Genomic DNA, 115,343 nt, shown 5'->3' on the forward strand with positions numbered 1-115,343 from the left:
ACCGCTCGGGTGTGCCTGCCGCGTGGGGACATCGGGGGACGGCTCCTACCGCTCGGGCTGCTCAGGGACGTATGCGGAAGCCAGCCTACATACCCGGCTTCGAGCCGGCCGACGTGGCTGAGGGGATCGGCACCGCCTGTCCCGTGACCCGTGTGCGGGGATCCTCGGGGTCCACGTCGATGAGCAGGTCGCTGGGGCGCCCCATGTCCTCGCCCTGGCGGATCGCGATCGTGCCGCGCCGGGTCACCAGGCCCAGCTCGCGGAGGTACCCGCCGAACGCGGCGGCCGCCGCTCCCGTCGCCGGGTCCTCCACGACGCCACCTACGGGAAACGGGTTGCGGGCGTGGAAGCGCTCCGGCGACTCGCGCCACACCAGGTCCACCGTCGTCCAGCCGTGACGCCGCATGACCTCGGCGAGCCCGTCGAAGTCGTAGTCGAGGTCGGCCAGCCGGGCCCGCGAGGCCGCGGCGAGCACCAGGTGGTCGGCGCCCCCGAACGCCACGTGCGCAGGCAGGTCGGGGTCCAGATCGTCCGCGGCCCAGCCGAGCGCCCGGAGCGCGGCGTCCGACTCGGTGGCGAGAGCCGGGCGGGAACGCGTCGGCACGCTGGTGAGGGTGGCCCGCACCGCGCCGGAGTCGTCGGCCGCGGTGGACACGGGAACCTCACCGGCGGGCGTGTCGAGGACGATCTCGCCGGGTCCCGTCCGCTCGGCGAGGGCGACTGCCAGCGCGACGGTCGCGTGCCCGCAGAACGTCACCTCGGCGAGGGGACTGAAGTAGCGGACCCGGAACCGGCGCGTCGCCGTGTCGCCGCCGGTGACGAAGACGGTCTCGGAGTACCCCACATCGGCGGCGACCGCCCGCATCGCCGTGCCGTCGAGCCCGGAGGCGTCGAGGACCACTCCGGCCGGATTGCCGCCCGCCACATCGCCGGTGAAGGCGGCGTAGCGCAGGATCTCGGTATCGTTCGGCGGCTCGGAAAAGCCTGCCACGTCGCTCGTTCCCGTCACGTCGGTGCTCATGACCACCACGCTGCCACCCGGGACCGATCGTGTCCAACGATCGGCCCCGATACCTCCCATCGGGAAACCGCATAGGCTGAGCCAGGTGGACACCAGGCTGCTGACGACCTTCACCACACTCGCCCGCACGGGCGGCTTCACCGCCGCCGCCGCCGAACTGCACCTGGCCCAGTCCACGGTCACCGTGCACATCCGCACCCTGGAACGGGACCTCGGTGTCCGCCTCTTCGACCGTTTGCCCACCGGCGCGCTGCTCACCGACGCCGGCCACCGGCTCCTGGAGCGGGCCGAGGAGGTACTCGACAGCCTGGCGCGGTTGCGCGCCGCCTGTGACGACGCCGGCGTCGTGTCGGGGCGGGTGGTGGTCGGCAGCCCGGAGTCCCTGTGCGCGAGCCGACTGCCCGGCGTCGTCGCCGCCCTGCGGGCGTCCCACCCGGAGGTGGACGTCCACCTGTACGCGGCCGGGACCGCTCAGTGCCTGGAAGGACTGCGGTCGGGACGGCTCGACCTGGCCCTGCTGCTGGACGAGGAGACGGAGTTCCACGACGTCACGGGCGAACGCGTGGCCTTCGAGCCGCTCGCCCTCGTCTCCGCGCCCGGACACCCCCTCGCCGAACGGGCGCACGCGGTGAGCTGGCCGGAACTGGCGGCGGAGAGCTTCTTCCTGCTGGAGGAGGGCTGTTCCTACAGCGACGCGCTGGCACGGCGGTTGCTCGACGTGCCGGGCGGGCGGCCGAGGCTGACCCGGTTCGGGAGCGTGGACGCGGCGCGCAACTGCGTGGCGGCCGGTCTGGGGCTGACCCTGCTGCCGCTGACCACCGTGGCGGAGGAGCTGAGGCAGGGGCGGCTGGTACGGGTCGACGGACCGGGTTTCCCCGACGCACCGGTACGGCTGGCCAGGCATCGCCGGCGGTGGGCGGCACCGGCCGTCCAGGAGGTCGCGCGGGCGCTGGTGCGGCATCTCGGCGGCTGAGCGGTCCCCGGGTCGCGACTCCCACCTCCGCCAGAACGCCTGTATCACATCGGTGCGTTCGAGCGGCGCGATGTCGGAGAAGTTCGCTCCTCGGTGGGGTCCGTGGTCGGTCCGGCATCCGTGCCCGAGGCGGTGACTAGCATGAGCCGCAAGCCCGCCGGAGGCGATCACCACGTACTGGGTGGGACGGCTCCGGCCCGCGGACGACGCATGTCGACCGGCCTTTTCCCCGCTCTCAAGGACCAGAGGGACCGCGGAATGTCAGTGTCTGCACCCCCCACCCCGCCCCGGGCGCAGAAAGCCCGCCGCTCCACCCCCGCCGCCCCCCTGCTCGTGCTCCCGGCGGCCGCCACTGCCGCCGGTGCCGCCTGGGCGGCGGCGCCCGAGGCCGCCCGCGGCTGGACCGCGACCCTCGCCGTGACGTCCTGGCTGTGCGTCGCCGTGGCCGTCGTCCTCGGAGCCCACCTGGTCCGGCGGGAGCGCCGGGCCGCGACGGACCGGAGGACGGAGATCAGTGCTCTCAAGGCCCGCGTCGCGCAGGAGAACGCCGGCCTTCTGTACCTGGTCAACGTCGTCCTGCCGGGCATCGCGCGACAGGTCCGCGACGGCACGGGCGCGGACGAGGCCGTCGCCGACACCGCGCCCGTTACCGGCCCGCACCTGCGTCAGCTCGTACAGAGCTTCGCCTCCCTGACGGCGGACGCAGCACGGCACGCCGCGGACGCCGAGGCCCGCCACCGGCAGGCGGTGGGGGAGACCCGGCAGGTGGCCGCGGAGCTGGAACACCTGGCGAGCGACACCCTGCCCGCCGCCGTGGAGAAACTGCGGGAAGGCACCTCCGCGGACGTCGTCCTCGCCGAACTGGAGTGGCCGCGGTGCCCGCGACTGCGCGCCTGCGCCGAGTTGTTCGTCCGGGAGCTGGCGCACAGCGAACGGCGCACCGCCGCGGCCCAGGCCGCCTCCGCCAAGTCCCTCAGCCGTGTCCAGGCCAAGGCCGTCGGCATGCTCGCCGACCTCAGGGACATGCAGGACCGCCACGGCGAGGAGGTCCTCGGTGACCTGCTCCGCCTGGACCACAGCACCTCACAACTCGGCCTCATCACCGACCGCCTGGCCCTCCTGATGGGCGGGCGCTCCAGCCGGGCCTGGAACAAACCGATCGTGATGGAGAGCATCCTGCGCGGTGCCGTCGGCCGCATCGCCGCGTACCGGCGGGTCCGGATGCACTGCTCCACCGGCGCCGCGATCTCCGGGCACGCGGCCGAGGGCGTCATGCACCTGCTCGCCGAACTGATGGACAACGCCGCCAACTTCTCGCCGCCCATCGACGAGGTCCACGTCTATGTGGAGGAACGTACCGCCGGAGTCGTCGTCACCATCGAGGACAGCGGACTGAAGATGGCCGACGCGGCCATGCGCCACGCCGAGCAGGCGGTGTCGGGGCGGACGACCGACCTGGCCTCACTGCAGGGCACGCGGCTCGGCCTCGCCGTGGTCGGACGGCTGGCCGCCAAGTACCGGATCGGCGTGAGCTACCGGCCCTCGTCGCGCGGCGGCACGGGTGTGGTCGTCCTGGTACCTCCGCAGTTGCTCGCCCAGCAACGCGACCCGGGACCGTCCGTCACCGCGGACCGTACGTCCGGCGGTGCCTCCGCCGTCCCGTTCCCCGGCCCGGCCCCCGCCGCGGACGCCCCGGCACTCGCGGGGCGCGTGCCGGACGTCCGCCCCGACCCCGCCGGCCTGTCCGGGCGCGCCGATCCCTCCGGGCGACCGGTGCGGTCCCGTCCGGAGCCCGCCACGACCGGTGGCCTGCCCGTCCGCTCCCCGGGCCGCACCATGGCCGAGGCCGACGCCGAGCGCGAACGCCGGGAGCGGCAGCGGCAGTCGTCCGACCGGAAGACACCGGTGCACCGGGACGCCGGGGCCAGCTTCGGAGCCTTCCACCGCGGACGCCGGTCCGGGGCCGCGGGCGGGGCCCCGGAGACCGGACCGCCCGCGCCGGGGTAGACCACGCCCCGCCCACCCCACCGCACGGCGCGTATCGGCGCCCCCTCGCCCTTCGAGCTCGTGAGAATGGAGGAACGGGCCGGTGACCGCAGACTCAGGAACCACCGTCCCCGCAACCATCATGCAGACCACCGACAACAGCCTCACCTGGCTCCTGCAGAGACTCCTCGACCGCACCCCCGGCACCCGCCACGCCCTCGTCCTCTCCCGCGACGGTCTGAGGCTCTGCTGGACCGAACACCTCACCCTGGACCGGGCCGACCAGCTCGCCGCGATCTGCTCGGGCATCCAGGCCCTGGCCCAGGGCGCCTCCGTGGAGTTCGGCGACGGAACCGGTGGCGTCCGGCACTCCATGACGGAGTTCCACGGGGGGTTGCTGTTCGTCGTGGAGGCCGGCGAGGGCGCGCACCTGGCCGTCGTGGCGGCGCAGGACGCCGACCCCGGAGTGGTCGGCCACCAGATGACCGAGATGGTCGAGCAGATCGGTGACCACCTGCGGGCCGAGCCGCGCCACGCCGCCCCCGGGAGCCGTTCGTCGTGACTCGCAGGCCCGTGGACACCGGCGAGCCCGACCGGCTCTACACGGTCACGGGCGGACGCAGCCGCGCCGACGACTCGTTCGACCTCGTCACCCTGGTGGTCAGCGAATGCGAGCCGGCGGCCGGCCTGCAGTCGGAACACGTCAGGATCCTCGAACTGTGCCGGCACCCGACGGCCGTGGTCGAACTCGCCGCCGAGCTGGGACTGCCGATCACGGTCGTCCGCATCCTGCTCGGCGACCTGCTCGCCACCGGCAGGGTCACCGCCCGCCATCCGCGCCTGGGGCAGTCCGTCGCGTCGCACCCGGATACCGCTCTTCTCCAGGAGGTGCTCCATGGGCTCCGCAACCTCTGAAACCATGCCTGACCTCGCAGCGGCCTCCTCCGGCCGTACGCCCCTGACGGACGCCGCCGAGACCGGACTGAAGATCGTCGTCGTGGGCGGCTTCGGCGTCGGCAAGACCACCCTGGTCCGCTCGGTCAGCGAGATCCGGCCGCTGAACACCGAGGAGGTGATGACCCAGGCAGGCGTCGGCGTCGACGAGACCGGCGAGGTCACCGCCAAGACCACCACGACCGTCGCCTTCGACTTCGGCCGGATCAGCCTCAACGACCGTATGGTCCTCTACCTGTTCGGCGCCCCGGGCCAGGAACGCTTCTGGTTCCTCTGGGAGCGGCTGTTCTCCGGAACGCTCGGCGCGGTCGTCCTCGTGGACACCCGCCGGATGGACGACTCCTGGTACGCGATCGACCGGCTGGAACACCACGGCACCCCGTTCGTGGTGGCCGTCAACCGCTTCGACGACGACTTGGCCAGGCACTCCCTGGACGATATCCGCCAGGCACTCGCGCTGCCCGACCGCGTGCCGCTCGTCGACTGCGACGCACGGGTGCGGAAGTCGGGCAAGAACGTGCTGGTCACCCTCGTGGACCACCTCTACCAACTGGCCCTGGCCCAGGAGAGCGCATCGTGACCCACACCGACCCCGCACCCGACCGCACCGACGCACCCGGCTGCCATGCGCACCCGGACGCCGTACCGCTGGCCGGTCTCGAGTACCAGCAGACGCCGTCGCAGTTGTACCGCGGCCTGCGGAGCGAGCACGGGGCCGTCGCGCCGGTGCTCCTCGACGGCGGCATCCCCGCCTGGCTCGTCCTCGGCTACCCCGAGGTGAGCTATGTGACCAGCCACGACGAGCTGTTCGCCCGGGACTCGCGCCGCTGGAACCAGTGGGAGCACATCCCGCCCGACTGGCCGCTCCTGCCCTACGTCGGCCACCAGCCGTCGGTCCTGTTCACCGAGGGCGAGGAGCACCGGCGGCGGGCCGGTGTGATCACGCAGGCGCTGGCGGGCGTCGACCAGTTCGAGCTGGCCCGCAACTGCCGGCAGCTCGCCGACCGGCTCATCGCCGCCTTCGCCGGCAGCGGCCGCGCGGAGCTGATGAGCGGCTACGCGCACGCCCTGCCGATGCGCGCCGCGGTGCGCATGTGCGGGATGCCGCACAGCGGCGCCGAGACCCGGCAGCTGGTCGAGGATCTGCGGATCTCCCTCGACGCGGCGGAGGGCGACGACCCGGTCGCGGCGTACGCGCGCGTGGGGGAGCGCATCCACCGGCTGGTCCGGCAGAAGCGGGGGCGGCCCGGCCCCGACGTCACCTCGCGGATGCTGACGCACCCGGCGGGACTCACCGACGAGGAGACGGTCCAGGACCTGATCTCCGTCATCGCCGCGGCCCAGCAGCCCACCGCCAACTGGATCGGCAACACCCTCAGACTGCTCCTCACCGACGAACGCTTCGCCCTCAACGTCTCGGGCGGCCGCCTCAGTGTGGGAGAGGCCCTCAACGAGGTGCTGTGGCTGGACACACCGACGCAGAACTTCATCGGCCGCTGGGCCGTGAACGACATCCAGCTGGGCGGCCGGCAGATCCGCGCCGGCGACTGTCTCGTCCTCGGCCTCGCCGCGGCCAACACCGACCCGCAGCTCTGGCCCGAGGCACGCGCCGGCGCCGAGAACTCCGCGCACCTGTCCTTCAGCAACGGCGAGCACCGGTGCCCGTACCCGGCGCCGCTGCTCGCCGACGTCATCGCCCGCACGGCGGTCGAGACCCTGCTGGAACGCCTGCCCGACCTGGTACTCGCGGTGGAGCCCGAGGAACTGAGCTGGCGTCCGTCCATCTGGATGCGGGGACTGACGGCTCTGCCGGCGCTCTTCACGCCCGTGGTTCCCTGACCCGCGGCACCTTCCGTCAGGCCCGGCGAGGTGTGAACCGCACCGGCAGCGACTGCGGACCCCGGGTGAACACGCCACGCTCCATCACGTCGAACCCCTCGGCCGGCCGCAGGTCGGGCATGGCGTCCAGCAGCTGGCCGACGCCGGTCTCGACCTCGGCCTTCGCCAGCAGCGCCCCGACGCAGAAGTGCCGGCCGAGGGCGAAGGCGAGATGGTCGGCGGCGGCCGAGAAGGCGGTCGTCGTCGACAGGTCGTCGCGGAGGATGTCGAAACGGTCCGGGTCACGGTAACGGGTCCCGTCCCGGTTGGCCGCGCCTATCAGACAGGTGACGGTGGCTCCCGCCGGTATGGTGCCGCCGCTGAGCGTGACCTCGGACGCCGTCTGCCGCATGATCATATGGACGGGCGGCGTGTAGCGCAGCGTCTCGGCGAAGGCCCGGTCGATCAGGCTCCGGTCCTCGCGTACGGCCGCCAACTGGTCAGGGTGCGCCAGCAGGTTGGCGAAGATGCTCGCGATCGCCTTGTCGGTCGTCTCGCCGCCCGCCGCGAGCAGCAGACTGCAGAAGGCCTTGATGTCCTCGTCGCTCATCCGGACCCCGTCGACCTCCGCGGCGCACAGGGTGGACAGCAGGTCGTCCCCCGGGTTCTCGCGGCGCTCCCGGATGACGGGGAACATGTACTCGGCGAACTCGACCCGGGTACGCGCACCCGCCGCCGCGACCTCGGGGTCACCGGCGAGGTTGCCCAGGAAGGCGATGACCGACGTGTACCAGCCGTGGAACCGGTCGTGGTCGGCCTTGTCCAGGCCCAGCATGTCCGCGATGACGTTGACGGGGAAGCGGGTCGCGTAGTCGGTCACCAGGTCGGCACGGCCGGTGTGCCGGAACGCGTCGATGAGTTCACGGGAGTTGCGCTCGATCACCGGCAGGAACCTCTCCCGCAGGTCGGCTCCGCGGAACGCCGGGGAGACCAGCGCGCGCCGGACCGCGTGTTCGCGACCGCTCAGCTGGAGGATCGTCCTGCCGTGCACGGGCTCGATCTGCCAGTCGTAGTTCTCGGTCGTGAACTGTGCGTCGCGGTCCTTGAAGACGCGTTCCACGTCCTCGTAGCGCGAGACGATCCAGCTCCGGGTGGCCTCGTGCCGGATGAGGGGCGCACTCTCCCGCATCACCCGGTAGGCGGGATAGGGGTTCGCCGCGAACTCGGGGGAGAGGATGTCGGGGACCTGCTGAGCGGTGGACATGAGGCTCCTCGGTCGACAACGTCCGGACGGCACCAGGCTATTGACGACACGGTGCCTCCGACAGACCGCGCGCGGACGGCATCGGCGGCCGGCCGACGACGTCCGTCGCCCTTGTGCGTAGACGCCGGGTCCGGGTCGAGGTAGTGCGGGTTGATCTGGAACGGGACCAGCCCGAGCGCCTCGAAGGACGGCGGCTCGACGATCGGCATGTCGTTGGTGGTGCGCAGCGAGGGCGCCGCCATGTTGGTGCCGGCGCCGGCCCCCATGGAGGGCAGCCCGTCGACGACCGCCTTGACCAGCGCCGTCCGCAGCCCGGTGCGGTACAGCGTGCTCAGCAGCCGGAAGGAGTTGCCGCCGCCGACGAACACGGCGTCCGCCTCGCCGAGCCGCGCGAGCGGTCGCCGCCCTCGTGGACGCCCCGCACGTCGATCCCCGCCCCGGCGAGCGCGCCGCGCACCTTGGCGGTGTAGGCGTCGTGGTCGGCGAGCGCGTACGGGACGAAGGCCAGCCGCGCTCCGGCGGGCAGGAAGCCGGTCACGGTGTCGAGGACGTGTGCCAGGTAGCCGCGGCCGTACTGGGTGGAATTGGACAGGAGCAGCAGATTCACGGGGTCGGTCCTCATCGACGGGGATGGAACGGGACGTCAGGTCCTGCGGGGTGAACGCGGGCGCCGGTGGTGCTGCGCCGGATGCGTCGGGCGCTCTTCCAGCGACCGGACGGCGCGTCGCAGCACCCACCCGGGCCTCGGCCGCGCCGGGCACGGCTCGTCGACCGACGACGAGAACGCCGTCACCGACCTCGCCGAGTCCCTCACCCGCATCGGGCGGCACACCTTCCCGGTCCGGCTGACCGAGCCGGTGCGCGCCCTGCTCGCCGAGGCCGCCCGGCTCAAGGGCGTCGACATCGACTTCGACGCGCCCGACCTGGACGCCGAACTGGCCAGGCTCGGTCACGTGGCCGGCTTCACGCAGGTCGTGCTGCGCGACTCGGCCAACCCGGCGATGTTCTTCGCGCTGCCCGGGCGGGCGGCGGTCAGTCGGCGACCTCGACGCCGTAGCCCTGGGCAAGCACGCCGAGACCGTGGTCGTAGCCCTGGCCGACGGCCCGCAGCCGCCAGCTCTGCCCGCGCCGGTAGATCTCCGCGAGCAGCATGGTGCGCTCGGTGGTGGCCGCGTCCAGCGTGGCCTGGGCGAGGGCCGCCGCACTGCTGCCGGGGCCGGAGACGATGTGCAGCGCGCCGACGTCGCCGAACGCGGGGGAGCCGTCGATGGCGGCGGCGACGACGACCTTGCGGGCCGACGGCGGCAGCGTGGCGAGGTCCACGCTGACGGTCTGCTCGGTCGGACCGTCGCTCAGCAGCCGCACCGTCCCGCCCGGGTTCTCCGGGGCGCCGTAGAAGACGAAGTCCTCGTCGAAGGAGACCTGCTCGTCCTCGTCCAGCACGAACGCGACCACGTCGATGTCGCACGCCGTCTGCTGCGCCCAGGACGCGGTGACCGTCCAGCGGTGCTCCGGCCCACGGCCCTGCTGGAGCGGCAGATCGACGACGCCGCCGCGCGGCAGCACATGTGCGGCAGTGCGCCGCTCGTCCGCCCGAGGCCCCGCCGTCACGACCGGCGCGACCAGCCACGCGGCGTCGTGGACGGGCAGCAGCAGCGCGGTGATGCGCGCCAGCCTGCGGTCGCTGTCGCCGCCGTCGAGGACGACCACGTCGGTGACGCCGGCGGACAGGTTGATGGCAGCGGCCCCGCCGAGCTCGACGACGCGCGTACGGGCGGCCACCGCGTCGGGGTGCGTGCCGCCGAGCACGAGCACCCGCCGTCCGCTCAGCGGGCCACGCGGTTTGCCGGGACGCCTGCCGGGCTTGGGGGCCGTGGCCGGCGGGGCAGGTTCCGTCCGCACGGCGGGGTCGGGGAGGGCGGCGGTGGTGACCTGCGTGTCGGCCACCTCGGCCACCTCGGCCACCTCGGCCACCTCGGCCACCTCGGCCACCTCGGCCACCTCGGCCACCTCGGCCACCTCGGGCCCGCGCGGCGTCGGGACGGCCGGCAGCGCGGCCGTGCCGGCCAAGGGGGCGGCGTCGGTCCCCGACGGGGCTCCCTCGTGCGAGACGCCGGGCCGGACATCGCCGAGCAGCCGCAGGAAGGCCGCCTCGTCGATGACGGGAACCCCCTCGGTGAGCGCCCGCCGGGCCTTGGCGGAGCCGGTCGAGAGGTCATTGGTGACCAGGGCGCTGGTGTGCCGGCTGACGGAGGACACCATGTTCAGCCCCGCGCCGGCGGCCCGCAGCAGCAGGTCCGCCCGTGCGGTCACCGTCTCCCCGGTGACGGCGATCTTCATGCCCTGCACCAGCGGCCCGCCCGGGGTGAGCCGTCCCGGGTTGCGGAAGGCGCACGGCGTCCTGGGCGGCTTCGGCGCGAACCGCGCGTCCTGCCGGGGCGGGCAGGCCACCAGCGGCAACGACAGGTCCAGCTGCGCCGCCTCCCGCAGCGAGGCGCGCAACACACCGGCCAGCACCCGGGTGTCGTCCAGCGCGTCGTGCGCCTTCACCTGAGGGACGCCGTAGTGCGCGGCGAGCGTGCCGAGCCTCAGATCGTCGGTCGGCGGGTCCACGCGACGGTTCAGGGCCAGCGTGCACAGCCGCCTCGCGACGGGCAGTCGCAGCCGCGCCCGCGCGAACTCGTGGGCGAGGAAGTCGTAGTCGAACTGGGCGTTGTGGGCGACCAGCACCCGGCCCTCGAGAAGCGCGCCGATCCGCTCGGCCACCTGCTCGAAGGCCGGCGCTCCGCGCAACCGCTCGGCCGTCAGACCGTGCACGTGCACCGGCCCCGGGTCGCAACCCGGATCCAGCAGGGTCGAGAACTCCCCGGTCTGCTCACCGTCCGGGCCCAGCGTCACCACGGCCACGGACAGCACCCGGTCGCGGCGCGGCACGAGACCGGAGGTCTCCACGTCGACCAACGCCCATTCGAAGGCGTAGTCGCGCAGGACGGACGGATCGGCGGCGGCAGACGTGAGAGACATGGAGGAATGATGGAGGTATGTCCTCGGTTCCTTCAACTCGAATGCCGACTGATCCCGTTTTGCGGCGTCTTCGACAGCCGCGACCGTGCCGCTCGCGGGGCGGGCGCCCCCTGACACACTGCTGGCGTGTCACCCGCCCCATCCTCAGGAGGACTTCGTCATGACCGAGCAGCCGCTGGACCGTGTCGCCCGGTACGAGCGACGGTTCAACACGCTCTTCGCGGAGTACTTCGACACGCTGGGCACGACCTTGGAGGCGCCGTCCTTCAGCCGCTTCACCCCGGACTGCCTGGAGCTGCTGCGCGACCTGTCCCTGCGGGGCGGCAAGCGGATGCGGGTCGTGCTGCTCCACGAGGCCGCGCGCCTGGTGAGTGACGAGCCGGTAGAAGGACTGGACGCCGCCGCGCTGAGCGTCGAACTGCTGCAGACCCACGGCCTGGTGCACGACGACCTCATCGACGACAGTGCCACCCGCCGGGGCGGACCCACCACCTACTACGCCTACCGGGAGAGGTTCCCCCGGCATCCGCGGGCGGCGCTCGGGCTCACCGTACTCGCGGGCGACCTCGCGCTCGCCCTCTCGCTGCGCGTGCTCCTGGACGCCGGGCTTCCCGCCGAGGTGCGCCAGGCCATGGTCGAGGTGCAGACCCGGGCCGCGACCGACACGTTCGTGGGCCAGATCGCCGACCTGGAGCGCGACTTCGCCGCCGAGGCGCCGGACGACGAAGTCCTGCACGACGTGGCCGACCACAAGTCGGCCCGCTACTCGGTCCTCGCCCCGCTGCAGCTCGGGCTCCTGGCCGCGGGCGAACAACCGGGCACTCACGAGAAGGAGTTGCGCCGCTACGCGCGACTGGTCGGCATCTGCGGTCAGATGCGCGACGACTACCTGGACCTGTTCGGTGACGAGGCGGCGATGGGCAAGCCGACGGGCACCGACCTCCGCGAGGGCAGGCACACTTACACCGTCGCGCGTCTGCTGTCCGCCGTGAGCGGTGCCGAGCGCGCCGTCGTCGAAGAGGCACTGGGAAACCCCTCCTGCACGCCGCGGACCGTCGCCGCGGTCCGCGAGATCGGTGAGCGCCGAGGGGTGGCCGACCGGATGCGGGCGGACATGCGGGGGTACGCGGAGCAGGCCCGCCTGGTGGCCGAGGGCTGGCGCCCGAGGTGGCGCGGGGAGGCGGTCTCCTTCTTCGAGCACCTGCCGCGGTGGAGCGTCGAGCGGGCCGGGTGAACGGCTCACACGCCGGTCGCCCGGAGGGCCGTGGTCTCCTGCGCGCCGGTGAGCAGACGGGCCATGGCCCGGTCGAGCCGCCGCCGCAGGCCGGCCGTGTCGGGGGCCAGCGTGCTGAGCAGCCTTGCCCCGCCGGGCAGCTCCATGAGGGCCGTCTCGGGACCGCCGAGCGAGGTGGGCGCGCCGTCGTCGGCCGCCAGGCCAGGATCCACGACCAGCAGCGTGCCGGCCGTACGGCATCCGGCGGTGACGGCGGGACCGTCCCATCCGGGCGATGCGGGGCCCGCGCCGAGTTCCTGGTCGTAGAGCGGGCCGTCCTCGGTCTCGACGCGCACCCGCTGGCGGTACCGGCCGGAGGGCTCGCCGTGCCGGCCGAACAGCACCTCCTCCCGCAGTACCAGCCGGGCGCCGGTCTCCAGCACGATCCGGGTGTCGCTGACGTGCCGGCAGCCGTGCGCCGTGATCACCAGCTCCGGAAGCCAGGCCAGGGCCGCGCCCGCGCCCACGTGGACGCGGACGTCCAGGCGGGACTCCTCGCCGTACGTTCCCGGCAGCAGCAGGGTGGAGGCGATCTCTCCCAGCACGAGGGCGCTGCCGGGTCCCACCCGGACCTCGAGGCGCAGCCGGTCGCCGCCGAGCGGTCCCGCGGCGCCGGCCGCCAGATGGACCCGGGCGGGGTCGGCCGTGCGACAGGCCCACTCGGTGACCGGAGTGCGGGCCAGCGGTGCCGTGCTGCGCAGCATCAGCGGCCACCCGGATCGCAGCACCGGGACACGGGTGTGGGCCCGCCCTGGTCCATGGCCGGCGAGCTCGGTGGCCAGCCGGGCCGTCGCCTGTGTCATGGCTCCCTCCTCACCCGCCCTCGGCCAGCAGCCCGCGCACCCATGCGGTGACCTCGTGGGCCGCGGGGTCCTCCACGAGGGACAGGAAGCGGACGGGGAGGTCGCCGCGCTTGTCCTTGGCGTCGCGGGCCATCACCGACAGATCGGCGTTCACCTGTCCGGCGAGGTCCGTCTTGTTGATGACCAGCAGGTCCGAGACGGTCACCCCGGGCCCGCCCTTGCGGGGCACCTTGTCGCCCCCGGACACGTCGATCACGAAGATCTGGTGGTGGATCAGACCGTGGCTGAAGGTGGCGGTGAGGTTGTCACCGCCGCTCTCGATCAGGATCAGGTCCAGTGGCGGCAGGTCGCGCTCCAGGTCCTCCACGGCCTCGAGGTTGGCGGAGATGTCGTCACGGATGGCGGTGTGCGGGCAGCAGCCGGTCTCGACCGCCCGGACGCGTTCGGCGGGCAGTACGCCGTTGCGCAGCAGGAAGTCGGCGTCCTCGGTGGTGTAGATGTCGTTGGTGACCACGGCCAGTCGCAACTCGTCGGCCAGCGACCGGCACAGCGCCGCCACCAGTGCGGTCTTGCCGGACCCCACCGGGCCGCCGAGGCCGATCCGCAGCGGTCGCCCCGGGGTCCGGGGCAGCCGGCCCGCGGTGGGGCCGGGACGCGGCGGGTGGCCGTGCGCGTGCTCCTCCTCCGGGTCGCGCGGGCCGGGACGCTCGGAGTCGTGCCGGTCGGGACCCCCGGGACCGTGCCGGTCGGGACCTCCGGGACCGTGCCGGTCGGGGCTTTCGGGTTCGTGTCGGTCAGGACGCAAAGAGACGCACCTCCCAGGTGGCGTGGAGTTCGGCGGAGATGTCGAGCAGCGGGGCGCCGTACGCGGGCAGTTCGCCGGCGGGCACGTCGGCGCGGCCGGCGGCCCAGGCGGCCAGTCGGTCCAGTTCCGGTGCGAGCCGGGCGAGGACGGCGTGCACCGCGAAGGGGTCGAGTCCCAGCAGCCGGACCGCCGCCGTCGCCGGGCCGGTCGCGGCGTCGTGCAGCGCGGCGGCCGCCGCCGCGTGCGGGGTGAGACCGAGCGCCCGGGCCGTCGCGCCGAGGGCCACGGGCTGGTGCGGGCCACCCGGCAGCGCGGTGGCGAGTGCGTCGAGCCCCGGGTGCGAGCCGACCGCCCGGGCGGCTCGCAGCAGTTGCCGGCCGAGCTTGCGAGAGGTGGCGCGCAGCGCGGGCGCCGGGGTGCGCGCCTCGAACTCGGTGTCCAGCGCGGTGATCCGGTCCTTCCCGTCCTCCCAGTCCCTCCAGTCCCCCCGGTCTTCCCGGTCTTCCCGGTCTTCCCGGTCTTCCCGGTCTTCCCGGTCCGTTTCCGGCGGAACGCCGTCGAACGCCGAGCAGGCCGCCGCGGCGAAGGCGGCGGCCATGGCCCCGCTGGTGGCGACGCGCCCCCGCAGGAACGCCTCCAGGGTGTCGGGGTCCGACACCCGTCCCGCCGCGACCGCCGCCTCCAGACCGCCGGAGTGGGCGTGACCGCCCGCGGGGAAGCGCCCGTCCGCCAGCATCAGCAGGGCCGCGGTCCCGGCGGCGCCGGCGGTCGAGACCCGGGCCCCGGTCAAAACAGGAAGTAACGGTGGTTCATCGGCAGTTCGGTGGCCGGTTCGTGGTCGACCACCTCTCCGTCGATGCGTACGGTGAACGTGTCCGGGTCGACCTCGATGGCCGGCAGCGCGTCGTTCTCCGGCAGGTCGGCCTTGGCCCGGCGCCGCGTGTTCTCCACCGGGACGAGTCCGCGGGCGAGGCCGAGCCGGTCGGCCAGGCCGTCCTCGATCGCGGCCGGCGCCACGAACGCCACACTGGTCGCCCCGGCGGCCCTGGTGCCGACGTTGTACCCCAGCCTCGGCAGCACCGGCTGCGGGGTGGGGACGGCGGCGTTGGGGTCGCCGAGCAGCGCCATCGCGGCCATGCCCGACTTGTAGACCGCCGTCGGACGCACCCCGAACAGGGCGGGCTCCCACAGGACGAGGTCGGCGAGCTTGCCCGGTTCGACGGAACCGACCTCCCGTTCGAGGCCGTGGATCATCGCGGGGACGATCGTGTACTTGGCGACGTAGCGTCGGGCGCGGCGGTTGTCGGCCCGGCCGTCGCCGGGCAGGGAGCCGCGCAGTCTCTTCATCACGTGCGCCGTCTGCCAGGTCCGCCGCACCACCTCGCCGAGCCGGCCCATCGCCTGGGCGTCGGAGCTCATCGCGGAGATGGCCCCCATGTCCTGGAGGATGTCCTCCGCCGCCATCGTGGACGCGCGCACCCGGCTCTCGGCGAAGGCGAGTTCGGCCGGGACCTGCGGGTTCAGGTGATGGGCGATCAGGCAGATGTCGAGCTGTTCGTCGGCGGTGTTGACCGTGAAGGGACGGGTCGGCGTGGTCGAGGACGGCAGTACGCACGACTCGCCCGCGATCCGGATGATGTCCGGCGCGTGGCCGCCGCCGGCGCCCTCGGTGTGGAAGGCGTGGAAGGTGCGGCCGTCGACCGCGCGCAGCATGTCCTCGACGAACCCGGCCTCGTTGAGGGTGTCGCTGTGGATCGCCACCTGGACCCCGGCCGCGTCGGCGACGCGCAGCGCGGTGTCGATGACGGCCGGAGTGGCACCCCAGTCCTCGTGGACCTTGAAGCCGCCCATCCCGCAACGCAGTTGCTCCCACAGGGACTCCTCGTTGACCGTGCTGCCCCGGCCGAGGAAGAGCACGTTGACCGGCCACGGCTCGAACCCCTCCAGCATCCGTTCCATCCACCAGCCGCCCGGCGTCGCCAGGGCCGCCTTGGAACCGTCGGTGGGGCCGGTGCCGCCGCCTACGAGGGTCGTGGTGCCGGCCTCCAGGGCGACGATCGACATGTCGGGGGAGACGAAGTGGACATGGGTGTCGACCGTGCCGGCCGTCATGATCAGTCCGCTGCCGTTGACCATCTCGGTGCAGGGGCCGACGACCAGGTCCGGATGGACACCGTCCATGATGTCGGGGTTCCCGCACTTGCCGAGCGCGACGATCCGCCCGTCGCGGATTCCCACGTCGGTCTTGACGACGCCCCAGTGGTCCAGCACGACGACGCCGCCGATCACCAGGTCCGGGGTGCCCTCGGCCCGGGTGGCGTGCGACTGCCCCTGCGACTCCCGCCCCGACTTGCCGCCGCCGAAGACGGTCTCGTCGCCGCCGACGCACCGGTCCTCCTCCACCTCGATGAGGATGTCGGTGTCGGCGAGCCGGATCCGGTCGCCCCTGGTGGGCCCGAGCGAGGCGACGTAGGTGCGCCGGTCGATCTCAGCCATCGAGGGCTCCTCCACACGCGCCGCGCAGCCCGCGTACGACGCGCCGGCCGCCGAGGGGCACCAGTTCGACCTCGACGGTCGCACCCGGGTCGAAGCGCCGCATGCCGCCTGCCAGGATGTTCAGCCGGTGTCCCCAGGCACGTTCCCGGTCGAAGCTCAGTGCCGGGTTGACCTCGGCGAAGTGGTAGTGCGAGCCGACGCTGACCGGACGGTCGGCCGTGTTGACGACCGAGACGCTGATCACCGGACGGCCCGCGTTGATGGTCACCGGGCCGGAACCGTAGATGATCTGGCCGGGCGCGCCGGGCTCGTCGGCCGACTCCGCCCCGGGTTGCACCAGACCGGTCGACTCGCCCTTCCCGGAGCCCGGGACGAGGGACTTGCCACTGCCCGGACGCTGCTGGCGCTCGCTCACTGGATCGGCCCCTGCACCGCGATCAGCTTCGTGCCGTCGAGGAAGGTGGCCTCCACCTGGACCTGGGCGAGCATGTCGGCCACGCCGTCCATCACCTCGTCCCGGCGCAGCACCCCCCGGCCCGCGTCCTGGAGGTCGGCCTTGGTGCGTCCGTCGCGGGCCCCTTCGAGGAGGAACGCGGAGATGACCGCCGTGGCCTCCGGGAGGTTGAGCTTGAGGCCGCGCTCCCGGCGTTCCTGCGCCAGCTTGGCAGCCGTGTAGATCATCAGGCGCTCCCGCTCCTGAAGACTGAGCAGCATCGCTGTCTCCGCTCTGTCCGTGCTGGTCGCCGGGGACCGGCCGGTATCCGGGTATCGGGAGCCAGCCTGGCACGGACACCGGCGGAGGCAGGAGAGATGTTGGGCCGGCCGGGGGCCCCGCCCGCCCGGCTGCGGACCCGCCGTCGGCTGACAGGATGGGGCGGACCCGGGAACGCGAGCAGGAAGGGGAGGGGAAGGGAAATGGCCGTACTGGTCCTGTCCGGTGTCCTCGTACTCGTCGTCGGAGGATGCGTCTGCGTCGTGTGGGCGGCACGGGGCGGTCCGCGCTGGGTGCGTGCGGTGTCCGCCGTGACCCTGGCGGCGGGCGAACTGGCGCGCGGTTCGAAGAGCTCCGGCCGGCGCGGGAGCGGGGGAGACGACTGAGGGCGACCGAGACGGACCCCGTCTGACACCTGTTCCCCGTGTCGCTCGATGGGGTATTCGGGATCTTCTGCCCCGGGTGCACGGTCATGCTCTGACCGGATGCGCCGTTGACCAGGCGCATCGGTGACGACCCGACCCTGGGGGAGAAGCATGACGCACTCGACGCGACGGGGCGGCGGCCCGGACGGCCAGGCCGTGCTGCTGGTCGCCGGACTCGCCGATCTGGCGGTGAGCACGATCGGCACCGCGGTGGGCGGACTGCGCGGGCTCCTGAGCCGCTCGGACACCGCCGACCTGGTGCGGGAGGCGGAACAGGATCTCCAGGCCCGGGGCAGGCTGGCCCTGGACCGCTGCACGAACGTGCCCCCCGCCCACCTGGAGGTACTCGCCCAGCACGTGAAGGCACGGCGGGCAGCCGACGGCGGCGATGTCTGACCGCTGGGACCCGGCCGCCTTCAAAGCTCGAGTCGACGGCGTCCTGCGGGACTTCCTGGACGAGGAGGCCGGCCACCTCGTGGCCGTGGACACCGCCCTCGCACCCGTGGCCGGGCAACTGCGGAACGCGGCCGGGCACGGCAAAAGACTGCGGGCGGCCTTCTGCTACTGGGGCTGGCGGGCCGCCGGACAGCCCGACAGCGACGCCCTGGTACGGGCGGCGGCCGCCATGGAGCTGGTGCACGCCGCGGCCATCGTCCACGACGACCTCATCGACGACAGCGCCCTGCGTCACGGCCTGCCCACCGCCCACGTCGCCCTGGAAGCCGTACTGGTCCGGGACGGCCGCCGCCGGGCCCGTACGGCGGCCCGCTCCCTGGCCATGCTGGTGGGTGACCACCTCATGGCCCTCGCGGGGCAGCTGTTCACCACCAGCGGGCTCCCCGCCGCCTACCTCGCCCGCGCCCGGGACCTGTGGGCCGCGCTCGCCCGCGAACTCATCGCCGGCGAGTGCCTGGAGATCCTGCACACCGGCGGACGGCCGGACACCGCGACCTCCCTTAAGGTCGTCCGGTACAAGACCGCCAAGTACACCGTCGAGCACCCGCTGCTCATCGGCGGCCTGCTGGCCGGCGCCCCCACCGCGCTGCGCGACACCTACACCGCCTACGGCCTGCCGCTCGGTGAGGCGTTCCAGCTCCGCGACGACCTGCTCGGCCTCTTCGGCGACCCGGAACACACCGGCAAGGCCGGCCTGGACGACCTGCGCGCCCACCGGCCCACCGCACTGCTGGCCGAGACCTGGCAGGCCGCCGACGCTTCCCAGCGGGAGTGGCTGCGCGGTGTGCTCGGGCGGAGCGACCTGGACGGAAGCCATCTGCGCGAGGTGCGCGACCTCATGCTCGAGCTGAAGGCGCCGCAACGGGTCGAGCGGATGATCCACGCCCGCGTGGAACGGGCCACCCGCGCCCTGGACGACGCCGGGACGCCCCCACGGGCGCGCCGGGCGCTGCGTGAACTCGCCCGGCAGGCCACCGACCGCATCCACTGACGAGGAGACCCCGATGACCTACACCGAGACGTCGATGGACGCCCTGCGCCGCGACGGCGACGAACTGGCCGACGCTGTCGTCGCCACCCTCTTCGAGCGGGGCGAGGTCGGCAAGTTCAACTCCCTGATGCGCTACGTCTCCACCACCGGCCAGCAACTCCCGGACGGCCTCCCCTCAGTGGCCCGGGAGTACCTGCGGACGACCGGCACCCCTCCGGACTGGGTGGACTGGGCCGAGATGGAGAAGGCCCGCCTGTTCTTCATCGACAACAACGTGCACGTCTCCACCGCCCTGTCGTTCGCGTCGATGCCCGCCTGCTACGTCGTCCCGCACGTCGCCAAACTGCTGTCGGCCACCCACGGGCTGAGCTACCCGTCCAAACGGATGGCGGAGACCGGCCAGTTCACCGTCTACCTCATGCGGCCGGACGCGTTCGAAGCCGGCGGACGCTTCGTCCCGGCCGCCCAGAAGGTACGCCTGCTGCACGCCGCCATCCGCCACCACCTGAAGCGGGAGAACCGCTGGGACACCGGCACCCTCGGCGTACCGATCTGTCAGGAGGACATGATCGGCGGGCAGATGTTCTTCTCCCTGACCGTCCTGGACAGCCTGCACCGTCTCGGCGTACACATGTCCGCCGAAGGGGCGGACGCCTACTTCTACGCCTGGCGTGTGGTCGGAGCCATGCTCGGCGTCGACCAGGCGGCCGTGCCCACCACCCTCGACGAGGCGCGGCGGTTCCTCGACCTGTACATGCTGCGGCACATGGGCCCGTCCGAGGAGGGGGCCCACCTGACGCGGCAGTTGATCGACCTGTACGAGGAAGTCGTCCCGGGTACTCTCTTCGACCCGGTCGTGTCCGCCCTGATCCGCTACCTCGTCGGCGACACGTGTGCCGACTGGCTGGAGGTGCCCCGCACCAGCTGGGACACCGTCGTGAAGGCCGCCCCGCACCTCCTCGGCATCCTGGAGACGATCGAGGACCGCTCCCCGCTCGGCGCGTGGGCGCTCGACCGGCTCGGCCACCTCACCACGGCTCTCGAACTCTCCTCCCTCACCCGCGGACGCGTCATGCACTACGCGATCCCCGAACAGCTGAGGAAGGAGTACGGCGTCTCTGGCGCCGCTTCCCGCACCCGACGCTGGTCCCCGCCGCCCGCGACCGTCTCCTGAGTCACGGCGCGGGCGAGGCCCCGAAAGCGCGTCAGGCGATGGATGCCGAGATGATCGCGGAGACGGCAAGGTTGCAGGACGCCGTCACCCACACCGCCGGGTGGGGCTCCGGTTCGACCAGGGTCTCGCCCAGCCGGCCCGGGGTGATCAGGTCGACGACCAGGAAGGCCACGGCCATCATCACGAGGCCCAGCAGCCCGAACACCGCGGTCGACACCAGCCCCTTGCCGAAGTCCTCGTACGTCGTCCAGATGGAGGTGAAGACGATGCCGCCGATGCCGAGCAGCGCGGAGCTGAGCACCATGGCCGCGTTGCGGTTGCGCTGCTCCCAGATCTGCCGGCCGAGCTTTCCGGGTGTCAGCACGTCGACCAGGACGATGCCGAGGACCAGGAGGACCAGGCCCAGACCGCCGTAGGCGGTGGCACGGCCGAGTCCGTTGACGATGTCGCTCATGGGGTTGCCGGCTCCGTAGCGTGAGAGATCGTGAGTGATCGTGGTCAAGGCGCTGCAAAATGTAGCGCACCCGTTCGGCCCGACGACTCCCGCGGTCCGGCAATCCGGCGGATCGGCCGGACACGGCGTCAGGAGGACGCCGCGAGCGCGCGGTTGCGGCGCACCGAGGACAGGAAGGCGGAGCCGATCAGGACCACGCCGATGAGGCCGGTGATGATCTCGTTGATCTGGTACTGGATGGTCACCAGGAGGATGGCGGCGAGGGCGCCGATGGCGTAGTGCGCGCCGTGCTCCAGGTAGACGTAGTCGTCCAGGGTGCCCTGGCGGACCAGGTAGACGGTGAGCGACCGGACGTACATGGCGCCGATGCCCAGGCCGATCGCCATCAGGACGATGTCGTTGGTGATGGCGAAGGCGCCGATGACGCCGTCGAAGGAGAACGACGCGTCCAGGACCTCGAGGTAGAGGAACATGAAGAACGCGGCCTTGCCGGTGAGCGCGACGGCGGAACCGGGCCTGCCCGCGCGCTCGGCCGCTGCCTCGGCCGCGTGCTCGCGCTCCTCCTCCCGTTCGAGTCTGTCCTCGAAGAATCCGGAGAGACCGCCGACGACCATGTAGGTGATCAGGCCGCCGATTCCGGCGAGCAGGACCGTCTCCGCCTTGTCGACATGGGTGCCGCCGTGCTGGTGGGCGTGGGCGCCCACGGTGACCGAGGAGATCAGGAGCGCGATCAGGGCGACGCAGACCGACAGCATGTCGACCTTGCCGAGTCTGGCCAGCGGGCGCTCCAGCGGGCCCAGCCACTTGACGTCGCGGTCCGTGAAGACGAAGTCGAGGAAGATCATCAGAAGGAACATGCCACCGAAGGCGGCGATCGACGGATGGGCGTCCGTCACCAGCTCCTGGTAGCGCTGCTTGTCGGTGAGCGCCAGATCGACCGCGGCCCACGGGCTCAGCCGGGCGCTGATCGCCACGATCACGACCGGGAAGACGAGGCGCATACCGAAGACGGCGATGAGGATGCCGACGGTGAGGAAGATCTTCTGCCAGAAGACGCTCATCTTCTTCAGGATCCCGGCGTTGATCACCGCGTTGTCGAAGGACAGGGAGATCTCCAGCACGGCGAGGATGGCCACGAGCCCGAAGGCGGTCCACCCGTCGTACAGGACCCCCGCGGCCAGACCCACGGCGGTGACGGCGAAGGCCCAACGGAACGTCTTCAACAGCACGGGCTACTCACTCACTCCTGTGGTCGGGCTGCGCCGGGGCGGGGCATTCCTTCCTTGCCAGTGCCCGTCGTCAACGTTGTCTACCACGCCCGTCCGCCGTCACCCGGGCAGGCCGGGCACGGCACCCGGCGGTCACCAGAATGGATCGGTCCGTTTCCGTGACGCCAGGTGCGCCGGCAGCCGGGCGGACCCGGTCTTCGCTCCCGCTCCGAACCGCACGCGGTCCCACTCGCACCACGCCGTCCCACTCGCACCACGCGGTCCCACTCGAACCGCGCCTTCCCACTCGAACCGCGCGCGGTGGCGGAGGCCTACGCCGCACCGCCGCGGAAGGTGTTGCGGTACGCGCGCGGTGACACACCGAGGACCTCGCGGAAGTGCTGGCGCATCGCGGTCCCGGTGCCGAAGCCGGCGCGGGCGGCGACGCGGTCGACCGGTTCGTCACCGCGCTCCAGCAGCCGCCGGGCGTAGTCGAGACGCTGCCGGGCGAGCCACTGCATGGGCGTCGTCCCGGTCTCCTGCCGGAACCTCCGGTTGAGGGTCCGCACGCTCATCGCGGCCTGCCCCGCCAGTTCCTCGAGGGTGAGGGGATCGCCCAGCCGCTGGAGCGCGTACGCACGAGCGGGGGCGGTCGAGGAGCCGTCCACCCGCTGGACGGGCCGGTCGATGTACTGCGCCTGGCCGCCGTCGCGATGGGGCGGCACCACCGTGCCGCGCGCCACCGTGTTCGCCACGTCCGCGCCGTGGTCGTCACGGATCATGTGCAGGCAGAGGTCGATACCGGCGGCGACACCCGCCGAGGTGAGCACGCCCCGGTCGTCGGTGTAGAGCACGTCCGGATCGACGTCGACCTCCGGATAGAGCGAGGCCAGTTCGGCGCAGGACTTCCAGTGCGTCGTGGCCCGCCGCCCCTCCAGCACGCCGGCCGCGGCCAGCACGAACGAGCCGGTGCAGATGGACGCCAGCCGGGCGGTCGCGGGAACCAGGTCCAGGGCAGCGCGGACCGGAGCGGCGAGCCGCCCGCGTTGCTGCGGCCCGTAGTCCTCCAGGGCCGCCGGCACGACCACCGTGCCGGCACTCCGCAGGACCTGCGGCCCGTGGGGGACGTTGACGCTGAAGTCCGTGTCGGTGGCGACCTCGCCCGGCGCGGAGGCGCACGTCAGCACCGAGTACAACGGTCGCCCGCTGTCGTCGGCGGCCGTGGTGAACAGACGGTGCACGATCCCCAGTTCCATCGGCAGCAGCCCGGGACGCACGAACACCACCACACGGTGCGGCGCCTGTGCGCCCGCCGCCTCTTCCGCCTCACCCTTCGTGCCCCTCATGGCCAGATTCTTTCACTCGTAGTCCATCTGGTCAGTGGTTCGGGCCACACATCCGGCGAAGGGTGGTGTCCATGCCCCACACGACCGCGAACCATCGCTTCCGCCCCGGACACCGCGCCTGGTGGGTGGCGGCCGTCACCGGAATCACGATCGTCGTCGCCGGTGCCTTCTCGACCATGCCCGGCGTCCTCCAGGGCCCGCTGCAACGCGACTTCCACTGGTCCCGCGGCTCCATCGGCCTCGCCGCGTCGGTGAACATGGTCCTGTACGGCCTCACCGCCCCCTTCGCCGCCGCGCTGATGGACCGCTTCGGCGTCCGGCGCGTCGTCCTCACCGCACTGGGCGTCGTCGCCGGGGGAGCGCTGCTCACCACCGTCATGGACGCGGCCTGGCAGTTCACCCTCTTCTGGGGCCTCCTCGTCGGCCTGGGCACCGGCTGCCTGGCCATGACCCTCGCCACCACCGTCGCCGACCGCTGGTTCACCGAACGACGCGGCCTGGTCACCGGCATCCTCGCCTCGGCCGGCGTCCTCGGCCAGATGGTCTTCCTGCCCGCCCTGTCCTGGACCATCGACCACTACGACTGGCGCCCCGCCCTGGTCACCCTGGCACTCGCCGCACTGGCCACCGCCCTCCTCGTCCGGCTCGCGCTCGGCGACCATCCCGCCGACACCGGCGAACGCCCCTACGGCAGCACCGTGTTCGTACCCAGACCTCCACCCGTCCCCGGCGCCGCGCGCCGCGCCCTCGCCGTCCTGAGCGCCGCCGCGCGCACCACCCCGTTCTGGCTGCTCGCCGCCGCGTTCGCGATCTGCGGCGCCTCCACCAACGGCATCATGTGGACCCACTTCGCCCCCGCCGCGCACGACCACGGCATGCCGGTCACCACCGCCTCGACCCTCCTCGCGCTGATCGGCGTCTTCAACGTCGCCGGCACCGTCGCCGCCGGATGGCTCACCGACCGTGTCGACGCCCGCAGGCTGCTCGCCGTCGTCTTCACCCTGCGCGGCCTCCTGCTGGTCGCGCTGCCCCTGATCATGAGCGCGACCGTCACGCCGCCCATGCTGGCCTTCGTCGTCCTCTTCGGCCTCCTCGACCTCGCCACGGTGCCGCCGGTCATCGCCCTGTGCCGCCGGTTCTACGGTGACGACAGCGCCATCGTCTTCGGCTGGACCAGCGCGGCCCACCAGGTCGGCGCGGCCCTGGCCGCCTTCCTCGGCGGCGTCGCCCGTGACACCTTCGCCGGGTACGACCCGGTGTGGGTGGTCCTCGGCGCGGCATGCGCCGCCGCGGCCCTCCTCGCCCTCACCCTCCGCCGTTCCGGGCCCCGTGCGACGGAGGTGTCCCCGACGAGCGGCGAAGCGGTGGTCACGCGTGGCGCGCGATGCTGAGATGGCGTGCTGCGCGGTGAGATGTCGGTGGTCGTGGACCGGGGCCGGTACCAGGAGGCGGTGACTTCGTGGGAGGACGAGGACCGGCGGGCCGCGACCCTCGACTGGGTACGGGACCGGCTCACCGCACGCGGTCTGCGGCCGGCGGGGGCGCTCTTCCGGGACGTACTCGCAGGGGAGTCCGTGGGTCCGGAGGCATGGGAGGAACTCCTGCGCCAGTACGCCGCCACGCAGCATGCCCCGACTCCGCACGCACGGGAGACCGCACGGCTGGGAGGCCCCGAAACTCCGCCCCCGCCTCCTGGACCGGTGCGCGGAACTCGCGGCCGTGGGCGTGCCGGGCTCCGTCGACCACGCGGACCTGCACGGCGGCCAGCTGTTCCGTACTGCCGCGGCCGCGTGACGCCTACCTGGAGCCGTGGACGGGTGCCGGCCCGACGACGGCGGAACCACGACGTGCGGTGAGCCTCGCCCGGCGGCCGAGCGCCCTGGGCCGCGCCGGCGCCCACGGCAGGCTGCCAGCCGCCGTTGTCAGTGGCGGATGGGAGGCTGCGAGTCATGGATGAGGTGGAGTTCATGCGGGGCAGGGTCTACGGCGCCGACCACGACAACCCCGGGCCGCGGAGCGGACGCGTCTACGCGCAGCTGGTCGGCGGTCCCCTGGACGGTCTGCTGCTCGACATCACCGACCTGACCGAGCGAGAGCGCGGCCGGGGAGTGTCACTGGCGACGGAGATAGGCCGCTACGGCCCGGGCGGCCACTGCGCGTACGGCCCGAGGCCCTCGGACCCCCGCCGCTTCGACTGGCGGGGTGACGTGCCCTGACGCCACGTCACGTCACGTCACGTCACGTCACGCCAAGGCACGGCACGGCACGGCGCGTCACGTCACGGGAACCGGGGGTGCCCCCGTCTGTGCGACCAGGGCCGCGAGGAGCCAGTCGTGCGCGGAGCCGGGAGTCGGTTCCGGTCGCCGCCCGGGCGGGGTGAGCACCTCGGCCACCAGTTCCCAGTAGCGGTCGATCCGGGGGTCGGCCGCGAGCTGCCCGGCCAGTCGCCGACGGAAGTCCGGGGTGTCCCGGACGCCGTACGCGCTCGTGTACGCGGCGACGAAGCCGTCCAACGCCTCGCCCGGCTGCGGGTCCCGGCCCCGGCGCAGGTGCACGCCCGCCAGCTCGTACGCCTCCGCCAGCCCCGCGTACAGCACGGCGGACCCCTGGGCCCCGGCGGTCCTGTGCGCCTCGGGCTGGGGCTGTGCGGTGCCGGGGCACGGGGCGAGCGTGAGGGCGTTCAGCCGGGCGAAGGCGAGGACCTGGCCCGGGGTCGGATCGTCGGGCGGCCGCGGCACCGCGATGTCCAGGAAAGCGCCGGCCGCCCGGGCCGGCATCCGCGGCGGCAGCCAGCCGCGCCAGAACCGGACCAGGGGGGCCGTGCTGGGCGGGGCGGGCACGGCGCCGATCAGCCGCAACCGGCCGGCCCGTTCCCCGGGCGGACACTCCCGCACCAGGCGCAGCGCCGCCTCGCGCCAGCGCAACGCCTTCAGCTCGGAGCCGAGTTCGCGCAGCCGGCCGGCGACCGCGGCCTCCAGCGCGCCGCCGCCGGGCGCGCCCTCGCCACCCGCCTCCTGGGTCTCGTCCTCCTCGTCGAGAACGCGGCGCACCTCGGGAACGGACAGGCCGAGGGCTCGCAAAGAGCGGATCAGGCGCAGCCGGTCGAGCGCCCCGGGGCCGTACCGCCGGTGCCCGCCGACGCTGCGGGACGCCTCCGGCAGCAGTCCGCGGTCGGAGTAGAAACGGACGGTCTTGACGGTGACACCCGCCCGTTCCGCGAGTTCCCCGATGCCGCACAGACCGTCGCACGCCGTGATCACTTGAACCTCCCTCAGGGGGAGTTCCTACCGTACCGGCGGACCGAACGGCGTACGGAGGAGAAGCCATGACCGCGTTCATCCTGGTGTCCGGCATGTTCACCGGCACACACATCTGGCAGGACACAGCCGCGCGGCTGACCGAGGCGGGCGCCGAGGCGCACGCCGTCGCCCTCACCGGACTCGACGGCCCCCGCGTCACTTCGGCGAGCGGCATCGACCTGGAGACCCACGTCGCGGACGTGCTCGCGGTGATCGACTCGGTCGGGACGGCGGCCGACCGGAAGATCGTGCTGGTTGGACACGACTACGGCATCCACCCGGCACTCGGCGCCGCCGGCCGGCGGGCGGAGCGCGTCGACAGGGTCGTCCATCTGGACTCGGCCATGCCGCAGGACGGCGTCCCCGCCCTGGCCGCGGTCCCCGACCAGTCCCTGCGCGAACGGCTGGCCGGGGCGGCCCGGGCCGAGCCGGCCGACGGCGTGCTGCCGCCCCCGGCCCACGACGAGTGGCGGCTCTGGGGCAGCACCGAGGGCGTTCCCGACGCGGCGCTGGAGCGGCTCACCGCCCTCGCCGCACCGCAACCGCTGGGCACCCTGCTCCAGCCCCTGCGGCTGACCGGCGCGGTGACCTCGGTGGCCACCACCGGCGTGCTGTGCACCGGCAACGGCACCAGCATCGAGATGGTCCAGATGCTGGTGGGCTTCGGCGATCCCGCCCTGCGGGCCCTGATCGACCCCCGGGTGACCTTCTTCGAACTCCCCACCGGACACTGGCCGATGCTGTCCTGCCCCGCCGAACTCACGGACGTCCTGCTGCGGGCCGCGGCAGGCGAGGGACACCGGCTCCAGCCCGTCGACGCCGCGGCACCGCCCCCGCATCTGCGGCCGTTCCTGCTGGACGTCCCCGAGGTCCCCCGGGAGCGCCACGGGAACGTCGATCTCTACCTGCCCGATGCCCAGGAGCCGAGGCCGGCGATCGTCCTCGTGCACGGCGGCCCGGTCCCCGCCGACGCCCGGCCGACCCCGCGGGACTGGCCGGCCCTGACGGGGTACGCCCGGTACGCCGCCGGCGACGGGGCGGTGGGCGTGGTCCTCGACCACCGCCTGCACGACCTGGCCGACTACGAGCGCGCCGCCGCGGACGTGGCCGCCGCCGTGGAACTGGTCCGGGCCGACCCACGCGTGGACGCGGACCGGATCGCGCTGTGGTTCTTCTCGGGCGGTGGCCTCATCGCCGCCGACTGGCTGGCGGCTCCTCCGCGGTGGCTGCGCTGCCTGGCCGCCACCTACCCGGTCCTCGCTCCGCTGCCGAACTGGGGGCTGTCCGGCACCCGTTTCCACCCGGCACACGCGGTGGCCAAGGCCGGCGCGCTGCCCGTCGTACTCACCCGGGTGGGACGGGAGATGCCCGAGATCGCCGCCACCGTCGAGGAGTTCCTGGCCGCGGCCGAGGACTGCGGGGCGGACGTCGAGGTGGTCGACGTGCCGCACGGCCACCACAGCTTCGAGTCCCTCGACCGGACCGACGAGTCACGCGACGCCGTGCACCGGGCGATGCGTTCGGTGCTGGAGCGCGTCAGCGGGCGCGACGCGCCGTGAAGAAGACGCGAAGGCCCGCCTGACCTACCCGGCCGGGCGGCGGGGCGACCAATCCGCCCGCCTCCCGGCCTCGGATCACCAACGTGAGCGACGAAGAGAAGAAACCGCGGAATCCGGGGACCGTGACACGGGGCGGGCTCGGTGCGCTGAGCGGTCTCCTGGCGGCCTGCGCCGCGCTCGCCGTCGCCGAGCTGGTGGCGGCGGCGGTACGTCCGCAGGCCGGCCCGGTCGTCGCGGTCGGCGGGGCCGCCATCGACCGTACGCCGATCGCCGTGAAGGACTGGGCGATCCGCAACTTCGGCACCAACGACAAGCTGATCCTCCAGCTCGGCATCCTCGCCGTCCTGGCGCTGTTCGCCCTGGCCCTGGGCGTCCTCGCCCTCCGCCACCGGCGCACCGGCGCCGCGGGAGTACTGCTCTTCGGGGCAGTGGGCGCGGCGGCGGCGACCAGCCGGCCCGACTCCACGAGCGTCACCGACGCCCTCCCCTCCGTCCTCGGGGCTGTCGTCGGCGCGGGGCTCCTCCACGCCCTCGTCGGCCGCCTCCTCGCGCCCCGCCGGGCCGTACCGGACGGGCAGGGCGAGGGCGGCGAGGGCTGGGACCGGCGCGGCTTCGTGATCGCGGCGACGGCCGCCGCCGCCTCCTCGGCCGGGGCCGGCGTGCTGGGCCGGGTCCTGAACGGTTCCAGTGGTCAGGAGGCCGTTGCCTCCCGGAAGAACATCGATCTCCCGCCACCCGACTCACGTGCCCCCGCGATCCCCCGGGGCGCACAGCTCCGAGTGGCCGGCGTCAGCCCGTTCATCACGCCCAACAGTGACTTCTACCGCGTGGACACCGCCCTGGTGGTCCCCAAGGTGGACGCCACGGCCTGGCGGCTGCGCGTCCACGGCGAGGGCGTCACCCGTGAGAAGACCCTGACCTTCGAGGACCTGCTGCGCCGCGAGCTGATCGAGCGGGACATCACGCTCACCTGCGTGTCCAACGAGGTCGGCGGCCCGTACGTGGGCAACGCCCGCTGGATCGGCGTCCGGCTGGCCGACCTGCTCGAGGAGTGCGGCGTACGGCCGCCCTCGGCGGGCGGACCGGCCGATCAGCTGGTGGCCCGCTCCGTGGACGGCATGACCATCGGCAGCCCGGTCGAGGACGTCATGGACCGACGCGATGCTCGTCGTCGGCATGAACGGCCGGCCCCTGCCGTTCGATCATGGCTTCCCCGTCCGCATGCTGGTGCCCGGTCTGTACGGCTACGTGTCCGCCTGCAAGTGGATCAAGGACATCGAGCTGACCACGTTCGACGCGTACGACTCGTACTGGGTCGAGCGCGACTGGGCGCGCGAGGCCCCGATCAAGACCCAGTCCCGGATCGACACGCCGAAGCCGTTCGCCCGGCCGAAGACAGGCACGGTGATGGTGGCCGGCGTCGCCTGGGCCCAGCACCGCGGCATCGACAGGGTCGAGGTCCGGGTGGACGACGGGCCCTGGCAGGACGCCACCCTCGCGGCCGAGGACTCGCGCGACACCTGGCGCCAGTGGTCCTACGCCTGGCAGGCCACCAAGGGCGGCCACACCCTGACCGTGCGGGCGGCCGACCGCACCGGCGAGACACAGACCGAGAAGCGCACCCGCACCGTCCCCGACGGCGCCAGCGGATGGCACTCCGTCGTGGTGACGGTCGAGTGACCGACGGGCCGGACGGGTCGTGCGCGGACAGCGACCCGGACGGGTCGTGCGCGGACAGCGACCTTGCCGAGACCGCCGACGCCGACGTCCACATCATCGACGCCGTCCTCACCCTCCGGAGCTGACGGCGCGTCGTCTGCCGGGCATTCGCGCAAGGGCGCCCGGCGGGACGGTTCCGGCGGGGCCGGAACCGCGGGGGCGGCCGGTGCCTTCCGCCCGGTCGCCCCCTCCGCTCGCCCGGCCGCCCCCTCCGCTCGTCCGTCCGTCCGAACGAGGCGGTCGCCTGGTGAGACGGCTGCTCACCAGGCGAGAAAATCCGAGGTCTCCTCATACCTCGCCCCCCTGGCGACGAATACCTGGCAAGACAGCAGGACGTTCGACCGGCAGCAGCCCAGGGAGTCCTCATGACGGGACAGCGACTCGAGGTGAGGGACACCGTCCCCTCGGCCCTCACCGACCACCACGCAGGGCTCGCGGTTCCCCCCGTGCCCGGCACGGAGGAGACACTCGCCCGGCTGCTCGCGGACGTCGCCCACGTCGACGAGGTGCCACTCGACGGTCACTTCTTCAACGACCTGGGCGCGGACTCCCTGGTCATGGCACACTTCTGCGCCCGGGTCAGGAAGCGGCCGGACCTGCCGTCGGTGTCGATGCGCGACATCTACCGGCATCCGACCATCAACGAGCTGACAGCGGCCCTCGCGGACACGGCAGCGACCGCGCCCGCCCCCGGGACGACCGCCACTCAGAAGCCGGGGCGCGGGGCGCCGGCGCCGACGGGACGCCCCCACCACGTGCTCTGCGGAGCCCTGCAACTGCTGGGCTACCTCGGTTACGCCCTCCTCCTCGCCTTCGTCGGCGCCCGGGGCTACGACTGGATCTCCGCCGGAACCGGCCTGCTCGACTCCTACCTGCGGTCCGTGGCCTTCGGCGCCGTGCTGCTCGTGGTCCTGTGCGCCCTGCCGGTGATCGCGAAGTGGCTGCTCATCGGCCGGTGGACGCCACAGCGGTTCCGCGTCTGGAGCCTCGCCTACCTTCGCTTCTGGCTGGTCAAGACGCTGATCCGGTCGAGTCCACTCGTACTGTTCGCCGGTTCGCCCCTGTACCCGCTCTACCTCAGGGCACTGGGCGCGCGGATCGGACGAGGGGTGACGTTCCTGTCGCGCGGTGTGCCCGTCTGCGCCGACCTGCTGACGATCGGCGACGGCACGGTCGTCCGCAAGGACTCCCTCATCAGTTGCTACCACGCCCACGACGGAGTGATCGAGACCGGGCCGGTCGCTCTGGGCCGGAACGCGGTCGTCAGTGAGGCGACGGTACTGGACATCGGTTCCCGTCTCGGCGACGGCTCCCAGCTCGGCCACGCGTCCTCGCTGCACACCGGCCAGACCGTCCCGGACGGCGAGCACTGGCACGGGTCACCGGCCCAGCCCACCGACGCCGACTTCCAGCCGGTGGCACCCGCCCGCTGCGGCACCGTCCGGCGGGCGGTCAACGGAGCCCTCCTGCTCCTCACCGCGCAACTGGTCTACGTACCGCTGGCAGTGGGCTTCCTGGACGCGCTGCTCTCCCCGGTCCTGGAAGGCTCCACGCCGCTGGGCCGCGGACGGGCGACCCCGGCCGGCTGGGTGCTCTACGTAGACGTACTGGTTATCACGGCCGTGACCTTCTTCGGTGCCGTGCTCGTCTCCCTGGCCGTCGTGGGCACCGTCCCGCGTCTGCTGAGCCGATGCGTCACCCCGGGCCGGACATACCCGCTCTACGGCCTCCACCACGCCCTGCACCGGGCGATCCTCCTGATCAGCAACCGGGCATCGCTCACGCGGCTGTTCGGCGACAGCACGTACATCGTGCACTACCTGCGCTGGATCGGGTACGACCTCTCCAGGGTGGAGCAGACCGGTTCGAACTTCGGCACCCGGGTCAAGCACGAGAGCCCCTTCGCGAGCGCGGTCGGCACCGGCACCATGGTCGCGGACGGTCTCTCGATGATGAACGCCGAGTACTCCAGCACCTCCTTCCGCCTGTCGCGGACCTCTCTGGGAGCGCACAACTTCCTCGGCAACCGGATCGCCTACCCGCCGGGCGGCAGGACCGGCGACAACTGCCTCCTGGCGACGAAGGTGATGATCCCGCTCGACGGTCCGCCGCGGCACGACGTCGGTCTGCTCGGCTCCCCCGCCTTCGAGATCCCGCGGTCGGTGCTGCGGGACAGCACCTTCGACGAACTCAAGGAGGGAGACGGGCTGCGCCGCCGCCTGGCGGCCAAGAACCGGCACAACGCGACGACGATGGCCTGCCATCTGCTCACGGGCTGGCTGTTCCTCTTCTGCGTCACCGTGCTCTTCGCGTGCGCGGCGAGCCTGTACCCGCAGTGGGGCGTGATGGTGATCGCGCTGGCCAACGCGGTCCTGCTGCCGTTCACCCTCCTGTACTTCGTCGCCGTGGAACGGGCCGTCACGCGCCGGCGTCCGCCGGGACCGCTGTTCTGCTCGATCTACGACCGCCGCTTCTGGCACCGCGAGCGGTACTGGAAGGTTCCCTCGGAGACGTACCTCCAGGTCCTCAACGGCACCCCGTTCAAGCCCGTCGTGTGGCGGCTGCTCGGCGTCCGCGTCGGGTCCGGGGTGTTCGACGACGGCTGCAGCCTCACCGAGCGCCCGATGGTCGCCATCGGCGACGGCTGCACGCTCAACGCGGGAAGCGCCGTGCAGTGCCACTCGCAGGAGGACGGCACGTTCAAGTCGGACCGCAGCGTCATCGGCGCCGGCTGCACCCTCGGCGTCGGCGCGTTCGTGCACTACGGCGTCACGGTCGGCAACGGGGCGGTCCTGGCGGCGGACGTCTTCCTGATGAAGGGCGAGACCGTCCCCGGACACACCCGCTGGGCGGGGAATCCGGCCCACCCCGTACCCGACGGGACCGACGGGACCAACGACACCGACGGGACCAACGACACCTACGGCAGTGGAGGTGGACTGTGATGGCGACGGCAGTGACCGGCGGACACGCCCCGAAAGCCGGGACCCCGGAGACCGAGGGCGGCCGCACGACCGTCCCGCGTTGGACACTCGCACCCGTACCCGGCACCGCGGAGCACCTGGTCAGCCTCCCTGAAAGAGTGACCGCGGCCCTGCACCGCCGGGCGGCTGAACTGGGCGTGCCGCTCACCGCGGTACTCCTGGCGGCCCACGCGAAGGTGCTCGCCCTGCTCTCCGGCGACCCCGCCGTCCGCGGCGGCTATCTGCCCCCGGCCGGGACCGGGCCGCTGACCTGGGAGCTGACGGTAGGCCCTGGTTCCTGGCGCCGGCTGGTGTCCGCGGCCCTGGAGGCGGAGGCGGAGGCAATGACTCCGTCACTCACGCGGCCCAGGGCACCCGAGAAGGCCCCCGAGGTCGTGTTCGACCCGACCGGGCACGAGCCCGGCACCCTCGCGGACGGCACCGTCCTCGCCGTCACGGCGGGGGAGCGAAACGGCCGGCGCGTCCTGCGCCTGCGCTACCGGACCGACGTACTGGACGCCGGCTGCGCCGCCCGGATCGGCGGATACCACCTGGCCGCGCTCGGACAGCTGGCCGCCGGCCCGGACGCCCCGCACGACCGGCGCGGGCTCCTGTCCGCCGCGGAGACCCGCTTCCAGCTCGACGGACTCGCCGGACCGACCCGCGAACCGCCGGACCGCCGCGTCCACGAACTGTTCGAGGAGCGCGTGCGCCGCCACCCCGACGCCGTCGCCCTCGTGCACCGTGACCGGCAGTGGACGTACCGGGAGCTCGACGTACGGGCCAACCGGCTGGCACGCGCCCTGCTGGCGCGGGGGCTGCGCCCCGAGGACACGGTCGCCGTGGTGACCGGGCGCGACCTGAACTGGACCGCGGCCGTGCTCGCCGTACTCAAGGCCGGCGGTGCCTACCTGCCCGTCGACCCGCACCATCCGCCCGGGCGGATGACCGCCGTACTCACCCGCGCCGACTGCGCCCTCGCGCTCACCGAGCCGGGCAGCACGGCCAACCTGGACCGGGCCCTCACCTCCCTGCCCGGCACGCGCAAGCTCCTCGTCCCCGATGTCACCGAGCGAGCCACCGACGGCACCCGCCCCGGCACGGACATACCGGCGGACGGGCTCGCGTACGTGTTCTTCACGTCCGGCTCCACCGGAGAGCCCAAGGGCGCGATGTGCGAGCACGCCGGTCTGCTCAACCATCTCCTCGCCAAGATCGAGGACCTGGACATCGGCGAAGGCACGGTCGTGGCGCAGACGGCGTCGCAGTGCTTCGACATCTCCCTGTGGCAGCTGCTCGCCGGCCTGCTGACCGGCGGGCGGACCCTGCTGGTCGAACAGGACGCCGTCCTCGACGCCGACCGGTTCCTCGACACGATCACCGAGGGCCGGGTGAACGTCCTCCAGCTCGTGCCCTCGTACCTCGACGTCCTCCTGACCGCGCTCGAACGCACCCCGCGCGACCTGCCGGACCTGCGGTGCGTGTCGGTCACCGGCGAGGCGCTCAGGACGGAACTCGTCCAGCGGTGGTTCACGGACGGGCCCGCGGTCCGGCTGGTCAACGCCTACGGACTGACCGAGACGTCCGACGACACCAACCACGAGGTGATGGACGCCATGCCCGCCACCGACCGGATACCGCTCGGCCGCCCGGTGCGGAACGTGCGCGTCTACGTCGTCGACGACGCTCTCGTCCCCGTCCCGCTCGGCGCCCCCGGAGCCATCGTCTTCTCCGGCGTCTGTGTCGGCCGCGGCTACGTCAACGATCCCGAGCGCACGCGCCTCGCCTACCGGACCGATCCCCACCGCCCCGGTCAACGGCTCTACCGCAGCGGCGACTTCGGGCGCTGGCTGCCCGACGGCAAGCTGGAGTTCCTCGGCCGCGCGGACGCGCAGGTCAAGATCCGCGGATTCCGCGTCGAGATCGGCGAGGTCGAGAACGCGCTGCTGCGGGTGGACGGCGTCCGCGACGGCGCGGTCGTGGTGAGCGGCCCGGAGGGCAACGGCCGGCGACTGACCGCCTTCTGCACGGGCGCCCGGCCCCTGACCGCCGACCACCTGCGGGAGCGCCTCGGTGACCTGCTGCCCGCATACATGATCCCCGTCTCCCTCCATCAGCTGGAGCACCTGCCGCTCACCCCCAACGGGAAGACCGACAGGAAGGCGCTGGCCGCGCTCGCCGGCACACTCGGCACGGCCGAGGACTCCCACCGGCCCCCACGCACCCCGACCGAGCGCCGGCTCGCGGCGAACTGGGCGGCGGTACTGGGCCTGCCGCCCGAACGGGTCGGCCGGGGCGACGACTTCTTCGGCCTGGGCGGCACCTCGCTGTCGGCCGTGCGCCTCGCGGTCCGCCTGGACCGGCTGATCTCCCTGCGCGACCTCACCGGCCATCCGGTCCTCGCCGACCTGGCCGGCCTGCTCGACTCCCGGACCGGCACGCGCGTCACCGCGCCCCCGGCCGGGCCCTGAAGAAACACTGTCCGAGGAGGACTCATGCTCTCCGCACTGTTCCGCAACCACCCGGCCCCCACCACCCCCGCTCCCCCCACCCATGCTCCCCCCACCCATGCTCCCCCCACCCATGCTCTCCCCACCGCGATCACCGCACCGCCGCCGGACGCCGACGACACCCCGGTCATCCTCTATGCCGAGGGAACCCCGGACCCGGCGGCCTGGGCGGCCGAGCACCGGGACACCGTGCTCGACCTCGTCGCCGAGCACGGCGCGCTCACGGTGCGCGGCCTCGCACCGCGCACCCCGGCCGACGTCGAGGCGCTCCTCCACCGGCTGGCCGACAGCCCCGTGAACGAACGGGAGGCGTTCGCCGCCCGTGCCGCCCACGCGGACGGCGTCCACTCGTCCTCGGCCTGGCCGCCCAATCAGCCCATGTGCATGCACCACGAGCTGAGTTACGCGACACGGTGCCCCGGCCTGCTGCTGTTCGCCTGCCTCCGGCCGCCCACCGAGGGCGGCGCCACCGCCGTGGCCGACTCGGCCGCCGTACTGGAATCGCTGCCCGCCGAACTGGTCGGCCGTTTCGAGCGGGAGGGATGGCTGCTCACCCGCACCTACCACGACGAGATCGGGGCCACGCTGACGCAGTCGTTCGGCACCGAGGACCCCGGCGCCGTCGAGGCGTACTGCCGCGCGAGCGCCATCGACTGGTCCTGGCGTCCCGACGGCTCGCTGCGCACCCGGCAGCACCGCCCCGCCGTGGTGCGCCACCCGGTCTCCGGCCGGCGCTGCTGGTTCAACCAGATCGCGTTCCTCAACGAGTGGACCATGGCCCCGGAGGTGCGGGAGTTCCTCGTCGAGGAGTACGGCCCCGACGGCCTGCCCTTCAATACCCGCTACGGCAACGGCGATCCGGTCCCCCAGGACGCCGTCGAGCAGATCAGCAAGGCCTACGAGGCGCACACCCTGCGCCGGCCCTGGGCCGCCGGAGACCTGATGGTCGTCGACAACCTGCGCACCGCGCACAGCCGGGAGGCGTACCAGGGGCCGCGCGAGGTGCTGGTGGCGATGGGCAACCCCGTACACCCGCACCTCCTGCGCCCCGGACACTCCGCCTCGCGATCCGGGAGGGCAGCGGCATGACGACCGTACGTCCCACCGCGGCCGGGACCGCACGCGCCGGCGCACCGACCGTGCCGCCCTTCGCGGTCATCTCCGGCGCCCAGGTCAAGCACGTCCTCACGGGACGGGAGAAGACCGTGACGGAGGTGGTCGAGGAGACGTACCGCCTGCACGGCGCCGGCCGCTCGGTCAACCCGCCGTCCTCCTTCCTCCGCTTCCCGGACCGGCCGTCGTCACGGATCATCGCGCTGCCCGCCTCCCTGGGCGGCGAGAACCGCGTGGACGGTCTGAAGTGGATCTCCAGTTTCCCCGCCAATGTCGCGTCGGACATTCCCAGGGCGTCGGCCGTGCTCGTTCTCAACGACCACGCCACGGGCTACCCCTTCGCCTGCATGGAGAGCTCGATCATCAGCGCCGCCAGGACCGCCGCGTCGGCCGCGTCGGCGGCCGACCGGCTCAGCAGGGGGCGAGCGCGCCCCACCCGGCTCGGCTTCGTCGGGGCGGGCCTGATCGCCCGTTACATCCACACCTACCTCGAAGGCACCGGCTGGTCGTTCGACGCCGTCGGCGTGTACGACGTGTCCCCCGACAGCGCGGCCGGCTTCCGGACCTACCTGGAGCAGTCCGGGGCCGTCGGCCGCGTCACCGTGCACAGCGGCGCCGAGGAACTGGTCCGCAACAGCGACCTGGTCGTCTTCGCCACGGTCGCAGACCGGCCGCACATCGACGACCCGTCCTGGTTCCACCACAACCCGGTCGTACTGCACGTGTCCCTGCGCGACCTCGCGCCCCAGGTGCTGCTGTCCGCCACCAACGTCGTCGACGACATCGACCACTGCCTGCGGGCCGAGACCTCACCCCACCTGACCGAACGCCTCACCGGCAGCCGCGACTTCCTGCTCGGCACGCTGGACGACGTGATGGCCGGCCGGGTGACGGTGCCGGGCGACCGGCCGGTGGTCTTCTCGCCCTTCGGCCTGGGCGTGCTCGACCTCGCCGTCGGCAAGTTCGTCCACGACGAGGTGGCCCGCTCGGGCGAACTGCACGTCATCGACGACTTCTTCCACGAACTGCGACGCCACGGCTGAGGACGGCCCGCCGTCCACCATCCGGTCCCACCCGAGGAGACCATCGTGCCAGTCATATCCGTCCCCCAGGCCTTCAACGAGGAGGACCTGTACGTCGACCTCGCGTCGATGTCCGGGCACCGGCTCTTCCTCAAGTGCGAGGGCTTCAACTTCGCCGGTTCCATCAAGCTCAAGGCCGCGACCGAGATGGTGGAGTCCGCCGAGCGGAGCGGAACCCTGAAACGGGATTCGATCCTGGTGGAGTCCTCCTCCGGCAACCTCGGTGTGGCCCTGAGCATGATCGCGGCGAGCAAGGGCTACCGGTTCGTCTGCGTGACCGACTCCCGCTGCAACCTGACCACCCGGCTGATGATGGAGGCCCTGGGCAGCCAGGTGCACGTCGTCTCCGACGAAGGCGCCGCCGGCGGTCTGCTGGGCGCGCGGCTGGCGTACGTACGCGGCCTGTGCGCGGCGGACGACCGCCACGTCTGGCTGAGCCAGTACACCAACCCCGACAACTGGAAGGCCCACTACTTCAAAACGGCTCCGGCCATCGCCCGCTGGTTCCCGCGACTGGACGTGCTGTTCATCGGTGTCGGCACCACCGGCACGCTGATGGGCTGCGCCCGCTGGTTCCGCTCCTGGCACCGGCCGGTGCGGATCGTCGCCGTGGACAGTGTCGGCTCCGCCGTCTTCGGCGACCCGCCGGGCCGCCGGATGATCCCGGGACTGGGCATGAGCGTGCGGCCGCCGCTTCTCGACGAGGACTACGTGGACGAGGCGGTGCGCGTGGAGGAGGCCGACGCCGTCCGCACCTGCCGGAGCCTGGCCAGGCGCGGCTTCCTCTTCGGCGGGTCCACCGGCACGGTGGTCAGCGGCGCGACGAGCTGGCTCTCCCGGCACGGCACACCCGGGCTCACCCCCGTGGCGATCGCCCCGGACCTTGGCGAGCGCTACCTCGACACCGTCTACCAGACCAACTGGGTACAGGCCCTCTACGGCGACGACGCGCTCACACCGCGGACACCGCTCGACCGGGGGGTACCGGCGCCGTAGCCGTCGTCATCTCCGTCCCCGCCTGTCACACGGGGACGGAGATGAGACCGATCGGGTCGGTGGTGGGCTGCGGCGATCCGCCGGCGGGCTCCACGGTGATGCCGACGGCGGTGGCCCCCTCGAGCGGTCCGTCGAGGATGTGCGCCTGACGGCCACCCGCTCCGGACAGCAGTCCGGCGGGCCGGAACTCGCCCGCCTCCGCGTACCAGAGCTCGTAGACCCGGTCGTCGGTGAGTGGCGGCAGGCCCGACGCGATGAACGCGGCCCGGCCCTGGGCCTGTGAGGCGACCACACTCGCCGTCGCGCCGTGCGCGAGCTCCGCGGTGCTGATCGTGGCGTCGGGGGCGGCCAGCACGTCGGTGAGCGCCTCCGCGCCGGTATGCAGGTCGGCGGCCTCCTCCCGGGCACTGTCGGCCTCCGTGTGCTGCCACCAGGCGACCCCGCCGAGAGCCGCCGCGGCCGCGACGGAAGCGGCCAGCGCCAGCCCGAGGACCTGCTGCCGCCGCCGGTGACGTACCCAGGACCCCGGACGCCGCGGGCGGTCCGCAGGCTCCGGACGCTCCTGCCGTACGGCTGAGATCTGGGCGAGCACCCGGTGGCGCAGCTCCGGGGGCGGTGTACGGGCCTCGGCCGCGCCCAGCAGGCTCGCCGTCCTCGTCAGTTCGACGGCCTCGCGCCGGCACTCGGCGCAGCTCGCCAGGTGGTTCTCGAAGGCGGCTTCCTCGTCGGGCGGCAGCGCGTGCAGCGCGTAGGCACCGACATCGAGATGCGGGTCGTCGCCGGTTCTCATGATGCCGTCTCCAGACACTCGCGCAGGCGCCGCAGCCCCTGACGCATCCGCGACTTGACGGTGCCCGCCGGAGTGGCCAGCGAATCGGCCACCTCCGCGTACGTCAACCCCTCGTAGTAGGCCAGCACCAAGGGCAGCCGCAGGCGCCCGGACAGCTCGGCCAGGCAGCGGAAGACCACGCGGTGCTCCTCCCGTTCCTCGGCCTCCTCGGTGACGGCGTCGAAGGGCCGGTCCTGCTCCCGGGCCCCGGTGCGCAGTTCACGCGCCCGGCCCGCGGTGACGGACCGCACCCGGTCCACGGCCCGGCGGTGCGCGAGAGTCAGCACCCAGTTCCGGGCGGCTCCCCGCTCCGGGCGGAAGCGGTCGGCGGTACGCCACACCTCCACCATCACGTCCTGGGTCACCTCCTCCGCCTGCGCCTCGTCCCTCAGCACCCGGCAGGCCAGACCCATCACCGGGGATGCCAGAGCGTCGTAGACACCGGCGAACGCCTGTTCGTCGCCGGCGGCGGCGCGGGTGAGCAGCTCGTCCACCCGGGCATCGCCGGAGGACCGGCCCGGGCGGGGCCGCGTGCCGCTCTCCGTGTCCGCGTCGCTTCCGTGGTCCATCGTCGCTCCTCGGCTCTGCTCGACACTGGCGCCTCTCCGCGGGTTGCGCACGTGGTCGGCGGCCGTCCGCGTGAGACCGGGCGAGTGAGCGGGGGAGAGGCCTCACTGATTGTTCGTAGCCGGGGCCCCGGCGGATGCGCGCGGTCCGCGGCGGGCCGCCCTTCGGCCGGTCCGGGCCACCGGGATCGGCGGGCGGCAGGCGTTTTCGGTCGAGCGTCTTGACGTGTACGCGGCGCAATGAGTTCATGGGAGCGCTCCCACACCCTCGCTGTCCTTAGTGTCCGCACTTACTCAGTCATGGAGTCGCCGTGCGCGCAGCAAGACGCGATACACCGAAGAGCCTCTTGACCCGCCTGCTCGCCGGGCTGGCCGCCCTGGTCGGCGTGGTCGTCGTCGGCGCCCTCTGCCCGGCGGCCGCGCTGGCCCAGGCGCCGGGTGCCCAGGCCACCGGCCTGCACATCGGCGACGGCCGGCTGCTGGAGGGCAACGGCAACGACTTCGTCATGCGCGGGGTCAACCACGCCCACACCTGGTACCCCGGCGAGACCCAGTCGCTGGCGGACGTCAAGGCCCTGGGCGCCAACACCGTCCGGGTCGTGCTGTCCGACGGTCACCGCTGGAGCGAGAACAGCCCCGAGGACGTCGCCGCCGTCGTCGGCCAGTGCAAGGCGAACCGGCTGATCTGCGTACTGGAGGTGCACGACACCACCGGTTACGGCGAGGACGCCGCCGCGGGCACGCTCGACCACGCCGCCGACTACTGGATCGGCCTCAAGGACGTACTGGCCGGCGAGGAGGACTACGTCGTCGTCAACATAGGCAACGAGCCCTGGGGCAACACCGACCCCGCCGGCTGGACCGAGCCGACCATCGCGGCGATCGGGAAGCTGCGCGCCGCCGGCTTCCAGCACACGATCATGGTGGACGCGCCCAACTGGGGCCAGGACTGGCAGGGAGTCATGCGGGCCAACGCGCGGTCCGTCTACGACGCCGACCCCACCGGCAACCTGATCTTCTCGATCCACATGTACAGCGTCTACGACACCGCGCAGGAGATCACCGACTATCTGAACGCCTTCGTCGACGCCGGGCTGCCGATCCTCATCGGTGAGTTCGGCGGTCCCGCCGACCAGTGGGGCGACCCGGACGAGGACACCATGATGGCCACCGCCGAACAGCTCGGCCTCGGCTACCTGGCCTGGTCCTGGAGCGGCAACACCGACCCGGTCCTCGACCTCGCCCTCGACTTCGACCCCGGCCGGCTCAGCTCCTGGGGCGAGCGCATCTTCCACGGCGCCGACGGCATCGCCCGGACCTCGAAGGAGGCCACGGTCTTCGGCGGCGGCCCGGACGACACGCGGGCCCCGACGACGCCCGGCACCCCGGCGGCCTCCGCGGTCACCGACGACTCCGTCACCCTCGGCTGGTCCGCCGCGACGGACGACGTGGGCGTCGCCGGCTACGACGTCGTCCGGGTCGGGGACGGCGGCGAGAGTGAGGTCGCGGCCTCCGTCACCAACACCGTCACCGTGACGGGTCTCACCGCCGGCACCACCTACACCTTCGCCGTCTACGCCCGCGACGCGGCGGGCAACCGTTCGGCCCGCTCCGCCACCGTGGACGTCACCACCGACGAGGGCGGCGGCACTCCCGGCGCCACGTGCTCCGTCGGATACCGCGTCGTGGGCGAGTGGCCCGGCGGCTTCCAGGGCGAGATCGCCGTCCGCAACACCGGCACCGCGCCCATCGGCCCGTGGACGCTCGCCTTCGCCTTCGCGGACGGCCAGACCATCACGAACATGTGGGGAGGGACCCCGGCCCAGGACGCCGGTACGGTGAGCGTCACCCCCGCCTCCTACACCGCCACCATCCCGGCCGGCGGCACGGTCACCCTCGGCTTCACCGCCGGGAAGGGCGGCGCCAACACCGCCCCGGCCGCGTTCAGCCTCGACGGGACGGCCTGCGTCACGACGTGACGTGACCGTACGTCCCCGCCGGCCGGCGGTGGCCACCCGCCTCCGCCGGCCGGTGCCGGGGCGCTCGCGCGAGGGCCGTCACCACGACACCTCGCGCACGTCGGCCCTGCTCCGCGGCTGCGTCGTCGCGGTGATCTCCGACCGGTGGCGGCTCGCCGAGAACGTCACCGTCAGCGTCTGCGGATCGCTCTGGCTCGTACTCGCGGTGAAGCCCCGGTCCGGCACGGCCGAGATCAGGCACACCCGGTCGCTGCCGAACCGCACGGTCACCTTGCCGCCCTCGCTCGGCACCGTGTGCACGCCGGCCCCGCCCTCCTCGCACCCCGGGTCGCTCCCGCCAGTCCCAGGCCGCGCCGGTGTGGTGCGGGCGGTCGGCGTCGCCGTGGCCGTCGCCGTCGGACTCGGCTCACGCGCGGCGGGCGTCTCGGTGCTGCGGGACGGCGTCGGGCTGGGACGGCGGCTGGTCGCCGACGGGCTGGGCGAAGGCCGCTCGGTCTCGGACGGAGTGGGCCGGGGCGACGCCGGCGACTCCTTCGGCGCGGACTGCGCGACCGGCGCGGTCGGCCGGGTCGAGCCCACCACGAAGTGGATCGTGATGATGACAGCCGTGACACTGGCCGCCGTGCACGACAGCCAGATGATCAGGTAGCGCAGGAGGCGGGACACGACACCATAGTGACGGACCGGCTAACGTGCCTGCTCATGGCCTCCGTACTTGTCGTCGAGGACGACCCCGTGATCCGGGCCGCGCTGATCGAGGTCCTGACCGGACACGGCTACGCGGTGAAGACCGCTCACCAGGGTTTCGAGGCGTTGCGCGACATCACCCAGAGCCCGCCGGACATCGTGGTCCTCGACCTCGGGCTGCCCGACCTCGACGGTCTCGACGTGCTGCGGATGATCCGGGGCATCTCCCGCGTCCCGGTGCTGGTCGCCACCGCCCGCGACGACGACACGGAGATCATCCGGCTGCTCAACGCCGGCGCCGACGACTACATGGTCAAACCCTTCTCCGGCGGACAGCTCGCGGCCCGGCTCGCCGCCGTACTGCGCCGCTCCGTGCCCGCCGACGTCCGGGCGGCGCGGCGGCCCGTCCTCCAGGTCGCCGACCTGCGCATCGACCCCACCGCGCGCACCGCGCACCTCGCCGGCCGGGAACTGGCCCTCACCCGTCGCGAGTTCGATCTGCTCGCCTACCTGGCCGCCAACGCCGACCAGGTCATATCCAGGCAACGGATACTCACGGAGGTGTGGCAGCAGCCGTACGTGGAGGACCAGACGGTGGACGTCCACCTCTCCGCACTCCGCCGCAAAATGGGTGAGAAGGCGCGAAAGCCCCGCTACCTCCACACCGTGCGCGGTATCGGCATCAAGCTGGTCAGCTCGCCATGAGGCGTGCTCTCGCCGGGATCGCCCTGGCCGTCACCTCGATGGTGGCGCTGTCGTTCCTCATCCCCCTCGCCCTCCTCGTCCGCGAACAGGCCCGGGACCGCGTCACCACCGTCGCCGAGCAGCGCGCCTCGGCCCTGTCCCCGGTACTCGCCCTCACCACCCGGCGCGCCGACGTACAGCAGGCCGTCGCCGAACTCGGCTCCTCCGACCAGCTCGTCGTACGGCTGCCCGACGGCGGCTTCGTAGGAACCCCGCACGCGCCCCAGGACGCGCTCGACCGGGCCGTACAGCGCCGCGAGACGCTCGCCGTCGACACCGCGGACGGCTGGGTCCACCTCCAGCCCGTCGTCCTGCGGGGCGACCGGGTCGCGGTCGTGGAGGCCTACGTGCCCGCCGCGGACCTCACCCGGGGGGTGGCCGCCTCCTGGGGCGTGATGGCGCTGCTCGCCCTGGGCCTGGTCGGCGGCTCGGTGCTGGTCGCCGACCGGCTCGGCGCCCGCGTCGTCCGCTCCTCCCGCGGCCTCAAGCGCGCCTCGCTGGCCCTCGGCTCCGGCGACCTCGGCGTCCGGGTGGAACCGGACGGCCCGCCCGAGCTCCAGGAGGCCGGTGTGGCGTTCAACACCATGGCCGACCGGGTCGTCGACCTGCTCGCCGTCGAACGCGAACTGGTCGCAGACCTCTCCCACCGGCTGCGCACCCCGCTGACCGCCCTCTACCTGGAGGCCGACCGGATGGGCGCCACCCCGAGCGCCCGGCGGGTCACGGAAGCCGCCGGCCAGCTGGAGAGCGAGCTCGACTCGATCATCGCGGCGGCGCGCACGCCCCTGGCCGCGGTACAGCTCGGCGGGACGGGGGCGGGCCCGGCGAAGCCGTGCGACGTCGCCGAGGTGGTCGCCGCGCGCCTGGACTTCTGGTCGGTCCTCGCCGCCCAGCAGGAGCGGCCCTACGAGCGCTCCCTGACCCCGCGACCGGCGCCCGTCGCCTTCCCCGAGGACGACCTCGCGGCCGTCGTCGACGCCCTGATCGGCAACGTCTTCCGGCACACCCCGCAGGGCACCGCCTTCGCCGTCCGCGTGGAGCGGGCGGAGCGGCACGTGTTCCTCACGGTCGACGACGCGGGCCCGGGCGTGGCCGACCCCGAGGCCGCGCTCACCCGGGGCGTCAGCGTCGGCGGGTCCACCGGCCTCGGCCTGGACATCGTGGCCCGGGCGGCCCGCGCGGCGGACGGAGAACTGACGATCACCCGCGCGCCACTGGGCGGCGCGCGGGTGCGGGTGTCGTTCGTACTCGCGAGCGCGAGCGCGAGCGCGAGCGCGAGCGGAGCCGGAGGCGGGGGACGGTGACGGGCGTCAGCGGCCGGCGCCGAAGTTCTGGGTCCACCAGGGGCCGCCGTCGCCGAAGTGGACGCCGACGCCCAGCTCCTCGAAGGAGCAGTTGAGTATGTTCGCGCGGTGGCCGGGACTCTTCATCCAGGAGTCCATCACCGAGGCCGCGCTCCCCTGGCCCCGGGCTATGTTCTCGCCCAGCGTGGACCACTGGTAACCGGCGGCCTCGACGCGGCTCGCCATGGTGGAGCCGTCGGGGCCCGTGTGGGACATCACACCGCTGCTCGCCATGACGTCGCTGTAGTCGTCGGCGGCCCGGGTCAGCCGGTCGTTCGCCGTGACCGGCGAGCAGCCCGCCGCGGCCCGCTCCTCGTTCACGAGCGAGAGGACCTGCGCCTCGACCCCACCGGACCCACCGGATCCCGATCCCGACTGCGAACCCGATCCGCTGCCCGAACCCGAGCCCGTATCGCCGCCACCGCTCGACGGCCGTTCGCCGCCGCTCTTCGCCGTCGTCCTCACGGGAGCCTTCGACGCGGGCTCGGCAGCCTCCGCCGGGCTGGTGGACGCACTCGCCGACTTCTTCGGCCCGTTCTCTTCCCTGTCCTTGTCCTTGTCCTTGACCTTCGGCCCGGCACTCCCGCTCGGCGAGCTGCTCGCCGTGGCGCTCGGGCTCGCCGGCGCGGAGGCGGACGGCGTCGCACCGCCCGCCGCGTTCTCGGCGCCCGGTGCCTCACCGGCGGCGTTCGTGGTGACCCGGTCCGAGGCCGCGCCGTCCTCGCCCCCGGCGACGGCCAGGGTGATCCCGACGCCCGCCGTCACGGTGACGGCGCCGAGCACCAGCGCGGTACCGCGTGTCCTGAGCCCGCCGCGGGGCCGGGCGTGGGAGCGGGACGGGCGGTCGGCTCGGCGGGAACCCATACGCAGGACACCTCGGCTTGTCTGTCGGCTGACGGAGCCCCGTACCCGGTGGACGCGACCGCGCCCACCGGGACTGTGGGGGGTGTTCGAGAGCCTAGGACCCGGCCGGAGCGGAAACGGGGGTTCGAAGGTCATCTTCAGAAAGCCTTAAAAGAGCCGCCAAAGTCCGCTGAGGTCCCCAGCCGCACCGAGCCGTACGGAAACAGGCCATGAGTGGCCCGGCTCACATGGCGTCCCGGAGGTGGCGCCGACACCATGGTGTCGTCACCCGGCAGGCTGAAGGGATCAACAATGTTCCGCAAGGTGCTGGTCGCCAACCGCGGTGAGATCGCGATCCGGGCGTTCCGCGCGGGCTACGAGCTCGGCGCGCGCACCGTCGCCGTCTTCCCGCACGAGGACCGCAACTCGCTGCACCGGCTGAAGGCCGACGAGGCCTACGAGATCGGAGAGCCGGGACATCCGGTGCGCGCGTATCTCTCCGTGGAGGAGATCGTCCGCGCGGCCCGCCGCGCGGGAGCCGACGCCGTCTACCCGGGTTACGGATTCCTGTCCGAGAACCCCGACCTCGCCCGCGCGTGCGAAGAGGCCGGCATCACCTTCGTCGGACCCAGCGCCCAGATCCTCGAACTGACCGGCAACAAGGCCCGTGCCGTCGCCGCAGCCCGCGAGGCCGGTGTGCCGGTCCTCGGCTCCTCCGCGCCCTCCACCGACGTGGACGAGCTCGTCCGCGCCGCCGACGACGTGGGCTTCCCGGTGTTCGTCAAGGCGGTCGCGGGCGGCGGCGGGCGTGGCATGCGCCGCGTCGAGGAACCCGCCCAGCTGCGCGAGGCCATCGAGGCGGCGTCCCGGGAGGCGGCCTCCGCGTTCGGCGACTCCACGGTGTTCCTGGAGAAGGCCGTCGTCGAACCCCGCCACATCGAGGTCCAGATCCTCGCCGACGGCCGGGGCGAGGTGATCCACCTCTTCGAGCGGGACTGCTCGGTGCAGCGCCGCCACCAGAAGGTCATCGAACTCGCCCCCGCGCCCAACCTCGACCCGGCACTCCGCGACCGGATCTGCGCCGACGCCGTGAACTTCGCCCGGCAGATCGGCTACCGCAACGCCGGCACCGTGGAGTTCCTCGTCGACCGCGACGGCGACCACGTCTTCATCGAGATGAACCCGCGCATCCAGGTCGAGCACACGGTCACCGAGGAGGTCACCGACGTCGACCTCGTCCAGTCCCAGCTGCGCATCGCCGCCGGCGAGACCCTGGCCGACCTCGGTCTCGCCCAGGAGAACATCACCCTGCGCGGCGCGGCTCTCCAGTGCCGCATCACCACCGAGGACCCGGCCAACGGCTTCCGCCCCGACACCGGGCAGATCAGCGCCTACCGCTCGCCCGGCGGCTCGGGCATCCGCCTCGACGGCGGCACCACCCACGCCGGTACGGAGATCAGCGCCCACTTCGACTCGATGCTGGTCAAACTCTCCTGCCGGGGCCGGGACTTCCCCACCGCCGTGAACCGCGCCCGGCGCGCCGTGGCCGAGTTCCGCATCCGCGGCGTCGCCACCAACATCCCCTTCCTCCAGGCGGTGCTGGACGACCCGGACTTCCAGGCAGGCCGGGTCACCACCTCCTTCATCGAGCAGCGCCCGCACCTGCTCACCGCCCGCCACTCCGCCGACCGCGGCACGAAGCTGCTGACCTACCTCGCCGACGTCACGGTCAACAAGCCGCACGGCGAGCGCCCCGCAATCGCCGACCCGCTGACCAAGCTGCCACCGCTCGCCGCCGGTGAGCCCCCGGCCGGCTCCCGGCAGCGGCTCGCCGAACTCGGCCCGGAGGGCTTCGCACGCGGGCTGCGCGACTCGCCCACCATCGGTGTCACCGACACCACGTTCCGCGACGCGCACCAGTCGCTGCTCGCCACCCGGGTCCGCACCAAGGACATGCTCGCCGTCGCCCCGCAGGTCGCGCACACCCTGCCCCAGTTGCTGTCCCTGGAGTGCTGGGGCGGCGCCACCTACGACGTGGCCCTGCGCTTCCTCGCCGAGGACCCGTGGGAGCGGCTGGCCGCCCTGCGCGAGGCCGTGCCCAACATCTGCCTCCAGATGCTGCTGCGCGGCCGCAACACCGTGGGCTACACCCCGTACCCGACCGAGGTGACCGACGCCTTCGTCCAGGAGGCCGCGGCCACCGGCATCGACATCTTCCGCATCTTCGACGCCCTCAACGACGTCGACCAGATGCGGCCCGCCATCGACGCCGTACGGCAGACCGGCACCTCCGTCGCCGAGGTGGCCCTGTGCTACACCGCCGACCTCTCCGACCCGTCCGAGCGCCTCTACACGCTCGACTACTACCTGCGGCTCGCCGAGCGGATCGTGAACGCCGGCGCGCACGTCCTGGCCGTCAAGGACATGGCCGGCCTGCTGCGGGCACCGGCCGCGGCGACCCTGGTCTCCGCGCTGCGCCGCGAGTTCGACCTGCCGGTGCACCTGCACACCCACGACACCACCGGCGGCCAGCTCGCCACCTACCTCGCCGCGGTCCAGGCCGGCGCGGACGCCGTGGACGGGGCGGTGGCGTCCATGGCGGGCACCACCTCACAGCCGTCCCTGTCGGCGATCGTCGCCGCCACCGACCACACGGAGCGGCCCACCGGCCTCGACCTCCAGGCCGTCGGCGATCTGGAACCTTACTGGGAGAGCGTCCGCAAGGTGTACGCCCCCTTCGAGGCGGGCCTGGCCTCACCGACCGGTCGCGTCTACCACCACGAGATCCCCGGCGGACAGCCCTCCAACCTGCGCACCCAGGCCATCGCGCTCGGCCTCGGCGACCGCTTCGAGGACATCGAGGCCATGTACGCCGCCGCCGACCGCATGCTCGGCCACCTGGTGAAGGTCACGCCCTCCTCCAAGGTGGTCGGCGACCTGGCCCTCCACCTGGTGGGCGCCGGCGTCCTGCCGGCGGACTTCGAGGCGGAGCCGGACCGGTTCGACATCCCCGACTCCGTCATCGGCTTCCTGCGCGGCGAGCTGGGCACCCCGCCCGGCGGCTGGCCCGAGCCGTTCCGCAGCAAGGCGTTGCGCGGCCGCGCCGAGGCCAAGCCCCTGCCGGAGCTGACCGCGGACGACCGCACCGGCCTGGCCAAGGAACGCCGGACGACCCTCAACCGGCTGCTGTTCCCCGGACCGGCGCGCGAGTTCGACACCCACCGTGCCTCCTTCGGCGACACCAGCGTCCTGGACAGCAAGGACTTCTTCTACGGGCTGCGCCCCGGCAAGGAGTACACGGTCGACCTGGATCCCGGCGTCCGGCTGCTCATCGAGCTGCAGGCGGTCGGCGACGCCGACGAGCGCGGCATGCGCACCGTGATGTCCTCCCTGAACGGCCAGCTCCGGCCGATCCAGGTCCGCGACCGGTCGGCGGCCTCCGACGTCCCGGTCACGGAGAAGGCCGACCGGTCGGACCCCGGCCATGTCGCGGCGCCGTTCGCGGGCGTGGTCACCCTCGCCGTCGCGGAGGGCGACGAGGTGGAGGCGGGCGCCACGGTCGCCACCATCGAGGCGATGAAGATGGAGGCCACCATCACCGCCCCGAAGACCGGCACGGTGACCAGGCTCGCCATCAACCGCATCCAGCAGGTCGAGGGGGGAGACCTCCTCGTTCAGCTCGGCTGAGCCGCCCGGCGACCGGGGCGGCCCCGACCGCGAGCAGCACGGCGGACGCGGCGAGCGGCAGGGCCGTCCGGTTCATCCACACGTAGTCCGGGTCACTGGAGTACGTGGTGCCGTCCTCGAGGACGCAGTCGAACCGAAGCGGCAGGTAGGAATACCGGTGATGGGACAGTTCGGAGCCCGGGCCCGGGGAGAGACTCTCCCGGCAGGCCGAGGTGGGCGAGGAGTTCGCGCCGTCGTCGGCCTCCGAAGCGGAGATCAGGACGGCGGTGAACCCCAGCGAGTAGACGGCCGCCGCCGCCGCGGCGGCCGTGCCCGCGGCGCGGCGCATCAGATGCACCGGCCAGGGCTCCGGCCGGCCGGGCAGGGCCACCGCGACGACCGAGACCAGGGCGATCAGTGCCCCGATGGCGCAGGCGGCGGACAGGCCGAGGCCTATGACCACCGCTCACGCTCCTTTCGGAGCCGCCTGCTGCACCACCTCGAAGGACCACACCGTGGACCCGCTCGCCGCCGGCTTCGGGCGTTCGCCGCCCTCCGCGCCACCGCCCTGGTGCGCCGCCTTCATGGGCCCCTCCATCCAGGCCCGGAAGGACTCCTCGTCACGCCAGCGCGTGTAGACGAGGTAGTCGTCGGTGCCCTCCACCGGCCGCAGCAGCTCGAACCACTCGAACCCGTCGGAACTCTCCACGGCATGGGCCCGCGAGGCGAAGCGCTTCTCCAGCGTCTCGCGCTGCTCGGCGGGGACGGTCAGTACGTTGATCTTGACTACGCTCATGGCCCCATCCTGCCGTATGCCGCGGTCAGCAGGGATCGCGCCAGACCCCCAGCTCCGGCCTCTTCAGCATCGAGGACAGCCCGAGCCGGCGTGACTCGGGACAGAAGCCGTGGGCCGGCTCGCTGTACTCCACGTGGAAGACCGCCTTGCCGGCCTCGACGAACGGCGACAGCCGCGCGCACTCGCCGTACTCGGCGCACTGCTCGTTGACCGCGAAGTCGAAGTCGTCCACCAGCTGAGGGATCTGCGCCAGGTCGTTCTTCAGGCCCACCGCCAGACCGCGTTCGTGGGCGATGTCCGCGATCATGCGGTTGTACGCCAACTGGTCCCGCGCGGTGAGCGGGAAACCGGTCTCGTCGCCGTAGCCCTCCACCAGGTCGGGCTCGACCGCGTCGAAGCCCTTGTCCCGGCACATGTCGAACCGCCGTTCCATGATCGGCCGCAGTACGGAGATCCGGCGGATGTCCAGCCAGCGCTCGCCCCGCCAGCCGTTGGGCTCGCCCAGCACCGCACGGGGGAAGGCGTCCCGGTCGGGCCGGAAGTCCTCCCAGGCGCCCACGTTGACGTAGCAGATGACCTTGCGGCCGGCGCGGTGCAGCCGGGCCACGTCGTCGGCGCCGTTCTCGAAGCCGTCGATGTCGTAGACCGGCACGTCCGCCGACGGATCGACCCGCCCGTCGAGCTGCCACTGCCAGGCCAGCCCGGGCCGCGGCTGCCACACCGGGGTCGCGGACGGGTCCGGCGGCGGTGTGCCGCCGGACCCCGAACACCCGGTCAGCACCGAGAGGGCCAGGGCTGCCGACGCGGCGAACGCCCGCACCCGCCTCCTCAGCACTGCGCCGCGGTCAGTACGGGGGTCAGCCGGACCCACGGGTTGGGCAGTTCACCCGTGACGGGCCCGGAGACCGCGGCGCCGCGCTCGCGCGCGGTGCGCACGGCGAGCGGGGCCAGGGCCTCGGGCACCCCGTACACCAGGTGGCAGAACCGCTCCGGAGGGTGCCTCCGGGTCCAGTCCGGCCGGCTGAACGCGGAGACGTAGGCGGACCAGGGCCCCTCGAAGGTGACGACCAGGTCGGCGAGACGCGCGTAACCCGGTGCCGGGTGGACCCCCGGATTCAGCACGACCGGGGCCGAGTCCTGCCGGCGCAGGGTACGCACCAGCGCTCTGTACGCGGGCAGTTCGGTCGCCGCCGAACTCACCCGGTCCAGGAAGCACCCGTCGGCCGCGTACCACTCCCGGTGCCGCCGGACGTCCTCGGCGACCTCGGCCGCCGGACGCGTGCCGTAGTCCGTGTCGACGTACCCGAGCAGACGGGCACCCGCCGCGCGCAGCGCGCCGGCCGCCGCCGCGAAGGCCGGATCGGGCACCAGGCCCGGTCCGTCGGCGGGGTTGATGACGACCCCGTACGTGCGGTCGGCCGCCGTGATGAGCCGGTGCCAGGAGCCCGGGTCCTCGGCCGGATGGACGTACAGCGGGATCAGCAGGCTCACGACGGACGGTCGCCTTCCGGGGTGCGGGACGGCGGACGGACGCCGGCCGACCACAGCGCGGCCAGCGACTCGTCCAGCGAGTAGGACGGCCGCCAGTCGAGCGCGGACCGGGCGGCGGCGATGTCGGAGCACTGCCAGGACACCTGGTCGGAGCGGGCCGAGCCGGCGCCCTGTTCCTCGATCCGGCCGCGGAAGCCGGCGATGTCCGCGAGTGTCCGCACCAGCCGGCGCACCGGGACGGCGTCGCCGCCACCGATGTTGAGTACGCGCGGCAGCGGCCCGGTCGCGGTGACCGCGCGCTCGACCGCCCGCGCGACGTCGCGCACGTCCACGAAGTCCCGGTACGCCGACAGGTCACCCAGCCGGAGCACGGCCTGCGGGTCCGTGCCGGCCTCGCGCAGCAGTCGGGTGACCCGGCCGGGCAGGCCGGAGGGCGGTGCGCCGGGCCCCACCGGGTTGCCGACCCGCAGGACCACCGCGTCCAGCTCACCGGTGGCGACCGTGACGGTGCCGGCCAGTTTGGTGGCGCCGTAGGCGGTGAGGGGGCGGGTGGCCGCCGCCTCGGGCACCCTGACCTGTTCCGTGCCCGGCCCGTACTCGGCGGCCGAACCGAGGTGGACCAGGCGGGCGGTGGGACGGGCGCGGCGCAGCGCCGCGCAGAGGGCGGCGGGTCCGCGGGCGTTGAGCTCGGCGAGCGCCACCGGATCGCCGCCGGTCGCGCCCGCACAGTTGACGACGGTGTCGACGGCAGCGGACGCCAGGGCCACCGCGAGCCGGTCGACCGGGTCGGTGGCGAGGTCGACGCGCACGTCGGCGGCGGGGGAGCGGCCGCCGCCGAGGACCCGCGCGCCGGGCAGGGCGCGCAGCCGCTCGGCGACGTGGGCGCCCAGATAGCCGGTGAAGCCCAGGACGAGAATGCGCATGCGGTGCTCAGGCTCCCTTGAGCAACAGGGACTTGCGGCTGGTGAACTCCGCGTTGGCCCGGTCGTAGTCGTCGGGACGGCCGATGTCGAGCCAGTAGCCGTCGAAGTCGTAGGCGTGCGGCGGGTCGTCGGCGCGCAACAGGTCGAGCACCAGCTCGTCGAATCCCAGGGGGAGCCCGGCCGTGTAGCCGTCGAGTGTCGCCCGGGACAGTCCGTACACGCCCATGGAGACCCGGTAGTCGATGCTGGGCTTCTCGGTGAAGGCGACGACCCTGCTCGCGTCGGTGGTCAGGACGCCGAAGTCGATGTGCACCTTTCTGCCGTACGTGGCGATGGTCAGCGGGGCGCCGGAGGTGCTGTGCCGGCGCAGGACGTCGGCGTAGTCGAGGTCGGTGAGGATGTCGCCGTTCATGACCAGGAAGTGCTCCGGCAACCGCTCACGCATGGTGAGCAGCGGCCCCATGGTGCCCAGCGGGCTCTCCTCGGTGGCGTAGTCGACGGTCAGGCCCCACTGCGAGCCGTCGCCGACGTAGGCGCGGATGATCTCGCCCAGGTGACCTATGGCGATCGTGCAGCCGGTGAAGGAGGCCGCGGCGAGCTGGCGCAGGACGATCTCCAGGATGGCGTGCTGGTCGCCGATGGGCACGAGCGGCTTGGGCAGCGCGGTGGTGTAGGGCCGCAGCCGGACGCCCTTGCCCCCGGCCAGGATCACTGCGTGCATGAGGTTTCCCCTCGGTCAACGTGCCGGTCGTGGTCGTGGTCAGATGTTGTAGATGCCGGTCTTGTAGCGGGCGAGGTTGGCCGGGTCGCGGAAGAACTCCACGGTGTGCGCGAGGCCCTGTTCCAGCTCGTGAGCCGGGCTCCAGCCGGTCGCCTCCCGCAGCCGGCCCGCGTCGGCGACGAGCCGCATCACCTCGGAGTTCGCGGGCCGCAGCCGCTGCTCGTCCTCCCGTACGTCGAGCGTGGAGTCCATCACCTTGCCGATGAGCGCCACCAGGTCGCCGACGGAGATCTCGCCGCCGGTTCCGGCGTTGAACGTACGGCCCACGACCCGCTCGGCGGGAGCGGTGCCGACCGCGAGGAACGCCTGCGCGGTGTCCTTGACGAAGGTGAAGTCCCGGGTGGGGCGCAGGTCCCCGAGGGTGATGGCGCGTTCGCCGGCCGCGACCTGGCCGATGACGGTGGGGATCACCGCCCGCATGGACTGCCGGGGGCCGTAGGTGTTGAAGGGGCGCAGTGTCACCACCGGCGTGTCGAAGCTGGCGTGGTAGCTGTCCGCCAGCCGGTCCCCGCCCGCTTTGGACGCGGCGTACGGCGACTGGGTGTTGATCGGGTGGTCCTCGGTGATCGGCACGGTTCGCGCGGTGCCGTACGTCTCACTGGTGGAGGTGTGCACCAGCCGGGGCGTGCCCTGGGCGCGGACCGCCTCCAGGACGTTCAGGGTGCCGGTGACGTTGGTGTCCACGTAGCTGTGCGGCGCCCGGTAGGAGTACGGGATGGCGATGAGGGCGGCCAGGTGGTAGACGCAGTCGGCGCCCTCGGTGAGGTGGCCGACCGAACCGGGGTCCCGGACGTCGCCGAGGACGATCTCGACCTGGTCGAGCACCTCGGGGGAGAGGGTCTCCAGCCAGCCGTAGGAGGAGAAGGAGTTGTACTGCGCCATGGCCCTCACCCGGTGCCCGGAGGCGACGAGCGCCTCGGTGAGGTGGGAGCCGATGAAACCCTCGGCTCCGGTGACGGCGGCGAGCGGTGTTGCGGTCACGCGGGATCCTTCCGGTCGGTGAGTCGGTCGGTGAGTCGGTCGGTGAAGCGGGCGGTGAATGGACGCGTGCGTCGACGGGCGCGTCCACGGGTGACGGGGTGCGGGCCCGGGCCGGCCCCGCGGTGGTACGGCGGTCCCGCCGCGGCCTCACGCGTGCGCCGCCGGCCGGCCCAGCAGCCACAGCACGCACACCGTGAGACAGAGCGCGGCGGCGCCGCAGCACCACGGCAGGGCGGCTGACGGGCCCGGTGGCAGCCCTGCCAGGAAGGTCGACCCGGCGCCGGCGGCGGCCGTGAGACACAGGGCGGCCGGTGGCCAGGCCACGCCGAAGGCCTGGAGCAGCAGGGAGGTCCACAGCGCCGCCGCGAGCAGCAGCAGCGTGACGGGGTCGGCGTCGACGAGCAGCGCCGCGGGCACCAGCGGACCGAGGTAGACCAGCAGGCAGCCGGCGAGAACGGCCGCCGAGCGCAGCCGGAAACCGGCCGGAGTGCCGGTCGCCCGCAGCGCCGCCACCGACAGCCCGCGGTAGCGGTACAGCAGCCACTCCGCCGGCCCCATGCTCAGGGTCAGTACGATCACCGCCCACGGTTGCTGACGGCCCGCCAGGAAGACCAGCGTCCCGGCGGCCAGCCCGAACAGGCCGTACGGCAGGGAGCGGAGCAGCGGCGGGCGGGCGGCGTCCGGTACGGGCACGGCCCGCAGGGTGCCGCGCAGCGCCCAGCCGGCCGCGGCGACGGCGCCGAGCAGCGACAGCAGCGGCAGCCCGGCCCGCAGCGGGGTCCCCGGCTCCCACCACGGCAGCGTCGCCGCGCCGGCGGTCACCGGCGCGAGGGCGGCCAGCAGCAGCCGCTCCCGGCCCAGTACGAGCAGTACTCCGGCGGCCGCGAGGTACCCCGACTGGGCCGTCACGGCCAGCGCCGACGCGCCCGACCCGGCGAGGGCCGCCCCGGCCCCCGTCGCCGCCACCGCGCCCAGCGGCGCCCCCTTGAGGAGAGTGCGGCCCGCCTCCCGGCGTCCGGTCGCCAGCCGCAGATACGCCCGGTGGCCCAGGGCCTGGTTCCACGCCCAGGAGAGCAGCCCCGCCACCACCAGCGCCCGCACCGCGTCGTCCTGGGGCAGCAGGCGTCCCGCCAGCGCGTAGGCGAGACCCGGCAGTGCGAACAACGCGCCCCGCAGGGCGCACCGCACATGGTCGGGCCGCCAGGGGTCGGCGGGGCGCGGAGGGTCGGGGAAGGCACGCGGTACGCGCTCGTACAGCGCCGTGGCGAGGGAGAACAGGTCGGGGTGCCCGTACCGGTCCTGGATCACCTCGCCGGTCAGCCCCTCCGACTCCAGCAGCGCGGCCACCTCGTAGGGATGGACCGCCGGGGCGACGCGGTCGGCCAGTTCGGCCGCCAGCCGGTCGACCGCGTCCCGCCGGGCGCCGTGGCCGGGGCGGACCAGGGCGAGGGTGTGCTGGTCGGCCGCGCGCAGGGCGAGCGTACGGTCGTCGGCGAGGCGCAGCGCCAGCGTGTCCTGCTCCGCGCCGCCGGGTTCCAGCGCCATGGGTCCGCTCATCCGGTCGCACTCCTCATCGGCGCCCCGCCCGCCGTCGCGAACGTGGCCTCCTCGACGGCCGGCGCGCGTGCGGCCGTATCGCCGAAGGCCGACAGCTCCAGGTAGACGGACCGGAAGGTGTCGATGGTCTGGCGGAGAGTGAACTGCTCGATCACCCTCAGCCGGGCCGCCTCGCCCATCGCCCGGCGCCGCCCGGCGTCGTCCAGCAGTTCCAGCGCGGCGGCGGCCATGGCGGCCGGGTCGCGCGGCGGTACCACGAGGCCGGTGTCGCCGACGGCCTCCCGGACGCCGCCCACGTCCGTGGAGACGGTCGCCCGGCCGCACGACATGGCCTCGATCAGGGTGAAGGGGAAGCCCTCGCTGATGCTGGAGAGCATCACGACGTTCCCGGCGGCGTACGCGTCCTTGATGTCCTCGACCCGGCCCTCGAAGGTGACCGCGTCACCGTGACCGAGCTGTGCCGCCAGCGCCTCGCAGCGCTCCCGGTAGGCCTCACCGCCGCGCGGGGTCCCGCCGAACAACCGCAGTCGCGCGGCGGGCAGTTGGGCCCGCACGAGGGCGAAGGCGCGGATCAGGGTCTCCAGGTCCTTGATCGGGTCGACCCGTCCGGCCCAGCTGAGCACGGGCTGTGCGGGCTCCGGACCGGCGGGCGGGAACGCGGCCGGGTCCACGCCGTTGTAGACCGTGCGTATGGACTCCGGGGCGGCGCCGCCGCGCTCCTCCCACAGGCGGTTGTAGCGGTTGCCCGGGGTGATCAGGGCGGCCCTGCGGTAGGTCTCCTCGGCCAGCAGCCGGAAGAAGCCCAGCAGGAGCGCCTTCACCGGCCAGCGGTAGGGGGCGGTGCGGTAGCCGAGGTAGCGCTCGCGCAGATAGACGCCGTGCTCGGTCAGCAGCAGCGGCACACCGTGCCGCTCCAGTCCGGCCAGGCCCGGCAGGACCGCGACACCGCCGCTGACCGCGTGCGCCACGCCCTCCTCCGGGTACGGCGCGGCCAGTGGACGCAGGGCGTGCTCCAGCAGCGCGGTCGCGGTCACCGCGTCGTGCAGGGTGGGCCGGGCCTCGCGCACGGCCAGCCCGGGCCGGTTCCAGACCGCGGTCAGGATGCCGATCGCCCGGTCCCCGCGCAGGAAGGGACCGAGCCGGCCGTCCGCGGCGGCCCGGGCGAGCCGGTACAGGGCGGGACCGAACCCGTCCTCCGCACGCGGGTCGAGCAGCGCGGTCACGAACCGCTCGTAGGCGGCGGCGAGCCGGTCGCGCTCCCGCCCGCGAGGCGCGCGCCCCTGTGGCGCCGGCCCCCACATGGGGACGGAGACGACCCGGGAGACGTGCTCGGGGATGTCCCAGACGAGCGGTTCGCGCCCGGTTCCGGTGACCGCGACGACCTCGAAGTCGAGGTCGGGCATGCCGGTGACGAGTTGGTCGCACCAGACGCTCACACCGCCGTGGCTGTGCGGGTAGGTGCCTTCGGTGAGCAGGGTGACGCGCGCCGCGCCGGAGCGGCGCGCGCCATGGGGAACGTGCATGGATGTGCTCCACGGCCGAGGTGGGTGTTCGGACCTTCGGTGGTGGTGCGGTGCTCAGCGCCGCGCGCCGTACGGCACCGGCTCGGTCACGCCGGCCGGCACCCGGGTGGGCGGCGCGGTGGGCGTGGGGCCGGTCGTGTCCTCGGGAAGGGTGGCCGGGGCGCCGTCGACCGCGGTCGAGGACGGCAGGGTGAGGGACAGCGTCCCGTCGGCCGTCGTGGTCCAGCCGGAGAGCGCTCCGGCGTAGGCGTCGCCGAAGCCCGTGCCCCCGCGCAGGGTGCCCGCGGGCATCGTCGCCGTCACGGCCACGCCGTCCGGCGCTCCGACGGTCACGGTGTCACCGACGCGGTAGGCGGTGACCTGGCCGGCGTCGACCGCGTCCCGCCAGGCGGCACGGCGGCGCATCTCGACGCCGATGTCCTCCATCCGGAGGTTCATCACCGGGGTGCTGTCGCCGAACAGGTCGTCGTAGCCCTCCAGTACGCCGTCGAGGACGGGGTAGGCGATGCGGTCCTCGGCGAGGTTCGACTGGTGGATGAAGTGCGGCTTGGGGTCGTTGGACAGGACGTGCCCGAGCGCGATCCGCGTCTCCAGCGGCACGATGTGCCCGGTGTAGCCCGTGGCGGTGTCCAGCGGGGCGGACAGGCAGGTGGAGGTGGCGGGGTTGTCCTCGCAGATGCCGCTGCCGCCCTGGGCGCGGCTGGTGTAGATCCAGTTGTACTCGTCGACCTGCTCGGCCGCCCGGCCGGCGTTGTAGAAGACGTTCATCGGGTAGCGGGAGACCGTCGTGGCGCTGCCGACCTGCCGCTGGACGGGGTCGCGGGAGTTGTCCGAGGCGAGCCAGGCGATGCCGGTGTCCGTCAGTGCGGGCCCCAGGTGGGGATTGTCCTCGGGCTGCTGCGGGGTGACCTTCAGTCCGGAGTGCTCGCCGGTCACCAACTCGCTGTTCTCCAGCGGGAGTCCGGCGCTCTCGCCCCAGACGCGGTTGGTCGCGATCTCGTCGGCGATCTCGTTGCGGCTCATCCACTGGGTACTGCCGTCGGGGTTCGTCGCGCACTTCCACGGGACCACGCTGACGTCCTGCCGGCAGCCCAGGAAGGCGTGCGTGTACGTGTGGTTGATCCAGCGGAAGCGGCCGCGGTCGGCGATCAGCCGGTCGGCGAGCGGGTCGGCGCCCGCGTTGTCCTGGCGGTGGTCGACGCTGCCGGAGCCGTTGTAGGCCAGGTCGAGCGTGAAGTCCCGGCTGTCCTGCCAGGCGGTGGCGTGGTCGACGTCGTCGGGGACCATGCGGATCGGGTTCGGTGTGCCCTCGCCCGGCGGGCAGTCCACGTCGCCCGGCGTGCAGTTGAGCTCGGTGTCCCAGCGGTCGTCGGCGGCGAAGACGTCGTCGACGTGCACGGCGAAGTAGTTGCGGTCGGCGCCGAGATGGACCCCGCCGGTCATCCACTCCACGATGCCCCGGGCCAGCAGCCGGAACTGCTGCTGGTGCTGGTTGTAGACGAACGTGACGACGAGTTCGCGCCGCCCGTCGTGCCGGTACTCGCCCACCAGGGAGCCCTTGGTCGCCCGCCCGGGTATCGCGGCCTGGACGTACGGCACGAAGTCGGCCCCCGGCGCGGGCGTCGAGAGGTAGGCGTAGGACTCGCCCACCGTGGGGGAGTTGTCCTCGAACGGGACCGCCCCGTCCAGGTAGCCGAAGGGGCCGTCCAGCCCGGCCTGCGTCACCTCCGCGCGGACACCGTCGACGCTGCCGGCGTACCCGGTGCCGACCGCGTACTGGAGCCCGACCTCGGGGCGCGCGTAGGTGTAGGCGTCGACCTGCGGGATCGCGTACGTCTGCTCGTAGCTCGTGAGTGCCGCCATCTCGGCGGAGTTCGCCGGGAAGGGGTTGTCGTTGGGCAGGACGACGGCCTGGAACCTGGCGCGCGGTCGCCCGTCCACCGTGTCCGCCAGGAACCCGGCGTCGATCACGGGCCGGCCGGTGTCTCGCAGATCGACCTCCGTGTACGGCGTGCCGGCGGTCTCCAGCTCGGCGGCGATGGCGTCGGTGGCCGGCCCTCCGTCGCTCACGACCAGCACGCGCAGGTCGACGCGCGGTGCCACGGCGTCGGCGGCGTGGACCGGGCCGGCCGGTATGCCGAGCGACGCGATCAGTGCGCCCACTGCGAGCGCCGTAGTGCGAATGGTCCGCTTCATGCGGTGAGATTCCCTCCCCCGGGCAGGGGTGTGGCACGCTCCTGCCGGAGCCCGTCCCACCCCTGACCACGCCGTCGCTCCCCTGAGACGCCGGTCGTCGACGTTTCCGTCGCGTCACATAGTGAGGCGTGTGTGGAGTTTTTGTGTGCCTGCTGCGGAACTTGACGGAAAAGCGTATGTGTCTATTTTCCCGGAACGGGAACGGTCCGGTGCGGCGGGCGGGCGCCGGGCTCGGCGTGGCGCGCCGCCCCGGCGGGCCCGTGTACTGCGGCGGGCCGGAAGCGGCGGGCGCGGAATCCCGGCCTCCGCGGGGCGTGGACGGCCAATGGTCTCGACCAGTGCGCTGACCGGGTATGGAGCGAGATCAGGTCAGTCCTGATGTTGCTCGTGTCGTCGGCGGCCGGCCGGTCGCGGGCCGGCCGCCGACGGCACTCAGTGCGCGGGGAGTCGTGCGGTCACGGGCACAGCACGCGGGTCTCCGGCGTGTGGACCGGGCCGCCGCTGACGCTCGTGCTGTCGCTGAACTCGGCGTAGAAGTACGAGTAGAAGCCGATGTTGCCGTTGCAGCCGGAGTCGGCGGCGACCTGCAGGGTCAGGGTGACGGTGCGGCTCTGGCCGGGCGGGATGGTGGCGCCGTAGTTGGTGCCGAGGTCGGCGGGTCCGGTCCCGGCGCACGGGACGGCGCCGGCCTCGGACGCCAGGCTGCATCCGGTGAAACCGTACTTGAGGTCGGGTCGCTGGGTGGTCAGCCAGGTCGGGTCGATCGTCTGGTACACGAACCAGATGTCGTACGTCTTGTTGTTCTTGATCGTCATCGACAGGTTCACCGTGCCGCCCGGCTGGGTGGTCGCCGCGTCGGTGCTGAACGTCAGCTCGGCCGGGGCGGGGTCGGCGGCGCTCGCGGAGGGCGCCATGCCGAACAGGGCGAGGGCGAGGGCGATGATCGTGGCGAGACCGAGGCGTCTCGTTCGTGTGGGTCGCATGGCCCGGGACACTAGGCACGGCCTCGGCGCACCGTCTGCACCATCGGGAACACGGAGAACGGGACTCGGCCAGAAGTGTGCGTTCGGTGAAGGGCGTGTGATGGCACCGTCACAACCGGTGCTGATCGGTGTCAGCGCATGACAGCGCAAGGTTCCGGTCCCGAATCCACCCGGGCCGGACCACCGGACGTACCCCCGACGGCAATGGCGGATTCCGGGTGCCCGCCGAGCGCCGCCCCGCACGTCCGACGCGCCAGGACTGACCTGCCGTGTTCCGGCGGTGCGGTAGCGGCATTGTCAGTGCCATGCAGGAGAATGCGGGCAAGCGAGATCAACACCGGCCGGAGCGGGTAGGCGGTCTCGAGTCACCTGTCCCGAAAGGCCACAGCCGATGCCGCTTACCGTCGTCCACTCGCAGACCGCCGAACCCCGTGCGACCGGGCGTCGCGGGCCCCGCCCGTGCGCCCCGTTGAGCCTCGCAGAGGCCGACGTCCTGCGGATCGTCGCGGACACGCGCACCCCCGTGTTCGTCACCGTGCGCGCGGGCGGACGGCGCAGATACAGCTACTGGCGGCCGTTGGACTCGGCCACGGGCAGGGGCGGCTGCTACGCGGCGCTGCCCACCGCGGAGTGCGACAAGCTGCACGCCGCCGGCCGGATCGCACTGGGCGACCCGCTGACCGACCCGGCCCGGACCACCTACCGGGTCACGGCCGTGCGGACCCCGGCCGGACCCGCGCGCGCCGCGCGCGCCGTGCGGGCCAGGCCGCACGCCGCGTGAGCATCCGGAGCGGAGCGGTCGTCCGAAGCCCCGGCGGGAGGAGGCCGGGCTGTCCCGAGGTGAGGAGGCGGGGATGACGAGGACACACGACGCCGGTGACGACGCCGTCGAGGAGAACCTCCTCGAAGGGCTGCGGGTCGACGAACGCAGGCCGGAGAAGCCCATCCTGCTCAACGCGGAGGGGAGCCCCATCGACACCTGGCGGGAGAACCACCCGTACGACCACAGGGTGCGCAGGTCCGCCTACGAGCGGGAGAAGCGGATCCTGCAGATCGAGCTGCTCAAGATGCAGCGCTGGGTCAAGGAGACCGGGCAGCGGATCGTCGTCCTGTGCGAGGGCCGCGACGCGGCCGGCAAGGGCGGCACCATCCAGCGCTTCACCGAACGCCTCAACCCCCGCGGCGCCCGCGTGGTCGCCCTCGACAAACCGACCGAACGGGAGGCGGGGCAGTGGTACTTCCAGCGCTACGTGGCCCACCTGCCCGCCCGCGGCGAAATCGTCTTCTTCGACCGCTCCTGGTACAACCGGGCGGGCGTCGAGCGCGTGATGGGCTTCTGCACGGAGCCCGAGTACCAGCAGTTCCTCCAGCAGGCGCCGCTGTTCGAGCGCCTGCTCACCGACGACGGCATCCTGCTGGTGAAGTTCTGGTTCTCCGTGTCCCGGGCCGAGCAGCGGACCCGCTTCGCGATCCGCCAGGTCGACCCGGTACGCCGCTGGAAACTCTCCCCGACGGACCTCTCCTCGCTGGACCGCTGGGACGACTACACCGCGGCCAAGGTCGACATGTTCCGTGCCACCGACACACCGCACGCACCCTGGACGGTGGTCAAGAACAACGACAAGCGCCGGGGCCGGCTGGAGGCCATGCGCAGCCTGCTGGACCGCTGCGACTACCCGGCCAAGGACCTCCAGGCCGTGGGCCCTCCCGACCCGCTGATCGTGGGCCCCGCCGACACGCTGCTCGAAGCCGGTGAGGAGCCTGTCGACCTCTCGCCGACACCGCTGGCCGGCCACGGTGACGGCCCGGGAATCCATCCGGACCGGACGGACTGACACCGGCCACCCGGACGCCCCGCCCGGGGTGCGCGCCGCCACACGCCGCGCGGACGTGACCGTCCCCCTACTCCGCCCACGGCGAGTCGAGGACGGTGCGGACGAAGTCCCCGCGCTCGAAGCCCGGCACGTAGTGCGCGAGCACGTCCGCCTTGACGTTGCCGAAGGAGGTGTCCGGCTTGGGCCGCACACCCTCGGTGAACGCCCGCAGGATGCGGCGCTTGAAGTCGGGACGCGGATGCAGGGCGACGACCGCGGTCCGCTCGTCCTCGGGGACGTCGTGGTAGCCGATGCCGAGAACGTCGTACTCCACGCCCGCCGTCACCAGCGCCACCTCGGGCTCCATGAACGCGGGGACGCCGGGGGTGGTGTGCAGGGCGATCGCCGTCCACACCCGCCGGACGCTGTCCTCGGGTACCTCCCGCGCGCGCAGGAAACGGCGCGCCTCGTCGGCGCTGTCCACCTCGAAGCGCCGGCCACTGTCGTGGAAGGCCTCGTTCAGGCCCAGGTCGTGGAACATCGCGCCGATGTACAGCAACTCCGGATCGAAGCTCAGATCGCGGTCGCGCCCCTGGAGGGCGCCGAAGAAGTACACCCGGCGTGAGTGGTGGTAGATCAGCTCGCTCGTGCTGTCCCGCACCAGCTCGGTCGCCTCCCGGGCCAGCCGCGTGTCCGGGACGCGCACTTCGGTCGTGGACGGGTCGTTCGTCATCGCCAACCGCCTGTTCCTCGGCCCCCAGTTCCTCGGGCCACCGGCGTCCGGCACCCGTGACCAGTCTGCGCGGCGCCCGGCGGTGACGCCATGGCGGTCCGTCCGTACGCCCCACGGACACGGACACGGACACGCGCCGTCGGCCTAGCCGCCTGTGACGAGCCAGGGGCGCGGATCGGTGTAGTACCCGTCGAGGACGACTTCGAAGTGCAGGTGGGGGCCGGTGGACAGCCCGGTGGAACCGACCCGCCCGACCGGGGTGCCGGCTTCCACGGTCTGTCCCACGGCGGCCTCCAGGGACGACAGGTGGCTGTAGGTGGTCTGCAGCCCTTTGCCCTCGATGGCTCCGTGGTCGATCACGACGCGGTTGCCGTACGCGGCGGTCGGCGCGGCGAACACGACGCGGCCCTGCCGGGCGGCGACGACCTGCGCTCCCTGGGGCGCGGCGAAGTCCACGCCGGTGTGCAGCTTGGTCACCCCGGTCAGCGGGTGCTCCCGCGACCCGTAGGGCGAGGAGATGGTGAGCTCGCTCACCGGAGCGGCCAGCAGCGCCCCGAAAGCCCCGCCCGCGCCGCCGCCGGGATCGGCCCGGTCGAGCGCCTCGTAACGCGGGAGCAGGGCCTCGACCTCGGCGAGGTAGGTCTCGGCGGTCGGAGGGACACGCCCCGCCTTCGTCACGGAGTCCGTTCCCGACGAGTACGCGGCGAGGGTCAGGTCCACCAGGTCCCCGTTGACCCGGCCCTCGGTGCGCAGTTCGGTCACCTTCTCGGCGAGGGAGCAGTCCTGCCGGCCGAGCGCCATGATCGCGTCCGCCGGGTCGCGGGGCGAGGAGCTCCCGTTGCCGTCGTCGTCCTTGCCCCAGGTCCGCCACTCGGTGTCGGTGAAGGCGGCGATGCCCTTCTCGCCGGAGAGCTCGTCCGTGTCGTCCCGCCAGCCGGAGAGCTGGTCGATCTGAGCGGCGAGCACGGACGGTTCGAGGATCGTGCAGGCCGAGGCCGCCTTGCGCAGCCATGGGATGTAGGAGGGGTCGATGTCGACCGCCGCGGCCTGATCCGGTTCGGAGTCCTCGGGCCACGGGGACGGCAGACCGCCCGTCAGCGCGAAGAAGGCGGCCACACCGGTGATGGTCACCAGCCCCGGCAGCAGCAGCAGCGTGAAGGGCCCGGGACCGCGGCGCTTCCGCTTCCCGCCCTGCTCCGGTGGGCCCGGCTGCTCCGGCTGTGCTGGTTGTGCCGGATGTTCCGGCTGTCGCTCGTCCGTGTCTTGGGCCGCCCCCGCCACGGTCGGCCGCTCGTCGTTCACCTGCGGCGCGCGCCGGGACCTGATGCTCACGATGGGAAGGTAACGCCCTGTTCCGGTGAGTGTCAGGAGACCGCGAGGCAGAAGGGCATGCCCGAACGGGCAGAGCCGCCGGAGCCGACGGCCCCGGACGCCCGCACGAAGGCCCGGCCCCTCCTGACCGTTGACCCCGGAGATGACGGGAGTGACGTCGCCCCTCCATCTCACACGCGGCGCTCGTCACCGGCCGGAGCACCCCGCCCCGGTCTGTGACGACCGGACCTGGATCTACGCCCGCCTGGAGGAGCGCGCCAACCGGCTGGCCTCCGCACTCGTCAGGCGAGGGCTGGGGCCCGACGACGCCGTGGCCCGTCCAGCCTGGAACCGGCACGAGCTGATCGAGGTGGAGTTCGCCCTGTACAAGGCCGGGCTGATGACGACCAGCGTGGTGGCAGGCCTGTCCGGCGCCGACATCGCCCGCGCCGTCACCGACGACCCCGACCTCCTGCGGTCCTGCGGCCGGGCCCTTCCTCGTCGACCGGAGCGCCCCGATCCCCGGTCCCCGACCGTCACCCCCTGACGCCCGCGGTCAACAGGGCGGCGCGGGGCGGACGGCGAGGACGGCGATGTCGTCGGCGCTGTCGGCCCCCAGTCCGATCAGCAACTCGTCGCAGAATGTGTCGAGGGGCTCGCGGGCCAGGTCGGCGGCGTGCCCGCGCAGCCGGTCCAGGGCGTCGTCGAGGGGTTCGTCGCGGCGCTCGATGAGACCGTCGGTGTACAGCAGCAGCGTCGAGTGGGCCGGCAGCGTGTGGCGGGCCGTGGACCGGGGCATGTCGGGATCCATGCCGAGGAGCAGGCCCCCGGCGTCATCCAGGTAGCGGGTCTCACCCTCCCGGGTGGTCAGCAGGGGCGGCAGATGGCCGGCGGAGGAGTGCTTCAGCTCCCAGGGGCCTCGCGCGGACCCCTTGATCAGGCCGTAGACGCAGGTTGCGGTGGCCTCCCGGTGCAGACTGTGGTTCGCCAGGTCCAGTCGGCGCAGCACCTCCGCGGGCGGCTCCTGGCGGTCCACGGCGATGCCGCGGAGCATGCTGCGCAGCTGGCTCATGGCGATGGCCGCGTCGAGATTGTGTCCCGTGACGTCACCGATGACGACGGCGGCGTCCCCCTTGGGCAGGACGAAGCTGTCGTACCAGTCCCCGCCGACCTGCGCGGTGGTGGATGAGGCGGCGTAGCGGGCGGCCAGCCGCAGACCCTCGACCTCGGGCAGGACCGGCAGCAGGGAGCGCTGGAGCCGTTCGGCGATGGAGCGGGAGTCCTCGTACAGACGGGCGTTGTCCACGCCCAGCGCCAGGCTGTGCACCAGGTCGTCGACCAGGGCCAGGTCCTCCTCGGTGAACGGCCGCCCGCCCGCCGCACGGGTCAGGGTCAGGGCGCCGAGGATCTTGCGGCGGGCCCGCAGCGGAGCGACGACGGCACTGCCCGCACCGAGGTCGCGGAACAGTTCCACGTAGTTCCGGTCCAGCGCGCTCTCGGCCTGCCCCGGTGACGGAGCGGCGGTGAGCAGCAGGGGCCCCGCGCCGCGCAGCACACGGGCCAGCGGGCCGCGCGATTCCTCGGAGACCGGCGGGAGCCTGCCCTCGTGGGCCGAGAGGCGCAGGCCCCGGGGGTCCCGGTGGACGACACAGACCCGGTCCACCTGGGCTTGCTCGATGAACAGGTCCACCACGCACCAGTCGGCCAGCCGCCGTGTCAGCAGCCGGCCGGCGCACCGCAGCCCCTCGTCCAGGTCCAGGGTGTTGCTGAGCTCCGCTCCCAGGTCGGCCAGGAGGGACAGCCTGTTCAGCGCGGACATGCCGTGTTCGGCACCGCCCGTCCTCCTGCCGCGCTCCGGGGCGGCCGGTGGCCGGCGGCCCTCGCCGGGCGTCCGGGCCGCCGCCCGTGAGCCCCCGGCGAGGGCCCTCGGCACGTCGAGGGGAGTGGTCGCCCGCGGAGTGAGCTGGGCGACGAAGACGGTGCGGCCGTCGGCGGTCTCCTGCGTCTGGATGTACAGCCGCACCGGGACCACCCCGCCGTCACGGTGCAGCGCCGGAAGTGGCACGGAGCGGCCCACGATACGGGTGCGACCGGTGAGCAGCATCGAGGTGAACGCCGCCGTGTGCCGCCGACGCAGGTGCTCGGGGATGAGCGTGGTGAGCCTGCGCCCGACCAGGTCGTCCGGTCCCCAGCCCAGCAGCTCCGACGCCGGTCCGTTCGCCGCGATGATCCGGTTGCCCTCGTCGGCGGCGATGGTCGGGACCCTGCTGCCCCGTACCTGACCGGCGTCCCACGGCACGACCTCGGCGGAGCTGACCTCCGGTTCGCGGGGCATCACGGTCCACGCGGTGGGACGGTCCCCGGTCAGCTGTCCCACGATCTGGTCGAAGAACCAGTCCTGGAAGGCGCGGCCGCGCGGCAGCGCCGGCAGCGTGAGCAGCCGTTCCTCCCGAGCCCGTTCCTCGGCCAGGTCGAGCACGCGGCGCAGGGCCCGCACCGCGGGCGCGGCGTCGGCCGGCAGCGGCAGGAGCAGAGTGCGCAGTTCCGACTCGGGGAGCGGTTCCTCCAGCGCCGCCGTCATACAGGCGCTGATCACGTTGTTGATGTCGTTGGCGGCCGTGAGGTCCTCGGACGACATCTCGAGGAGGTCTCCGGCGGACGCGGCGAGGGCCAGTTCGCGCAGCACCGCGTGCCGGTGCTGCCGGCACGCCGAGTCCAGGGCACTCGGTACGTCGACGAGCGTCACCGTCTGCGCCGAGGGACACGGCGGCACGGCGGTCTCCCACCCGGACGACGGAGGCGGCGGGCCGTCGGACCACAGCTCGAACCACACCGTCTTGCCCTCGTCGTCGGCCTCGACCCCGTGCCGCGAGGCCAACTGCTGCACCAGTGCCAGTCCCTGGCCCGTACCGGCGTACGGCGGGCAGTGCTGCGGCACCAGCCCACGGTTCGGCCGGCGGTCACCGACCCGTACGCGCACCCGGCTGTCGTGGTGTGACACCGCCACCTCGACCTCGGTGCGCGCGTGCAGCACCGCGTTGGTGACCAGCTCGCTGACCAGAAGCTCCGCGGTGTCCACCAGCTCCGAGGTGACGTCGTCCAGAGCGGTACGCACGAACCGCCGGGCCGACGCCGCGCTCACCGGCCCCTCGGGGAAGCGCCGTGACACCGCCGTCGGTGGATCGAGGTAGCCCATGTCATCAGTGTGTGCCTCGCACGGCGGGCCTCGCAGCGCGCCATGCGTGTGCGCCCCGGCCGAATCGCCGTGATGTCCGCCGGCCGGGTGACGCCTTCGGGTGGTTCAGCCGGCAGCCGGGTCTGGCAGGCGGGGGATTACTCCGATAGCTTGCTGGTGCGGCCCCGCGTTCTCCCCCGTACGCGGGGCCGCACCAGGCCGCGCCACCGGGACGGGTGGGTGTCATGGGTCGCCGGTGACCACCGCGCCGGTACGGCGGGCCCGTCGCGCCGCCCGGACGACAGGGCGGGTGCGCGGCCGCCCGACCGCGCCCGACTTCATCGCGCCGACGTGAACCTGGCCGAAGACGGCCCGTCGCGGAAGACGGCTCGTTCCACGCGGAGACGATCACGACGCGTCGGCGGCCGGTCACCCGGGAACGATGGAGGCGAGTCGGGCGGGAGCCGTGATCACCGGGCTGCCGCAGGGCTGGTAGCGTCGCGTGGTCGCGGCGGGCGGCGCGAGAGAGGTGTCGGTGCGTGGGTGAGCGGCAGGACCGTGAGTGGGTGGCGATGACACCGGGCGATTTCGACCGGGACGCCCCACTGGTCCTCAACGTGGGCACCGGTCCCACCACTGTCCCCGCCGAGCCGGACGAGTACGGCACGGCACCGCTGTTCGGGGACGCGGCGCCCGCACCGAGTGCCCCGCGCCGGAACCGGCGGTCGACGCCCTCGCCCGCCCAGGAACGGCTGTTCTGACCGTCCCCACCAGGTGCCGGGGTGTGCACCCTGGGCCCGTGCGACCGGACTCCCCCTCTTGCGAGAAGTGGTGCGGGACGGAACGCGGCTCCGTTCGATGCGCGGAGTTGCTCGGAACGGCTATGTATCGAGCACGTATTGACATGTAACTGCTGAGCCCGCAGAGTTTTGCCCCGAAAGTGTTCGACAGCTCGGCCTGCTCGGCCTGCTCAGTCTGTTCACCCCTGTTCTCCCCGCTCAGCCTGCTCGACCGCGCTCGACACCGCCCGACAGTGCCCCGACCGTGATGCCACCGCCCACGAGGAGTGTGTTGCCGTCATGTCCGAAACGCCCGCTGTCTCACGCCGACTGCTCCTGGGCGGCGCCGTCGCCACCGGCGCGCTCGCCGCCGGGATGACCGTTTCGTCCGCGTCGGCGGCGGCCGAGCAGGCGCCCCGCCGCAGGCCCGGCCAGAAGTCGATGATCGGCGTCCCGTTCGACGCCCACAGAACCGTGCGCGTCGGTGTCATCGGCCTCGGCAACCGGGGCAGCGGCATGATCACCGGCTGGGCGGCCGTCCCCGGCTGCACGGTGACAGCCGTCTGCGACATCCGCGCCGACCGTGCCGAACGCGCCGCCGACCGTCTGGAGGACAAGGGCAGGCCGCGCCCCGCCGAGTACGGCGGCTCGGCCGACTCCTACGCCCGGATGCTCAGGCGGGACGACATCGACCTGGTGTACGTGGCCACGCCGTGGGAGTTCCACTACGAGCACGGCAGGGCGGCGCTGCTCAGCGGCAGACACGCCGTGGTGGAACTCCCCATCGCGACGGAACTGCGCCAGCTGTGGGACCTGGTCGAGACCTCGGAGCGCACCCGCAGGCACCTTCTCCTGTCCGAGAACTGCAACTACGGCCGCAACGAGCTGGCCATGCTCAGGGCAGCGCACGACGGCCTGTTCGGGAACATCACCAACGGCCACGGCGGCTACCTCCACGACCTGCGCGAACTCCTCTTCTCCGACACCTACTACACGGACTCCTGGCGGCGCCTGTGGCACACCCGCAGTACCGCCTCCTTCTACCCCATGCACGGGCTGGCGCCGATCGCCGCGGCCATGGACATCAACCGCGGCGACCGCATGACCACGCTGCGCGCCACCGCGACGGCCCCCAGGGGACTGGCCGACTACCGTGCACGCTTCGTCCCCAGGGACCACCCCTCCTGGAAAGAGACCTACATCAACGGTGACCTGGTCACCTGCATGATCGAAACGGAGAAGGGCAGGACGATCCGGGCGGAGCACGACGTGAGTTCGCCCCGGCCGTACAGCAGGATCAACACCCTCGCCGGCAGCCGCGGCATCGTCGAGGACTACGCGGGGCCCTCCCCGACCGGGGCCCGGATCTACGTCGAACCGGACCACGGCGGCCACACCTGGCGCGACTTCGAGGGTTACCGCAAGGAGTACGACCACTGGCTGTGGCAGAAGGTCGGCGACGACGCCGCGAACAACGGCGGCCACGGCGGGATGGACTACATTCTGCAGTGGCGCACCGTCCAGCTGATGCGGGCGGGACTGGTGCCGGACATCGACGTCTACGACTCGGCCGCCTGGTGCGCCCCCGTTCCGCTGAGCGTCAAGTCGCTGGCCAAGGACGGCCGGCCGGTGGAGATACCCGACTTCACCCGCGGCGCCTGGCGTGAGCGCAGGCCGGGCCTCGACTCGGCACCCACCGACATGCCGCCCGTCGGCTGAGCACCGGCTCCGGCGCGGATCCCGCCACGGCACACGGTGAGCCATCGTGTGCCGTGGCGGAACGCCGCCCCGCGCACCTGCCCGACGGGGTCAACGGTCGCGCAACCGCCCCAGTTCCTCCAGCGTCCGGGCGGCGGTGCGGGCCAGCCGCGGCCGGTCACGCACGAACCGGCGGGCGGCTCGGGCCGGCTCCCGTCCCAACCGGTCAAGGGCGCCGCCCGGCCCGGGGAGAACCACGGCGCCCGCGTGCACCTTCAGGTCACGTGTCTTGAACGACTCCTTGTACCGCGCCGGCCCGCTGCCCAGATCGACCAGCTCGATCCCGTCGGCGGCAGCCGCCTCCAGCATCCGCCACAGCAGCACGAGCCCGGGGGAGTACTTGCCGTACGCCCGGTCGTACGCCGGGAACCACCAGGACAGGACCGTGGGCGAGCGCAGCCCGAAGTGGGCCGCCACGGGCCGGCCGTCGGCGTAGAGCACGGACGTCATCCCACGGCACTCGGGATCGTCGCTCCGGGCGAGCAGGTCCACCAGCCGGGTGATCCACGCCTGCGCGAACCGGTCGCGGCGGCCCGTGCGCCGGTACTGGGCGGACTTCCACCGCATGAGCGCCCGCAACACCCCGGGATCCGGGTCGTCGTACACGAAACGCACCTCACCGACCTGACGGGCCAGTTTCCGCTCCTTGGCGAGGGTCTGCTTGAGGAAGCCCGGCGAGCCGTGGCGCAGGCTCTGCGCGTACCGCTCGAACCCGTCATCGAGGTCGACGACCGGTGAGGCGAGCCCCTCGGTAGCGTGGGGCAGGAACGGGTGCTGGCCCGCCTCGAGACTGTCGAACTCCCAGGACGAGAGGGCACAGGCCCGCAGCAGGGCGCGGGCGTCGAGGCGAACGCCCTCGCGCAGCACGACGCCCTGACTGTCCGACACCCCGAGTCCGATGGCCCGCCCGCGCCCGGCGAAGCCCCGCTCGTGCGGGAAGTACCCGACAGGCACCCCGTCCTCCCGCAGCACCGCGACCCTGGCCCGCGGTCTGACCAGCCCGACCGCCGCGGTGAACGCCGGGTCCATGAACGGATTCGCCGGGGCTCGGGAGGCGGTTCTGAGCTCCCGCCACATCTTGCGGTCGTCCGCGCCGAGCTCTCCCGGCCCGATCACGTCCATGCGTTTGTCGGACATTCGCCTGCCTCCTGCGTCGTCGTCACTCCGGACACATGAAGACCTGCTGGCAACCGCGTGTCGGCGGGCGGTACTCAGGCCGCGCGGCGCAGGCCGTTGTCGGTACCGCCGTTGCTCAGCAGCGATACGTGCGCGGTTCGGGTCCTTTTCGGGAGGCCTCGTCCGCTCCCGGCCCGCCGGGCGGCCCCGGCGGGCGAAGGCCCGTGCCGTCCTGCCACGCGGCGCATGTCCGGGCCGGGGCGCGGGCGGCCACGCCGTCGCCGCTCCCGACGGTTCCCGCGCTCCTCGGTGACCGGGCGGCGACCTGACGGGGCGACGGGTCCCCTTCGCGCGGGCACGGCTCCCCGGCCGACTCGGCCGCCACCGTCACGGAGACCGCTGCCGACATCGCCGCCGTGCCACGGTCCGCCACCGGCTCCCCGAGCCCCGGTGGCCGGGCGGCGACGAGATGCAGCAGCGCCCAGGTCAGCAGAACTGCCGCCGCTGCCCATCGACGCCGCACTGTCGGACTCCTGACCTGCGTCCCGGCCGGGGGCTGACATACGGGCCAGCACTGGATCAGTCCCCCGAATACGCCCAGTCGTGTCTCCAGTAGGCCGAGAGCGACCCGCCCAGTCAAGCCCGCGTGACACGAACCGGTACGTTCCGCCCGGCCCGGGGGGACACGGCGCTACGTCGCCGTCTCACACCGGGCGTCCAGGACCGGTGGACACCCGCGGGCCGTCCTACCGCGCCAGGACCGACTCCGGTCCCATGACGACGACCGGCTCCTTGTCCGGATCCAGGCCGTTGAGCAGCGCGCGCATGTGCTCCGCGCTCAAGGACACGCAGGCGTTGGTCGGCCCGTGATGGTCCACGTGGATCCACACCCCGCCGCCCTTGTCCTCGCCCAGCGGGCGGGTCTTGTCCAGCGGGGTGGTGCCGGAGACCCGGTTGTAGTCGATGGCGATCACGTAGTCGAACGAACCCTCCAGCGGCTCGCCGAGATGCCCGGTGCCCGACACGGCGAACTGCGGATCCTGGTCGTAGGGGAGCCGGGTCCCCGGGTCGGGCAGCCGGCCTCCCGCGTCACTGAGGCGGAAGACGCCGATGGGTGTGTGCAGGTCGCCCGCCTCGTGGTCGTCGGTCCAGCCGCGCAGCCCGTTGTGGGCGGGCCAGGGACCGGCGACGGCGCGCCAGCCCTGTGCGGGGTACCGCTCGTAGAGCACCGCCCGCGCCTCGGACGAACTCTCCGTCGCGCCCGTGACCACCAGGGCCTGCCGGGAGGCGTCCGGAACACGGGCCCGCATCGCCGGTCCGATCCCGGGGAGGGGGCGGGGGAAGGAGCGCGGGGGAGCGGGCAGAGGGGACGCCGGCTGCGACGCGGACCGGCCGGGCGTCTGCGAGTCCTGCAAGGAGGCGCCCGACTGCTGCTGGGCGCAGCCGGTTCCCAGCACGCCGGTGCACATGGCAGCGCCGATCACAAGGGCCAGCGCTTTCCTGACGGTCATATCGATCTCCGACTCCGTGTGTGGACTACTCATTGCTAGACCACTTACGGAACCGGGTCGTGCGGTCGCCTCGCCGTCTCCCCCATATGGCGCAGGGACGGCCTTCACCGCCCGCGCATCCGGTCGCCCTGGCAGCGGGCACGGCGACGGCTTCGTCGCCGAGCGGTCACCGGGGAGGAGGCGAAGGAGCGTCTTTTGCGCCTTGCGCGGCTGATGACCGGGTGTGACGCGCTTCCCGCACGCCGTCACGGGCTCCAGGTCGCAACATCGTTGCCGCTCACACCCCTTACTCACTGGTGAGGCTCGGATATGCCGTGTAGCGTCAGCAGCAGATGTCGTGGTTCGCCCAGACCGCCCGCGCCGGAGTGCGGGCGGTTTGCTGTGCAATGCCGGAGGACCAGGACGACCACCTCCGGGTTCGCACGGTGCGGATCCGATATCGGCTGAAAGGCAAAGGCATGGCCAGCGGAACCGTCAAGTGGTTCAACTCTGAAAAGGGCTTCGGCTTCATCGCGCAGGACGGCGGCGGTCCCGACGTCTTCGCGCACTACTCCAACATCAACGCCCAGGGCTACCGCGAGCTGCAGGAAGGCCAGGCCGTCACCTTCGACATCACCCAGGGCCAGAAGGGCCCGCAGGCGGAGAACATCACCCCCGCCTGACCGGGAGGTCGCCGAACGGGGCAGGGTGCCCCGGGGGAACGCCGGTTCCCCCGGGCACCCTGCCCCGCGGCACACCGCCGCGCGACCGTCAGGGGACGCGGCGCAGAAAGCCGAGCAGCGCGGCCGTGAGCTCGGCGGGCGCGTCCTCCTGCACGAGATGCCCCGCGTGAGCGATCGGCTCCCACCGGGCACCGGGGACGGTGGCGGCGAGTTCCCGCCCCTTCGCCACGGGGATCCAGGCGTCCTCCTCGCCCCAGCAGACCAGCGTCGGGACACTGATACCGGCGTACCGGTCCTGGATCTCGTCGGTGTACCGCTGATCCGCCTGGGCGATCTGCCGGTAGAAGGCAGGCTGCCCCGACTCGCCGAGCCAGGGACCGACGAGCCGCTCCAGGACCACCGGGTGCAGCCCCGGCCCGCCGGTGGAAGCCACGTACTCGCGCACCAGCGCCTCATGGAGCGCCGGGGGCAACTGCTCGAAGACCTCGGCGTGGTCGCGGACCAGCCGGAAGAACGGCGAACCCCACGGTGCCAGCGCGACCGGATCGACCAGGGCGAGGGCCCGGTACGCGGCGCCGTGCAGCAGATGGGCCCGCAGAGCGACGGCACCGCCGAAGTCGTGGGCGACCACGAGGGGGTTCTCCAGGCCCCAGTGGCCCAGCAGCTCGGCGAACACCCGGCCCTGGGCGGCGAGGGACACGTCCTGGCCCGCGGACTGCTCCGACATGCCGTAGCCGGGCATGTCCCAGACGAACACCTGATGGTCACGCGCCAGCGAACGGGCCACCGCACGCCAGACGTACGAGGAGAACGGCGTGCCGTGCAGCAGGACCAGGGGCGGCCGGTCCGCTCCGCCCAGCCGGTTCCAGCGGACGGCCCCGGAGCCGCTGGGGAACGTCTCGGGCAACGGCCACTCGGGCATGGATGCTGCTCCTGTCGGTCGAGTCGGTCGAGTGGGGCGAGCCCCGGCGGCGAGTGCCACGTACGGGGGACGTGGCACTCGCCGTCCGCGGCCCGGGCGCTACGGCTTGCGGGCGAGGCCGCCGTGTTCCCCGATGGGCTTCGCGGGGGCGGAGCCGGCCTCCGGACGCCAGTGGGTGACCGGTACGACTCCGGGGTCCACGAGCTCCAGGCCGTCGAAGAACGCCGTGATCTGATCGACGGTGCGCAGGATGTACGGAGCGGCACCGCTCTCGTTGTAGGCGTCCTGGGCCCGGTCGAACTCCGGATCGATGCCTCGTGAACCGTCGTTGACGGAGAGGTAGCTGCCGGACGGCAGCGCGTCCATCAGCCGGGTGACGACGGAACGCGCCTGGTCGTGGTCCGCCATGTGCCCCAGGATGTTGCTGAGGATGAGGGCGACGGGCCGGTCGAGGTCCAGCGTCCTGGCGGCGGCCGTCAGGACGTTGTCGGGGTCGAGTACGTCGGAGTCGATGTAGGCGGTCGCCCCCTCGGGGGAGGAGTAGAGCAGCGCGCGGGCATGGGCGAGGACCATCGGGTCGTTGTCGACGTAGACGATCCGGGCCTCGGGGGCGATGCGCTGGGCGACCTCATGGGTGTTGTCGGCCGTCGGCAGACCCGTCCCGATGTCGAGGAACTGCCGGACACCCGCCTCGGCGACCAGGTACGTGATGTTGCGGCGCAGGAAGGCGCGGCTGCTGCGGGCGACGGTGACGATGCCGGGGAAGACGGCGGTGTACGCGTCGCCGGCCGCCTCGTCGACCGGGTAGTTGTCCTTCCCGCCCAGCCAGTAGTTCCAGATCCGGGCCGAGTGCGGCACCGAGGTGTCGATCTTCTGGTGTGCTGCGGTGCCGGGTGTCGTCACAGGGTCGCTCATGGGTACGGTCCGTCTTTCAGCCGAGGCATGGGTGCTTCATCACAACCTACGTCGCAACGGCCGCCCCCCGTACACCGGTTCACTTCTTCGCGGCCGCCCCGGCCGCCCCGGTCCTCCCTACAGGCGCGGCGCACCCGTCACCGACATCACCAGTGAGTACAGGGAGGTGGTCGCCGTGATGAACAGGCGGTTGTTCTTGGGGCCGCCGAAGGCGATGTTGGAGACGGGCTCGGGCACGCGCAGCCGGCCGATGAGGGTGCCGTCGGGGTCGTAGCAGTGGACACCGTCGTCCAGGGCGGCGGCCCACAGGCGGCCCTCGTCGTCGAAGCGGATGTTGTCGAAGCGCACGTCCCCCCGGGCCTCGGCGAAGACCTTCCCGTCGGACAGCGTGCCGTCCTCGCGGATGTCGAAGGCGTGGATCAGGGCGGCCCGGGAGTCGGAGACGTACAGCCGCGTCTCGTCGGGGGACAGGACGACGCCGTTGGGCCCGTCGAAGCCGCCTGCGGCGAACCGCACGTCGCCCGTGGCCGGGTCGATCCGGTACACGTTGCACGCGCCGATCTCGGACTCGGCGCGATGCCCCTCGTAGTCGCTGGTGATGCCGAAGTCCGGGTCGGAGAACCAGACGGTGCCGTCGGAGCGTACGACGGAGTCGTTCGGGCTGTTGAGCCGCTTGCCGTCGTAGCGGTCGGCGAGGACGGTCACGGTCCCGTCGGGTTCGGTGCGGGTGACACGGCGGTTGCCCTGTTCGCAGGTGATCAGGCGGCCCTGCCGGTCGAGCGTGTTGCCGTTGCTGTGGCCGGCCGGGGTCCGGAAGACGCCGACCGCGCCGGTGGCCTCGTCCCACCGCAGGATGCGGTCGTTGGGGATGTCGCTCCAGACCAGCTGGCGCCAGGCGGGGAGGTACAGCGGGCCCTCGGCCCAGCGGCAGCCGTCGTGCAGGACTTCCAGCCTGCTGTCACCGTTCGTACAGCGTCCGGTGCGGAAGCGGTCGTCCAGGGTCTCGTACGGGCCGTCGACGGCGGACATCGTGTCCTCCCAGCGGAAGCGAACAGAATGTGATTCAACGTAACACGCGATCACCCGAATCAGATATGGTCTCTGAGTGAAGTCAGTTGATGAGATAGACCGCCGGCTGATCGCGTTGCTCCAGGGGGACGCCACCCGGTCGTACGCCGCGCTGGGAAAGGCGGTCGGCCTGTCGGCGGGCGCCGCCCACGAGCGCGTACGCAAGCTGCGCGACCAGGGGGTCATCAGGGCCACCACGGTCGACGTGGACCCCGAGGCGCTCGACCGCGGGGTCCTCGCCTTCGTGCTGGTCGACTCCACCGCGTGGATGGGCGACCGGGCCGAGGAGTTCGCCCGCGTGCCGGAGGTCCAGGAGGCGCACGTGATCGCGGGCAGCGCGGCCGTCCTGGTGAAGGTGCGCACGGCCACCACCGAGCGCCTCCAGGACGTGCTGCGCCGCCTCCACGCGATCGACGGGGTCAGCGGTACCCGGGCGACGGTGGTGCTGGAGACCTTCTTCGAACGGCCGTTGGACGCCGGTTAGAGCGGAGCGCGCACGCGGTCCGGGTGCCCCGCCCCGGCGTTCGGTTCACCGGAGGCTTTCGGGCTACTGGACACTGGCGGCCGGCCGTACCGCGATCTCGTTCACGTCCACTCCGGCGGGCCGGGAGACGGCGAAGGCGACGGCGTCCGCGATCGCGGACGGTGGGCCACCACCCTGCCGACCCAGGCGGCGACCGCCCGGCCGAACCCGGGGTCGCGGACGCACAACTCCCGCATGGCCTCCGCGTCGAACTCCCAGGCCCGCACGGGGGTCGCGGCCTCCGCCCCCAGCTGCCACATGCAGGGCGGGAAGTGCCAGGACCAGCCGACCAGTTCACCGTGGCCCAGCGCCCCGAAGGCGGGGGCTCGGCGACCGGGAACGTACAGACCGAGGTGCACGGTGCCGGTCCGCACGATCCAGAACCGGTCGGCGCGCCGGCCCTCCTCGAAGAGACGGGTGCCCTCCGGGACGGAGACCTCGTGGGCGATCCGCACGAGTCGTTCACGGTGGTCGGTGGGGAGGGCCGCGGCCAGGGTGGTGGAAGAGGTCATCGCTCCGGCTCCTTTCGTTCTCGCACCGCGAGCAGCCGCCTGACGAACCGGACGGTACGAGAACACCACCCTGCGTCTCGTCGTTCCCCCGGGCCGCACGCGGGGGCGTGTCGGGTGGATACGAGCGTGCCGCCGGGCGAGGCGGGGCACGAGGGCCGCTCGGGCCAGGCCGGGGGCCGTTCGGCCCGGGGTACGCGACCCCGGGCCGCGACGGATCTTGCCCCGGGTGCGAAGCGGTACTCAGACCCGGGCCACGAACCTGACCTCGACCAGCAGTTCACTGAAGGCCAGCCGCGGGGTGCCGACCATCGTGCTGGCCACCTGAGGATCCGGCCGGCCGTAGGCCTCCTTGCGTACCGGCCCGGCCGCGGCGTCGGCCGCGTCGACGTCGATCGCGTGAATGACCTCTTCCACGACGTCGTCCAGCGACGCGCCGAAACGCCCCAGCAGCACCGCCGCGTTGGCATAGCACTGGCGCAACTGGTCGGCCGTGCGCGAGAAGTCGGTGACCCGTCCGTCCTCGTCGACCGGAGCGGGGGCGACGAGATCCGTCCCGTCGTGTGCCACCTGACCCGAGAGGTAAATGGTGTCACCGTGCCTGACCGCTTGGACGTACCCGTAGTCCTTTTCCCACGGGACCTGGAAGCTCTCGACCTGACGTGCGTTGCTCATGGCATTCCCATCATCAAAAAAAGGGGGGTTGAGGAGACTGCCTGAACCGTATGAGAACCGGGGCGGGGCGAAACAGACTCGGTCGTGCCACTTGCGGCAAGGATCGTGCCAGGACCCGGTCCCGGGCCGGACGGCCGTGCTCGTAAGCTGGAGGGGAGGCACGGAAGCGAGGAGTCGTCGGTGCGATCCGGTGGTGAACACACAGTCGTCGCGATCCTCGCGGTGCCGCGCGCGTACGCGCTGGACGTCAGCATCGCGGGGCACGTGTTCGGCCGGCACCCGGGCTATCGAGTGCTCGTGTGCGGAGAGCACGACGCGACCGCGGAAGTCCGGCCGACTCACTCGCTGGCTGAGGCCGAGGACGCGGACATCGTCGTTGTCCCGGGTTACGAGGGCCCGCTGAGCCCGGTTCCGGAGAGGTACCTCGTAGTGCTGCGGGCCGCCGTCGAGCGGGGCGCCCGTGTGGTCGCCGTCTGCACCGGTGTGTTCGCTCTCGCGGCCGGCGGAATACTGAAGGGAAAGACGGTCACGACACACTGGCGCCACACGGACGAACTCCGAGTGGCGTATCCGGATGTCGAGGTCGTGGAGAACCGGCTGTTCGTCGAGGACGGGTCGGTTCTCACGTCCGCGGGCGCGGGTGCGGGAATCGACGCGTGTCTCCATGTCGTACAGGCGGACTTCGGGACGGCCGCCGCGGACAGCGTGGCCAAGGACGTCGTGTTCTCCCCGGTCCGCGGTGCGGACGAGCCGCAGTACACGGACGCGTCAGCCCCTCCGCGCGACAGTCTGCGCGCGACTCTGCAATGGGCGATCGAGAACATGGGGTCGTCGATCACCGTCCAACGGATGGCGGACCACAGCATGTTGTCGCGGAGGACCTTCATCCGGCGTTTCGTGGGTGAGACCGGACTGCCTCCCATGCAGTGGGTCGTCCTGCAGAGACTCCTTCGGGCGCGCATGCTGCTCGAGACCTCCGACTGGACGGTCGAGAGGATCGCCAGGGAGACCGGGTTCGGTACGTCCGCCAACTTCCGGGCCGTCTTCCGCAGAGACGTGGGGCCGACCCCGACCGCCTACCGGAAGGCGCACGGTGCCAAGACGGCGCCGTCCGGTGGCGTGGAGCGGCCCGCCCCTCAGGCGTCGGCCGTGGCGGTCTCCTCCGGCGGATCGACGAGCTGCTCGCGTACGTAGTTCCAGACCACCGCGATCAGCGCGGCGACCGGCACGGCGAGCAGACTGCCCACGATGCCGGCCAGGCTGCCGCCCAGGGTCACCGCCAGCAGGATCACCGCCGCGTGCAGACCGAGGCCGCGGCTCTGGATGAGGGGCTGGAACACGTTGCCCTCCAACTGCTGCACCACGACGATGATCGCCAGCACGATCAGCGCGTCCGTCAGGCCGTTCGACACCAGGGCGATGAGCACCGCGACGAAGCCCGCGAACAGGGCACCCACGATCGGCACGAACGCGGACACGAACGTCAGCACCGCGAGGGGCAGGACGAGCGGCACGCCCAGGATCCACAGTCCGAGGCCGATGAAGACGGCGTCGAGCAGACCCACGAGTGCCTGCGAGCGGACGAAGGAACCCAGCGTCTCCCAGCCGCGCAGGGCGACGGCGGGGACGTCGGTGGCGAGCCGGCCGGGCAGCTGGCGGCTGAGCCACGGCAGGAACCGCGGCCCGTCCTTCAGGAAGAAGAACATCAGGAAGACGCCAAGGACCGCGGTGATCAGGCCGTTGACCACGGTACTCAGGCCCGTGGTCACCGTGTTGACCACGCTGCCGATGCTGTCCTGGACGCGCGCCATCGCGGAGTCGAGCGCACTGGTGATCTGGCCGTCGTCGATGTTCAGCGGCGGCCCCGCGGCCCAGTCGCGCAGCCGGTCGATGCCTTCCATCACGCCGGCGGTCAACTCGTCGGTCTCGGAGGACATCGGCACCGCGATCAGCGCCACGATGCCCGTGAGGACCAGGAGGAACGCCACGGTCACCACCGCGGCGGCCAGGGCGGGACGCCACCCGTGCCGCCGCAGGAAACGGGCCGAAGGCCAGGTCAACGTGGTCAGAAGGAGACCGACTATCAGCGGCCACACGACCGACCACATGCGGCCGAGGACCCACAGGGCCACTGCGAGCATGACAAGTATCAACAGCACCTCGGCGGAGGTGCGCGCGGAGGTGCGGAGCGCGGCGCGGGTCCTCGCGGAACTCAATCTGGCAGACATGGGGTTCACCTTATGGCGACGCCCGCTGCCCTCCTCACCCCGAGTCCTTCCCCGACCGGCGAGCGTCGGCTCAGGGGACCTCGACCCAGTCGAGTGTGCGCTCCACCGCCGCCTTCCACCCGGCGTACCCCCGCGCGCGCCGGTCGTCGGACCACTGGGGTTCCCAGCGCCTGGACTCGTGCCAGTGGGTGCGCAGTTCCTCGGTGTCCCGCCAGAACCCCGTGGCCAGTCCCGCCGCGTAGGCCGCGCCGAGCGCGGTGGTCTCCGCGACGACGGGACGGCTGACCGGTACGCCGAGGACGTCGGCCTGGATCTGCATGCACAGGTCGTTGGCGGTGACGCCCCCGTCGACCCGGAGCACGTCGAGGCGGGCTCCGGAGTCCTGTTCCATGGCCTCGACGACGTCCCGGCTCTGGTAGCAGATGGCTTCCAGCGTCGCCCGTGCCAGGTGCGCGCTGTCGTTGTACCGGGCGAGGCCGACGATCGCTCCCCGGGCGTCGGAACGCCAGTACGGGGCGAACAGGCCCGAGAAGGCGGGAACGAAGTACATGCCGCCGTTGTCCTCGACGGTACGGGCGAGGACCTCGCTCTCGGCCGCGGACTTGATGATCCTCATCTGGTCGCGCAGCCACTGCACCGCCGACCCCGTCACCGCGATGGAGCCCTCCAGCGCGTAGACCACCGGGCTGTCGCCGAACTGGTAGGCCACGGTGGTGAGCAGGCCGTGCCGCGAGCGGACCAGTTCCGTTCCGGTGTTGAGCAGCAGGAAGTTGCCGGTGCCGTAGGTGTTCTTGGCCTCACCGGGTGCGAAGCAGACCTGTCCGACGGTGGCCGCCTGCTGGTCGCCGAGCACACCGCCGATGGGGATGGCGGCGCGCAGCGGCCGGGAGGTCCGGGCCACACCGTACGCCTCCGCGTGCGAGGAGGGGTTGATGGTGGGGAGCATCGCCCGGGGGACACCGAAGAGGCCCAGCAGTTCGTCGTCCCAGTCGAGCGTCTCCAGGTCCATCAGCATGGTGCGGCTCGCGTTGGTCACGTCGGTGGCGTGGATGCCGCCGTCCGGACCGCCGGTCAGGTTCCACAGGACCCAGGCGTCCGTGTTGCCGAAGAGGGCGTGCCCGGCCTTTGCCGCCTCACGGACGCCGTCGACGTTCTCCAGGATCCACTGGATCTTGCCGGCGGAGAAGTAGGTGGCCGGCGGCAGCCCGGCCTTGCGGCGGATGACCTCGCCCCGGCCCGAACGTTCGAGGTTCGCCGCGATGGCGTCGGTGCGGGTGTCCTGCCACACGATGGCGTTGTAGTAGGGGCGGCCGTTGCGGGAGTCCCACACCACGGTGGTCTCCCGCTGGTTGGTGATGCCGATCGCCGCCAGGTCGGTCGCCGACAGCCCGCTGAAACGCAGGGCGTTCTGCATCACCGAGTTGGTGCGCTCCCAGATCTCCACCGGGTCGTGCTCCACCCACCCGGAGCGGGGGAGGATCTGGGCGTGCTCCAACTGGTGCTTCGCCACCTCGTTGCCGCCGTGGTCGAAGATCATGAACCGGGTACTGGTGGTCCCCTGGTCCACCGCGCCGATGAAGTCCGCCATGCTGTGCCGCCTCTCCGGCCGGTGTCAGTCCTCGGGCGCCGGTACGCGCCCCGTGGGCTCCGGCTCCGCCGTGGGCAGGAACCGGCCGATGAAAACCTTGTACAGACCCGCGCCGAGCACGCCACCGATCAGCGGGCCGACGATCGGAACCCAGAAGTAGAGGTTCCCGTACTGATCTCGCCATGCCCCGCCGTACCCGGTGAGGAAACTGGCCAGTCGGGGGCCGAAGTCGCGGGCCGGGTTGATGGCGTATCCCGCGTTGGTGCCGAAGGCCATGCCGATCGCCACCACGACCAGGCCGATGACGAAGGGTGCCAGGTTCGCGCCCGGCGGCGAGTTCAGCAGGTCCGTGAGGGCCAGGATCAGCAGCAGCAGGATGGCGGTGCCGATGACCTGGTCGCGGAAGGCGCCCCACTCGTGCACCGGGAGAGCGGTGTTCCCGTTGGCGGGGAGCGTGGAGAACACGAACTGCGTCTTGATGGTGTGGCCGGGGTCGGCCTTCGCCAGCGCCTCCGTGTAGTTCCAGCGGACCAGGAGGGCGGCCACGAAGGCGCCGGCCGTCTGGGCCAGCGCGTAGGGAACGACCTTGCGCCACGGGAATCCCTTGAACACGGCGAGGGCGACGGTCACCGCGGGGTTGATGTGGGCACCGCTCAGCCTCGCCGCCACGTAGACGCCCAGGGTGACGCCGAGCCCCCACGCCCAGGAGATGCTGTCGTGGTCCCCGAGACCGCCCTCGGGGTCCGTCAGGGCCCCGCCCGCGACCACCTGGGCCACCACGCCGCAGCCGAAGAGGATGAGGATCATCGTGCCGGCGAATTCGGCGGACAACTCACCGATCAGGCCGGACCTTTTGAGCCGCTCAGCCATGGAAGCTCACCTTCCGCCGGCTGAACCGGCCGTCGACCGTCCGACCCCCTCAGCCGTCACATTAAGGTGATGAGCGGCAAGCCGCATGTGAAGCGCGTCCGTCTGCCCGACGCCACTCGCCGTCAGCCGGCGTTGTCCGGGGCCGGGGCGATGACGGCGAAGGCGCGGTCGGTCGGGTAGAGGGAGTCCTCGTCGCTGTCGCTGTCGCTCCAGCGCTCAAGGTCGTCGGGCCACCGGACCTGACGCTCCAGGAAGCGTGCGTGCGGGGCGGGGTGCGCAGAATCAGCCGCACCACGCGCAGCGCCCTGTCGGAACGGCCGGCGCAGGCGGCGTGGGGAACCGAGACGGCGTTCCCCAACGCCGCCGACGGGGGTTCCTCGACGGGGCGGGCCGCCGGCTCCGCGCGGATGCCCGTGCCCATGCCGGTCAGGAACCGGACGACCACGTCCTCATTGGAAGCGAAGTACCGGAAGAGCGCGCGCGGCGGTGAGTTCATCGGGCCGGACGGCCGGGCTGAGCTGCGCGGCGGACCGGCACGGGTGCGGCTGTCACCCCCGGCGGCGGACGCCGGGACCGGCCGCCGCCCGTGGGAGCTGTCGGAGCGGCTGGCCGACGTGCGCCACCCGCTCCGTGTCGTGCCCGACTGAGGAGTCACCCGGGGGCCGTTCCCTCACGGACCGATGGGCATCCGGCGCTTGTGGTCGGTCAGCCGGTAACGGGTGACGATCTTCTCGAAGGCCTGCTCCTTCACCGGCTTGCCCTCCAGGAAGTCGTCGATGTCCTCGTAGCTGACTCCGAGGGCGTCCTCGTCGGCCTTGCCGGGGTCGAGGGTCTCCAGGTCGGCCGTCGGTACCTTGCGCACCAGCTCGGCGGGCGCGCCCAGCGCGTCCGCGACCGCGCGCACGCGGCGCTTGGTGAGGCCGGTCAGCGGGACGAGGTCGGCGGCACCGTCGCCGAACTTGGTGAAGAAGCCGGAGACCGCCTCGGCGGCGTGGTCGGTGCCGACGACCAGGCCGTCGTGCGCGCCGGCCACGGCGTACTGGGCGATCATGCGCTGCCTGGCCTTGACGTTGCCCTGCACGAAGTCCTGGTGCCGGGCGTCACGGAAGGTCACACCGCCGGCGATCAGCGCCTCCAGCGCGGCGTCGCTCGCGGGCTTGATGTCCACGGTGAGCACGTGGTCGGCCTTGATGAAGGAGAGCGCGAGCTGGGCGTCGTGCTCGTCGGCCTGGACTCCGTGCGGCAGCCGCATCGCGTAGAAGCCCGCCTCGTGACCCCCGGCCCGGGCCCGCTCGACGGCGAGCTGGCACAGCCGGCCGGCGGTGGTCGAGTCGACACCGCCGCTGATGCCGAGCACCAGGGAGCGCAGGCCGGTGGAGGTCAGCCGCTCGGCCAGGAAGGCCACCCGGCGTTCGATCTCCCGTTCGGCGTCGAAGGTCTCCTCGACCTCCAGTTCCCGGGCGATCTCCAGTTGCAGGGCGATGGACGCCGGCTCGCTCAATTCCGCTCCTTGTTCGATTCACAGGGGGGCTTCTCACCACCCTACCCACAGGAGCGCGGCGGACCCGGGCCGACCGGTGTGGGGAGCACGACGTGCGGGGTGGCCGTCAGGGCCCACCCCGCACGTGTGTGGGTCAGCCCAGCGGTTCCACCCGGATGTCGCGGAACCGGACCTTGTTCCCGTGGTCCTGCAACCGGATCGCCCCGGCGGCCGGCGTCTCGGCCCTGCCCGACGCGGTGGGTCCGTCGAGGGCGATGTCGTCGTGGACCTTCTCGCCGTTCCACACCACCGTCACCCGGGCGTCGGCGGTCTTGCGGCCGCTGTCGTCGTAGCGCGCCGCGCGGAAGACGATGTCGTACGTCTGCCATGTCTCCGCGGCCGCCGCCGCGTTGGTGTCGGGCGCCTTCTTCAGATAGATCGCGCCGGCCTCGTTCGTGGCCGGCGAGGTGTCACCGTAGGAGTCGAGGATCTGGAGCTCGTAGCGGTCCTGGAGGAAGATGCCGCTGTTGCCGCGGTCCTGTCCGGTCACGTCCGGCGGCAGCAGCGGCACGCGGAACTCCACGTGCATCCTGAAGTCCTGGTAGGCCTCCTTGGTGCGGATGTCACCGCAGCACACCTCCATCGACTTCTCCTCGGCCAGCGGCCAGGCCACGCGCCGCCCGTCCGTGTGCTGCCACTGCTCCTGCGAGGCGGCGGTGCCGTCGAAGAGCGCGACGCGGGCACCGTGCGGGCGCACGGTGACCAGGTCGAGGTTGACGTGGCCGGTGTCGCCCGGGTCGTACCGGTAGGAGACGGTGTTGTGGCCGGCGCGCAGCCTCAGGCTCTCGGTCCGCGTGGACCAGGAGTCCCAGTCCCCGGTGGAGGCGAGTTCCGTCTGCCGGACCTTCTTGCCGTTGGCGTACAGGGAGAGGGACTTGGTGCCCTCGAACGGGTTCGGGCCGTTGGAGTAGCGCAGACCCACGTCGTAGGTGCCCGACTCCGGGACCGTCACGTCGAACGTCGTGGCGGCCCTGCCCTCGGTGTCGTACCGGTCGACGAATCCGCTGCCGGAGTAGCCGACGTGGTCGGTGTCGATCCCGGCCGTGCCCGTCAGGCGCGCTTCCTCCGCCTCGTAGAGGGTGGCGGGCGGCGGCTGCTTGCCGGGCATCTCGTTGAGCGTGTACCAGGCCTCGGTGCTCCACAGCGTCTCACCGGACGCCGAGGTGAAGGGGCGCGGGGAGCGCACGTGGACCACACGGTCCGGCTGGAGGCCGTCCAGCCGAAGCCGGACGGTCCGGCCGTCCTTCGAGAGGGTCGCCGAGCGTACGGACAGCTCCTCCTCGGCGATCTTCGGGCCGCCGTAGTCGGCGGTCGGCGTGTAGTGCCACTGCTCGGCCCGGTAGCGCGCGGCGAGTTCCGCGGCGGTCTCCTCGGAGAGCGGCTGGGTGTACGTCAGGTCGAAGCCGCCCGGCACGGCGCGCATCTTCTGGATGTCGAAGGTGTTGCCGCCGTTGGGCGTCAGCTTCTGGAGACCGAACCTGAGCTTGCCCTCCTGGCCCCAGTTGCCGTCGGCGCCCAGGCCGCCGGTGTAGATCGCTCCGTCGGGTCCGACGGTGATGCGGTTGACACCGGCCTCCAGGCCCTGGGTGTAGCGGAAGACGGCGCCCTGGTACTGGCCCTTCACCTTCTCCAGGTAGGCGCGTTGCAGGCCGCCGTAGGTGACGTCACCGATCAGCATCTGGCCCGCGAACCTGCCCTTTCGCAGGTACAGCGGGGTGGAGGGCGAGTTGCCGATCTCGTTCTGCGGCAGCCACAGCACCGGTTCGGTGACGGGGGAGTCCTCGAAGGGGCCGGCGGGCTCGGTGTAGTGGTTGAAGAAGCGGTCCTGCTTGATCTGGACGAGCTTCGAGGAGGGCAGCCAGCCGCCCTGGTTGTCGGTGGTGAAGAGGCCGCCGCCGGGGCCCCAGCCGATGCCGTTGGGCGTGCGCAGCCCGCCCGCGACCGGAGTGATCTTCCCCGTCCTCTTGTTGATCTTGTACGTCGTTCCGCGGCCCGGCGCGGGCTGCGGGCTGGTGGTGGCGCCGCCGAGGTCGATGGCGACGGAGAGGTTCACGTAGAAGTGGCCGTCGCGGTAGAGCAGGCCGAACGCGAACTCGTGGAAGTTGCCTCCGTACGGCCAGGTGGCGACCGTGCGGTACTCGTCGGTCACCTCGTCGTCGTTCCGGTCGACGAGCCGGGTCAGTTCGTGCTTCTGCGAGACGTAGAGCGAGCCGTCGACGTACTTGATGCCCATCGGTTCGCGCAGCCCGCTCGCCACCTTCTTGACGGTGACCTTGTCGCGGCTGGTCTCGCCGGTGACGTTGTCGAGCAGGTACACCTCTCCGGCAACGTTGTCGGTGCCGCCCCAGGTGCTGATGGCGAGGCGTCCGTCGGGCAGCCAGTCCATGCCGCTGACCTGCGGCTCGAACCCGTCGGGGCGCAGGTGGGTGAGGGTGAGGTCGGGGCGTACGGAGGTCAGCGGCAGGCCGTCGCCGGGGGTGTCGCCGCCGGCCTCGCACTCCTTGCGGCCCGGCGCCGTCACCCGGACGACCCCGGCGTCGGTGCTCAGGGCCTCGCGGGGCACGACGGTGAACTCGCTCTCGCCCGGCGGCATCCAGGAGAGCTGAAGCCGCTGTCCGCCGCCGCGGTCGAAGTGTTCGACGCGCAGCGGATGCGCTCCCGCGGTCAGCTCGACCGTGCCGTCCTTCGGCTCCGCGCCGTGCAGCCCGTCGTGGTCGATCACCGTGGCGTCGTCCAGGCTCAGCCGTGAACCGTCGTCGCTGGTGAGCCGGAACACGTAGGTGCCGTCACGCGGCGCGACCAGGTAACCGGAGGCCTCGGAGACGAAGTTGTCGGCGATCCCGCCGAAGTCGGCGGTGCTGGACCAGTCGACCGTCGGCATCAGTTCGTCGTGGTTGGGTGTCTGGCCGGGCTTGAGGGTGCACAGCTCGTTCAGCGGCGTCTGTACGTCGAACACGCGCAGTGTGACGCCGGGTTCCTGCGGCGGCAGGTCCGCGGGAGCGGCCGAGGACGCCGGAGCGGCCAGGACGCCGCCGACGGAGACGGCCGAGGCCAGTAACAGGATGAGGTGTCTTCGGGCACGCGAGAACAGGCGTTGGCGCATTGGTCCTCCAGGGCATGGGGACCGGACCGTGCCGGAAAGCGTTCCGGTCTCGTGCGGTGGGACTGCACTTCCGCCGCCAAGGTAGGAGACTTCCGCTTGACATGTCCATACTTTGTCATCGATGTGTTCAAAGTTCTCGGAGCCCGTCCCGCTCCGAGAGGACCGTCCCGGGTCAGCGGCCCTTGCGCACCCGGGCCGCCGCGCGGGCCTCCGCGGCCTTGCGGGCCTCGGCCGTCTTGCGGGACTCCTTCGCGGGCCGTCCCGAACGCGCGCCGTGGCCGCGGAAGGGGATGTTGCCACCGCTGGTCCGCGCCCCGTCCGGCGGGCGCTTCGCACCGGTGATGGCGGTCAGCTTCGCCTCGCCGGAGCGCACCGGGGTGATCGTCGGCCGGATCCCGGCGTCGGACATCATCCGGTTCACCTCGCGCCGCTGCTCGGGCGTGACCAGGGTGACGACACTCCCGGACTCCCCGGCGCGCGCCGTGCGCCCGCCGCGGTGCAGGTAGTCCTTGGCGTCGGCCGGCGGATCGACGTTGACGACGAGGTCGAGCGCGTCGACGTGGATGCCCCGCGCCGCCACGTTGGTGGCCACCAGCACGGTGACCCTGCCCTCCACGAACTGGGCGAGTGTGTGGGTGCGCTGCGGCTGCGACTTCCCGCTGTGCAGGGCGGCGGCCCGCACGCCGCTGTCCCGCAGGTGGCGGGTGAAGCGGTCCACCCCGGCCTTGGTGTCCAGGAACATCAGCACCCGGCCGTCCCGTGCGGCGATCTCCGTCGCGGTCGCGTACTTGTCGGCGGGGTGAATGGTCAGCACGTGGTGTTCCATCGTGGTGACCGAGGCCGACGCCGGGTCGACGGACACGACCACCGGGTCGTGCAGATGGCTCCGCACCAGCTGGTCGACGTCGCGGTCGAGGGTGGCCGAGAACAGCAGCCGCTGCCCGTCGGCGGGCACCTGGTCCAGGATGCCCGTGACCTGCGGGAGGAATCCCAGGTCGCACATCTGGTCCGCCTCGTCCAGCACCGTGATCCGCACGTTGTTCAGGTGGCAGTCACGGCGCGACACCAGGTCGGCCAGGCGCCCCGGCGTCGCGACGACCACGTCGGCGCCGGCGCGCAGCTCGGCCGCCTGCCGGTTGATCGCCAGGCCGCCGACCACCGTCGCCAGACGCACGCCGAGTGTCCGCGCGTACGGTGTCAGCGCGTCGCTCACCTGCTGTGCGAGTTCCCGCGTGGACACCAGGACCAGCGCGAGCGGCCGTTTCGATTCGGCCCGCCGGCCCGCGGTCCGGACGAGCAGGGGGAGCCCGAAGGCCAGCGTCTTGCCGGAGCCGGTCCGCGCGCGGCCGAGGACGTCGCGGCCGGCCAGCGCGTCGGGCAGGGTCGCCGCCTGGATGGGGAACGGCTCCGTCACCCCCAGGCCGGTCATCGTCTTCAGCAGCGCCGGCGGCAGTCCGAGCGCGTCGAAGGACGCGGCCGGTGGCCGGTCCGCCGACTTTGGTGGCGGTGGCGTTGCCGTCCGCCGGGACTTGCCGGCCGGGGAGGTCTCGGGGGGTGACGACGGGTGCGCGTTCATGGGCGACCTTCCTGATCAGGCGCCCGGAACGCGGCCGGGCCCGTACCCCTCGGTACGGACCCGGGCGCCTCAAAGCGTGGGGCCCAGTTTACCAGCGGGCGCCTCCTTGGATTCGACCCGTCCGAACGGGTTCGGTCCGGCCGTCAGGTCGTCGCACGCCGCCTGCCAGGCGGGATCCCCGGGGTACAGCTCACCGCGCAGATAGGCCCAGGCGAGCCGGCGGACCGCGGCCACCCGCTCGGGGCTCTCGTCCGTGGTCTCGGCGACGTCGTAGCCGGCGACCCCGCCGAGCCCGTGCTCCGCGTCGAAGAGGGTGAGCAGGGTCTTGGGGCCCGGGGACAGGTGGTACGGATCGGCGTGCCACCGCGGCCCGTCGACCGTCAGGTGGGCGGAGTCGTCCCGGTCGCCGGCGACCACGAGGGCGGGCGTCGCCATCCGGGAGAAGTCGGTGGTCAGGAAGAAGGGGAGGTTCCTGGCCGCGGACTCGCTGAGGGCGTCGCCGCCCCGGCCGGGAGCGGCGAGCAGGACACCCGCCTTGATCCGGGGCTCGGCCAGGTCCACTTCCGTTCCGTCGTGCGGATCGGTGAGCCGGGCGCCCAGCAGCAGGCTCGCGGTGTGCCCGCCCATCGAGTGCCCGGCCACGGCGACCCTGCTCCGGTCCAGCCGTCCGAGGAGCTGAGGGACGGCGGCTTCCAGCACGTCGAGCCGGTCGAGGACGCGCGTCATGTCCTCGGCCCGCGACCGCCAGAACAGCGGTGCCCCGGGCGTCTCGGGATCCAGTCTCAGCGTCCTGGAGCTCAGGTGGGTGGGCTGGATGACGACGAAGCCGTGCGCCGCCCAGTGGTCGGCGAGGGGAGCGTAGCCGTGCAGCGAGGAGAGGTGGTTCGAGTAGCCCTGCCCGTGCGAGAGGAGGATGACCGGCAGGTCGCTCCCGGTCGTGGGCGCGGAGACCCGCACCTCCAGGTCCACGGCCCGGCCGGGAGCCGGCAGCACGACCGGAGCGACCGACAGGACGGGAGAGGGCGAAGGTGGAAGAGAGCCGGTGATGTCGGCTGTGGGAAGGGATGTGTTCATGGCACGGGTGTCCGTTCGGTGGTCGCGGAGGCCGGTCTCTCGGTACCGGCGGGGCGTGCGGCGTTCAGCAGCGGCGGGCCTCGGACGACCTGAAGCGGAACGCTGTCCCGGTTAATATACGGAACAGCGTCCCGTTTGGTCAACGCCCCTCGGAGAAGGCGGACCGCCGGTGTGATCGCGCGGCGACGGTGCGGGGTCAGCGCCTGCTGCGTGCCGCGTGGACGCGGCGGTGGCTCCAGGCGAGCAGGGCGAACAGGACGACGCCCGAGATGATCAGGCTCGCTCCGGTGCCCCATCCGGAGAACGGCACCCGGGGCAGCAGGCCCCACGCGAGACCCGCGCCGATGAGGAACAGCCCCACCAGCACCGAGCCGGCGATACGCCACGGGGAGGAGACGCTCTCCTCGGCGGCCCGCATCGCCTGGTCGCGGACGGGAGCGACGAACCGGTCCAGTGCCGGAACGGCGCGCGCCAGCAGCACCATCCCGGCGAACACGAGCAACAGGCCCGGTCCGGGCAGGACCAGCAGGGCGACGCCGAGCACCACCAGTACGGCTCCGAGGGTGCCCAGAACGGCTCGCCGGATCGATTCGACACTGCGTGCCATGTCGCCCCACCTTCCTGCGGTCGGCAAGAACGCCGGTTCCGTCGGCCTGTTCAACCTTAGGCAGGCGTATGGGTACGGGCGATTCCGTCCGGCCGGGCCTTTCGCTCGTATGTCCGGTCGGGCTCGAGCCTCCTCGTGCCGCGAGCGGACGTCGCCGCGGCCCGTACGGCCGGGCGGGGGCGGTACCCCGGGTGGTGGTCGGCATGGCAAGCTGTGGTCCTGTTGTCCGAACCCAGGAGGTCACCATGACTGCAGAGTCTTCATCGCAAGCAGGTTCGGAGTCGGCCGACGTCGAGAGCCCCGCTCTGACGCCCGACGAGAACGGCCAGTACGACCTGAAGGGCAAGTTCCGGGAGGCGCTGGAGCGCAAGCGCGGCAAACAGGCGGAGGCCGCGGCGATCGCCGCGCACACCGACGCGTCGAAGATCCGTGGCGCACATGGTCCGGCTGCGAGCCAGCGGTCGTTCCGGCGCAAGAGCGGCGGCTGACGGCGCCGGAGCGGCGTTGAGCGAGGGCCTGACCACGGCACGCCGGTCGGGCCCTCGCCCGTGCGGCCCGCGCACGCCGCCTCGGCCTCGCGGCGCCGGGTCTCCGGCAGCTCCCCGGGTGTCGTCAGGGCCGGCTGGTCAGGTAGCCGCCCATGGAGGTGAAGTACTCCGTGGCGGACAGCTCCCGCCCGTCCTCCGTCCGTACCCGTGTGATGGCGAGGCCCCGGTTGCGGCCGGTGCGCGCGTCGGATCCGGCGACGATCACCACGCCGTCGCCCTCGCGGTAGAAGACGCGGCCGGGCGTACCGCCGTAACGGCCCCGGGACACCACGGCGGCGAGGACCTCGAGCCGCCTGCCCCGGTGGAAGGTGAAGGCGCTGGGATAGGGCTCGGACTGGGCACGGATCAGGCGCTCCAGGTCCGCCGCCGGCCAGTTCCAGTCGATGCGGATGTCCTCGACGGACCGCTTGTGGAAGAAGCTGGCCAGGGACCGGTCCTGCTTGGTGAACTCCGTCTGTCCGGCGGCGATGAGGCCCAGCGCGTCGGTGGTGACCGGAGCGATGAGGTCGACGGTCTTGTGGAAGAGGTCGGTGGCGGTGTCCGTGGGGCCGACCGGTACCGCCTCCTGCCGGACGATGTCGCCGGCGTCGAGTTCGTCGTTCATCATGTGCGCGGTGACGCCCACTTCGGACTCGCCGTTGATCAGAGCCCAGATCACCGGTGAGAAGCCGGCGTACTTCGGCAGCAGCGAGTCGTGGACGTTGAGGGTGCCGTGGCGCGGTAGGCCGAAGACGCGCGGGGGGATCCATGTGCGCCAGTTGTTGGCCACGATGATGTCCGGGCCCGCCTCCTCGAGACGCTCGAGCAACTCGTCGTCGTCGGGGCGGTCACGGATCAGTACGGGGACGCCGTGCTCTTCGGCGAGGTCGGCGACGGAGTCGCTCCAGATCTTCTCGTACGCGTGCTCGCTCTTGGGGTGCGTCACGACCAGCACCACGTCGTGTTCGGAGTCCAGGAGGGCTTGCAGCGTGCGGTGCCCCCAGGTCTGGTAGCCGAACATGACGACCCGCATGAGGTTCCTCCTCGAGACAGGGGACAGCCCGGGCAAGTAAAGCAAGGCTTACCTTAGTGCGCAACGTCCCCGCGTAATACCCCCAGTTGGGAGCGTTGTCCTCAAACCGCCCTATCGACACCCATGTGGAGTCAGCTTAGGCTCACCTAAGTTACCGGCGGCCGTTCCGTCGGCATGTCCCGTTCCGGCACCGCCCACGCCCGACAGGCGACTGTCCCGCACGATGGGAGTGACATGTCACAGGTACCTTCTGATGGCCCCGCGCCTGAGGGGCCCCCACCCGATGGCCCCCCACCGGTCCACGACCTCGTCGGCATCGGCTTCGGACCGTCCAATGTCGCCATGGCGATCGCGCTGACCGAGCACAACGCACACGCCGGCGCGCCGGAGACGGTCACCGCTCGCTTCTTCGAGCAGCAGCCGCGCTTCGGCTGGCACCGCGGCATGCTGATCGACGACGCGACCATGCAGGTGTCCTTCCTGAAGGATCTGGTGACACTCCGCAACCCGGCCAGCGAGTTCAGCTTCCTCTGCTACCTGCGGAGCAAGGGACGGCTGGTCGACTTCATCAACCACAAGAGCCTCTTCCCGCTGCGGGTGGAGTTCCACGACTACTTCGAGTGGGCCGCCGCCCAGGTCGACGACCTGGTCTCCTACGGTCACGAGGTCGTCGGTGTCGCGCCCGCCCTCCGTGACGGAGCCGTGGAACACCTGGAGGTGACGGTCCGTTCGGGAGAGGGCCTCGAGATCCACCGGGCGCGCAACCTCGTCATCGGCACCGGACTGCGTCCCCTCGTGCCGAAGGGCGTGGAGCGCGGCGACCGTGTCTGGCACAACTCCGAACTGCTGGCGAGGGCCGACGCCCTGGAGGGCACCTCACCGTCCCGCTTCGTCGTCGTGGGCGCGGGCCAGAGCGCCGCCGAGAACGTCGCCTACCTGCACCGCCGCTTCCCCGGGGCCGAGGTCTGCGCCGTCTTCAGCCGTTACGGCTACAGCCCCGCCGACGACAGCGGTTTCGCCAACCGGATCTTCGACCCCGCCGCGGTCGACGACTACTTCACCGCGCCCGGCAGCGTGAAACGCCGGCTGATGGACTACCACGGCAACACCAACTACTCCGTGGTGGACATCGACCTGATCGACGACCTGTACCGGCGGATGTACCAGGAGAAGGTCCTCGGCACCGAACGGCTGCGCTTCCTCAACGTGTCCCGGCTCACCGACGTCAAGGAGACGCCGGACAAGGTCCGTGCCACGGTGGAGTCCCTGGTCACCGGTGAGGAGACCTTCCTGGACGCGGATGTCGTGGTCTTCGCGACCGGCTACGGCCAGGCCGACCCCCTGGGCCTGCTCGGCGAGGTCGCGGACCGCTGCCTGCGCGACGACGAGGGCCGCGTCCGCGTCGAGCGCGACTACCGCCTCGCCACCGACCCCGGCCTGCGCTGCGGCATCTACCTGCAAGGCGGCACGGAGCACACCCACGGCATCACGTCGTCCCTGCTCTCCAACACCGCCGTCAGGGTCGGGGAGATCCTGGAATCGCTGGTCGACCGGGGTCTCAAGTCCGCATCCGACGCGGTCCGGACGGTTGCCGACGGAACCGGCCCGACCGCCCGTTAGTGTACGTCGCCATGACCACGACTGCGGTTGAACGCCCCACGCCCGGGGGCGTAACGGGGGCCCGCCGACGGCGGGTCGCGGGACTGGGCGTACTCGCGGTGGTACTCGTGGCCGCGGGAGCGGCGTCGCTGGCCGTCGGCGCGCGCGCGTTGAGCCCCGGCGAGGTGTGGCACGGGCTGTTCGCCGCGCCGGACCCCGACCAGCGGCTCACCGAGATCAGGCTCATCGTGCGCACCGTGCGGGTGCCCCGCACGGTGCTCGCGATCGTGGCGGGCGTCGCTTTGGGGGCAGGCGGAGCGCTGATCCAGGGATACACCCGCAATCCGATCGCCGACACTGGTCTGCTGGGGGTGAACTCCGGCGCGTCCTTCGCCGTGGTGACGGGGATCGCCCTGTTCGGGTTCACCAGCCCGTTCCAGTACGTCTGGTTCGGCCTCCTGGGCGCGGCGGTCGCGGGTGTCGTCGTGTTCGGGCTGTCGAGCATCGGCCGGGGTGCCGGCAACCCCTTGACGCTCGCGCTGGCCGGGCAGGGCGTCACCGTGTTCCTCGCGGCGATGACCACGGCGGTCGCGCTGACGGACAAGGCCTCGCTGAACGCGCTGCGCTTCTGGAACGCGGGTTCGGTGGCCGGTGTCGGGTTCGACGTCATCTGGCCGGTGACCGCGTTCATCGTGGTCGGGCTGGTTCTGGCACTGACCACGCTGCCCGCCGTCAACCTGCTCAACCTGGGTGACGACGTGGCACGGGGCATGGGCGTGAACATCGCGCTGACCCGGACCGTCGGGATCGTCGCCATCACCCTGCTGGCGGGCGCGGCCACGGCGGCGTGCGGCCCCATCGCGTTCATCGGTCTCATGGTGGCCCACGTGGCCCGGTACCTGACCGGGCCGGACTACCGCTGGCTGGTGCCGTACGCGGGGCTGCTCGGAGCCGTCGTCCTGCTGGTCTGCGACATCGTGGGGCGTCTGGTGGTGCGTCCGGGGGAGCTGGACGCGGGTGTCCTCGTCGCTCTCCTCGGCGCACCGTTCTTCGCGGCCCTGGTGTGGCGCGGGAAGTTCAGGAACGCGTGAGCGGCGGAGCGGATGTGCGGCCGGACGTGACGGGGGACGGGGCGGACGCGACGGGGAACGGGGCGGACGTGAGGCCGGACGTGACGGGGAACGGTGTGGGCGTGACGGCGAACGGGCCGGATGTGACGGTGGATGAGAACGGCGCGAAGCCGGCCATGGCGCCCGGGGTGCGGCTCGGGCAGGTGTCGTTCGTGTGGCGGCCCTGGATCGCCTGCGTGACCCTGCTGCTGACCGTGGCGGCCTTCCTGCTGTTCTGCCTGTCCATCGGCGTCGGGGACTTCCCCATCGGCCTGCCCCGGGTGGTCGCCACCATCTTCGGCCGGGGCGAGCAGGTCGACGAGTTCGTGATCATGGACCTGCGGATGCCCCGCGCCCTCGCCGGCCTCGTCGTGGGCGTCGCGCTCGGAGTCTCCGGCGCCCTCACGCAGTCCATCGCGCGCAATCCGCTGGCCAGTCCGGACATCCTGGGCATCACCAGCGGTGCCGGCGCGGTCGCGGTGTTCCTGGTGACGGTGTCCGGCGGCACCGCCGCGGCGGTCGTCAGCACGGTGGGCCTGTCCTCGGCTGCGCTCGCGGGCGGGCTGGGCACCGGGCTGCTGGTGTACTTCCTGGCGTGGCGCCGGGGGATCGACGGCTTCCGGCTCATCCTCATCGGGATCTCGGTGAGCGCCATGATGCAGGCGATCACGACCTGGCTGCTGGTCACGGCCGACATCAGGGACGTGGCCCGGGCCCAGGCGTGGCTGGTCGGCTCGCTGGACAACCGGGGGTGGAACGAGGTCTGGGTAGCCCTGTGGGGAACGCTCGTCCTGCTGGCCGTCGTGTCGTGCGTCGCCTTCCAGTTCAAACCGATGCACTTCGGCGACGAGGTCGCCGCGGGTCTCGGCGTCCGGTACGCGACGGTGCGGGCGGTCCTCCTGCTGTGCGCGGTGCTGCTCGCCGGCGTGGCGGTGAGCGCGGCCGGACCGGTCCCCTTCGTCGCGCTGGTGGCGCCGCAGGTGGCGATGCGTCTGGCGAGGTGCCCGACGCCGCCGTTGGTTGCTTCCGGCATGGTGGGGGCCCTGCTGCTGATCGGCTCGGACCTGGTCGCGCGCACGGCACTGCCGGTCTCCCTCCCGGTCGGTGTGGTCACCGCCGCGATCGGTGGCCCCTTCCTGGTCTATCTGCTGGTGCGGGCGAACCGCGGATAGCTGGTACAAAGTAAGGCGAGCCTAAACAAGGGGGCCTTGTGGTCGTTCAGTCCATCACCGCGACGGAGTCCGGAGCCGGCGGCGCCCCACGGCTGGCGGCCAGGGGAGTCACGGTCGGATACGGCGCCCGGACCGTCATCGACGATCTCGACGTGGCCATCCCGTCCGGGGTGATCACCACGATCATCGGCCCCAACGGCTGCGGGAAGTCGACCCTGCTGCGGACGCTGTCGCGGCTGCTCAAACCGGCCAGGGGGACGGTCGTGCTGGACGGCGAGGACATCGTCACGCTCAGGACCAGGGACGTGGCGAAGAAGCTCGGCCTGCTGCCCCAGGCGCCGGTCGCCCCGGACGGGCTGACGGTGTCCGACCTGGTCGCCAGGGGGCGCCATCCGCACCAGAGCTGGCTGCGGCAGTGGTCGTCGGACGACGCCGCCGTCGTGGAGCGCGCGCTGGCCATGACCGGGGTCCTCGACCTCGCCGACCGCCCGGTGGACTCGCTCTCCGGCGGCCAGCGTCAACGCGTCTGGATCTCGATGACCCTGGCCCAGGGCACCGACCTGCTGCTCCTGGACGAGCCGACCACCTACCTCGACCTGGCGCACGCGATCGACGTGCTCGACCTGGTGGACGACCTGCACGAGTCGGGGTGCACCGTGGTCATGGTGCTGCACGACCTCAATCTGGCCACGCGCTACAGCGACAACCTCATAGTGATGCGGGAGGGGGCGATCCTCGCGCAGGGACACCCACGCGATCTGATCACCGCAGACCTGCTGCACGAAGCCTTCGGGCTGCGCGCCAAGGTGATCGACGACCCGGTGGGCGACCGGCCGCTCATCGTGCCCATGGGACGCGCCCACGCCGAACTCGACCGAGTACCCGCAGAGTTGAAATAGTGAGGGTAGGCTAACCTCACCTGGACGCGATAAGGTTTGCTGCCCCTCGGACGGGGGCGCAGTGGACGGCGCGACAGCAAGGGATCTCCGGATGCTCCTCAGAACGACGCGTACGAAGCCCCGGCGGCGGTTGGCGGCGGCACTGTCCGCCGCCGCACTCGGCGTCGGCCTCCTCGCGGGGTGCGGGTCCGACTCGAACGACTCGGCGGACAAGGCGGGCGACGGCTCCCCGGCCGCCGCCGGCGCCTTCCCGGTCACCGTGGAGCACGCGTTCGGAACCACGGAGGTCACCGAGGCTCCCGAGCGGGTCGTCTCCGTCGGCTACACGGACGACCAGACCATCCTGGCGTTCGGAATCAAGCCGGTCGGCATGGTCGACCAGTACCCGAACCCGCCGGGCCGGAGCCCCGACATCAACACGCAGTGGCCCTGGGTGAAGGACAAGTGGGGTGACACCGAGCCCGAGGTCGTCATGAAGAACGGCGACTCCGGCCCCAACTTCGAGAAGATCGCCGCCCTGCGGCCGGACCTGATCGTCGCGGTGTACTCCGAGATCGACCAGGCCGCCTACGAGAAGCTCTCCAGGATCGCCCCCACGGTGGGCCGCACCAAGGCCGAGAAGGAACCCTTCAGCGCGCCGTGGCAGGACAACGCGCTCCACATCGCCAAGGCGCTCGGCAAGGCCGAGGAGGGCGAGAAGAGGGTGGCGGACATCCAGGGCAAGCTCGACGCGGCCAAGAAGGCGCACCCCGAGCTCGCGAGCCAGACCGCCGTCGTCCTGTCCTGGTACGAGGACTCGGTGGCGCCCTTCACCTCCACCGACGTGCGCGGACGGCTGGTGACGGGCATCGGCTTCACGTACCAGACCGAGATCGACAAGGTCGCGGACGGCACCTTCTACACGAAGCTCTCGCCCGAACGCGTCGACCTCGTCGACGTCGACCGGATCTTCGTCATCAACGACAGGGCCGACCAGGACGCGCTGAAGAAGTTCGAGCTGTTCACCAATCTGGACGCCGTGAAGAACGGCAAGGTGTCGTACCTGCTGGACAGCGAGGGCCCGGCGGTCGGCGCGGCCATCTCCCAGGGCACCCTGCTGTCCATGCCGTACGCGATCGACGAGCTCGTCAAGTCGGTCGGGCAGGGGTGAGCGGGACCGACACCCGCGTCGCCCCGGCGACGCTGCGTACGGCGACCGGACGCGAGGCCACCCGGTGGATCGCGGAGCACTGCCGCGAGGTGCCGTGGCTGACGGGCGCCACCGTACTCACCACGGTGGCCGGCGCGGCGCTCCAGGTGCTGCCGGTCCTGCTGCTCGGCCGGGTGGTCGACGCGGTGGTCGAAGGCGAGTCGCGGTCGGTCCTCGTGACGATCGGGGCCCTCATGGTGGCCGCCGCGCTGCTCGGCGCGGCGGCCACCGCGGTGTCGACCTATCTCGTCGGGCGGCTGGGCGCCGATCTGCTCGCGCGGCTGCGGGAAGGCGCCGTCCGGGCGGTCCTGGGGATGCCCAGCACCCGGGTCGAGCAGGTCGGCCGGGGAGACGTGCTGTCCAGGGTCGGCGACGACGTGGCCGTGATCTCCAAGGGCATCCGGACGGCCGTCCCCACGGTGTTCTCGGCGGGCGTGCTGGTCGCCATCGCCACGGCCGGCATGTTCGGACTGGACTGGCGACTGGGCCTGGCGGGCGCCGGTGCGCTGCCCGCGTACGGGCTGGCCCTGCGCTGGTACCTCCCCCGGTCCGCCCCGCTCTACCGGAAGCAGCGCGTGGCCCAGGCCGACCGGGCGCAGGCCCTGATAAGCGGACTGAACGGGATCGACACCGTCCGGGCGTACCGCCTCGAGGACGCGTTCCGTCAGAAGGTCACCGCCGAGTCCTGGCGGGTGCGCGACCTCGGCATCGAGGTCTTCCGGTTCTTCGGCCGGTTCGTCGGCAGGGAGAACCGCGCCGAGTTCATCGGGCTGACCCTGATCCTCGTGGTGGGGTACGTCCTGCTGGAGGCCGGCGCCGCCAGCCTGGGCGAGGTGTCGGCCGCCCCGCTGCTGTTCCACCGGCTGTTCACGCCGCTGGGCGCCATCATGTTCACCTTCGACGAAGCGCAGAAGTCGGGTGCCAGTCTGACCCGGCTGGTCGGGGTGCTGGGGGAGGAGGCGGAGGACCGGCTGGTGGGCGACGCGTCGGTCGCGGTGGCGGACGAGGCCACCCCTCGCCCGGTGACGGTGGAGGGGCTGACGTTCACCTACCCCGGCGCCGAGGAGCCGGTCCTGAGGGACGTCAGCCTGACGATTCCGGCGGGCGGTTCGCTCGCCCTGGTGGGGGCGACGGGTGCGGGCAAGACGACCCTGGCGGCGCTGATCGCGGGCATCGGCACCCCGCAGGCCGGGACGGTGCGCGTCGGGCCGACCGATCTCGCCGGTGTGGACGAGGCCGGGGCGCGTGCCCTCGTGAGCATCCTGACCCAGGAGACGCACGTGTTCTCCGGTCCGCTCGCCGACGACCTGCGGCTCGCCGCGCCGGAAGCGACCGACGCCGAACTCGTGGACGCCCTGCGCACGGTGGGCGCCGACGCGTGGGTCGAGGCGCTGCCCGACGGGCTGGACACCCTGGTCGGCGAAGGCGGCGAGCGCCTCGACGTCACCAAGGTCGCCCAGATCGCCCTCGCCCGGCTGGTGCTGAGCCGGGCGCCGGTGGTGGTCCTGGACGAGTCGACCGCGGAGGCGGGCAGCGAGGGCGCCGCCGAGCTGGAACGGGCCGTGCTGGCCGCCTGCTCGGGCCGGACCACGTTGTTCGTGGCACACCGGCTGACCCAGGCGATGGCCGCGGACCGCATCGCCGTCCTGGACGCGGGACGCGTCGTGGAGCAGGGAACACACCGGGAGCTGGTGGCTCTGGGCGGCCGGTACGCGCGCCTCTGGCGGGCCTGGAGAGAGGGTAGTTAGGTATGCCTAAGTTAGGCTAGCCTGCCTTCAATCCCTGGAAGGGGCGTTGAGTCTCGATGATGGAACCGACCGCTCGTCTCGTTCAGCTTTCCTCCGCGCACCTGACCGGCGTGCGCCGCCGCGTCGGCGACTTCTCCGACCGGACCATCGCGGAAGCCTGCGCCCTCGGGCTGTCGTACTGGGCGACGGGGCGGAGCCCGGACGGCATCGGACTCACCCCCACCACCCTGTTCGCCGACGTCCTCGCGTGGGCAGACAACGGCGGCTTCAAGGCGGGCGGTTGGGAGGTGGGGACGGACGGCCGGACCATCGTCGTCCCGGCAGAGGTCTCACCGGACGACGCGCGACGCGCGCTGGACGACCTGGCCGAATTCCCGGACCGGCCCATCGGCACCATCGGCCCGTCCAGCACGGCGGAGCGCCGGCGGGAGCTGGCCGAGTGGAACGACACCGGAGCCGACCGGGTCCGCCCGTCCCTCGTGGAGATGTTCCGCGAGCAGGCGCGGACCAGGCCGGACGCGGTCGCCGTCGTCGACGAGCACCGGACGCTGACCTACCGCGAGACGGCCGAACGCGCCTCCCAGCTGGCCCACCACCTCGCCGAACGCGGGCTCACCGCCGAACACGTCGTCGGCATCTCCCTCGAACGCTCCGCCGACATGGTGATCGGGCTGCTCGGCGTGCTCCAGGCCGGCTGCGCGTTCGTGCCGCTCGACCCGCGCTGGCCCGCCGCGCGCCGGGCCGCCGTCATCGAGGACGCCCGGGTCGTGGTGCAGCTCAAAGCCTCGGGCGAGCACGCCGAGGGCGAACCGGAAGCCGTGGCCGTGGACCTCGGCGACTGGCGGTTCGGATCCCACCCCGCCGACCGCGCCCCCGTCACCGTCCCCGGCGACGCGCTGGCCTACGTGATCTTCACCTCCGGTTCGACCGGGCGGCCCAAGGGCGCGATGATCCGGCACGAGGCGATCAGCGAGCGCCTGCTGTGGCAGGTCCACGAGATCCTGGGCTTCGGCCACGACGACGCGTCACTGTTCAAGGCTCCGCTGTCCTTCGACATCTCCGTCAACGAGATCTTCCTTCCGCTGGTGTCCGGCGCGAGGCTCGTGGTCCTGCGGCCCGGCGGCGAACGCGACCCGCACCACCTGCTGAGCGTGATCGCCGAGCAGCGCGTCACCTTCACCTACCTGGTGTCGTCCATGCTGGACGTGCTGCTGGAGATGGCCGGCGACTCCGGACACCTCGACAGTCTGCGCCACGTGTGGTGCGGCGGCGAGGTACTGACCCCGGAGCTGTACGAACGGTTCCGCACCCGGCTCGGCATCCCCATGTACCACGGGTACGGTCCCGCCGAGACGACGATCGGTGTCTCGCACGTCGTCTACCGGGGCGCGGCCGAACGCCTGTCGACGTCGATCGGCAAGGCCAACCCCAACACGCAGTTGTACGTACTGGACGACGAGCTGCGCCCGGTCCCGGTCGGAGTCGGCGGCGAACTGTACGCCGGAGGCCTCCTGATGGGACGCGGATACGTGAACGCGCCCGGCCTGACGGCGTCCCGGTTCGTGGCGAACCCCTTCGCGGACGACGGGTCCCGGCTGTACCGGACCGGGGACCTCGCCCGCTTCGCCCCCGACGGTTCGCTGGACTTCCTGGGCCGCGCCGACAACCAGATCAAGATCCGCGGTATGCGCCTGGAGACCGAGGACGTCGAGGCCGGCCTCGCCGAACACCCGGGGGTACGGCACACCTGCGTCGTCGCGAGGAAGAACGCGGCCGGCGGCACCCACCTGGTCGGCTACGTCATCCCGTTAACCGGGAACGACGGCCTGTCGGCGGCCGACGTCAAGGCGTGGGCCGGCGAGCACATGGTGGAGTACATGGTGCCCGCCCACATCGTCGTGCTGAGGGAGTTCCCGCTCACCGCGAACGGCAAGCTCGACCGCGAGGCGCTGCCGGAGCCCGTGATCGGGACAGCCGCTGCCGTTGCACCCGCCACCGAGAACGAGCGCGCCGTGTGCGCGGCGGTCGCGGCGCTGCTGCGGCTGGACGAGACCGGCGTCGACCAGGACTTCTTCCAGCTCGGCGGAGACAGCGTCCTGGCGATCTCACTCCTGGGCGCACTGCGGAACGCGGGACTCCACGTCACGGCACGGCAGATCTTCAGCCACCGCACCCTGGGGGCGCTGGCTGCCGTGGCGAGCCGCGAGGACACCGCCACCGCGGACCACCGCGACATCGCGTACGGCCCCGTCGTGGGATCGCCGGTCGTGCAGTGGCTCGGTGAGACCACGGACGCGATCGACGGATTCGTGCAGTCGGTGGTACTGAACACCCCGGCGGACCTGACCCCCGATGCCCTCGACGGCGTCCTCACCGCCGTGGTCAGGCAGCACCCCATGCTGCGCGCCAGGCTGGTGCGCGGCGACCGCTGGAGCTTCGACATCCCGGAGGCGGGCGAGGCCGGCCCGCACTGGCGGGAGAGCGACCTGCCGCTCGACGAGTGCGTCGCACTCGCCACCGGCCGGCTGGATCCGACGGACGGCGTGATGCTGCGTGCCGTCTGGCGCCGCGAGGCACGGCAGTTGGTCGTCGTCGTCCACCACGTGGTGATCGACGGCGTGTCCTGGCGGGTACTGATGGAGGACCTGGCCACGGCATGGCGGCAGCTCGCCTCGGGCACCCCGGTCGAACTGCCCCCGACGGGAACGTCGTTCCGGCGCTGGACACAGTTGCTGGAGCGCGCGGCGTTCGACGCGGACAGCGCCTGCTTCCGGCGTCCCCTGCCGGGAGCGGACGAGCCGTTGGGCCGGCGCGCGCCGGGAGAGGCCGACACCGTCGCGCGGGAGCGGGCACGGACCGTCTCGGTCGGCGCGGAGGTCACGGCCGCGCTGCTGGGCGAGACACCCGCGAAGTTCCACGCGGGTGTCAACGACGTGCTGCTGACCGCACTGGCCGTCACCCTCGCCCGCTGGCGCCGCGACCTCGGCCAGGAGCAGACGTTCGCACACATCGAGGTCGAGGGCCACGGCCGTGAGGGACGGTTCGTGGCACCGTCGGCCGGCTTCGAACCGGAACTGTCGCGGACCGTGGGCTGGTTCACCACCCTGTTCCCGGTGACCGTGGACCCCGGCGCTGCCCTGGACCCCACCGCGCCCGAGTACCTGACCGCCGCGCTCAAGGCGGTCAAGGAGGACCTCTCCCGGATCCCGGACAACGGGGTCTCCTACGGCGCCCTGCGCTACCTGGCCCACACCGGCTTCGACGTGCCCGCACCCCAGGTGCTCTTCAACTACCTGGGACGCTTCGACGCGGGCGGCTGCGAGGACTGGCGGCTCGCGCACACCACCGGACAGCTGGGCGAAAGGCGCGACCCGAGGATGCGTCTGCCGCGCGCCCTGGAGTTCAACGCGATCGCCGAACCCGCCCCGGCCACCGGCGCCCACGAGCTGGTCACCACCATCTCCTGGCCCGACGGGATGTTCACCGAGAAGGACATCGCGACGATCGAGTCCTACTACCGCGCGGCCCTGGCAGGGCTGGCCGCGCTGGAGGCGGGCGGCCACTCGCCCAGCGACTTCGCCCCGGTCCCGCTCACCCAGGCCGACGTCGACGCCCTGGACGGCCCGGCGCTGCGGGACATCCTGCCGCTCACCCCGCTGCAGGAGGGCCTGTACTTCCACTCGGTCTACGACGACGACTCGGCGGGGAGGTACGTCGAGCAGCAACTGCTGACGCTGGACGGCGAGGTCGACGCCGGCCGGCTCGCGGCGGCGGCCACCCGCCTGCTCACGCTCCACCCCGGCCTGGCCGCGCGCTTCACGGCCCTCGCCGACGGCCGTGTGGTCTCCGTGCTGGAGAACGGCGTGGAGGCGCCCTTCACCACACTGGACCGCCCCGGCATCACCGACGACGAGATCGGAGCCCACGCCGAGCGGGACCGACGCGCCGGCTTCGACCTGGCCACCGGCCCGCTGATGCGGTACACGCTGATCCGAGGGGGCCCGGGCCGCAACGTCCTGGTGCAGACCGTGCACCACATCATCGCCGACGGCTGGTCGGTGCCGCCGATGCTGCGCACGCTGCTGGCCGAGTACCACGCGCCCGGCACCGGGTACCCCCTCAGCGGCTTCACCGACTACGTACGCCTGCTCGCCGGACGCGACGACACCGCGAGCGACCGCGTGTGGCGCGACCAGCTCGCCGGGCTGCCCGGCCCTTCCCTGGTCGCTGAGGGGCACACGCCCTCCGACCGGTTCGCCGACACCGCGGTGGAGCCGGAAGCGGACCTCGACGCGGCCGTCCGGTCGGCCGGCGTGCCCCTCAGCGTGGCCGTGCACAGCGCCTGGGCGGTGACGCTGGGCGGCATCCTGCACAGGACGGACGTGGTCTTCGGATCCACGGTGTCCGGACGCGACGCGGATCTGCCCGGCATCGATGACATGGTCGGCCTGTTCATCAACACGATCCCCGTACGCGCCCGTTGGCGCGGTGACACCACCGCACGCGACCTGCTGGCCTCGGTCGGAGCGCACCAGAGCGCGGTGCTGGCGCACCAGCACGTCTCCCTGGCAGGGATCGTCCGCCAGGCCGGCACCGGCTCACTGTTCGACACCCTGGTGGTGTTCGACGTGGCGACCGACCTGGCCGGTCTGCGGCGGCCCGACGACACCCTGGTCGTCACCGGCATCGTGAACGAGGGCGCCCCGCACTACCCGTTGACGCTGGTGGTCGAGCGCACGCCCGACGGCCGCCCGCGCTTCAACCTGGTCCACGACGGCGCGCTGCTGCGCGAGTCGGGCGCCCGGCGGATCCTCGACACGTTCACCCGGACCCTCACCGCCCTGCTCGCCCGCCCGGACACCCCCGTCGACGCTCTGACGTCCGAGGGGACCCGGCGCCCCGCGCCGGTCATCCCGACGACCCTGGACGGACTGTTCGACGCCGCCGCGCGCCGGAACCCGACCGCCACCGCCGTCACCCAGTGCGGCCTGGACGGCGGCACCCGGTCCCTGACCTACGGCGAACTGGCAGCCGCGAGGGACAGGCTGGCCTCGGCCCTGCGCACGGCCGGCGTCGGGCCGGGCCGACGGGTCGCCGTCGCGGTCCCCCGCTCCGTCGAGCAGGTCGTCGCCCTGGTCGCGGTCGTCGGCGCGGGGGGCGCCTACGTGCCGCTGGACCCGGCGTACCCCGACGAGCGACTGGAGTACGTCCTCGCCGACGCCGCTGTGCGGGTCGTCCTCGTGGCCCCGGACCAGCGAGACCGCTTCACCCGGCTGCTCTCCCGGGCGGGCGTGCCGGCGACCCGCGTGCTGGTGCAGGGGGAAGAGCCGCCTTCGGCCCCCGCCGCCCCGGGCCCGGGAGCCGGCCGGCACGACCCCGCGTACGTGATCTACACGTCCGGATCGACCGGCAGGCCCAAGGGCGTCGTCGTTCCGCACGCCGCCGTCGTGACGCTGCTCGCCGGCACCCGGCCGGACATGAACTTCGGCCCGGACGACGTCTGGGTCCAGTTCCACTCCTTCTCCTTCGACTTCGCGGTCTGGGAGTTGTGGGGCGCGCTGGCGCACGGCGGTGAGCTGCTGGTCCCCGAGTACGGGCTGACCCGCTCCCCGGTCGACTTCCACCGGCTCGTGCGCGAACGCGGGGTGACCGTGCTCAACCAGACCCCTTCGGCGTTCTACCAGTTCGCCGAGGCCGACCGGCACGCCGGCCGCCCGCTCCCCGCACTGCGCCGGATCATCTTCGGTGGCGAGGCGCTGGACCTCGGCCGGCTGCGCGACTGGGCCGAGCGGCACGGCACCGGCTCGCCCGAGCTGGTCAACATGTACGGCATCACCGAGACCACCGTCCACGTCACCCACCGGGTGCTGACCGACGAGGACTTCGGTGCCGGCGACACCACCAGCCCTCTGGGCGGTCCGCTTCCCGGCCTGGTCACCCACCTCCTCGACGACCGGCTCCGGCCGGTGCCCCCGGGCCGGGTGGGCGCCATCTACGTCGCAGGCGACCAGCTCTCACTCGGCTACCTCGGCAGGCCCGGCCTCACGGCGGGCCGTTTCGTGGCGAACCCGTTCGCGAACGACGGCTCCCGCATGTACCACACGGGCGACCTCGCCCGCCGCACACTCGACGGCGAGCTGGAGTTCACCGGACGCGCCGACGACCAGGTGCAGCTCAAGGGCTTCCGTGTCGAACCCGGCGAGGTGGAGTCCGCGATCAGGGCACTCGACGGTGTCGTGGACGTCGCCGTCACCGTGGCCGGCACCGACGACCACCTGGTCGCGCACGTCGTGGGCCAAGTGCCGGACGACCTCACCGAACGGCTGTCCACGAAGCTGCCGGCGCACATGGTGCCCGGCCGGGTGCGGGCGCTCGACGCGCTGCCGCTGACGGTCAACGGCAAGCTGGACCGCCGGGCCCTGACCGAACGGGCGGCGCACGACGCCACTCCGGTCGCCCCGGCCGACGACGTACTCGCCGCGATCGTCGGCATCTTCGCCGAGACCCTGCCCGGCTCCGAAGTGGACGGTGACACCGACTTCTTCAGGGCCGGCGGCGACAGCATCGTGGCCATCACCGTGATCAACCGGGCCAGGGCGCTCGGCCTCGCCATCGCGCCGCGGGACGTGTTCCTGCGCAGGACACCGCGTGCCCTCGCCCAGCACCTGGAGAGCCGGGGCGTCGCGGGGAGCGGCGGACCACAGGCCGCTGGGGGCGCTGCCGTGCCCCGTGAACCGGGCCCGCTGCCGCCGACGCCCGTCATCCTGCGCCAACGCGACCTGGGCGGCTCGCTCACCCGGTTCGCCCAGGCCCGGACGCTGCCGGCCCCCGAGGGCACCGGATTCGCCGACGCCGAGCGCGCCGCGCGGGCCGTCGTGGCCGCACACCCGGCCCTCCGCCTGCGGCTGCGCGTCGAGCACCGGGTGTGGACCCTGCGCACCGAACCCGGCCGTGAGGTCACCGTCGTACGACCGGACACGTCCGACGCGACGACGGCGGCGAACGAGGCCGCCGGGCGGCTCGACCCCGAGTCCGGGGACGTCATCGCCTTCGCGTGGCTGGAGAAGAGCAGAACCCTCGTGATCACCGCGCACCACCTCGCCGTCGACTCGGTGTCCTGGCTGATCCTCCTGGACGACCTGGCCACCGTGATGCGCCGCATGCCCCTGGCACCGCCGACGACGCCCTACGCCGAGTACGCCGAAGCACTGACGCTCCACGCCGCCCACGAGGCCGACGACCTGGACCACTGGGTCACCACGCTCCAGGCACCCGCGCCGCTGCCCTCGGCGGGCCCACTGCGGGAGATCACGGCGGTGCTGCCGCCCGGAGCGACCGCCCAGGTGACACGTACCGCGCCCACCGCACTCGGTGTCGGCCTCACCGAACTGCTGTGCGGCGCGCTGCGCACCGCGCTCACCCGCGTCCAGCCCTCGCCCACCGATCTGGCGATCGAGCTGGAGCGGCACGGCCGGGTTCCGCTCCTCGGACACCACGACTACACCCGCACGGTCGGCTGGTTCACCTCCATCGCGCCCGTACGGCTCAGCCCGCACACCGATCCCGTCGCGGCGGCGCGCGAGATCGCCGAACGCCAGCCGGACGAGCGCGCGCACGTCGCCTACGGCGGGCTCAGGTACCTCAACCCGCAGACGGCCCCGCTGCTGACCGCCCGCCCCCAGGTGCTGTTCAACTACCTCGGCCGGGGCAGCGAGTCCCAGGCACCGCGCCTCACCGGCGGCGACCAGGGCAGCCCGTACGCCGTCGAGGTCAACGCGTGGACCGACGCGGTCACCGGCAGCCTGCACGCCGCCTTCACCCTCGCCGAGGGCATCCCCGACGAGATCACCGAGCACTGGCTCGGCGCGCTGGAACGCGTCGCGGACGCCTCCGCGACGGCCGAGCGCACGGCACCGGTCACCCCGCTCCAGCGGGGCCTGTACTTCCAGGCCCAGATGGCGGGCTCGGCCGGACACTACGTCGCGCAGAGCTATTTCACCTTCGAACACCGCCTGGACACCGACGCGTTGTCCGAGGCGATGGCGTACGTGATCGCGCGGCACCCGGCCGCGGGCGCCGGCTTCACCACCGACGACCACGGAAACCCCGTCCAGGTCCTCAGCCCCGGCCGACGGGTCCACGTCCGCACGGTCGACCTCGCGACGGACGCGGAAGTCGAGGCCCTGCGCGCCCGGGACCGCGCCACGGGCTTCGACCCCGGGGAGCCACCGCTCATCCGGATGACCGTGGTGCGCCGTCCCGACGACCGCGACGGCCTGCTGCTCAGCCACCATCTGCTGCTGTGGGACGGCTGGTCGCGCGAGATCGTGCTCAGGGACCTCTTCGACGCCTGTCGAACCGCCCTCGCGGGTGAGCCGCTGCCGGCGGCTGTCGCGGCCACGCCGGGCTTCGAGGAGTACGCCCGCGCACTCGACGCCAGGGACCCGGCGGTGTCGGAGCGCTTCTGGGCGAACCACCTGGCCGGTCTGTCCGGCCCGACCCTGCTCGCCGGACCGGCGCCCTCCCTCTCCGACGACCTGCCACGCGCACTCGTCCACACGCTGTCCGGCGCGCGGTCGGACCTGCTGAGGGAAGCGGCCAGGGCGCACGGCGTCACGCTGAACTCGGTGCTGACCGGAGCGTTCGGCCTCCTCCTCGGCGCCCGCACGGGCCGCGCCGACGCCGTGTTCGGTGTGACCGTCTCCGGCCGCGAGGGCGAGGGACTGTCCGGCGTCGTCGGCGTACTGCTCAACACCGTGCCCATGTGGACGCGGGCACGGCCCCACGACACGGTCCGCGCGTACCTGACGGCCGTACAGGCGGCCAGGGTCGAGGCCATGGAGCACGAGCACCTCGGGCTCGGCGAGATCCAGCGGGCCGGCGGACACGACACCCTGTTCGACAACCTGTTCGTGCTGCAGAACTTCCTCGACCCGGACGCCTTCGCCGAGATGAACGCCCGGCACGGCATCACCTCGGTCCAGGCCGACGACTCCACCCACTATCCGTTCACCTGGGTCGTCACGCCCGGCGAACAGCTCACCGTCAAGCTGGAGTACCGCGACGGCGACACCGGGAACGCCCGTCGCCTCCTCGACGACTACCTGCGCGTACTCGACGACCTGGCCCGGTCGACCGGACCGGTGGGCGCGCTGCGCGGCCTGGGCCCCGAGCCCGGCCCCGCCGCACGCGCCGACATCGGCACGGACACCGTCGTCGACCGGTTCGACCGGGCGGCGGACCGCGATCCGCGGCGAGTAGCGCTGGTCGCCGACGGCTCCGCCATGACCTTCGCGGGGCTCCGCGACCGCAGCCGCGCGGTGGCGGGTGTGCTGGCCCGCCGAGGCATCGGGCCCGAGTCGACCGCGGGCCTCGCGATCCCGCGCTCCCTCGACTCGATCGTGGCGCTGTTCGCCGTACTGCGCGTCGGCGCCGCCTACGTGCCGCTGGAGCTGGACCACCCGGACGAGCGGATCGCCGCGATCGTGGCGGACGCCCGCCCGGACGTGATCCTCACCGTCAGTGCCGTGTCACCCCGGCTGACCGGCGACCTGATCGAGCTGGACCGCCCGCTGCCCGAGGCCGAGCCGTTCGTGACGTTCGCGCCGGGCGACCCGGACCGGCTGCGGCACCCCGCGTACACGATCTACACCTCCGGATCGACCGGGAAACCCAAGGGCGTGGTGACCGAGTACGCCGGACTCACCAACATGCTGGTCAACCACCAGCGGCGGATCTTCGAACCGGTGCTGGCGGAGCACGGCCACCGGACCTTCCGGATCGCGCACACCGTGTCGTTCGCGTTCGACATGTCGTGGGAGGAGCTGCTGTGGCTCGCCGCCGGCCACGAGGTGCACATCTGCGACGAGGAGCTGCGCCGTGACGCGCCCCGCCTGGTCGAGTACTGCCTCGCGCACGGGATCGACGTGATCAACGTGACCCCGACCTACGCGGGGCAGCTGGTGGCCGAGGGACTGCTCGACGACCCGGCACACCGGCCCGCGCTGGTGCTGCTGGGAGGTGAGGCCGTCACCCCGGCGCTGTGGCGGCGGCTCGCCGACACCGAGGGGACGGCCGGCTACAACCTGTACGGCCCCACCGAGTACACCATCAACACCTTGGGCGTCGGCACCGTCGAGTGCCAGGACCCGGTCGTGGGCGTCCCGATCGACAACACGGACGTGTACGTGCTGGACCCGTGGCTGAGGCCGCTGCCCGACGGGGTCCCCGGCGAGCTGTACGTGTCGGGCATCGGCATCGCGCGAGGCTACCTCGGACAGACCGCGCAGACCGCGCACCGCTTCGTCGCGTGCCCGTTCGGCGCACCCGGCGAGCGCATGTACCGCACCGGGGACCTGGTGGTCCGGCGGCCCGACGGGAACCTGGCGTACCTGGGCCGCACCGACCAGCAGGTCAAGATCAGAGGGCACCGGGTCGAACCGGGCGAGGTCGAGGCCGCTTTCGCGGCGCACCCGGCGGTGCGGTTCGTCGCCGCGGTCGCCCAGCCCGATCCGCGGGTCGAGGGGGCCCACCGGCTGGCCGCCTACCTCGTGCTGGACGGCGCCGACCTGGCGACGGTCGCGGCCGAAGTGGGCACCGCCCTGCCGGACTTCCTGCGCCCGACGCACTACGCCCAGGTCGACGGCATCCCGCTGACCGTGAACGGTAAGGCCGACACCAAGGCGCTGCCGGAGGCCAGGCCGCTGGGCGCGCTGACCACGGCGGGGGAGCGGAGCCCGCGGAGCGGGACCGAGACCGCGGTGTGCGAGTTCTTCGCCGAGGCACTGGACCTGGACGACGACGAGGTGAGCGCGGTGAGCGACTTCGTCTCCCTCGGAGGGCACTCCATGCTGGCGGTGCGGCTGACCGGACTGCTCCGCCGGGAGTACGGTCCTGTGATCACGATCCGCGATCTGTTGACCCTGCGAACCCCGGAAGCGATTGCCCGCCATCTCGATGACAACTCCTGACTCGCAGCGGCCCCGCCCGGGGTCCGACATCCTCCGTACCGCCCTGCGCCGCAACGTCGGCGCCATGGTCCGGGGCACCGTGCTCATGGGTCTGTACCAGGCCGGTGAGACCGCCTTCCCGATCGCCCTCGGGCTGATCGTCGAACACACCATGCGCGACCGGAGCCCCGAGGCCCTCGGCGTCTCGATCGCCGCGCTGGCCGTGATCATCACGACCGTGTCGCTGTCGTGGCGGTTCGGTATGCGCGTCCTGCAGGACGCCAACACGACCGAGGCGCACCGCTGGCGGGTGCGGGTCGCGGCCTGCGGGCTCCAGCCGGTGGCCCGGGACGTCGACCTCAAGTCGGGCGAGGTGCTGACCATCGCCACCGAGGACGCCGACCAGACCGCCGACATTATCGAGGTGGTGCCGTTGCTGATCAGCTCGCTGGTCGCGGTGGTGATCGCGGCCCTCGCGCTGGGCCTGGCCGACGTCCGGCTCGGCCTGCTGGTGATCGTGGGAACCGTCGCGATCCTGTCGGTCCTGAGCGTGATGTCCAGACGGATCGGCTCCAGCACCCGCGAACAGCAGGCCCGGGTGGCACGGGCGGGCGCGAAGGTCGCCGACCTGATCACCGGCCTGCGTCCGCTGCACGGCTTCGGCGGCAACCACGCGGCGTTCCGGTCCTACCGCAGGGTCAGCACGGAGGCGAAGCGCCAGGCGGTCACGGTCGCCCGGGTGAACGGGGTGTACGAGGGCACCGCGCTGGCCCTCAACGCGGTCCTCGCCGCCGCCGTGACCCTGACGGCGGGCCGGCTGGCGTTCGGCGGGCAGATCGGCATCGGCGAACTCGTCATGGCCGTGGGCCTGGCGCAGTTCATCATGGAACCGCTCAAGCTCTTCTCCGAGATGCCGAAGTACGTGATGATCGCGCGCGCGTCGGCCGAGCGGATGGCGCTGGTCCTGACCGCGCCGCCGATGACGGTCCCGGGGCCGGAGCGGCCGGCCGCGGGCGGCGGCCTCGAAGTCGACAGTGTCCGGCACGGGGCCCTGCGCAAGGTGCGGTTCCGGGTGTCGCCCGGCGAGTTCGTGGCGATCGCCGCCTACCAGCCGCGCGCGGCGGCCGACCTCGCGTCGGTTCTGGCCCTGAACGTCCCGCCCCACGCGTACGAGGGGGTGGTGCGGGTCGGCGGCCGGGCCCTCGCGGACCTGTCGGTCGAGGCGGCCCGCGAGCACCTGCTGGTGAACCCGTACGACGCGGAGATCTTCGCCGGCACCCTCCGCACGAACATCGACCCGTCGGGTACCAGCCGGACGCTGTCCGAGGCCGTGGAGGCGTCCATGCTGACGGACGTCGTCGCCCTGCACCGCGAAGGACTCGACTACGCCGTACGCGACCGCGGCGCGAACCTCTCCGGGGGCCAGCGCCAACGGCTGTCCCTGGCCCGCGCCCTCGCCGCCGACGCCGACGTCCTCGTCCTGCGCGATCCGACGACGGCCGTCGACGCGGTCACCGAGCAGCTCGTCGCGCGCAACGTCGCGAAGCTGCGCCGGGGCCGCACCACCCTGGTGATCACCAGCAGCCCCGCCCTGCTGGACGCCGCCGACCGGGTACTCGTCCTGGACGACGGCGTCATCACCGCCGAGGACACACATCGCAACCTCCTCGCCACCGACGAGGCCTACTGCCTGGCCGTGACGCGGTGATCCCGTGATCCGGCGGAAGGTCCCTACCCGAGTGCCCAGGCGACGTCCCTGAGCAGGGCGTGCCGCCAGCCCGCCCGGTCGTGGTCCGACGCCGACCGGGACACCCGCACGGCGGCGCCCGCCTGTTCGGCGAGCGCCTCCACCAGGCCGCAGTGGGGAAGCATCCGCCTCTCGTGTTCCCCCACGTCGAACGCGACGCGGAGAGCGGACAGATCGGGCCGCCCGCGCAGGCGCCCGGCAAGGGCGCCGCCGACCGGCCCGCCCAGCGGGTCCATGAGGTCCGCGGCGCCGGGCGTCCACCACAACGACGCGGACTGCACGGCGACGCGTGACACCAGGTCCGGGAACTCCAGCGCCGCGTACAGCGCGCTCAGCCCGCCCAGGCTCTGCCCGGCGACCACCAACCGGTCCCGGTCGGCGTGCACGCCGGACTCCGCCACCAGCGGCAGCAGTTCGTCCCGGACCGCCTCCCACAGTCCGGGCCGGCACCCGAACTCGGCCTTCCTGTCCCGGGCGGGAAGGAAGACGAGTGTGACCGGGGGCATCGCACCACTGGCGACGGCCGAGTCGAACGCGGCCATCGCCGGGTGCAGGTACAGCCAGTCGTCCCCGTCGAGCAGCAGGACCACCGGTCCACCGCCGCCCGCCGGGTGGACCCGCACGGTGCGCCGCCCGCCCAGCCGCTCGCTGTTCCAGCGGAGCCGGGTGCGGGGCAGGGGCAGTACGACGTCGGTGCCCGCGCCGACGAGGGGCCAGTGCGGCTGGGCCGGGGCGTCCGGGGTCGCGGCGATGGACCGGTCACCGCCCGCACCGACCGGGTTCAACGGGTCCGCGTACGCCGCGTCGCCCACCAGGAACCGGTAGGTGACCCGCAGCCGCGCCGGCATCCGCACCTTTGCGTACCAGCAGTCCGTGTCGCCCCACCGTCGCAGGGGCACCGGCTGCGACCAGCTCTCGAAGCCGACGCTCGCCGCCTCGGACCCGCGCCGCAGGAACAGGGTCGTCCAGCCGTCACCTTCGGGAACCGACGCGGGGGTCCTGGCAGCGGCCCAGAAGGCCTCGGTGCCGGGCGCTCCGGACAGTCCGAAGGCGGCGAAGGCGTCTTCCCCCGACCTCATGTGCGTCTCCTTGTGGAGCGGAAAGCGAGAAGGCTAAGCTCAATCGTGATTAGGCGAGCCTAACCTAATGCCTTCGGGAGGCGCCGCGTATGAGCACCAATCCCTTCGACGACACCGACGGCCGTTTTCGCGTCCTGGTGAACGACGAGGGCCAGCACTCGCTCTGGCCGTCCTTCGCGGAGGTGCCCGGGGGATGGACGACCGTCTTCGAGGAGAACACCCGGGACGCCTGCCTGGAGTACGTCGAGTCCCACTGGACCGATCTGCGCCCCCGTTCACTCGCCGAGTCCATGGACACCTGACGGCCGTACCGGCTGGTCGCTGGTCGGCCCGGGGCGAGCGGCGGAGGAATTCGGTCGACAGGGGCGCGTGCGAGGCACTGTGATGGGCGCGACCGCCCGCCGCACGCAGCGGGCCGACTCCAGGAGTCGTCCTTGGCAACCGTGGGCATCCCGGGCCGCCCCTCGATCGACACCTCACTGGTCAGACGCCTGGTCGACGGGCAGTTCCCGCAGTGGGCGCGGCTGCCCCTGCGGCCGCTCGAACAGGCCGGCTCGGACCATGTGATACACCGGCTGGGCGAGGAGCTGACGGTCCGCCTGCCGCGCCACGCCGGCGCCATCGGGCAGGCCGGCAAGGAACTCGCATGGCTGCCCCGGCTCGCCCCGCACCTGCCCCTGGCCGTCCCGGTCCCGGTGGCGGTGGGGGAACCAGCTCTCGGGTACCCCTGGCCGTGGGCGGTGACCCGCTGGCTCGACGGAGAGGTGGCCACTGTCGGCGCACTGGCCGACTCCTCCGAGACCGCCCTCGAACTGGCCGGTTTCCTGATCGCGCTTCAGCGGTTCGAGCCCGAGGGCGCCGCCGCGGCCCGGGACCTCGTCGAGGACCCCACCGTCCAGCCGCTCGCCGCTCGGGACGAGGCGACGCGCGCCGCCATCACGGAGGCCGGCGGCGCGTTCGACAGGGCCGCCATGACCGAGCTGTGGGACGAGGCGCTCAGCGCCCCGGCGTGGGGCCGTCCTCCCGTCTGGTTCCACGGTGACTTCCACACCGGCAACCTGCTCACCACCGACGGCCGTCTCAGCGCGGTCATCGACTTCGGCGGGCTCGGCATCGGCGACCCGGCCCGCGACCTGACCATCGCCTTCACCCTGATGTCGGCCACGCCTCGAACCGCCTTCCGCGCCGCGCTCGGTGTGGACGACGCCACCTGGGCCCGAGGCCGGGGCTGGGCCCTGGCCACGGGCCTGAACGCCTACGTCGCCTACGCCGCCACCAATCCCGGCGTCGCCGCACAGACCACTCGGCAGATCAGTCAGGCGCTCAGAGGCTAGGGCCGGACCGTCCGTGCCGAAGGCCCGAGCCGCTCAGCGTGCGTGGCGCGTCCCTAGCAGCTGAGGCCGCTGCCGGGTTCGACGCCGAGGAGCTGTGCGAACTGCCGGTACGTGTCGATCCGGCTCTGCACCTGAGCGGGGTTGCCGCCGCCGCACTCCAGGCTGCCGTTGATGGCGCGGATGGTCTCACCGAAGCCGGCGCCGTCGACCATGGCGTCGTGCGGAGTCCTGGTGCCTGGCCCGGACTGGGTGTTCCAGTACCACAGACCGGTCTTCCAGGCCACGGACGCGTCGTTCTGGACCATGTCGGGGTTGTTGAGCAGGTCGATACCGAGGGCGTCCCCGGCGGCCTTGTAGTTGAAGTTCCAGCTGAGCTGGACGGGCCCGCGTCCGTGGTACTCGTCGTTGCCGGCCGGGCAGCCGTAGGGCTGGGCGGCGTCGCAGTAGTGCGAGTAGTTGGCGGTGTTCTGCTCGACGACGTGCACGAGTCCGCCGGTCTCGTGGCTGACGTTGGCGAGGAAGGCGGCGGCCTCCTGCTTCTTCACCGTGTCGCTGCCGGTGTTCGTGAAACCCGGGTAGGCGCTGAGTG

General features: G+C 72.5%; 94 protein-coding genes and 4 pseudogenes (2 of these 98 only partly in view). 47 read left to right on the forward strand and 51 right to left on the reverse strand.

Features of this window, described 5'->3' with window-relative positions:
* Both ACH4NX_RS02490 and ACH4NX_RS02495 read right to left on the reverse strand, forming a co-directional pair.
* Positions 1-32: the 5' portion of a hypothetical protein gene (locus tag ACH4NX_RS02490; protein ID WP_351393748.1), read on the reverse strand. Its footprint begins 406 nt before the window's first position; the window shows 32 of its 438 coding nt (coding positions 1-32); its start codon is at positions 30-32; its stop codon lies off the left edge, out of view.
* Between the two features lie 53 nt (positions 33-85).
* Positions 86-1,021, reverse strand: a complete 936-nt coding sequence (locus tag ACH4NX_RS02495; RefSeq protein WP_398127389.1) for a PhzF family phenazine biosynthesis isomerase — start codon at positions 1,019-1,021, stop codon at positions 86-88.
* Between the two features lie 85 nt (positions 1,022-1,106).
* On the opposite strand from ACH4NX_RS02495, the gene ACH4NX_RS02500 reads away from it, so the two are divergent.
* From ACH4NX_RS02500 to ACH4NX_RS02525, 6 genes are all read left to right on the forward strand, one after another.
* Complete coding sequence (locus tag ACH4NX_RS02500) at positions 1,107-1,994, forward strand: LysR family transcriptional regulator (protein ID WP_398127390.1); 888 nt, start codon at positions 1,107-1,109, stop codon at positions 1,992-1,994.
* Between the two features lie 258 nt (positions 1,995-2,252).
* Positions 2,253-4,001: an ATP-binding protein gene (locus tag ACH4NX_RS02505; protein WP_398127391.1), complete on the forward strand. Its 1,749-nt coding sequence runs from the start codon at positions 2,253-2,255 to the stop codon at positions 3,999-4,001.
* 121 nt (positions 4,002-4,122) lie between these two features.
* Positions 4,123-4,542 (forward strand): roadblock/LC7 domain-containing protein, encoded by a 420-nt coding sequence (locus ACH4NX_RS02510; protein ID WP_351394091.1) that lies wholly within the window; start codon positions 4,123-4,125, stop codon positions 4,540-4,542.
* Complete coding sequence (locus ACH4NX_RS02515) at positions 4,539-4,895, forward strand: DUF742 domain-containing protein (protein WP_351393760.1); 357 nt, start codon at positions 4,539-4,541, stop codon at positions 4,893-4,895. The genes ACH4NX_RS02510 and ACH4NX_RS02515 overlap by 4 nt, the downstream gene beginning before the upstream one ends.
* Complete coding sequence (locus ACH4NX_RS02520) at positions 4,876-5,514, forward strand: ATP/GTP-binding protein (protein ID WP_351393762.1); 639 nt, start codon at positions 4,876-4,878, stop codon at positions 5,512-5,514. Before ACH4NX_RS02515 ends, ACH4NX_RS02520 begins: the two co-directional genes overlap by 20 nt.
* Complete coding sequence (locus tag ACH4NX_RS02525) at positions 5,511-6,773, forward strand: cytochrome P450 (RefSeq protein ID WP_398127392.1); 1,263 nt, start codon at positions 5,511-5,513, stop codon at positions 6,771-6,773. Before ACH4NX_RS02520 ends, ACH4NX_RS02525 begins: the two co-directional genes overlap by 4 nt.
* 16 nt (positions 6,774-6,789) lie before the next feature.
* Here ACH4NX_RS02525 and ACH4NX_RS02530 read toward each other — a convergent pair whose 3' ends face one another.
* Together ACH4NX_RS02530 and pepE are read right to left on the reverse strand one after the other, a co-directional pair.
* On the reverse strand, positions 6,790-8,016 hold the full coding sequence (locus ACH4NX_RS02530) for a cytochrome P450 (protein WP_398127393.1): 1,227 nt from the start codon (positions 8,014-8,016) through the stop codon (positions 6,790-6,792).
* 59 nt (positions 8,017-8,075) lie between these two features.
* Positions 8,076-8,623, reverse strand: a pseudogene (pepE, locus tag ACH4NX_RS02535) (dipeptidase PepE); the annotation flags it as partial.
* A gap of 139 nt (positions 8,624-8,762) precedes the next feature.
* Between pepE and ACH4NX_RS02540 the strand changes: the two are divergent.
* Positions 8,763-9,080: pseudogene (locus ACH4NX_RS02540) on the forward strand (hypothetical protein); the annotation flags it as partial.
* Here the strand turns inward: ACH4NX_RS02540 and ACH4NX_RS02545 are convergent.
* Positions 9,049-11,040, reverse strand: a complete 1,992-nt coding sequence (locus ACH4NX_RS02545) for a TerD family protein (RefSeq protein WP_398127394.1) — start codon at positions 11,038-11,040, stop codon at positions 9,049-9,051. The pseudogene ACH4NX_RS02540 and the gene ACH4NX_RS02545 overlap by 32 nt on opposite strands.
* Before the next feature lie 160 nt (positions 11,041-11,200).
* On the opposite strand from ACH4NX_RS02545, the gene ACH4NX_RS02550 reads away from it, so the two are divergent.
* Positions 11,201-12,274, forward strand: a complete 1,074-nt coding sequence (locus ACH4NX_RS02550) for a polyprenyl synthetase family protein (RefSeq protein WP_351393774.1) — start codon at positions 11,201-11,203, stop codon at positions 12,272-12,274.
* A 5-nt stretch (positions 12,275-12,279) separates the two neighbouring features.
* Here ACH4NX_RS02550 and ACH4NX_RS02555 read toward each other — a convergent pair whose 3' ends face one another.
* From ACH4NX_RS02555 to ACH4NX_RS02580, 6 genes are all read right to left on the reverse strand, one after another.
* The gene (locus tag ACH4NX_RS02555; protein ID WP_351393777.1) at positions 12,280-13,116 is read right to left on the reverse strand and encodes an urease accessory protein UreD; all 837 of its coding nucleotides are present in this window, start codon (positions 13,114-13,116) and stop codon (positions 12,280-12,282) included.
* A gap of 10 nt (positions 13,117-13,126) precedes the next feature.
* Positions 13,127-13,747 (reverse strand): urease accessory protein UreG, encoded by a 621-nt coding sequence (ureG, locus tag ACH4NX_RS02560; protein ID WP_351394094.1) that lies wholly within the window; start codon positions 13,745-13,747, stop codon positions 13,127-13,129.
* Between the two features lie 163 nt (positions 13,748-13,910).
* Positions 13,911-14,657: an urease accessory protein UreF gene (locus ACH4NX_RS02565; RefSeq protein ID WP_398127505.1), complete on the reverse strand. Its 747-nt coding sequence runs from the start codon at positions 14,655-14,657 to the stop codon at positions 13,911-13,913.
* A gap of 50 nt (positions 14,658-14,707) precedes the next feature.
* Positions 14,708-16,417, reverse strand: coding sequence for an urease subunit alpha (locus ACH4NX_RS02570; RefSeq protein ID WP_351393780.1), 1,710 nt, complete (start codon positions 16,415-16,417; stop codon positions 14,708-14,710).
* On the reverse strand, positions 16,410-16,754 hold the full coding sequence (locus ACH4NX_RS02575) for an urease subunit beta (protein WP_351394101.1): 345 nt from the start codon (positions 16,752-16,754) through the stop codon (positions 16,410-16,412). Before ACH4NX_RS02575 ends, ACH4NX_RS02570 begins: the two co-directional genes overlap by 8 nt.
* A gap of 74 nt (positions 16,755-16,828) precedes the next feature.
* Positions 16,829-17,131, reverse strand: a complete 303-nt coding sequence (locus ACH4NX_RS02580; protein ID WP_279561037.1) for an urease subunit gamma — start codon at positions 17,129-17,131, stop codon at positions 16,829-16,831.
* 201 nt (positions 17,132-17,332) lie between these two features.
* Here ACH4NX_RS02580 and ACH4NX_RS02585 point away from each other — a divergent pair, with 201 nt between their 5' ends.
* The 4 genes from ACH4NX_RS02585 (at position 17,333) to ACH4NX_RS02600 (ending at position 20,175) form a co-directional block, all read left to right on the forward strand.
* Positions 17,333-17,515 (forward strand): hypothetical protein, encoded by a 183-nt coding sequence (locus ACH4NX_RS02585; protein ID WP_351393784.1) that lies wholly within the window; start codon positions 17,333-17,335, stop codon positions 17,513-17,515.
* A 150-nt stretch (positions 17,516-17,665) separates the two neighbouring features.
* Positions 17,666-17,950 (forward strand): polyprenyl synthetase, encoded by a 285-nt coding sequence (locus ACH4NX_RS02590; RefSeq protein ID WP_351393787.1) that lies wholly within the window; start codon positions 17,666-17,668, stop codon positions 17,948-17,950.
* Complete coding sequence (locus tag ACH4NX_RS02595) at positions 17,943-19,001, forward strand: polyprenyl synthetase family protein (RefSeq protein WP_351393789.1); 1,059 nt, start codon at positions 17,943-17,945, stop codon at positions 18,999-19,001. Before ACH4NX_RS02590 ends, ACH4NX_RS02595 begins: the two co-directional genes overlap by 8 nt.
* Before the next feature lie 13 nt (positions 19,002-19,014).
* Positions 19,015-20,175, forward strand: coding sequence for an oxygenase MpaB family protein (locus ACH4NX_RS02600; protein WP_351393792.1), 1,161 nt, complete (start codon positions 19,015-19,017; stop codon positions 20,173-20,175).
* Between the two features lie 31 nt (positions 20,176-20,206).
* Here ACH4NX_RS02600 and ACH4NX_RS02605 read toward each other — a convergent pair whose 3' ends face one another.
* From ACH4NX_RS02605 to ACH4NX_RS02615, 3 genes are all read right to left on the reverse strand, one after another.
* Complete coding sequence (locus ACH4NX_RS02605) at positions 20,207-20,629, reverse strand: DUF350 domain-containing protein (RefSeq protein WP_351393795.1); 423 nt, start codon at positions 20,627-20,629, stop codon at positions 20,207-20,209.
* Between the two features lie 128 nt (positions 20,630-20,757).
* Entirely contained in the window at positions 20,758-21,858 is a 1,101-nt protein-coding gene (locus tag ACH4NX_RS02610) for a DUF475 domain-containing protein (protein WP_398127395.1), read from the reverse strand.
* A gap of 311 nt (positions 21,859-22,169) precedes the next feature.
* A complete protein-coding gene (locus ACH4NX_RS02615; RefSeq protein WP_398127396.1) occupies positions 22,170-23,183 on the reverse strand; it encodes a GlxA family transcriptional regulator in 1,014 nt (337 codons plus the stop codon).
* Positions 23,184-23,254: 71 nt separating this feature from the next.
* Here ACH4NX_RS02615 and ACH4NX_RS02620 point away from each other — a divergent pair, with 71 nt between their 5' ends.
* The 3 genes from ACH4NX_RS02620 (at position 23,255) to ACH4NX_RS02630 (ending at position 25,399) form a co-directional block, all read left to right on the forward strand.
* Positions 23,255-24,574 (forward strand): MFS transporter, encoded by a 1,320-nt coding sequence (locus ACH4NX_RS02620; protein WP_398127397.1) that lies wholly within the window; start codon positions 23,255-23,257, stop codon positions 24,572-24,574.
* Positions 24,575-24,809: 235 nt separating this feature from the next.
* The gene (locus ACH4NX_RS02625; RefSeq protein ID WP_398127398.1) at positions 24,810-24,977 is read left to right on the forward strand and encodes a hypothetical protein; all 168 of its coding nucleotides are present in this window, start codon (positions 24,810-24,812) and stop codon (positions 24,975-24,977) included.
* A gap of 155 nt (positions 24,978-25,132) precedes the next feature.
* Positions 25,133-25,399, forward strand: coding sequence for a hypothetical protein (locus ACH4NX_RS02630; protein ID WP_351393807.1), 267 nt, complete (start codon positions 25,133-25,135; stop codon positions 25,397-25,399).
* A 57-nt stretch (positions 25,400-25,456) separates the two neighbouring features.
* On the opposite strand, the gene ACH4NX_RS02635 is transcribed toward ACH4NX_RS02630, so the two are convergent.
* The gene (locus ACH4NX_RS02635; protein WP_398127399.1) at positions 25,457-26,443 is read right to left on the reverse strand and encodes a MerR family transcriptional regulator; all 987 of its coding nucleotides are present in this window, start codon (positions 26,441-26,443) and stop codon (positions 25,457-25,459) included.
* Between the two features lie 65 nt (positions 26,444-26,508).
* Between ACH4NX_RS02635 and ACH4NX_RS02640 the strand changes: the two genes are divergently transcribed.
* From ACH4NX_RS02640 to sbnA, 8 genes and pseudogenes are all read left to right on the forward strand, one after another.
* Positions 26,509-28,041: a dienelactone hydrolase family protein gene (locus ACH4NX_RS02640; protein ID WP_351393812.1), complete on the forward strand. Its 1,533-nt coding sequence runs from the start codon at positions 26,509-26,511 to the stop codon at positions 28,039-28,041.
* Positions 28,042-28,124: 83 nt separating this feature from the next.
* Positions 28,125-29,721 (forward strand): annotated as a pseudogene (locus ACH4NX_RS02645) (sulfite oxidase).
* On the forward strand, positions 29,718-29,846 hold the full coding sequence (locus ACH4NX_RS02650) for a hypothetical protein (protein WP_398127400.1): 129 nt from the start codon (positions 29,718-29,720) through the stop codon (positions 29,844-29,846). Before ACH4NX_RS02645 ends, ACH4NX_RS02650 begins: the two are co-directional and overlap by 4 nt.
* A 279-nt stretch (positions 29,847-30,125) precedes the next feature.
* Entirely contained in the window at positions 30,126-32,705 is a 2,580-nt protein-coding gene (locus ACH4NX_RS02655; protein WP_398127401.1) for a Pls/PosA family non-ribosomal peptide synthetase, read from the forward strand.
* A complete protein-coding gene (locus tag ACH4NX_RS02660) occupies positions 32,705-35,194 on the forward strand; it encodes an amino acid adenylation domain-containing protein (protein ID WP_398127402.1) in 2,490 nt (829 codons plus the stop codon). Before ACH4NX_RS02655 ends, ACH4NX_RS02660 begins: the two co-directional genes overlap by 1 nt.
* A 24-nt stretch (positions 35,195-35,218) precedes the next feature.
* Positions 35,219-36,322 (forward strand): TauD/TfdA family dioxygenase, encoded by a 1,104-nt coding sequence (locus tag ACH4NX_RS02665; protein ID WP_398127403.1) that lies wholly within the window; start codon positions 35,219-35,221, stop codon positions 36,320-36,322.
* Positions 36,319-37,389, forward strand: a complete 1,071-nt coding sequence (gene sbnB / locus ACH4NX_RS02670) for a 2,3-diaminopropionate biosynthesis protein SbnB (RefSeq protein WP_398127404.1) — start codon at positions 36,319-36,321, stop codon at positions 37,387-37,389. The genes ACH4NX_RS02665 and sbnB overlap by 4 nt, the downstream gene beginning before the upstream one ends.
* A 45-nt stretch (positions 37,390-37,434) precedes the next feature.
* Entirely contained in the window at positions 37,435-38,424 is a 990-nt protein-coding gene (gene sbnA / locus ACH4NX_RS02675; protein WP_398127405.1) for a 2,3-diaminopropionate biosynthesis protein SbnA, read from the forward strand.
* A gap of 25 nt (positions 38,425-38,449) precedes the next feature.
* Here the strand turns inward: sbnA and ACH4NX_RS02680 are convergent, their stop codons facing one another.
* Complete coding sequence (locus ACH4NX_RS02680; protein ID WP_398127406.1) at positions 38,450-39,214, reverse strand: anti-sigma factor domain-containing protein; 765 nt, start codon at positions 39,212-39,214, stop codon at positions 38,450-38,452.
* A complete protein-coding gene (gene sigK, locus ACH4NX_RS02685) occupies positions 39,211-39,822 on the reverse strand; it encodes an ECF RNA polymerase sigma factor SigK (protein WP_398127407.1) in 612 nt (203 codons plus the stop codon). Before sigK ends, ACH4NX_RS02680 begins: the two co-directional genes overlap by 4 nt.
* Positions 39,823-40,130: 308 nt before the next feature.
* Here sigK and ACH4NX_RS02690 point away from each other — a divergent pair, with 308 nt between their 5' ends.
* Genes ACH4NX_RS02690 through ACH4NX_RS02705 form a run of 4 tightly spaced genes read left to right on the forward strand, consistent with a single transcriptional unit; the run spans position 40,131 to position 44,533 of the window.
* Positions 40,131-41,798 (forward strand): cellulase family glycosylhydrolase, encoded by a 1,668-nt coding sequence (locus tag ACH4NX_RS02690; RefSeq protein WP_398127408.1) that lies wholly within the window; start codon positions 40,131-40,133, stop codon positions 41,796-41,798.
* Position 41,799: 1 nt separating this feature from the next.
* Positions 41,800-42,447, forward strand: a complete 648-nt coding sequence (locus ACH4NX_RS02695) for a hypothetical protein (protein ID WP_398127409.1) — start codon at positions 41,800-41,802, stop codon at positions 42,445-42,447.
* 53 nt (positions 42,448-42,500) lie between these two features.
* A complete protein-coding gene (locus ACH4NX_RS02700) occupies positions 42,501-43,190 on the forward strand; it encodes a response regulator transcription factor (RefSeq protein WP_351393832.1) in 690 nt (229 codons plus the stop codon).
* Positions 43,187-44,533: an ATP-binding protein gene (locus tag ACH4NX_RS02705; RefSeq protein WP_398127410.1), complete on the forward strand. Its 1,347-nt coding sequence runs from the start codon at positions 43,187-43,189 to the stop codon at positions 44,531-44,533. Before ACH4NX_RS02700 ends, ACH4NX_RS02705 begins: the two co-directional genes overlap by 4 nt.
* 6 nt (positions 44,534-44,539) lie before the next feature.
* Here ACH4NX_RS02705 and ACH4NX_RS02710 read toward each other — a convergent pair whose 3' ends face one another.
* Positions 44,540-45,436, reverse strand: a complete 897-nt coding sequence (locus ACH4NX_RS02710; protein ID WP_351393838.1) for a CAP domain-containing protein — start codon at positions 45,434-45,436, stop codon at positions 44,540-44,542.
* Positions 45,437-45,727: 291 nt separating this feature from the next.
* On the opposite strand from ACH4NX_RS02710, the gene ACH4NX_RS02715 reads away from it, so the two are divergent.
* Positions 45,728-49,102 (forward strand): pyruvate carboxylase, encoded by a 3,375-nt coding sequence (locus tag ACH4NX_RS02715; protein WP_398127411.1) that lies wholly within the window; start codon positions 45,728-45,730, stop codon positions 49,100-49,102.
* Here ACH4NX_RS02715 and ACH4NX_RS02720 read toward each other — a convergent pair.
* The 11 genes from ACH4NX_RS02720 to ACH4NX_RS02770 form a co-directional block, all read right to left on the reverse strand.
* Positions 49,050-49,544 (reverse strand): hypothetical protein, encoded by a 495-nt coding sequence (locus tag ACH4NX_RS02720; RefSeq protein ID WP_398127412.1) that lies wholly within the window; start codon positions 49,542-49,544, stop codon positions 49,050-49,052. The two genes, ACH4NX_RS02715 and ACH4NX_RS02720, sit on opposite strands and share 53 nt — an antisense overlap.
* A gap of 3 nt (positions 49,545-49,547) precedes the next feature.
* Complete coding sequence (locus tag ACH4NX_RS02725) at positions 49,548-49,877, reverse strand: antibiotic biosynthesis monooxygenase (protein ID WP_279561007.1); 330 nt, start codon at positions 49,875-49,877, stop codon at positions 49,548-49,550.
* 25 nt (positions 49,878-49,902) lie between these two features.
* Entirely contained in the window at positions 49,903-50,712 is an 810-nt protein-coding gene (locus tag ACH4NX_RS02730) for an endo alpha-1,4 polygalactosaminidase (RefSeq protein ID WP_398127413.1), read from the reverse strand.
* Positions 50,706-51,368: a spherulation-specific family 4 protein gene (locus ACH4NX_RS02735; protein ID WP_351393849.1), complete on the reverse strand. Its 663-nt coding sequence runs from the start codon at positions 51,366-51,368 to the stop codon at positions 50,706-50,708. The genes ACH4NX_RS02730 and ACH4NX_RS02735 overlap by 7 nt, the downstream gene beginning before the upstream one ends.
* Positions 51,365-52,291 carry an NAD(P)-dependent oxidoreductase gene (locus tag ACH4NX_RS02740; RefSeq protein WP_351393852.1) on the reverse strand — a complete coding sequence of 309 codons (927 nt, stop codon included), beginning with the start codon at positions 52,289-52,291 and terminating at the stop codon, positions 51,365-51,367. Before ACH4NX_RS02740 ends, ACH4NX_RS02735 begins: the two co-directional genes overlap by 4 nt.
* Before the next feature lie 7 nt (positions 52,292-52,298).
* Positions 52,299-53,012 (reverse strand): nucleotidyltransferase family protein, encoded by a 714-nt coding sequence (locus ACH4NX_RS02745; protein ID WP_351393855.1) that lies wholly within the window; start codon positions 53,010-53,012, stop codon positions 52,299-52,301.
* 39 nt (positions 53,013-53,051) lie between these two features.
* The gene (locus ACH4NX_RS02750; RefSeq protein ID WP_351393858.1) at positions 53,052-54,053 is read right to left on the reverse strand and encodes a GDP-mannose 4,6-dehydratase; all 1,002 of its coding nucleotides are present in this window, start codon (positions 54,051-54,053) and stop codon (positions 53,052-53,054) included.
* Between the two features lie 147 nt (positions 54,054-54,200).
* Positions 54,201-55,610, reverse strand: a complete 1,410-nt coding sequence (locus tag ACH4NX_RS02755; protein ID WP_398127414.1) for a hypothetical protein — start codon at positions 55,608-55,610, stop codon at positions 54,201-54,203.
* On the reverse strand, positions 55,607-57,133 hold the full coding sequence (gene pelF, locus ACH4NX_RS02760) for a GT4 family glycosyltransferase PelF (RefSeq protein ID WP_398127415.1): 1,527 nt from the start codon (positions 57,131-57,133) through the stop codon (positions 55,607-55,609). The genes ACH4NX_RS02755 and pelF overlap by 4 nt, the downstream gene beginning before the upstream one ends.
* Before the next feature lie 54 nt (positions 57,134-57,187).
* On the reverse strand, positions 57,188-59,329 hold the full coding sequence (locus tag ACH4NX_RS02765) for a hypothetical protein (protein ID WP_398127416.1): 2,142 nt from the start codon (positions 59,327-59,329) through the stop codon (positions 57,188-57,190).
* Positions 59,330-59,784: 455 nt separating this feature from the next.
* Complete coding sequence (locus tag ACH4NX_RS02770) at positions 59,785-60,312, reverse strand: hypothetical protein (protein WP_351393870.1); 528 nt, start codon at positions 60,310-60,312, stop codon at positions 59,785-59,787.
* A gap of 469 nt (positions 60,313-60,781) precedes the next feature.
* On the opposite strand from ACH4NX_RS02770, the gene ACH4NX_RS02775 reads away from it, so the two are divergent.
* A complete protein-coding gene (locus ACH4NX_RS02775; RefSeq protein ID WP_398127417.1) occupies positions 60,782-61,093 on the forward strand; it encodes a hypothetical protein in 312 nt (103 codons plus the stop codon).
* A 73-nt stretch (positions 61,094-61,166) separates the two neighbouring features.
* Positions 61,167-62,147, forward strand: a complete 981-nt coding sequence (ppk2, locus tag ACH4NX_RS02780) for a polyphosphate kinase 2 (protein WP_351393875.1) — start codon at positions 61,167-61,169, stop codon at positions 62,145-62,147.
* A 67-nt stretch (positions 62,148-62,214) separates the two neighbouring features.
* Here the strand turns inward: ppk2 and ACH4NX_RS02785 are convergent, their stop codons facing one another.
* Positions 62,215-62,859, reverse strand: a complete 645-nt coding sequence (locus ACH4NX_RS02785; protein ID WP_351393878.1) for an HD domain-containing protein — start codon at positions 62,857-62,859, stop codon at positions 62,215-62,217.
* A 144-nt stretch (positions 62,860-63,003) separates the two neighbouring features.
* On the reverse strand, positions 63,004-64,161 hold the full coding sequence (locus ACH4NX_RS02790) for a M23 family metallopeptidase (protein ID WP_398127506.1): 1,158 nt from the start codon (positions 64,159-64,161) through the stop codon (positions 63,004-63,006).
* A gap of 181 nt (positions 64,162-64,342) precedes the next feature.
* Here ACH4NX_RS02790 and ACH4NX_RS02795 point away from each other — a divergent pair, with 181 nt between their 5' ends.
* A complete protein-coding gene (locus tag ACH4NX_RS02795; RefSeq protein ID WP_398127418.1) occupies positions 64,343-64,717 on the forward strand; it encodes an AMP-binding protein in 375 nt (124 codons plus the stop codon).
* 9 nt (positions 64,718-64,726) lie between these two features.
* Here the strand turns inward: ACH4NX_RS02795 and ACH4NX_RS02800 are convergent, their stop codons facing one another.
* Positions 64,727-67,366 carry a SpoIIE family protein phosphatase gene (locus ACH4NX_RS02800; RefSeq protein WP_398127419.1) on the reverse strand — a complete coding sequence of 880 codons (2,640 nt, stop codon included), beginning with the start codon at positions 67,364-67,366 and terminating at the stop codon, positions 64,727-64,729.
* Between the two features lie 518 nt (positions 67,367-67,884).
* Between ACH4NX_RS02800 and ACH4NX_RS02805 the strand changes: the two genes are divergently transcribed.
* Positions 67,885-68,106, forward strand: a complete 222-nt coding sequence (locus ACH4NX_RS02805) for a hypothetical protein (protein WP_351393888.1) — start codon at positions 67,885-67,887, stop codon at positions 68,104-68,106.
* Positions 68,107-68,424: 318 nt separating this feature from the next.
* The gene (locus ACH4NX_RS02810; RefSeq protein ID WP_351393890.1) at positions 68,425-69,843 is read left to right on the forward strand and encodes a Gfo/Idh/MocA family oxidoreductase; all 1,419 of its coding nucleotides are present in this window, start codon (positions 68,425-68,427) and stop codon (positions 69,841-69,843) included.
* A gap of 90 nt (positions 69,844-69,933) precedes the next feature.
* Here ACH4NX_RS02810 and ACH4NX_RS02815 read toward each other — a convergent pair whose 3' ends face one another.
* Both ACH4NX_RS02815 and ACH4NX_RS02820 read right to left on the reverse strand, forming a co-directional pair.
* On the reverse strand, positions 69,934-71,019 hold the full coding sequence (locus ACH4NX_RS02815) for a GNAT family N-acetyltransferase (protein WP_398127420.1): 1,086 nt from the start codon (positions 71,017-71,019) through the stop codon (positions 69,934-69,936).
* 725 nt (positions 71,020-71,744) lie between these two features.
* Positions 71,745-72,509, reverse strand: a complete 765-nt coding sequence (locus ACH4NX_RS02820) for a L,D-transpeptidase family protein (RefSeq protein ID WP_351393896.1) — start codon at positions 72,507-72,509, stop codon at positions 71,745-71,747.
* A gap of 458 nt (positions 72,510-72,967) precedes the next feature.
* On the opposite strand from ACH4NX_RS02820, the gene ACH4NX_RS02825 reads away from it, so the two are divergent.
* The gene (locus ACH4NX_RS02825) at positions 72,968-73,171 is read left to right on the forward strand and encodes a cold-shock protein (protein ID WP_003978336.1); all 204 of its coding nucleotides are present in this window, start codon (positions 72,968-72,970) and stop codon (positions 73,169-73,171) included.
* Positions 73,172-73,259: 88 nt separating this feature from the next.
* On the opposite strand, the gene ACH4NX_RS02830 is transcribed toward ACH4NX_RS02825, so the two are convergent.
* The 3 genes from ACH4NX_RS02830 to ACH4NX_RS02840 form a co-directional block, all read right to left on the reverse strand.
* Positions 73,260-74,093 carry an alpha/beta hydrolase gene (locus tag ACH4NX_RS02830; protein WP_351393901.1) on the reverse strand — a complete coding sequence of 278 codons (834 nt, stop codon included), beginning with the start codon at positions 74,091-74,093 and terminating at the stop codon, positions 73,260-73,262.
* Between the two features lie 99 nt (positions 74,094-74,192).
* Complete coding sequence (locus ACH4NX_RS02835; protein ID WP_398127421.1) at positions 74,193-75,008, reverse strand: SAM-dependent methyltransferase; 816 nt, start codon at positions 75,006-75,008, stop codon at positions 74,193-74,195.
* Positions 75,009-75,125: 117 nt separating this feature from the next.
* The gene (locus ACH4NX_RS02840) at positions 75,126-76,037 is read right to left on the reverse strand and encodes an SMP-30/gluconolactonase/LRE family protein (RefSeq protein WP_351393907.1); all 912 of its coding nucleotides are present in this window, start codon (positions 76,035-76,037) and stop codon (positions 75,126-75,128) included.
* Positions 76,038-76,113: 76 nt separating this feature from the next.
* On the opposite strand from ACH4NX_RS02840, the gene ACH4NX_RS02845 reads away from it, so the two are divergent.
* Positions 76,114-76,560, forward strand: a complete 447-nt coding sequence (locus tag ACH4NX_RS02845) for an Lrp/AsnC family transcriptional regulator (protein ID WP_398127422.1) — start codon at positions 76,114-76,116, stop codon at positions 76,558-76,560.
* 101 nt (positions 76,561-76,661) lie between these two features.
* Here the strand turns inward: ACH4NX_RS02845 and ACH4NX_RS02850 are convergent, their stop codons facing one another.
* Positions 76,662-77,111: a cyclic nucleotide-binding domain-containing protein gene (locus ACH4NX_RS02850; RefSeq protein ID WP_398127423.1), complete on the reverse strand. Its 450-nt coding sequence runs from the start codon at positions 77,109-77,111 to the stop codon at positions 76,662-76,664.
* Between the two features lie 240 nt (positions 77,112-77,351).
* Positions 77,352-77,783 (reverse strand): Rid family hydrolase, encoded by a 432-nt coding sequence (locus ACH4NX_RS02855; protein ID WP_351393913.1) that lies wholly within the window; start codon positions 77,781-77,783, stop codon positions 77,352-77,354.
* Between the two features lie 180 nt (positions 77,784-77,963).
* Here ACH4NX_RS02855 and ACH4NX_RS02860 point away from each other — a divergent pair, with 180 nt between their 5' ends.
* Positions 77,964-78,977: a GlxA family transcriptional regulator gene (locus ACH4NX_RS02860; RefSeq protein ID WP_398127424.1), complete on the forward strand. Its 1,014-nt coding sequence runs from the start codon at positions 77,964-77,966 to the stop codon at positions 78,975-78,977.
* On the opposite strand, the gene ACH4NX_RS02865 is transcribed toward ACH4NX_RS02860, so the two are convergent.
* The 9 genes and pseudogenes from ACH4NX_RS02865 to ACH4NX_RS02905 form a co-directional block, all read right to left on the reverse strand.
* Positions 78,920-80,011, reverse strand: a complete 1,092-nt coding sequence (locus ACH4NX_RS02865; protein WP_351393919.1) for an AI-2E family transporter — start codon at positions 80,009-80,011, stop codon at positions 78,920-78,922. The two genes, ACH4NX_RS02860 and ACH4NX_RS02865, sit on opposite strands and share 58 nt — an antisense overlap.
* 70 nt (positions 80,012-80,081) lie before the next feature.
* Positions 80,082-81,599, reverse strand: coding sequence for a glycerol kinase GlpK (gene glpK / locus ACH4NX_RS02870; RefSeq protein WP_351393922.1), 1,518 nt, complete (start codon positions 81,597-81,599; stop codon positions 80,082-80,084).
* Between the two features lie 24 nt (positions 81,600-81,623).
* Entirely contained in the window at positions 81,624-82,469 is an 846-nt protein-coding gene (locus tag ACH4NX_RS02875; protein ID WP_351393925.1) for an MIP/aquaporin family protein, read from the reverse strand.
* Between the two features lie 122 nt (positions 82,470-82,591).
* Positions 82,592-82,950, reverse strand: a pseudogene (locus ACH4NX_RS02880) (TetR family transcriptional regulator); the annotation flags it as partial.
* A gap of 189 nt (positions 82,951-83,139) precedes the next feature.
* Positions 83,140-83,970, reverse strand: coding sequence for an ammonia-dependent NAD(+) synthetase (nadE, locus tag ACH4NX_RS02885; protein ID WP_351393927.1), 831 nt, complete (start codon positions 83,968-83,970; stop codon positions 83,140-83,142).
* Between the two features lie 133 nt (positions 83,971-84,103).
* Positions 84,104-87,112, reverse strand: a complete 3,009-nt coding sequence (locus ACH4NX_RS02890; RefSeq protein ID WP_398127425.1) for a family 16 glycoside hydrolase — start codon at positions 87,110-87,112, stop codon at positions 84,104-84,106.
* Between the two features lie 172 nt (positions 87,113-87,284).
* The gene (locus ACH4NX_RS02895; protein ID WP_351393933.1) at positions 87,285-88,688 is read right to left on the reverse strand and encodes a DEAD/DEAH box helicase; all 1,404 of its coding nucleotides are present in this window, start codon (positions 88,686-88,688) and stop codon (positions 87,285-87,287) included.
* Between the two features lie 69 nt (positions 88,689-88,757).
* Positions 88,758-89,762: a chlorophyllase gene (locus ACH4NX_RS02900; RefSeq protein ID WP_351393934.1), complete on the reverse strand. Its 1,005-nt coding sequence runs from the start codon at positions 89,760-89,762 to the stop codon at positions 88,758-88,760.
* Positions 89,763-89,958: 196 nt separating this feature from the next.
* Complete coding sequence (locus tag ACH4NX_RS02905; protein ID WP_351393936.1) at positions 89,959-90,369, reverse strand: PGPGW domain-containing protein; 411 nt, start codon at positions 90,367-90,369, stop codon at positions 89,959-89,961.
* Between the two features lie 245 nt (positions 90,370-90,614).
* Here ACH4NX_RS02905 and ACH4NX_RS02910 point away from each other — a divergent pair, with 245 nt between their 5' ends.
* A complete protein-coding gene (locus tag ACH4NX_RS02910; RefSeq protein WP_279560964.1) occupies positions 90,615-90,857 on the forward strand; it encodes a DUF5302 domain-containing protein in 243 nt (80 codons plus the stop codon).
* Between the two features lie 124 nt (positions 90,858-90,981).
* Here the strand turns inward: ACH4NX_RS02910 and ACH4NX_RS02915 are convergent, their stop codons facing one another.
* Positions 90,982-91,929, reverse strand: a complete 948-nt coding sequence (locus ACH4NX_RS02915; protein ID WP_351393939.1) for a methionyl-tRNA formyltransferase — start codon at positions 91,927-91,929, stop codon at positions 90,982-90,984.
* A gap of 234 nt (positions 91,930-92,163) precedes the next feature.
* On the opposite strand from ACH4NX_RS02915, the gene ACH4NX_RS02920 reads away from it, so the two are divergent.
* From ACH4NX_RS02920 to ACH4NX_RS02955, 8 genes are all read left to right on the forward strand, one after another.
* The gene (locus ACH4NX_RS02920) at positions 92,164-93,549 is read left to right on the forward strand and encodes a lysine N(6)-hydroxylase/L-ornithine N(5)-oxygenase family protein (protein WP_398127426.1); all 1,386 of its coding nucleotides are present in this window, start codon (positions 92,164-92,166) and stop codon (positions 93,547-93,549) included.
* 11 nt (positions 93,550-93,560) lie between these two features.
* Positions 93,561-94,619, forward strand: a complete 1,059-nt coding sequence (locus ACH4NX_RS02925; RefSeq protein ID WP_351393944.1) for an iron ABC transporter permease — start codon at positions 93,561-93,563, stop codon at positions 94,617-94,619.
* A gap of 155 nt (positions 94,620-94,774) precedes the next feature.
* Positions 94,775-95,809, forward strand: a complete 1,035-nt coding sequence (locus ACH4NX_RS02930) for an iron chelate uptake ABC transporter family permease subunit (RefSeq protein WP_351394104.1) — start codon at positions 94,775-94,777, stop codon at positions 95,807-95,809.
* Positions 95,810-95,847: 38 nt separating this feature from the next.
* Positions 95,848-96,708 carry an ABC transporter ATP-binding protein gene (locus ACH4NX_RS02935; protein WP_398127427.1) on the forward strand — a complete coding sequence of 287 codons (861 nt, stop codon included), beginning with the start codon at positions 95,848-95,850 and terminating at the stop codon, positions 96,706-96,708.
* A gap of 91 nt (positions 96,709-96,799) precedes the next feature.
* Positions 96,800-97,858, forward strand: coding sequence for an iron-siderophore ABC transporter substrate-binding protein (locus ACH4NX_RS02940; RefSeq protein ID WP_398127428.1), 1,059 nt, complete (start codon positions 96,800-96,802; stop codon positions 97,856-97,858).
* On the forward strand, positions 97,855-99,645 hold the full coding sequence (locus tag ACH4NX_RS02945; RefSeq protein ID WP_351393953.1) for an ABC transporter ATP-binding protein: 1,791 nt from the start codon (positions 97,855-97,857) through the stop codon (positions 99,643-99,645). Before ACH4NX_RS02940 ends, ACH4NX_RS02945 begins: the two co-directional genes overlap by 4 nt.
* A 56-nt stretch (positions 99,646-99,701) precedes the next feature.
* A complete protein-coding gene (locus ACH4NX_RS02950; RefSeq protein ID WP_398127429.1) occupies positions 99,702-110,615 on the forward strand; it encodes an amino acid adenylation domain-containing protein in 10,914 nt (3,637 codons plus the stop codon).
* Positions 110,602-112,302 (forward strand): ABC transporter transmembrane domain-containing protein, encoded by a 1,701-nt coding sequence (locus ACH4NX_RS02955; protein ID WP_398127430.1) that lies wholly within the window; start codon positions 110,602-110,604, stop codon positions 112,300-112,302. The genes ACH4NX_RS02950 and ACH4NX_RS02955 overlap by 14 nt, the downstream gene beginning before the upstream one ends.
* A gap of 23 nt (positions 112,303-112,325) precedes the next feature.
* On the opposite strand, the gene ACH4NX_RS02960 is transcribed toward ACH4NX_RS02955, so the two are convergent.
* Positions 112,326-113,420, reverse strand: a complete 1,095-nt coding sequence (locus ACH4NX_RS02960; protein ID WP_351393961.1) for an alpha/beta hydrolase-fold protein — start codon at positions 113,418-113,420, stop codon at positions 112,326-112,328.
* A gap of 89 nt (positions 113,421-113,509) precedes the next feature.
* Here ACH4NX_RS02960 and ACH4NX_RS02965 point away from each other — a divergent pair, with 89 nt between their 5' ends.
* Together ACH4NX_RS02965 and ACH4NX_RS02970 are read left to right on the forward strand one after the other, a co-directional pair.
* Positions 113,510-113,722 carry an MbtH family protein gene (locus ACH4NX_RS02965; protein WP_351393963.1) on the forward strand — a complete coding sequence of 71 codons (213 nt, stop codon included), beginning with the start codon at positions 113,510-113,512 and terminating at the stop codon, positions 113,720-113,722.
* A 132-nt stretch (positions 113,723-113,854) separates the two neighbouring features.
* Positions 113,855-114,754, forward strand: a complete 900-nt coding sequence (locus ACH4NX_RS02970; protein ID WP_398127431.1) for an aminoglycoside phosphotransferase family protein — start codon at positions 113,855-113,857, stop codon at positions 114,752-114,754.
* Between the two features lie 53 nt (positions 114,755-114,807).
* Here ACH4NX_RS02970 and ACH4NX_RS02975 read toward each other — a convergent pair whose 3' ends face one another.
* On the reverse strand, positions 114,808-115,343 hold the 3' portion of the coding sequence (locus ACH4NX_RS02975) for a chitinase (protein WP_398127432.1). It continues 121 nt past the right edge of the window; 536 of the gene's 657 nt are visible here — the last part of the coding sequence; its start codon lies off the right edge, out of view — the gene reads right to left on this strand; it ends in the stop codon at positions 114,808-114,810.

Origin of the sequence: Streptomyces sp. NPDC017225, assembly GCF_044331465.1 — a bacterium.
In the GTDB taxonomy this organism is placed as follows: Bacteria; Actinomycetota; Actinomycetes; order Streptomycetales; family Streptomycetaceae; genus Streptomyces.

Bases quoted from the DNA above. Each gene is read 5' to 3' on its own strand.
- ACH4NX_RS02495 (WP_398127389.1), bottom strand. From the start codon at position 1,021: ATGAGCACCGACGTGACGGGAACGAGCGACGTGGCAGGCTTTTCCGAG.
- ACH4NX_RS02505 (WP_398127391.1), top strand. From the start codon at position 2,253: ATGTCAGTGTCTGCACCCCCCACCCCGCCCCGGGCGCAGAAAGCCCGC.
- ACH4NX_RS02510 (WP_351394091.1), top strand. From the start codon at position 4,123: ATGCAGACCACCGACAACAGCCTCACCTGGCTCCTGCAGAGACTCCTC.
- ACH4NX_RS02520 (WP_351393762.1), top strand. From the start codon at position 4,876: ATGGGCTCCGCAACCTCTGAAACCATGCCTGACCTCGCAGCGGCCTCC.
- ACH4NX_RS02530 (WP_398127393.1), bottom strand. From the start codon at position 8,016: ATGTCCACCGCTCAGCAGGTCCCCGACATCCTCTCCCCCGAGTTCGCG.
- ACH4NX_RS02545 (WP_398127394.1), bottom strand. From the start codon at position 11,040: ATGTCTCTCACGTCTGCCGCCGCCGATCCGTCCGTCCTGCGCGACTAC.
- ACH4NX_RS02550 (WP_351393774.1), top strand. From the start codon at position 11,201: ATGACCGAGCAGCCGCTGGACCGTGTCGCCCGGTACGAGCGACGGTTC.
- ACH4NX_RS02555 (WP_351393777.1), bottom strand. From the start codon at position 13,116: ATGACACAGGCGACGGCCCGGCTGGCCACCGAGCTCGCCGGCCATGGA.
- ACH4NX_RS02565 (WP_398127505.1), bottom strand. From the start codon at position 14,657: ATGCTGGCGGACGGGCGCTTCCCCGCGGGCGGTCACGCCCACTCCGGC.
- ACH4NX_RS02570 (WP_351393780.1), bottom strand. From the start codon at position 16,417: ATGGCTGAGATCGACCGGCGCACCTACGTCGCCTCGCTCGGGCCCACC.
- ACH4NX_RS02580 (WP_279561037.1), bottom strand. From the start codon at position 17,131: ATGCTGCTCAGTCTTCAGGAGCGGGAGCGCCTGATGATCTACACGGCT.
- ACH4NX_RS02585 (WP_351393784.1), top strand. From the start codon at position 17,333: ATGGCCGTACTGGTCCTGTCCGGTGTCCTCGTACTCGTCGTCGGAGGA.
- ACH4NX_RS02590 (WP_351393787.1), top strand. From the start codon at position 17,666: ATGACGCACTCGACGCGACGGGGCGGCGGCCCGGACGGCCAGGCCGTG.
- ACH4NX_RS02595 (WP_351393789.1), top strand. From the start codon at position 17,943: ATGTCTGACCGCTGGGACCCGGCCGCCTTCAAAGCTCGAGTCGACGGC.
- ACH4NX_RS02600 (WP_351393792.1), top strand. From the start codon at position 19,015: ATGACCTACACCGAGACGTCGATGGACGCCCTGCGCCGCGACGGCGAC.
- ACH4NX_RS02605 (WP_351393795.1), bottom strand. From the start codon at position 20,629: ATGAGCGACATCGTCAACGGACTCGGCCGTGCCACCGCCTACGGCGGT.
- ACH4NX_RS02615 (WP_398127396.1), bottom strand. From the start codon at position 23,183: ATGAGGGGCACGAAGGGTGAGGCGGAAGAGGCGGCGGGCGCACAGGCG.
- ACH4NX_RS02620 (WP_398127397.1), top strand. From the start codon at position 23,255: ATGCCCCACACGACCGCGAACCATCGCTTCCGCCCCGGACACCGCGCC.
- ACH4NX_RS02625 (WP_398127398.1), top strand. From the start codon at position 24,810: ATGCCCCGACTCCGCACGCACGGGAGACCGCACGGCTGGGAGGCCCCG.
- ACH4NX_RS02630 (WP_351393807.1), top strand. From the start codon at position 25,133: ATGGATGAGGTGGAGTTCATGCGGGGCAGGGTCTACGGCGCCGACCAC.
- ACH4NX_RS02640 (WP_351393812.1), top strand. From the start codon at position 26,509: ATGACCGCGTTCATCCTGGTGTCCGGCATGTTCACCGGCACACACATC.
- ACH4NX_RS02655 (WP_398127401.1), top strand. From the start codon at position 30,126: ATGACGGGACAGCGACTCGAGGTGAGGGACACCGTCCCCTCGGCCCTC.
- ACH4NX_RS02660 (WP_398127402.1), top strand. From the start codon at position 32,705: ATGGCGACGGCAGTGACCGGCGGACACGCCCCGAAAGCCGGGACCCCG.
- ACH4NX_RS02665 (WP_398127403.1), top strand. From the start codon at position 35,219: ATGCTCTCCGCACTGTTCCGCAACCACCCGGCCCCCACCACCCCCGCT.
- sbnB (WP_398127404.1), top strand. From the start codon at position 36,319: ATGACGACCGTACGTCCCACCGCGGCCGGGACCGCACGCGCCGGCGCA.
- ACH4NX_RS02680 (WP_398127406.1), bottom strand. From the start codon at position 39,214: ATGAGAACCGGCGACGACCCGCATCTCGATGTCGGTGCCTACGCGCTG.
- sigK (WP_398127407.1), bottom strand. From the start codon at position 39,822: ATGGACCACGGAAGCGACGCGGACACGGAGAGCGGCACGCGGCCCCGC.
- ACH4NX_RS02700 (WP_351393832.1), top strand. From the start codon at position 42,501: ATGGCCTCCGTACTTGTCGTCGAGGACGACCCCGTGATCCGGGCCGCG.
- ACH4NX_RS02705 (WP_398127410.1), top strand. From the start codon at position 43,187: ATGAGGCGTGCTCTCGCCGGGATCGCCCTGGCCGTCACCTCGATGGTG.
- ACH4NX_RS02710 (WP_351393838.1), bottom strand. From the start codon at position 45,436: ATGGGTTCCCGCCGAGCCGACCGCCCGTCCCGCTCCCACGCCCGGCCC.
- ACH4NX_RS02715 (WP_398127411.1), top strand. From the start codon at position 45,728: ATGTTCCGCAAGGTGCTGGTCGCCAACCGCGGTGAGATCGCGATCCGG.
- ACH4NX_RS02725 (WP_279561007.1), bottom strand. From the start codon at position 49,877: ATGAGCGTAGTCAAGATCAACGTACTGACCGTCCCCGCCGAGCAGCGC.
- ACH4NX_RS02740 (WP_351393852.1), bottom strand. From the start codon at position 52,291: ATGCGCATTCTCGTCCTGGGCTTCACCGGCTATCTGGGCGCCCACGTC.
- ACH4NX_RS02745 (WP_351393855.1), bottom strand. From the start codon at position 53,012: ATGCACGCAGTGATCCTGGCCGGGGGCAAGGGCGTCCGGCTGCGGCCC.
- ACH4NX_RS02755 (WP_398127414.1), bottom strand. From the start codon at position 55,610: ATGAGCGGACCCATGGCGCTGGAACCCGGCGGCGCGGAGCAGGACACG.
- pelF (WP_398127415.1), bottom strand. From the start codon at position 57,133: ATGCACGTTCCCCATGGCGCGCGCCGCTCCGGCGCGGCGCGCGTCACC.
- ACH4NX_RS02765 (WP_398127416.1), bottom strand. From the start codon at position 59,329: ATGAAGCGGACCATTCGCACTACGGCGCTCGCAGTGGGCGCACTGATC.
- ACH4NX_RS02770 (WP_351393870.1), bottom strand. From the start codon at position 60,312: ATGCGACCCACACGAACGAGACGCCTCGGTCTCGCCACGATCATCGCC.
- ppk2 (WP_351393875.1), top strand. From the start codon at position 61,167: ATGACGAGGACACACGACGCCGGTGACGACGCCGTCGAGGAGAACCTC.
- ACH4NX_RS02785 (WP_351393878.1), bottom strand. From the start codon at position 62,859: ATGACGAACGACCCGTCCACGACCGAAGTGCGCGTCCCGGACACGCGG.
- ACH4NX_RS02800 (WP_398127419.1), bottom strand. From the start codon at position 67,366: ATGGGCTACCTCGATCCACCGACGGCGGTGTCACGGCGCTTCCCCGAG.
- ACH4NX_RS02810 (WP_351393890.1), top strand. From the start codon at position 68,425: ATGTCCGAAACGCCCGCTGTCTCACGCCGACTGCTCCTGGGCGGCGCC.
- ACH4NX_RS02815 (WP_398127420.1), bottom strand. From the start codon at position 71,019: ATGTCCGACAAACGCATGGACGTGATCGGGCCGGGAGAGCTCGGCGCG.
- ACH4NX_RS02820 (WP_351393896.1), bottom strand. From the start codon at position 72,509: ATGACCGTCAGGAAAGCGCTGGCCCTTGTGATCGGCGCTGCCATGTGC.
- ACH4NX_RS02825 (WP_003978336.1), top strand. From the start codon at position 72,968: ATGGCCAGCGGAACCGTCAAGTGGTTCAACTCTGAAAAGGGCTTCGGC.
- ACH4NX_RS02830 (WP_351393901.1), bottom strand. From the start codon at position 74,093: ATGCCCGAGTGGCCGTTGCCCGAGACGTTCCCCAGCGGCTCCGGGGCC.
- ACH4NX_RS02835 (WP_398127421.1), bottom strand. From the start codon at position 75,008: ATGAGCGACCCTGTGACGACACCCGGCACCGCAGCACACCAGAAGATC.
- ACH4NX_RS02840 (WP_351393907.1), bottom strand. From the start codon at position 76,037: ATGTCCGCCGTCGACGGCCCGTACGAGACCCTGGACGACCGCTTCCGC.
- ACH4NX_RS02850 (WP_398127423.1), bottom strand. From the start codon at position 77,111: ATGACCTCTTCCACCACCCTGGCCGCGGCCCTCCCCACCGACCACCGT.
- ACH4NX_RS02855 (WP_351393913.1), bottom strand. From the start codon at position 77,783: ATGAGCAACGCACGTCAGGTCGAGAGCTTCCAGGTCCCGTGGGAAAAG.
- ACH4NX_RS02865 (WP_351393919.1), bottom strand. From the start codon at position 80,011: ATGTCTGCCAGATTGAGTTCCGCGAGGACCCGCGCCGCGCTCCGCACC.
- glpK (WP_351393922.1), bottom strand. From the start codon at position 81,599: ATGGCGGACTTCATCGGCGCGGTGGACCAGGGGACCACCAGTACCCGG.
- ACH4NX_RS02875 (WP_351393925.1), bottom strand. From the start codon at position 82,469: ATGGCTGAGCGGCTCAAAAGGTCCGGCCTGATCGGTGAGTTGTCCGCC.
- ACH4NX_RS02890 (WP_398127425.1), bottom strand. From the start codon at position 87,112: ATGCGCCAACGCCTGTTCTCGCGTGCCCGAAGACACCTCATCCTGTTA.
- ACH4NX_RS02895 (WP_351393933.1), bottom strand. From the start codon at position 88,688: ATGAACGCGCACCCGTCGTCACCCCCCGAGACCTCCCCGGCCGGCAAG.
- ACH4NX_RS02900 (WP_351393934.1), bottom strand. From the start codon at position 89,762: ATGAACACATCCCTTCCCACAGCCGACATCACCGGCTCTCTTCCACCT.
- ACH4NX_RS02905 (WP_351393936.1), bottom strand. From the start codon at position 90,369: ATGGCACGCAGTGTCGAATCGATCCGGCGAGCCGTTCTGGGCACCCTC.
- ACH4NX_RS02910 (WP_279560964.1), top strand. From the start codon at position 90,615: ATGACTGCAGAGTCTTCATCGCAAGCAGGTTCGGAGTCGGCCGACGTC.
- ACH4NX_RS02915 (WP_351393939.1), bottom strand. From the start codon at position 91,929: ATGCGGGTCGTCATGTTCGGCTACCAGACCTGGGGGCACCGCACGCTG.
- ACH4NX_RS02920 (WP_398127426.1), top strand. From the start codon at position 92,164: ATGTCACAGGTACCTTCTGATGGCCCCGCGCCTGAGGGGCCCCCACCC.
- ACH4NX_RS02925 (WP_351393944.1), top strand. From the start codon at position 93,561: ATGACCACGACTGCGGTTGAACGCCCCACGCCCGGGGGCGTAACGGGG.
- ACH4NX_RS02930 (WP_351394104.1), top strand. From the start codon at position 94,775: ATGGCGCCCGGGGTGCGGCTCGGGCAGGTGTCGTTCGTGTGGCGGCCC.
- ACH4NX_RS02940 (WP_398127428.1), top strand. From the start codon at position 96,800: ATGCTCCTCAGAACGACGCGTACGAAGCCCCGGCGGCGGTTGGCGGCG.
- ACH4NX_RS02950 (WP_398127429.1), top strand. From the start codon at position 99,702: ATGATGGAACCGACCGCTCGTCTCGTTCAGCTTTCCTCCGCGCACCTG.
- ACH4NX_RS02955 (WP_398127430.1), top strand. From the start codon at position 110,602: ATGACAACTCCTGACTCGCAGCGGCCCCGCCCGGGGTCCGACATCCTC.
- ACH4NX_RS02960 (WP_351393961.1), bottom strand. From the start codon at position 113,420: ATGAGGTCGGGGGAAGACGCCTTCGCCGCCTTCGGACTGTCCGGAGCG.
- ACH4NX_RS02965 (WP_351393963.1), top strand. From the start codon at position 113,510: ATGAGCACCAATCCCTTCGACGACACCGACGGCCGTTTTCGCGTCCTG.